Below are 113867 nucleotides of genomic sequence, written 5' to 3' on the forward strand. Positions count from 1 at the left end.
TGTGTCGCGGCAAGGAAATGGTCACGACCAGACCCGGATCGGCGTTGGCCATGGCAAGGCGTCCGCCATAAGCTTCGACGATGTCGGAAACGATGGCCAGGCCAAGACCGCCGCTGCCGCCCATGCTGTCGAGCTGGACGCCACGCGACAAGGCGGACTCGCGATCGGCATCCGGTATACCTGGGCCATCATCGGCGACAGTGACGATCACCTCGCTGGCCGTTGCGGATGCGTCGACACAGACTGACGACTTTGCATAGCGCGCGGCGTTTTCGACCAGATTACCGAGGATTTCCGACAGGTCGCCTTCATCGATTGGCGCCATCAGATCTTCCGCGACCTCCATCTTGAATGAAAGCTGCTTGCCGCTTGGCGTCCGTTTGACGACGGCAATGACGCCAGCCGCGACGTCAGACATAAGGCAGGATGCCTTGCCCGAGACACCAGGCGCGAGGCGGGCGCGTGCGAGCTCCCGTTCGACATGGCGCCGGATCGCTCCGGCGCTCTTTTCGATCTCGTCAGCCAGATCCGTCTCGCCTTTCTTGCGCAAGGCCCGGATGTCGGCCGACAGCACTTGCAGTGGTGTCTTGAGGCCATGCGCCAGATCGGTGGCGCGCGAGCGGGCTCGCGCAAGCGCCTTCTCCTGTGCATCGAGAAGACGATTGATTTCGTCCGCGAGCGGCTGCACCTCGCTTGGTGCCACCACATCGAGCCGCGCCGTTCGCTGCGCAATCACGCTTCCGACGGCGACCCGCAAGGTTTCCAGCGGTGCAAGGCCGATGGTGATCTGGATGAAAAACGCGGCCATGAGAACTGCAGCTAGCATCAGGAGAGCCGGAGCGAGATCACGAACATATTCGCTTACAGATAGCTCAACGGTTCGATGATCTTCCGCCATGATAGCGCGAAAGGAACGGCCACCGGCATCGATGATCGTACGCTCGACCGCAATACTGAGTTCTCCGCCCGGACCTGTGAACTCCTCGACCGTTCGCAGCTCTCCACTTGCGCTCCGGGCAGGCAGGAGCAGCTTGGCGTCCCACAATGATCGCGAACGCTCGAGGCTGCCGGTGGTGATGTCTTCCACTTGCCAGTAGTAACCGGAGAGTGGGTTGGCGAAACGCGGGTCGGTCAGCACTGGGGTCACGACAAGGCGGCCATCGCTTGTGAATGCCGTTGCCCCGATCAATTCGTTGAGGTCGACCGTCAGTTCGCCGACCACGCGCCGCTCGACGTGCAGTTCGAACAGATAGCGCAATCCGGCGCCCGCGATGGCGAGTGCGACAAGAATCGAGATCGTTGCCGCGAGCCATAGCCTGAAGCGGATCGAGTTGCCCATCAGGCGGAACCATCGGGCATCAGATACCCGAACCCGCGTCGTGTTTCGATGACGTCGCTGCCGAGCTTCCGTCGCAACCGCGCTACAATGACCTCGATCGCGTTCGGATCGCGGTCGTTGCCTGAATCGTAAAGATGCTCAGCCAGTTCGGTCGGCGCCACCACCCGCCCTGCGTGATGCATCAGAAACGCCAGGAGCCGGTACTCCAGCGGCGAAAGAGCAACGGGAATACCGCGCAGCGAAATGCGCATCTGGCGCGTGTCCAGAAGCAGCGGGCCGGATCTCAGAACGGGTGTCGCCTGCCCTGCCGAGCGACGCAGGATCGCCCGCAACCGGGCGAGCAGTTCTTCCATTTCAAAAGGCTTGGGAAGATAGTCGTCAGCACCGGAGTTGATGCCCTCCACGCGCTCCGTCCACATCCCCCTTGCGGTGAGGATCAGAACCGGAAACCGGCGGGCGTTGGCTCGCCAACGTTTCAAGATCGTGAGGCCATCAAGCTTGGGCAATCCGAGATCCAGAATCGCGGCGTCATAACTCTCGACATCGCCTGCGAACCAGGCAGCTTCACCATCCTTTACGATATCGACAGCCATTCCGGATGCCCTGAGGGCGGTCGCGATATCGGCAGCGATACGGGGCTCGTCTTCGGCTAAGAGGATCTTCATCAGTCACCCTCGCCATCGCGCATGATGACACCGGCACCGGCGTCTACGTCGACGGTCTTTCGCCGGCCATCGGGACCGACGACCTGGAACCGGTAGACCCATTTGTTGGCCTTGCGGATGAGATCGACCGCAACAACATCGCCAGGCGCTTTGGCTCGGACAACGTCCAGTATATCGGCCAGGCCCTTGATTTCGCCGTGCTCGTACAAATCCCGCGCCCGGTCATGGTCGCCGTCATCGTCCTCATCGGCACGGGCAGCGGCAGACATGGCCAGGACAAGTCCGGCGAGACCCAGCACCGCCAGACGCTTCAATTGGATTTTCATTGGCCAGGCATGTCGCACGTTGAAGCTTTCAATTTGCTGTCAGCCATCCTCAGCCCACAGCAAGCAAGGGGTCCATATCAAGGCATCATCGCGTCCAATCATGGCCGCGCCGAGAAGGATACCAGACCATGCGCAATTCCATGCTTGTCCTTGCAGCACTTGCAGGCCTCACAATCTTTGTCCTGCCGGCGGCCGCTGAATCGGACGAAGGATCATGTGGGGCGCCATCGTCCGTTAACCCATCCGGCCCGATCGACCTGCAGGCCATTCCGATGCAGGACGCCACCACCCCGAAAGCCATCAAGGGTGGTGACGATACGTGTGAAGACCGGCAGGGCGATGAGGTCGACGAAAACGACTAGATCTCTCGTTCGCAGTGCGTGGCCCGCCCAGCATAACGCCCACAAATGTCGTCGGCCAAGGCTCGCTGGAAGGCTGGCAACTGTCCCAAGCCCCTACCAATTTCTGGAGAGTTTTCGTGGTTCCCATTCAGCACATCCATCCCATTCTTGTTCATTTTCCTATCGTTCTGATCTACACGCTTGCGGCTATCGACCTTCTGGCGCTCGCTGGCGGCAGCGCCGTCACCAGGAGATCGGGCGCCGGTACGATCTCTACTTTTGTGGCCCTGGCTGCCGGGGTGTTCGCCGTTGGGACCTGGATCTTCGGAGGTCTTGCCCTGGATCATGCCGAAGCGGCCGGCTTCAGCAGTGATATCGCGGAGATCCACGAAAGCCTGGGGGGCATCACTGCCATTGCCTTCCTTATCTGGGGACTGGTGCGGCTCGCACTTTGGATACGGAATCGCGAGTTTCGGGCTGTGACGATCGCCATCCCTTTGATCGAAATTGCCGGAACGATGCTGGTCACGGCGACGGCCTACTATGGTGGACTGCTTGTCTACGAGCTTGGCGTGAATGTCGCCAAGGCCGCGATTGCTGGCTGACGGGAACGCGCCCGTCACTTGCGAGCCAACCTTTGGACCATTTGCCTCGATGGCAAAATGATTCAGATCAAGGCGCTTCGTGCATGTGAAGCCTAAGAAGCCGGAGGTCGGAGAAACTCCGGAGAGCGAACATGCAAGCCGAAGCCATAATGAGCAAGCCAGTCGTCGGCATAGACCCGTCAGCATCGATCGCGGAGGCGGCCGGGTTGATGCTCTCCAAAAAGATCAGCGGCTTTCCCGTCATTCGCCACGACGGCACCCTGGTTGGCATTATCAGCGAGGGCGATTTCTTGCGCCGGGGAGAGCTCGACACTCAGCGCAAGCGCTCGCGCTGGCTGGAGTTTCTTGTCAGCCCGGGCCGAGCGGCAGATGAATACGTTCAGGCCAACGGGCGCCGGGTCGAGGAGGTAATGACCGCGGATGTGGTCACGGTGGCTCCCGACGCAACCCTGTCCGAGATCGTCGAGCTCATGACACGCCATTGCGTGAAACGCATTCCCGTCGTCGACAACGGTAAAGTGGTCGGCATCGTCACGCGCTCCGATCTGCTGCGCGCATTGCTCGCTGTCGCGCCGGCCCCGCCCCCGATGTCTACCGACGACGTACAGATCCGGGACGCTATCCTTGCCGAGCTCGCCAAGCAGAAGTGGGTCGGCAAGGACATGATCGACGTAACCGTGGACAAGGGGATGGTCGAACTGAGCGGAGCGATTTTCGACGAACGCGAGCGCCAGGCAGCTATCGTCGCCGCCGAAAACGTCGCTGGCGTCAGGGCTGTCAGAGACCGTCTCTTCTGTGCCGACCCATTCTCGGTGGTGCTTGTCTCGTAGCGCAGCAGTGTAAGATTTAGCACCCGCATTTCGCGACCCAACAGTCGAAGGAAATGTCCGCGTTCCTCGATCGCGGCCGCTACCATCAATCCTAGATCGCAGTTGCCGCTATCAACGGTCGGAGCAACAACAGGGCGAATGCGATAAGCGCCGCGCCGGCAACTCTGTCAGCCATTCCCCCGTCTTCGCCGAGCCGCCTGCCGAGCAGAAGCCACGCCGATCCCGTTGCGGCCGTGATCATCAGCAGCACGATCCAGAAAATCCCGGGCACCCGCGGCGCGACGTCTGTCGGCACGATTGCCAGGCAATAGATAAACGCCTTCGGATTGAGGGCGCTGGTTGCCAAGACAGAAAGGGCGTCGCTTTCCGTAGAGACGTTGATCCGTGTGCTCGTCATCAGGCGCAGGCCAAGCACCACGAGCCATGCGGCCGCAATGAGGCTGAGCACATGGATAGTGCCGGGCGGCATCAAGGATCGTAGCGAAAACCAGCACGCGGCGGCGATTCCGTATCCGCATGCCTGCGCGAGCAAAAGCGTCACCGCCTTCTGTCGCTTGACCGATCCTGCCAGCAAAAGGGCGTTGGTTGGTCCCGGCGCCAGAAAAAGCATAAATGCTTTCAGAAAAAACAGAGCGTCCAAAACTGCCGGGTCCCGTGGATGTAAACCTGTCGACTGCAAAAGCCCCGTTCGCGTTGACCCTCGTCAAAAACCCGGGCGCAAAACGTGTCGCTCGTGTAATTGCCTCGGTTCTTCGCTTGGAACTACAGGCGGCGAGAAGCACAACGACCGATGTCGCTTCGGCGCCACCGAATATCTCACAGCAGCCTATGAGACACTACTTGCTCTCGCTTTCCTGCCACACACCCTTGGCCTTCACGCCGTCGACCACTTCCCTGGGCATGTAGCGCTCATCATGCTTGGCCAGCACGCTGTCGGCGATGAAGACGCCGTCCGCCTTTTTCGACGAGGCCACCGAGCTTGATGCGCTGGCCAGGTAGGACGCTTGCCGTGGCGAGATCGCCAGGCATGTAGAAATAGGAGGCTTTCTGGCCGAGCGCATAAAAGGTCAGCCCGGTGGCGGCGCCGAGGAACGTCAATCCTGCCGCGATCACCGACAATCGCCTCTGCTTGCGCGTCATCGTCCGGCGCCGGCCGTCAGGATTGCGGCTATGATCGATAACAGCATGGCTCTTCCCGTACGCTGGGTTCCGGCGCTGGAATCGCTAGCGCGCGCCAGAAATGTGTTGCAGCCGCGCAATAAGGTCACGGTTGCGGCAGTAGTCCGGCGGATCATCGGCGTGCTCGTGTTCATCGAGCCAGATCGAGCATTCATCCTGATGGCCGCAGGCACGGCAGCGGTTCACCGCCCGATTGGTGACTTCCGCATGGTCTGCCACGACCTTCAGGTGTCTGTCGACGCCGTGTGTTTTCATCATGCGGCCCATCAACGCCGTTCTGGCGTCGACTGACATCAGATAGTCGAGGAAGGTCATGTCGGTCACTCCTGTCTGCCGGCCATTATTGCCGAAGTGACGGGGCGATACGTTGATCTCGATCAACAGGCGGCAGCCATGCCAACCCTTGGGCTCTAAGAAAGACGCACTGCGCGCTCGACTGAAGCGACAAGGCGGTCGAGGAAGGGCCGCTGACCGGCAAGCAATTTTACCCGGGCCAGGTCTAGATCCAGCCATTCGCCGCGATCCACCTCGGGAAACGACTGCACACGTCCGCTGCGTCGTGGCCATTCCATCTCGAACATGTTGCTGCGCAAGGTCGCGGTGTCGAAATCGCCCTCGAGCGCGAAAGCAGTGATGATTTTGCTCTTTCGCTGACGCAACTCTCCCAGATTGAGCATGGCTCCATTTGGCCCCCACCCTGTCTCTTCCTGGAACTCGCGCCGCGCCGCAGCCTCTGGGAATTCACCTTCGCCATACTCGCCCTTGGCGATGGACCAGGCGCCAAGATCGCGGCTTTGCCAGAAGGGGCCGCCCGGATGGACGAGCAGCACCTGCAGCCCCGTGCCCGATCGACGAAAGGGCAGTATGCCCGCGCTTCTTTTTATCATCGCTTCAGTCCTCCCTAACGCGGCCTATCGTCTCGGATAGGCCGCATGAGGTTTGGACCCTCTGTGGATCATCTGCCCCGCCCTCTTCCGATGCGACTGGCGGCTCTCTCGTCCAAAGAACCAGCGCTTGGTCGCTTCCGAGGCCAGGAGATAGAGCGCGGTGATTGCGACAAGCCCGGTAAGCACGGGCAGAGGCAGTGGCACGAAGCCGAACCAAGCTGCAAATGGCAGATAAGGGATGATGATCGCGACAACCCCGACAGCCAACGTAAGCCAGGCGAGCAACGGGCTCGGACGGCTTGTCCAAAAAGCTCTGTGGGTGCGCACAATGAGCACGATGGCAAGCTCTGTCAGCAACGATTCGACAAACCAGGCGGTCTGGAATGCTGCCTCGGTGACATGGGCGAAGAACAGAAGGAACCCGAAGGTCGCGAAGTCGAACAGCGAACTGACCAGGCCAAAGCTGATCATGAACCGCCGCACAAAACGGATGTCCCATTGGCGAGGCTGGCGCAGTTGGTCGGCATCGACGTTGTCGCTTGCGATGGCAAGCGAAGGAACGTCAGAAAGGAAATTGTTGAGCAGTATCTGCTTTGCCAGAAGCGGCAGGAACGGCAGGAACAGCGAAGCGACAGCCATGCTGATCATGTTGCCGAAATTGGCGCTGGTGGTAATTGAAATGTATTTCATCGTGTTGGCAAATGTCTTGCGGCCGTCATCGACGCCGCGCACGAGCACGCCCAGATCTTGCTTGAGCAGGATGATATCGGCCGCTTCGCGCGCGACATCGACAGCGGTGTCGACCGACATGCCTATGTCTGCCTCATGAAGGGCGGGCGCATCATTGATGCCGTCGCCAAGATAACCGACGACATGACCCCTGCTCCGCAAGGCTTGAACGATGCGCTCCTTCTGGTTGGGGTCGATCTCGACGAAGAGATCGGTGTTCTGCACGCCCGCAAAGAGCGCGCTCTTGGTCAATTTCGAAAGCTCCTCGCCGGTCATGATCCTGTCGGCGCGCAAGCCGACCGCCTGGGCAAGATGTGCGGCAACGTAACGGTTGTCGCCCGAAATGACCTTTACCGCGATGCCGCGATGGGCGAGCTCGGCAAGCGTCTCCTTGACGCCTTCCTTTGGCGGGTCGAGGAAAAGCAGGAAGCCCACGAAGACGAGATCGATTTCGTCTTTCCTGCTGAACGTTTTCCGGCTCTCAAATCGACGGATTGCCAGGCCCAGGACGCGGTAGCCGTCCGCGCTCCAGCGCCGGAATTTCTCGTCGATCGCGGCACGCTGCTTCTCGTCGAGGGGTTCCAGCCCTTTCGCCGTGCTGACGAAGCCGCACGTTTCGAGGACATTCAGTACAGCGCCTTTGGTGATCAGAAGATCTTCGGCATCCTTGCCCCGCACGACAACGGATAGGCGCTTGCGGATGAAATCATAGGGGATCTCGTCGACCTTGGTGAAAGCAGCCAGTGAAGCGCCCTCGCCCGGTACACCTGCGATCGCTTCGTCCAGCGGGTTCTTCAGTCCCGTTTGGAGGGTCGCATTGAGGCGTGCCCAAAGCAGGATGTCGGTTGACGAATTGCCGTCGACATCAAGCCATGCGTCAAGATGGATCACGCCTTCCGTCAGCGTGCCGGTCTTGTCGGTGCAAAGCACGTCCATGCTGCCCAGATTCTCGATGGCGTCGAGACGGCGCACGATGACGCCATTGGCCGCCATAGCCCGGGCACCTCGAGCAAGCGTCACGCTGATGATCGCCGGAAGAAGTTCCGGCGTTAGACCAACCGCGAGTGCCAGCGAAAACAGCATTGATTCAATCAGCGGTCGATGGAGCATCAGGTTGGCGAAGAACACCAGGATGACAATCGCCAACATGATCTCGGTCATCAGATAGCCGAACAGCCTGATACCCTGAGCAAACCCTGTTTCGGGAATTTGTCGCTCCAAGGCCGCGGCTATTGATGCAAATTCGGTGCTGGTGCCGGTGGCTACCGCAAGCACGGTTGCAGTGCCACTGCGGACCGATGTGCCGGTGAAGACCGCGTTGGTGCGCTGTGCGAGGGAGGCCTCTGGCGACGCCCGTCCTGGTGCCTTCACCACGGGAAAGGTTTCGCCGGTCAGCACGGCCTCACTGACATTGAAATCGCGCGCGTCCAGGATGATACCGTCCGCGGGAATGAGGTTTCCGGCAGAAAGCCGGATCACATCGCCCGGCACAATATCTTCGGCAGCAACCGAGCACTCGATTCCATCACGCAGCACGACAGCCTTTCGCGAAATGCGCCGTTTCAGCGCTTCTGTGGCACGCGACGCGCCGTACTCCTGGGTAAAGCTGAGGATACAGCTTGCCAGCACGATCGAACCGATGATTGCAGCCTCCTGCCCCTCGCCGACGAAAGCCGACACAGTGGCCGCGAAAATAAGGATCAGGACCAGTGGGCTGCGGAATTGCCGGACAAAGACGGTCAACGCCGACGTACCGGACAGCGAGGCTGGCGTGTTTCGGCCGAATTCTGCAAGCCTGGATGCGGCCTCGGAAGTGGCAAGGCCCAAGGCAGACGTCTTTAGGAGTCGCAGGAGGTCATTGGTCTCGATCGACCAATAGGCACCGCCATCGGGGACGGATTGCTGGTCAACTTCGCTGGGTACGATACGCGAGATCATCGATACGACATGAAGGGGTTGACGTCGCCCTCTTCTATCAGCGTGCGGGTGACGCCTCCGAATGCCCATTCCCGCAGACAGCTATGCCCATAGGCGCTGGGGACGATCAGGTCGGCATGGATCGAGCGTGCGACCGTCAGCAGCCGGCCGCCGTCTGCCTCGCCGGCGAGACTGTCACGGTGGGCGCCGACTTGTTCGCACAGGTCGCCCTCGCCCCGGTTTGGTCCGCTAACCGTAAGCAGTGTCTTGAAAGTCATGGCAACAACTCCTGATTTTGCTTGACGATTCAATCGTTGCTGAAGCGTAGCGAGATGAGTTGGGGCGTTCATTGCGCTGGGTCAAACGTCGGCTGTGGTGGCCATTTGATCCGCATCAACGTGTTGGCCAGCCAAAGCTGTAGGCTTCAGGCAATCAATGAGGGAAACCACTGATGAAATTCCTGATCGGAGCGGCTCTCGCTGGCATGATCTTCGAGACGGCCAGTGCGCAGGACCTCGGCGACGCCAAGTCCGAATACATGAACTCGTGCGCCGTCTGCCATGGCCCGGACGGCAAGGGCGATGGACCGTTGGGCGACGAACTGATGCAGCGCCCCAGCGACTTGACGCGCATCTCCAGGCGCAATGGCGGTGAATTCCCTTACTGGCGCGTCTACGCCGTGATCGACGGCCGCGTAATGGTGCCGGCGCATGGCGAGCGCGACATGCCGGTATGGGGCAACCAGTTTCTGCCTGCCGACGTGAAGAGATACGGCCCCAACGCTGGCGAAATCGTCACCGAGGAACGGATCCATGAGTTGGCCGGTTATGTGCAGACGCTGCAGCAATAGCTCCCGAAGGGACAATGTTGCGTGGTGCAGACACGAAGGAGGCGTAAATGATCGTTGACGACCAGCAAGCTGCCGTCGCGTTTCTGCTTGACCCTTCCTCGTATGGTGCGGCCGGACCTGTCGAGGCGATCGAAACCCATATCTCGCGCATTTTTCTAACTGGCCAGCGTGCCTACAAGATGAAGCGGGCGGTCAAGCTGCCTTATGTGGATTTCTCGGCGCCGGCCCTAAGGCTGGCCGCTTGCGACAAAGAGGTGGAACTCAACTCGAAGACCGCGCCCGGCCTTTACCTGGGGGTGCGGCATATCACGCGTGAGGCGGACGGCAAGTTGGCTTTCGATGGCACCGGACAAATGGTCGATGCGGCGATCGAGATGATCCGCTTCGACCAATCGAAGCTTCTCGACAGCATGGCAACCGCGGGAAAATTGACGCCAGCGTTGATGACTGCGGTTGCGCGCATGATCGTGGGCTACCACCGTACGGCGCCGACGGTCCACAATGGCAGCGGCTCTTCCAATCTGGCAGGTGTACTTGACATCAACGAGGCCGGCTTTGCCACCAGTCATGTGTTCACAAAACCCGAGATCGAGACTTTTGCCGAGGCCTTCCGCACGGCCATCACCCGGCATTCCGGATTGCTGGACCGCCGGGAAGCCGCGGGCAAGATCCGTCGGTGCCATGGCGATCTGCATCTGCGCAACATCTGCCTTTTCGACGGCGAGCCCCGCCTCTTCGATTGCATCGAATTCAACGACCAGATCGCCAGCATCGACGTCCTCTACGACCTTGCCTTCCTGTTGATGGACCTTTGGCATCGCGGGTTTCCCCAGCTCGCCAATCTTGTGATGAACCGCTATCTCGACGAAGCCGACGACGAGGACGGATTTATCCTGCTGCCCTTTTTCATGGCGGTGCGGGCTGCCGTACGCGCCCATGTCACCGCAACCCAGGTCGAGGAAGGCAGCGCCGACTCCGACAAATTGATCGCAGAGGCCAGATCCTATTTCGACCTTGCCCGAACATTTCTCCAGCAAACACCGCCGCAGCTCGTTGCCATCGGCGGCCTCAGCGGCTCCGGCAAGACGACGGTCGCTGAGGCGCTCGCGGTTTATATCGGAGCGCCACCCGGCGCCCGCATTGTCGAAAGCGACCGCATCCGCAAAGCGATGCATGGGGTGCCCGCTGAGACCAGGCTGCCGGACAGAGCCTATCGACCCGAGGTATCCGCCCGCGTCTATAGCGAAATGGCATGGCGCGCAGGTCTGATCCTTGCGGAGGGTGGATCGGTTGTCGCTGATGCCGTGTTTGACAGGCCCGCCGATCGTAACCATATCGAGAAGGCGGCAAGCGCCAGGGGTGTGGCTTTTGCCGGGTTCTGGTTGGAAGCGGATCCGCTTGTTCTGTGGCAACGGGTCAGCGAGCGCAAGGGTGGCCCTTCCGACGCCACCATAGATATCCTCTCGCGGCAATTGCAGCGAGATGCCACCCAAACGAGCTGGCGCAGGATCAATGCCGATCGGAAGCTTACTGATATCGTGAAAGAGCTGAGAAGGTTTTCCCACAGCGATGCGCCCGAGACCCTGCGCACGGCCTCCTGAAAGGTACGGCAGATGATCGACCTTAACGCAGTTGGAGCTGGGCCTCGACAAGACCGGGTTCGTCCTGAAGATGGGCGATCGAGAAGCCGAATTCGCGGCACATGGCCAGCATCCTCGTGTTCTCGCTGAGCACGATGCCTTCGATCCGGCCGATCCCGTCGGCCTTTGCATAATCAACGATCTGCCTGAGCAATGCCCAGCCCAGGCCGTGCCCCTGCAGATCCGAACGCACCAGCAAGGCGTACTCGGCGCGAAGGTGGTCGGGATCGCAGGAGAGTCGGCTGATGCCCGCCAAAGCGCCGGTGCCTGTCTCCAGCGCAACGAAAGCCATGTTGCGGTCGTAGTCGAGTTGGGTGAACCGCTTCAACATCTGGTCGGAAAAGCTCTTGCTTGGCGACAGAAAGCGCATACGCAGATCGTCAGGCGAAATCCTGGCAAGGAATTCCGGATAGAGAGCGATGTCGGCCGGCTTGATCGGCCGGATGTGATAGTGCGTGCTGCCTCCCAAAAACTCCTTCTCCCAACCCGAAGGATAAGGCCTGATGGCAAGTGCGGGGTTAGGCCCCGCCTCCTCCACGCGTTCCGGCTCGATCTCGATGCGGGCGTCGAGCGCAACCACGCCCTCGGCGTCGGCCAGCAGCGGATTGATGTCCACCGCAACCAGGCACGGAAAGTCGACGATCATCTGCGACAGGCCGTTGAGTGCTGCAATGATCGCTTGCCGGTTCGCGGGCTTGCGATCGCGAAACCCGGCAAGCAGGCGGCCGATCCGCGTTTGCGCGATCAGGTCACCGGCAAGAACGTCGTCGAGCGGTGGCAACGCGATCGCCGTGTCGTTCATCACCTCGACCGCCACGCCGCCAGCTCCAAACAGGATGGCCGGCCCGAAGATCGGATCCCGGCTCATGCCGAGGATGAGTTCCTGCGCCTGTTTCCGAGCCACCATCGGCTGAACGGCATAGCCTTCGACATCGGCTTGCGGTGCATGGCTGCGCACGCGCGCTTCGATCGCGCGTGCGGCATCGCCGGCGACAGCGGCGTCAGCGATGCCAAGCACCACCCCGCCAATGTCCGACTTGTGCGAGATCGCCTTGCACAAGAGTTTGACGACGACCTGTTCAGACGTCTTGAGGAGCCGGCCCGCCGCGGCTTCCGCTTCCGCCGCAGATCTGGCAACTATCGTTTCGGCTACCGGGATGCCGTAGGCGGATATTGCCGCCTTGGCTTCGGGCTCGGTCAGCATTCGCCGCCCTTCCCTCGCGACCTGCCTGAATATGGCAAGCACGGCTTCCCGATCGCTCGTCACGTCCTCGCTAAGGCTCGACGGAGTGCGCATCAGTGCCCGCTGGGCACGCGACCATTCGCTGAGGTAGGAGACGGCCGTTGCTGCGTCAGCCGGCGTTTCGAAACTGGCAATGCCGGCATCCTGAAGGATTTGCCGCCCGGCGCGCGCCGTGTGTTCACCGAGCCAGCACGTCAGGACCGGTTTGCCGGCGATCATCCCTTGCCTTGTGAGTTCCGCTACCGCGCTTGCCGCGGCAAGTGGCGAGCCCAGCCCCGTTGGACAATTCATCACCAGGACGACGTCCGTTCCGGGGTCGGCCGCTGCAGCTTCGACGGCGGCCCTGTAGCGCTCCGGCGGGGCATCGCCGATGATGTCGACCGGATTGGCGTGCGACCATGTTGGAGGCAATACGGCATTCAGGCGTTCGATGGTGGCGGGTGATAGCGCGGCCAGTTCCCCTTGGCACTCCATGAGTTGATCGATGGCCAATACCCCTGCCCCGCCGCCATTGGTGACGAGGCCGACGCGGGCCCGTTTGAGCGGAGTAAAGCGGGCGATCGTTTCAGCGGCATCAAACAGCTCGGTCAGGCCTTTGACACGCAGGATGCCTGCGCGCAGCAATACCGCATCGACGACACGATCAGCCCCCGACAGCGCTCCGGTGTGGGTCGCAGCCGCTTTGGCCGATTGCTCGTGCCGACCCGATTTAATTGCGATCACCGGCTTGATCCGCGCCGCCGCACGGGCGGCCGAGATGAACTTGCGCGGATTGGGAATTGTTTCGAGATACATCACGATGGCGCGCGTGTGCATGTCGCCCGCCAGCATGTCGAGACAATCTCCCACGTCGACATCCGCCATGTCACCGAGCGAGATAATCTGAGAGAAGCCGACATTGTTGTCTGCCGCCCAGTCAATCAGCGACGTGGCAATAGCGCCAGATTGCGACAGCAGCGCGATGTTGCCAGGCTTGGCGGCCATATGCGCAAATCCGGCATTAAGCTTCACCGGCGGGATCATTAGCCCGACCGTGTTCGGCCCGATGATGCGAAAGAGCGTGGGCTTGGCAGCGTCGAGCATCGCCTGACGCAAGCCGTTCTCGCGCGTCAGCCCCGCGGTGATAACAACCGCCGCCCGCGTACCCTTCTCAGCGAGATCACGGACGATGCCGGGAACCGTAGCCGGCGGCGTCACGATGATACCGAGATCAGGTATGCTTGGCAGGTCGGCCGCCTTCGCGTGGCAGCGTCGACCAGCCACTTTTGAATATTTCGGGTTGACGGGCCAGATCTCGCCTTCGAAACCGCCATTGACGATGTTGTCGAAGACGACACGCCCGACAGAGCCGTCGCGCACCGACGCCCCGAACACCGCAACCGACTTCGGGGCGAACGCATGTTCGAGATTTCGGATCGTCACCCGCATGTCTCCTGTTCGTGGGCAATAATCACCATCGATTCTGTCCCTTCGTTGCGTTGGATCAAAGCCTCGTCCGGGGATCCCGATTAACTGTTGCGCGAGGTTCCGGGCGACCGTTCGCGCAGTGCCGTGAGCGCTTGCGGTCAACGATTGGAGAGTTGATGAGCTACTATTTCAGCAAGATCGTCGATATGCCGTTCGCCACGGCAATCAACCATGTGATCAACAAGCTCGCAAACAAAGGCTTTGGCGTTCTGACCTCGATCGACGTGCAGCAAGTGATGAAAGCCAAGCTGGGCGCCGATTTCAAGCCATACGTTATTCTGGGCGCCTGCAATCCGCACTTCGCTTGGCGCGCGCTGCAGGCAGATGACAAGGTCGGGACCATGCTGCCCTGCAACGTCATCGTCACCGAGGTCGGACCAGGAAAGGTAGAGGTCGCAGCAGTGGATCCGGTCGCCTCGATGGGCGCCATTGATAATCGCGAGCTGGCCCAGGCCGCAAACGATGTGCGTCGCCTGCTTGAGGAGATGGTCCGCGAACTCTAAGGGCGTCCGCGTTGTAGTTCCGATTGTCGAGCCAAGCGTGTTCGCTTCGGTCGCCACACCGACGATGGCAGCCGCCGAGTAGCGCGCACAATGTGGGGTCGCGGTAACGGCTCTTGCGCACTCTTAGGCAACCTCATCGCGGTCATTGCGTTGGATGCTTGGCGAAAGCGGCGCGCAGGTGCCGATGAAGGTTTGGAGCTATCCTTGGCCGCTGGACCGCAGCGACGCGTCGTCGCGTTCTCCTTGGTGACCGGTTTTACCCGTGCCGGACCCACGGGGCCGCCTTTTTCGACGATCTTACGGCCAACAAAGGCAAGCGACAGCAACACAACGCTCTTGGCATATGAGACGGGCTCTTCCGCCCGATAGGATGAGGGGCACAAAAGAGGAAGATTCTGTACAAGGCATGATGGGTGACGCCAAGCGACAATTTACTGTTGCCGATATGATGCCGGCTTCGCCCTTTCTGACGGTGATGGACATGGAGTGATGGCTGGTCCTGGTCTACGTTCGACTCGTTGTCGCCTGAGGGCTGCGTCCATTGTCTGGTTCCGTTGTTGACCGCGAGGTGCATTGTGAAGCCTGTCGATGAGCGCCGTATCCATCAGATTTTCGAGATTGGAGTCTGGCTCAAGGGTGCGCACGCCCTGATCGAATGCGTCGGCGGGCTCCTGCTTTATGTCGTCAGCACCGACACAATTGCCGCTTGGGTCAATGCCGTCACGCAGGACGAACTGATCGAAGATCCGAATGATTTCATTGCCGGCCATCTGTCGCAGATGGCGAGCCATTTTTCCGTCGCCAGCGAGCATTTCTACGCCTTCTACCTGCTCAGCCACGGCCTGATAAAGCTGCTCTTGGTTATCGGGCTTTTGAGAGGCAAGCTGTGGTCGTATCCGGCTTCGCTCGCTGCATTGGGCGCATTCATGATCTACCAGGTGTATCGCTATTCCTACACCCATTCGTTGGGCCTGCTTGTCCTTACCCTCTTCGACGCGATCGTCATGGTGCTGATCTGGCATGAGTGGAAAGTGGTACGGCAACACAAGCCGAGATGAACGCACAACTCTCTCCAGGCGCCTGCGGATCAGCACAATAGGGCTCATGTCGAACCGGGCGCTCCTGACACGAACCGGTGACCTCTTCGTTCGGAGGCCTCCGCGTCCCTTCGTTGAAGCCGCTAACACTTCCTCTCATCAGATGAGGCGCCTGCTTGGAAGCAAGGGCAAGACCGAAGCGATCGTCTGGGCGGAGCACATCGTCTTTGTCTTCCCGCTGTGGCTCGGATCATGGCACCAGGACGGCGGCGCCGCTCAATCTCCCTTGCCTCAGATCGTCCAATGCCTGATTGGCCTGTTCCAGAGGGTAAACCTTGGTGTGCGTGTGCACCCGCGCGCGCTTGGCAATGGGAAAGAACTCTTCCGCGTCGAGGCGCGTCAGGTTTGCCACCGACACCAGTTCACGCTCTTCCCAAAGCAGCTCATAGGCCATCGCCGGAATGTCGCTCATGTGGATGCCGCCGCAAACCACCCGGCCGCCCTTGCGGACGGCACCAAGCGCGATCGGCACCAGGTCACCGACAGGAGCGAAGATGATGGCGGCATCGAGCTGTCTGGGCGGAGATTCGTCCGAACCGCCTGCCCAGGTCGCACCAAGCGAGCGAGCGAATTTCTGTGCTTCACTGTCACCGGGCCGGGTGAAGGCAAAGACTTCACGACCTTGCCAGATCGCTATCTGGGCGACGATATGCGCGGCGGCGCCGAAGCCGAAAATCCCGAGCCGCTTGCCGTCGCCGGCTTTCTTCAGGCATCGCCAGCCGATCAACCCAGCGCAAAGCAACGGCGCCAAGGACACGGGGTCGGCATCCGAATCCAGATCGAAGGCGAAGCGCGCATCAGCAACCACATGGCTGGCGAAACCGCCGTCGCGTGTGTAGCCGGTAAAATCTGGCTGATCGCAGAGATTTTCACTCCCTTCGAGGCAGTACGGACAATGGCCGCAAGTGTGCCCGAGCCAGGCTACGCCAACGCGGCGTCCGATTCGGTAACGTGCGACGCCTTTACCGACGGAATCGATGACGCCGACGATCTCGTGGCCGGGGATGAGCGGCAATTTCGGATGACGCAGATCACCGTCAACCACATGCAGATCGGTCCGGCAGACCGCGCATGCCTCGACTTTCAGCCTTATCTCGCCCGGTCCAGGTACAGGATCGGGTCTGTCGACCAGCTTGAGAGGGGCGCCGGCCCTTTCGAGCACCATTGCTCTCATGACTGCTCCTGAGCGTGCCGTAAGGAACACGGGAAGCGGATGGTGATCCGCTTCTCTTAGACGTTCCGATGCGTCAAGCGATTGTAAGGTGATCTTCGACCATACGCACGCCGGGCACCGCCCAGGCAGCGCGCTCTGTGGTGCGACGCTCGGCCCAACTGTTGACCTTGCCCTTCAAGGTAACCTTGCCGTCGGACACGTTCACTTCTATCGCTTTCGACTCGACTTCCGCGCTGCGTTTCAAGGCATCCTCGATGCGCTTTTTCACATCGGGCGCCGTTGCGTGTGGCAGCACCTCGATGCTGTTGTGCACGCCGAGCACGCCAGCCAGATATCGAATGGCGGCGTAGGCTGCGGATCTCTGATACTGCCACTCCACCTTGCCGGTGAGCGTCACCCAGCCATTCTGGACCCTGACCTGTACCGCTCCGTCGGGAACGACGGTGTTCCAACTGATCGAGTGCAGAGCGCGCTTGGCAATCTCGTCGTCGGCCGTCAGATTGCTGCCGACAGGCCGCACTTCGATTTCCTGCGCGATACCCTTCACACCCTTGACGCGGCGTACCGCCTCTTCCGCGGTTGCCTTCTGCGCATAGGTCGACACATGGCCGGTCAAAGTGACCACGCCGTTGTCAACCGCGACGCCGATATTGGCCGCGTCGATGCTCGGCTGAAACTCCAGCTCATCGATGATGTCCTGCCTCAAGATATTGTTGTTCATGATTGCACCTCTGCTTGGGAGCGGGCCGCGCTCGCTGGATTGAACAGCCTGAATATGAAGAGGCGATTTCGTGTTGACGTTGACGAGGATCAAACGATCTCTGGTCGAGTGAGGTACGTGAACCCTCAACTCACACCTTTGGAAATCAAATTCTTATTTGACCGGCATCAAAGCTGGCAGCCCCATCTTCCTGTTCATTGCCTCCCATCAGAGCCTCAAACCTGGGAGAGCATCGTGACTACGGCTGATTTAAACATCCCTGTTCCGAAAGTGGCGACTGCGGCGCCAACGAAACTTCGACTGGGTTCCCTGACCGCATTGGTTGTCGGTTCCATGGTCGGCTCCGGCGTGTTCAGCCTGCCGCAGAACATGGCAGCAGGTGCCGGTCCCCTCGCGATCCTGATTGGCTGGGCCATCACCGCGGTCGGTATGCTGGCGTTGGTTTTCGTCTATCAATCGCTTGCGACCCGCAAGCCCGAGCTCGATGCCGGCCCCTATGCTTACGCCAAGGCCGGCTTCGGCCCCTTCATCGGCTTCAACAGCGCCTGGGGGTACTGGATCAGCGCCTGGGTCGGCAACGTTTCCTACGCAGTGATCGTGTTCAGCGCCCTGTCCTATTTCTTTCCGGCCTTCGGCGATGGAAACACCTGGCAGGCGGTGCTCGGTGCATCGATCCTGCTGTGGCTGATCCACGTCCTGGTTCTCGCCGGCATCCGGCAGGCAGCGGTCGTGAACCTCATCGTCACGGTGGCAAAGATCGCTCCGATCGTCCTGTTCGTCGGGGTTGTTGCCGTCGCCTTCCAACTACAGGTCTGGTCGCTCGATTTCACCGGTCTGGGCAACGCCAGTCTCGGCTCGATCACCGCACAGGTGAAGAGCACGATGCTGGTGACGCTTTGGGTGTTCATCGGCATCGAAGGCGCCAGCGTATTTTCCGGCCGTGCCGAGCGCCGCAAAGACATCGCCACCGCGACAGTTCTCGGCTTCTTCACCTGCCTCGCGCTCTATGCCCTGGTGTCGCTGCTATCGCTCGGCATCCTGAACCAACCCGAACTCGCCGTACTGAAGAACCCATCGATGGCCGGTGTGCTGGAGGCGGTTGTCGGCCCCTGGGGCGCCATCCTCATCAACATCGCGCTTGTCGTGTCCGTGGTCGGCGCCTTCCTGAGCTGGACGCTGCTTGCTGCCGAAATTCCGCACGTCGCCGCCAAGGACGGCACGATGCCTAAATTCTTCGGCCGCGAAAGCGATCGCGGCGTGCCGTCGATCTCGCTTCTGATCACAAACCTACTCGTCCAGGCCTTCCTGGTGATCACCCTTTTCGCGCAGAGCACCTACCAGGCGCTGTTCTACATCGCGTCTGCCGCGATCCTGGTTCCTTACATCTTTTCGGGAGCTTACGCGGCCAAGCTTGCGCTGACCGGAGAGAGCTACGAGACCGGCGAGCAACGCGCCGGTCCGCTTTTCGCCGGCCTGCTGGCGACGGTCTACGGGCTGTGGCTCGTCTACGCGGCGGGTCCCGCATACCTGTTCATGTGCGCGATCCTCTATGCTCCCGGCATCCTCTTCTACATCTGGGCGCGCCGCGAAACCAATCAGCGCGTGTTCCATCCTACCGAAGCGGTACTCGCCGCAGCCCTCGTCGCCGTCGCCATTCTCGCCGTTTACGAGATGTGGACCGGCGCCGTCAGCCCGCTGTGAGAGGATTGACGCGATGACAAGCCTGGGTGTCCATTCCGAGGTCGGGCGTCTGCGTGAGGTGATGGTCCATCGTCCGGATCTCAGCCTGCGCAGGCTGACGCCGGAGAACTGCAAGGCGCTGCTGTTCGACGACGTGCTGTGGGTGAAGCGGGCCCGCCAGGAGCACGACGTCTTCGTCGATGCGTTGCGCGAACGCGGCGTGCTCGTGCATTCCTTCGGGGAGCTCCTGGCTGAGACAATGGGCCTGACCAAGGCACGCGACTGGCTTCTTGACCGCCGGGTCCATCCCGGCGTCGTCGGGCTCGACATGGTCGACGAGCTGCGCGGATGGCTCAACGAGATGCCGTCGGAGCAACTGGCGTCTTACCTTGTCGGCGGCATTGCCCGGGCGGAGCTTCCTTTCGAGCCCAAAGGCCTGACCGGAAGGACGCTCGCCCCCCAGGATTTCGTGCTGCCGCCGCTGCCAAACCAGCTTTTCACCCGCGACAGCTCATGCTGGATTTACGCTTCGGTTTCGGTCAACGCCATGTACTGGCCCGCTAGGCGCCCGGAAGCGGCCAATGTCGAAGCCGTCTATCGCTTCCACCCTCGCTTTCGCGACAGCGGCGTCCCCTTTGTTTCACCGGATTTGGGAACAGGCACCAGCCTCGAAGGCGGTGATGTCATGCCGATTGGTGGCGGAACGGTTCTCATCGGCATGGGAGAGCGCACCACGCCACAAGCGGTGGGCGACCTCGCCCGCAGCCTGTTCGCAGCCGGCGAAGCCACGCATGTGATTGCCGCGCTGATGCCGCGGGACCGCAGTTTCATGCATCTCGATACCGTCTTCACTTTCTGCGACCGCGATTTGGCGACCATGTATCCGCCAGTGGTCGAGCAGCTGCGCACCTTCTCGCTACGGCCAGGCGGCGGAAAGTCGGCGGTTGAGGTCACCGATGAGAAAAAACCGTTCACCGAGGTGGTTGCGGAAGCACTTGGGCTGAAGTCCCTGAGGATCATCGCCACGGGCGGCGACCGTTACGAGGCCGAGCGCGAGCAATGGGACGATGGCAACAATGTCGTTGCGGTCGAGCCCGGCGTGGTCATCGGCTACGACCGCAACGTCTACACCAACACGCTGCTGCGCCGTGCCGGGATTGAAGTGATCACGGTCGAAGGCGCCGAACTCAGCCGCGGCCGCGGCGGCGGGCACTGCATGACCTGTCCGATTGCCCGTGACCCGATCTGACCCGAAAGGAAATCCCCATGTCGATCAATCTTCACGGTCGCTCCGTGCTCACGCTGGACGATCTCACGGCCGACGAAATCCGATTTCTTCTGAAACTGGCCGCTGACCTCAAGGCCGCCAAGCTCGCCGGGCACGAAATTCCGCGTCTTGTCAGGAAGAACATCGCGCTGATCTTCGAAAAGGACTCGACGCGCACACGCACCGGGTTCGAAGTGGCGGCCTATGACCAGGGCGCTCACGTCACTTATTTCGGCCCCACTGGCAGCCATATCGGTCACAAGGAATCCATGAAGGACACAGCGCGCGTGCTCGGCCGCATGTATGATGCGATCGAGTATCGCGGCTTTGGCCAGCACCAGGCCGAACTGCTTGCCGCGCATGCCGGCGTGCCGGTCTATAACGGTCTCACAGACGAGGCGCATCCGACGCAGATCCTCGCCGATTTGATGACCATGCGTGAATTTACGCACAAGCATCTTTCGGACATGACCGTCACCTTCGTCGGTGAGGGCCGGGACAATGTCGCGCTGTCGCTGGCACTCGGAGCAGCCAAGGTCGGCGTCGACATGCGCATCGCCTCGCCAAAGGAACTCTGGCCGGACGAGGAATTCTGCGCTCATGTCAGGGACCTGGCGGAACGCAGCGGTGGCCGTTTCCGGCTCGACGAGGACGTGACGGGCTGCGTCCAGGACGCCGATTTCATCTACACCGACGTCTGGATGTCGATGGGCGAGGACAAATCGGGCTGGGCCGAGCGCATTCGCCTTTTGACGCCATATCGGGTCACCAGCGAGGTGATGGCCGCCGCCGGCAACCCCCACGTCAAATTCATGCATTGCCTGCCGGCGTTCCACGACACCGAGACCGAGATCGGGGCCTTCATCGCCAAAGAATACGGCATCGACTGCATGGAGGTCACCGACGAGGTGTTCGAGTCGGCCGCGTCGATCGTCTTCGACCAGGCCGAAAACCGGATGCACACGATCAAGGCCCTGCTCGTCGCCACGATCGGCAACTGAGATGCTTATCGTCGTTGCGCTCGGCGGGAACGCACTGTTGCGTCGCGGAGAACCGATGACCGCCGGCAATCAGCGCGCCAACATCGTGCGCGCCGCGGCTGTATTGGCGGATCTGATCAGCGACGGGCACTCGATTGTCGTCACCCATGGTAATGGCCCGCAGGTGGGACTTCTGGCCCTGCAGGCAGCGGCAACTTCAGATGGTGGGACTTTTCCACTCGACGTGCTTGGCGCCGAAAGCGCAGGGATGATCGGCTACGTCATTGAACAGGAGCTCGGCAACCTCCTCAAGGAGAGGCTGTTTGCGACCCTGCTGACACAGGTTAAGGTCGATCCGCACGATCCGGCTTTCGCTCACCCGACGAAGCCTATCGGCCCCGTCTACGATGAGGCAACCGCACGCAGGCTTGCCAGCGAGCGCGACTGGCAGATCGCCCCCGATGGGAACAAATGGCGCCGCGTGGTGCCTTCGCCCAAGCCGTTGGTGATCCTGGAAGCTTCAGTGATCTCGTTCCTGGTCGAGCGCGGCGTGATCGTCATCTGCACCGGCGGCGGCGGCGTTCCGGTGATAGCCCGGGACGACGGTAGTCTTTGCGGCGTGGAAGCGGTCATCGACAAGGATCTGGCGAGTTCACTTCTCGCGCGTCAGCTGAAGGCCGACATGCTGCTGATGCTGACCGATGTCGATGCGGTCTATACTGGTTACGGCACCGCCACCGCCCGGGCGCTCCGTCGGGTTGCAACGACGGAGATATCCGGGCGGGATTTTGCGGCGGGCTCCATGGGGCCCAAGGTCAGCGCCGCAATCGAATTCGCTAATGCAACGGGCAAACCTGCAGCGATCGGCAAGCTCGATGATGCCAGCGAAATCGTCAGAGGTGAAAGCGGAACCTGGTTCGAAGCCGCCGCTCGTCTCGCTCAGCCTGTCGAAGGGACTGCCTGAGCCCCCGCCGTTGCGAAATAACGGGCTGCGTCTTTCGCCCTCCGGCCAGTACACCAGCGCGCGTACGCATTCGCAAAGATCAGGCCAAGCCAACGGGACGGTGCCGCTTCCGGCAGGTTGTATTCGATGAAGACTCGAAGCCGGGACCTGTCGCCTCAAGCGGGCTTCACCTGCATCGAATTCGTAGTCCATTTTCGAACCGAGCATCATCCATGACGAGGTGCTCATATAGGCACCCAGATGCCTGTGGTCATCAAGATAGGCAAACACGGTCTCGGCCGCGGATTCTATTCCGACGATAGCCTCGGTGGAGCGGGACATTGCTGGCATTGTCTCTCACCTCCGGGTTCGTCCTCAGGCCGCCACTCAAATGGCCGCAACGCCCACAATATAGTTCTTCCCGTAGGCTTTGGCGCATTTCGGGCATGTCGTGTAGAAGAAATATACGTCGCCTGGCTCTGATTTTCCATCGCACGCGATCTGCTGCATCTCATCGTGCCATTCCCTGGCCTGGCTGTATGGGCCCTCAAATACTTTCGTCAGGAAGTCACCGCTCAGCGTTGTCATCTCCTCATCGGGGACCGCTTTCGAAACCGCAAACAGATGCTCGCTGCTCCAGGGTGAGATCTCTCTGCTCAGCACGATGAACTGATCGGGGTCGGATGCCCCGACGCCATCGATGTGCTGGTTAACGCGCGCGAACACGCTGCCCATGTTCATCGGGATGTGCATGACGCTATGGGTTTTCGCTTTGACAAACCGCTTGCCCTTGAAGTGCAGTTCCTGACCGTCCCAGCCCTCGGGATTGAACCTGGGGCAGCAACCGGTGGTATTCACGCTGTCGTCGTATCGGGGCGTTTCATTCGTCCGCATAGTCCTCCTCCAGATTGGATTGATCCCATCACGCAGGTAACGCGTCCCGTCGTCATTGATCTTCGTCAACATGGCCCTTGATCGCGATTGATGCGTGTCAAAGCCGACAGACCGGAACCCTGTTAGCTAAACCAGGGTACAGTTCTCGGAGATGGCCATGGCTCACAAACAGGTACTGTTTCGTTCAGCCGCGCGCGAAAAGATTCTGCGTGGCGCAACCCAGCTCGCCGACGCCGTGCGCGTGACGCTCGGGCCGCGCTCGAAATCGGTTTTGATCGAAAAGAAGTGGGGCGCTCCCATCGTCTGCAATGACGGGGTGACCATCGCCAAGGAATTCGACCTGAAGGATCCCGAGGAGAATCTCGGCGCGCGGATGCTCAGGCAGGCGGCCGAGAAAACCGGGGACATGGTCGGGGACGGCACCAGCACGTCGACCATTCTGGCCCATGCTATATTTGCCGACGGCGTGCGTAACGTTGTCGCCGGCGCCAGTGCGATCGATATCAAACGTGGTCTCGATCGTGCAACAAAACGGGCCATAGAGACGCTCAAGCAGATATCCCGACCGGTCTCGACCCGCCGCGAGAAGGAGCAGGTGGCGACGATCTCCGCGCATAACGACCCGCTCATCGGTGAACTGGTCGGCGAGGCGATGGAGAAGGTCGGCGGCGAAGGCGTCATCACGGTCGAGGAAGCGAAGACCACGGAGACGGTTCTGGAGGTTGTCGAAGGCATGCAGTTCGATCGCGGATTCCTGTCACCGTATTTCGTGACCGATCCGGAGAAGATGGAAGCGGTCCTTGAAGACGCGCTGGTGCTGATCGTGGAGAAGAAGATTGCTTCGCTGAACGACCTTATCAAGCTGCTGGAGGCGGTGGCGAAGTCCGGTTCGCCATTGCTGGTGATTGCAGAAGAGGTCGAAGGCGAGGCTCTTGCGACGCTTATCGTCAACCAGATCCGGGGCACGTTCAAAAATTGCGGCGTCAAGGCGCCCGGCTTCGGCGACCGTCGCAAGGCCATGCTGCAGGACATCGCCATCCTGACCGGCGGACAGGTCATCTCCGAGGACCTCGGGCTCAAACTGGAAAATGTCACGATGGAGCAGCTGGGGCGGGCCAAGCGCGTGGTCGTCGACAAGGACAATACGACGATCATCGGCGGCAGCGGAGACCCGAAGGCAATCAAGGCCCGTGCCGAACAGATTCGGCGCGAGATCGACAACACCACGAGCGACTATGATCGCGAAAAGCTGCAGGAGCGGCTGGCCAAACTCGCAGGCGGCGTCGCCGTCATCAAGGTCGGCGCGCCGACCGAGGCTGAAATGAAGTCGAAAAAGGAAGCTCTCGACGATGCCATCAGCGCCACCAAGGCTGCGGTCGCCGAAGGCATCGTGCCAGGCGGTGGCCTTGCCCTATTGCGCTGCATCACAACGGTGGCTGACGAGGAGCAGCATTGCGAAGGCGACGAGCGGACCGGCGTGCAGATCCTCAAGCGGGCACTTGAGGCACCGGTTCGGCAGATCGCCGAGAACTCCGCCGTCGACGGTGGCGTTGTTATTGCCAAGATGATTGAAGGCACCGGCAATTTCGGCTTCGACGCCGGACGCAAAGAATACGTCGACCTCGTCGAGGCCGGCATCATCGATCCGACCAAAGTGGTGCGCATCGCTCTGGAAAACGCCGTCTCGGTCGCGAGCGTTCTGCTCTTGACCGAAGCCACCATGACCGAAATTCCGGAACCGGCGAAGGAACGCGCTCTCGAACCAGAGATGACGATGTAGGCGGCGAGATGCTGATTGGCGCAAGCAGGCCCGCCAGGATTCTTCTGATTTTCGCCGCAGCAATGCCGCGTTGCGCCTATTTCCATCCAAGGGAACCGCCTCTCTTGGCGACAGCCTCCGGCGTCTCACCGGAAGCTCTCCTGTCTTTCGAAAGGACCGGTTGCAATTTGCAAAGCCGAGGGTGCTCGTCCTGCGGCAGACTTTAGAGAACAGGCGTGCAATTGGACGCAGCGACGCCATGCTTTGCGGGCGTCAGGCTTCCCTCAATGCGGACCAAGCCCGGCGGATCCTGGATTGGCTGTCGGACGGCGACACGGCCGTCGACGACGAATTGCGCAGATGAACTGCCAGGACAGGCGGGTTTTGACGCGCATCAAGGCGCAAGATCAGACCCCCGGCGATGCTGCGATAAATCTCATCGGAGGCAGGAAAAATGACTTTCAACACCATCATGGTTCAGCTCGATGTCGACTCTCCGGCAGCGCCGCGAGCGACCTATGCACTGGAGTTGGCGCGACGCTTCGAAGCCTCGCTGATCGGTTTCGCCGCGGCCGATTCATACGTGTTTGTTCCTGGTGACGATGGCGGCATGGCGGCGGCGGAAATCATGCGACAACGCCGGACCGAGATCGAGGATCGCCTGAAGATCCTGAAGGAAGAATTCCTGAGTGTCGTCGGAGACGATGCCCTCTGGCGCGAGGAGATTGGCGATCCGACACGTCTGCTGGCGATGCATGCGCGCGCCGCCGACCTCATCGTAACCGGAGCGCCGGTTTCAGGCGCTATGGCCGATCACCACCGGGCGGTCGATATAGGGACGCTAGTACTGTCGGCCGGACGGCCCGTGCTGATTGCGGCCGACCAACTTGCTCCGCCCGACCCCAAGAAGGTTGTGGTGGCGTGGAAGGATACTCGCGAAGCTCGGCGCGCGGTCATCGACGCACTGCCCTTTCTGACCGACGCACAAGATGTGCTCGTGGCGACGATCGAGGAACAGAACCAGAGGGATGCCCGCGAAAGTGTCGGCGACGTCGTCCGGTTCCTGATGAGGCATGGCGTCAAGGCGAGATCGGAGGTTCTAGGCGTCGGCAAAGAAGACGCCTGCGAAGCCGTCTGTGAGCTCGCCCGGGCGATGGGCACCGAACTTGTGGTCGCGGGCGGCTATGGCCACAGCCGCATCCGCGAATGGGCGTTTGGCGGCATGACCCGTTCCTTGCTGAAGCAAGGGGCGATTAACCGGCTGCTCTCTAACTGACGCGGTGACCCTGGAGAGCAGGAAGCGAAAAGCAGCGTCGAGGCGAAAGCGAATGGGAGTCCAATGATGGCAAAGAGAACGGACAAGGTCGAGGTTGGCATGGATCTGGCCGTAAGGTGCCGCGTCGCCAAAACTTGGCAAGACGATCTGGGGGACCGGTGGGCCACTGTTCTGATCGAGGGCCACGACATCCCGGTCACACTCAAGGTAGTCCACCTTTACCCGTTCGATGACGGCGACTAGCGCGTTTCCTTGACGCAGGCATTTCGGCGCCGTCGTCTGGCTTGAGTTGTCGTCACCGAAACACGTGGGCCTATGGCGGGCAAACGCGTCGTCCGGGGACGGGACGACGAACAGCAACTGAAGGAACTGGTATGATGGAAAGGGCAGCGAACAGGATTGGCGACGGCGAAACCGAACTCGAAGTTCCGCTCGAAACAGTATGCTACATCATCATGAAGGCGCGCGAGTTCGATGCCAAGGATCCGGTGACCGAACCCAACCCCGCCTCCAATCCGTCTGACGATCATTCCGCCGCGATCCTTGAGGATCATGACGACGACCCGGTTCTCGAAGAATTGCAGTCGCTGATTTCCGATCTCTCCGTCGACGCACAAATCGACCTGGTGGCCCTGATGTGGCTGGGTCGCGACGACCAGTCCGCCGACGAGTGGCAAAGTGTCCGCCAGCAGGCAGCTGACGCGCACAACGAGCATACTGCCGGCTATCTCTGTGGGACACCGCTGCTTGCAGACCATCTCGCCGATGGTCTTTCGACACTCGGCTACTCCTGTGTCGAATATGAACGCGAGCACTTTTAGTCATCACAACGCGCTAAGCTTGCTGGCGGACGGCGTTCGATGTCGCCGCGCACGATCCCTTGATGGCATCGCCATCGGGCCCAAACGGAGACATTTTCTGCCGCCATTGATCTCGATCAATGAGCCGCCCCTTTGCAGGGGCTTTAATGCTGTTCTTGCTAGGCTGAGCTAGATTTGGCGACGCGGGCGCGATGACCTGCGGCACAACCGCGGATTCGCGAAGCAACGGACCAGTTCGGCGACGACACTTGGCAAGCGGGTCCGCCGACCTCCGGCTCTAGCGCCTCTTGGGAGACCTAAGGTGGAAGGGTGGAGGCGGCGGCACCTGGCCATCAACTCACCTTCAAGGAGAAGAAACATGGCTGAAGCTGCCACCAAACTGCCTGTCAGGACCGAGAAGAGCACTGCGCCGGCGCCAGCCGGCAATTGGACCACCCCGTTCGAAAGCCTCCGCCGCGAAATCGACCGGCTATTTGACGACTTTCACCCGTTCGACTTTCGCCTGCCTTCGACACGCTCCCTGTTCGCTCACGAACTGCCGTCCCTGCGCAATGCGGGCTGGTCGGTCGCGCCGGCCATGGATCTCGTCGACAAGGACAAGGAGTACGAGATCACGGCCGAATTGCCCGGCATCGACGAAAAGAACGTCGAGATCAAACTCGCCAACCGCACACTGACCATCAAGGGCGAAAAGACCGAGGAAAAAGAGGAGAAGGAAAAAGACTACTACCTGTCCGAGCGCCGCTACGGCTCCTTCCAGCGTTCCTTCCAACTGCCTGAAGGCGTCGACGCCGACAAGATCGAAGCGACCTTCGCCAAGGGTGTGCTGACGGTCAAATTGCCAAAGACGACCGAGGCTCAAAAAGCCGAGAAGAAGATTACCGTCAAGGCCGCCTGATTGCCGCGGCGGGTGATCCTCAGCGCGCCTGACCGGCGCGCGGAGACCCTTTGAGAGAAGGCAATTTGCCGAGCCTCGTTTACTTAAGAGCAAAGCCGGGCGGCGAAACGGGTACCGTTCCTCTAGGGTGTGTTGCCGCGCGCCGTCTCAGCGCGATAGTTTGGCAATACTTCCTGGGATGCCAGGTTCGCGGGACCGATCGCGTGCTTGGCTTTCGGCTATTTCTAGCTTCTTCTGCTCCAACGCCAGCAAGCCTTCGATGACGCGCCGCTGTTCCGGATCGGTCTCGCGAGCGAGGAGATCCTGAAAATGGGCGATGTTCGCGCGAGCAATGAACCGGTCCATGACTTACCTCCATTGCCAGGACATACCATTCTACACCCAAGTCCCGTGCCGGCCTAAGCCATTTACGGCCAACGCTGGTCCGCTGCGGCAGCCTAGGTGGAATCCCATAAGGACCAAACCGGATTTCGCAATTTCAGATATTGCGCCATTGATCTGATAACCAGAGGCAGGTTGTCGTATCAATCTTGGTGAATCAGCTTCACCATCGAGAGCGTCTTCCCGCGTCTCAACACCCAAAGCAGAAGGCACAATCACATGCCGGGCCTGCGCAGCAGCGAGACGATAAAAATGGCAGACCTTGCGGAACGTGGCGGCCCAACAGTGGTAACTCAACTGTTGATCTCCGTTTGGAGCCTATTCCCGTGCCCGGCACGCAAGATGCCGGGTCGTCGGATTTGACATGCGTCAATGCCCTTTTGGCGATTCCGTCCAAAAATAAATCCATGTGGCAACCAATATCGACCGCCCCTTTCGATCGGGATTTGGAATTGGCCGTCATGGACGGGGACGGCGTTCACGCTCTCGTTTTTCCCTGCAGGCGTATTCTGACCGGCTGGACCAAGTCGGCCACGAAGGAGAGGGTTGATATCTCACCCACCCATTGGAGACCATGGGAGCCAGCCAACAAGGTGTAGGGGCCTTTCGCGTTTCTCTATTTGTTGTTCCGCCCGTTTGCTCCCTTATCGGTCGCTTCGGCTTTTCTGAGTTTTTCTTCTTCTTTCTCGAGCAATTCAAGCAATGCCTTCCGCTTGAGCTGATCTTGCTCCTCGGCCAGGCGCTGTCGAAAATGCTCGATATTCAGGCGGGCGATCCGCTTATCCACTCATCACATAAGCAGCCGCAGCGGCTTCCCTGTTCATCTGTGTACCCACATATCACAGCAAAATCGCCCGCGTCTAATCCCGCCGGGATGCGTCAGTTCCACCAAAGGCATGCTTCCGATCGCGCGGGACCCCGGTAGCTTGGGAAACCACTCGCCTTACGAATGCACCCCCAGCAATCCGCACCTGCGGCTATGCCGCATTGACGATGCCGCCAGCGCTCGTTGACGCAGGTCAAGGTCGCCACCGCCACCGTGTGATTTCTTTAGCATTCGGAACTCGCTGTGAAGGAGACGATCGATGTTCAATCTACGCACTATTTTCGCAGCAGGGCTGATGCTGGGTGTTGTCGCGATGCCGGTTGTGGCCGGGGCCGAAGACAATGATTCTGGTTGGTGGCCTCGTTGGGGCATGGGCCGGATGATGATGGGTCAATGGGGCATGGGCGGCCCGATGGGTGGCTATGATTCAGACGAGATGCTCGATCGGATCGACGGACGCCTCGCCTTCCTCAAGACGGAACTGAAAATCACCGACGAGCAGACGCCCTCCTGGGATGAACTGGCCGGCGTCATCCGCAGCACGGCCGAGTCGCACAACACGTTGATGCAGGGCATGCTCAAGGAATTCCAGGACGGTGAGTTCCTGAAGAAGGCCCTGCCCCAGCGACTGGCCTACCAACAGACCCATCTCGAAGCGCGTCTGGAACAGGTGAAGACTGTCAGGGCAGCAGTGGAAAAACTATACGCAAAGCTGAGCGATGAGCAGAAGCAAGCGGCCGACGAGATTGTCCTGCCGATGATGGGCATGGGCATGGGGCGCTCGGGCTTCGGCCCTGGAATGATGTTCCGATAGCTCCGATGCGGCCTGATCGTGTAACGCGCCGACTGAGTTGGAGAATCGCGGAGGAACTGAACGCGTGTTCGTCGCACTTCGCCTTCTGACCGTGCTAGCTCTGCTCGGCACCAACCAGGCCGTCGGCTCGACGATCTTTCCGACGGGGGTTGTCTACAGCAATTGGACTGACGAGAGCGAAGAGGCCAAGGTGTGCGAGATGGTCCTCGACGCCACCAACCCGCCATCGCGGGAAGTCGTCAAGTTCATCACGATTGCCGGTTATAACAAATTCGACGGAACGGTTCTGGCCGGCTTTCTGATGGGCGCGGCCGACATCACGACAACCGACACATACCAAATAGTGCAGATTTCAGACGCCGCATTCAGCTCCCGCACATTCAACTCGCTCGGCCATTTGGATTCCGAAATCTACGACGACGGCACCGTCATGGCGACGACACAAGATCCTCTTGTCGCCACGGCTTTCATTCACGCGGTGATCTCCGGGACTTATGAATTGCGTTTTGCGCGGCCAGATTCAAACGCCGACATGCGAACCTACAAGATTGCATCTGCGCCAGGGGAATCCGTAGTCAGCAATTTCAGGCAATGTATGGATCACCTCGCCATCGAGTCCCACCGGACTCAATCAGATGCATCGACAAAAGGAAGCCCGCTGCCGGAGGGTGGTGGCAGCGGGCTCAGCATCGCGACGGATCAGGGAGGACAACCCATCGCTCACCCACGTCAGGGGAGGACATGGGCAGCCCATAGATAGGACACCAGGATGATTTGATCCGGCTCAATGTGAACATCGCTCCGTACGCCAGAGTGGCAAGACAAAGAGTGGCAAGACAAATTGAAGGAGCGATCGCATGACTCACACGTCAGCCACGGGTTTCACTCACGCCGCCGAGCAGGCCCAGCAATGGGTGAACGAGTTGGCTCAGGACATAGGCTGCAGTGAACAAAATGCCCACAGGCTTTTGAAATCCGTCCTGCACACACTACGCGACTGGCTGACGCCAGAGGAGATGGCCGACCTTTCAGCTCAGCTGCCGACGCTCATCAGGGGAATATATTTCGAAGGCTGGAAACCGGACACGCCGATGTGGGAAAGAAAAAAGCGTGACTTCGTGATTTGTGTTCGAAACAGCTTTGGATATGAGCCTGACGTCGATATCGACCAGGCGATCAAGGCGGTTTTCAAGGTCCTCGACCGTCACATATCGCATGGCGAAATCGTCCAGGTCCGGAACTCGATGAAGAAATCCCTTCGTCAGCTCTGGCCGATGGATTGACCCATGTTCCGTGATCGTCGGGAAGCCGGACAAAAGCTTGCCACCGAGTTGGAGAAACTCGGTTTACATCGGCCGGTCGTTCTCGCCCTGCCGCGAGGTGGTGTTCCTGTCGCCGCCGAAGTGGCCAAAGCCCTGAAGGCGCCGCTCGATCTGGTTATCGTGCGCAAAGTGGGTGCGCCGGGAAATCCTGAACTGGCCGTCGCGGCGATCGTGGATGGCAACCCTCCGGACATCGTGCTGAACCGCGAGATCGTCGAGGCCTACGCGCTCGACGATGATGAGCTTCGCGTCTTGATCGCCAAGGAGCGCCCGGAACTGGAACGGCGCCGGCTTGTCTATCGTGGCGAGCGCCCACCTCTATCGATCACCGGAAAGACGGCAATCATCGTCGACGACGGTGTCGCGACCGGGACGACCATGAAGGTTGCGATCCGCGCCCTCAAGCGGCGGTCGCCCCGCGCGATCGTCGTGGCGATCCCGGTCGCGCCGCCCGACACATTGGCCGAGCTCGCCCAGGAAGCGGATCAGGTCGTGTGCCTCAGCCAGCCGCCACGTTTCCATGCCCTGGGTTACCACTACCGCAGCTTCCCCCAGCTTACCGATGACGAAGTGACGGACGCGCTGGTCGAAGCCAGGCAAGAACGCAGTGCGGGTCAGCGAACAATTCGGCGCCGGACCACCAAGGCCGGGTTGGCTTGAGTGTTGCAAATTCCGTTTTCCGTCCGCCAGGCTATCGGCGGCAGGGTTTGATGAACGTCAAGGTGCCGGGCCGCGAACGCGGCGAGAGTCGGCGGGAACACAAGGCCCGCAAAGCATGCATTCTCCGATTTTTTCCGCCCATGGGGTGACCAAGGTCTACCGCTCAGGCGAGGTCGAGGTGTTCGCCCTGCGCGGTGTCGATCTCGACCTCTATGAGGGAGAGGCGCCCTTAAGCCGGTAACACCTGCGCTTGCGGACCACTCCACACATGTGTTCTTTCGGATTTCGATCGAGCACGTGTCAGGTCGCGAAGCGAAAGAGCGTACGATCTAAGACAGCGGTCGCGGCACACTGGCCGTGCTTCATCGCGCCATCAAGAGAGGCAGCGATTGATTCTCAAGCATCGACTTGGTGACGCCGCCGAAAATCCGCTCGCGCAACCGGGAATGACCATAGGCGCCCATCACCATCAGCTCGGCGCTGCTGTCGACCGCGTGCTGGCGAAGAACATCAGCAATGGAATGGTTCGCACTCGGCAGGCGGTCGACTGTTACCTTCACGCCATGGCGGGTGAGGTAGGCTGCGGCATCAGCTCCAGGTTCCTGACCGTGGTGGTATTCGTCCTCCACCGGATCGACCATGACGAGACGCACTTCATCGGCGCCTGTTAACATATCGAGTGATTCACGGACGGCGCGCGATGACTCCAGACGAGCATCCCACGCGACTATTACCCGCTTCGGGTTCAGTGTCGGCCGCGTCCCCGGGGGAACGATCAGCAGCGGCTTCCCGGAAGAAAACAAGACGCCCTCGATCACTTTGCTCTTGAGCGTCTCGCTTGCGAGCAATTCGGGTCCGACCACTGTAATGTCGGCGTAGCGTGCACGGCGACCAATTCTTTCGTCAGCCCAGGCGACCTCTGGATATTCGCTGGCGACATCCGCCGAAAGCGCGCTGTTAGCGAGAAAGGCCGACACGGCAGAGGCTCGCTTTTTCAAGAGCTTCTCATCGGCCTTTCGCTCCTTCAGCCGGTCTTCTGAAACGATTGCTGCATACTCCCCGACTGGCGGCGGCGCGGCGATGACAACGGCAAGAACAGCAAGATGGGCGCCGATTTCGTCGCAAAGGTGAGCGGCGAGTTTAAGATCGTCGTCGCCCATATGCGGTCCCGTAACCGTAAGTATCGTCCTGAAAGCCATGACGGCTGCTCCCCGATCTCATGTCACATTCGGCAACAACGATAACAAGACGGTTCGGCACGTTCATTGCGTTGAATCAAAGACCATGCCCGACACCGAATTGATCCGGATCAACGCATGTGCCGGTCGACGCGATACGCTCGATCGATCAATCGGTGGATGCGCCCATGAGATTCCTGCTCGTATTGGCTCTAGCAACCATGACCTGCGAAGCATCCAATGGGCAGGAGATGAGTTACGGCCAGGCGGAATATCTGAACTCCTGCGCTGTCTGCCACGGTATCGATGGCAAGGGTGACGGGCCCTTGCGCGACCTGCTGGTCAAGCGACCGGCCGACCTGACGCACCTTTCCGAACGCAATGGCGGGACCTTTCCCTATTCCAGGGTCTTCGCAACTATTGACGGCCGCTACGCCACGCCAAGCCACGGCAACCGCGAGATGCCGGTCTGGGGTCGTCGATTCCTTGAGGACGATGCAAAAACCTACGGCCCTAGTGGCGGCGAGGTGGTGACCACGGAACGCATCCACAACCTGGCTGGCTACATCGAGACGCTGCAGCACTAGATCTGGGGAGCAGCAGCGAAGATCGCCAAAATCACGCGCGGCGGAGCCCTGGTAGCCTCCATCGAATGTCCCATCGGTATGAAGCGGCGCGGCGTCGAAACGCGGATCTTGCCTACAGACGGATCCAACAGCAGCCGAGAACCCGATGGCGCCTTGATCGATCTTCTGCGTCGAGCCCAATTGTACCTCGGCCAACTTACGGACGGAGCCAATCGCAACCTCAGCGATGTCGCCATGCTCAACGGCACCGGTACATCCAAGGTAAGTCGCCTCCTGCCCTTCGCTTTTCTTGCCCCGAAGATTGCGTCTGGCATCGTCGCAGGTGATCAGCCTGTCGAACTGACGGCGCACAGGCTCTCGCGGGTCTCTGACCTGCCGCACGGCTGAACTAGCCAGGCTGCGCTCCTGGGCTTCTAACCATCCGGCGAGCATCTCGCTGATCAGTCGAGCATCGCTTTGACAAACACTTGGCTAACAGAATTCGCCCGACAGAGACGGACGACCAAAAGTCAGGTGTTTTGGGCGCTCACTGCGTCGTCTCAGCCAAGTGTTGCCCACTACCGGGCGCTAACCCACGGAAATGTCGGAGCTATTCTGAGACCGATTAAAAACCCGAAAATCGGGTGGACTGGATGGTGGGCCCGGAGGACGTACGAAAACTGTTGATTTTGTAGAGTTTTTCGTGGGCCGAAATCAGAAATCTTTCCGTATCGCTCCGTATGGTTCCGCGACGCTTTCATCGTCAAAACTTGGTTAGATATGCGCCACATTGATGCGCGCCTGCCTTGGGTAACTTTGAAGGCTGTGACAATCCACTGTGGTCTGCTGCGTTTGGTCCAGCATAGCTGCAGAAACCGTACTTTTAGATGTTAGTTCTCCTAGCGCCACAAGAGTGCCTGCGAAGGCGTGAACAGCCGCGACTGCCCGCGTCCTGAACCGAATTACCCGAGTGTCTGACTGGCGAGGGCAAAGGTCATCGGAGTGGTAGCGCCGCCGACGAAAAAATCAGCGAAGCGTTTGCCCATCGACATGGTCAGCACTGTATCGAAGACTGGCATTCCGCTGTGCGACAGAAAGGCGGCGAACTCGCCATTGTCCATATGGGTGTCGACCCGCAGGAAAGAGCCCGAATGGTCGGCCACGTGTGGCTGGACAACTGCTACCGCCTCAGCGTCGCTTTCCGCCACGACCGGCCCCACGACGTGGCCCCGCCCGAACGGCCGACAGAGCGCGAAAGCGCTCAGCGTATCACCCTTGAAAAGACCATAGCCAACCGAGTGCGCGAAAAGTCTTTCGATGAGCGCCGCCCGCCCAACGCCAAATCCTGCCGCGTCGAGCGCGATTGTCGCGGGAATATCCCTTGCGTCCAAAGTCCGGACATCGCCTCGAATATCTGCCGGCCCAGCCATCGTCTGCATCCGGGCGATGCCCTGGCATTGATAAACGGTCTTCTCCGGCTGGAAGTCGAGCGAGAGATAGAGCCGTCTTGCCGCGCGCGTTGCATTAAGGCGCAAATCGTGCCCGGCGACCTTGTCGAAGACCCGCTTCATCAGCCATTGCCCCGCTCCCAGCGTCTGGAGTCGCGGCGAGGTGATGACCATCCCCACGGTGGCGAAATCGGTGCCATGTGCGAACCACATGGCCGAGCCGAGAACCCGACCGATCTCGTCGAGCGCCACCAACCCCTCTCCCGATTCGCGCAGGAATTGCCAATCCTCGGCGCGGTGCGGCCATCCCACGGAGAGCGAGAGTGCGTGCAGCCGGTCCAGTTCGACGCCTTCGATGTCGCCGATACGCATCGAGAAGGTGTCGATTTTCAAGTTTCCGGACGGCTTCAAGTCCATGCCTCTGAAATATCCCCGCAAATTGACCGGCGACACGCCGCAACAGACCTTTGTCCACCAACGCTAAACAAACAGGCCCGTACGATTTGCTCGAAAGCCCCCTGCCAACGCAAGATTCAACTGAAACATTTCCGCTTTCGGCACGCAATCGCGCGAGAACGCAGACATCCTCTGGGGAAATGTAGCAGCACACAATCGTCGACATCGATCCCGGCGATCCCGATATGCTTTGAGGGCTGGAATGGACGTCTTCGACATCCTCGACCATCTCGTCGCCTTCCCATCGGTCGCCGGCAAGCCGAACGGTGACATCACCGACTGGATCGAGGCCTATCTCGCGGGGCTCGGGGCGCAGGTCACGGTGCTGCCGGGGCCGGAAGGCGACCGTTTCAATCTTTTCGCGACGATCGGCCCTGCCGATGTCCCGGGCTACATCCTGTCCGGCCACATGGACGTCGTCCCCGCCGGCGAACCGCAGTGGAGCTCGGCCCCTTTTACGCTTCGCCGGGAGGGCGAGCGGCTCTATGGACGCGGCACCACGGACATGAAGGGGTTTCTGGCCGCGGTGCTCGCGGCCGTGCCCATGCTGGCGAAGGTGCGCCTTGCCAGGCCAATCCATTTCGCCTTCTCCTATGACGAAGAGGTGGGATGCCGCGGCGTGCCGCATTTGATCGCCCGCCTTGCCGAACTTTGCGCCAAGCCGCTCGGCGTGATCGTCGGCGAGCCGAGCGGCTTGCGCGCCGTGCGCGGCCACAAGGGCAAGGCGGCCGCCCGTGTGACGATCAACGGGCGCTCCGGCCATTCCTCGCGACCCGACCTCGGCCTCAACGCCCTCCACGCCATGGCCAAAACGCTGGCTGCGGTCGTGAGCGAAGCCGAGCGGCTGACGCATGGCCCGTTCGACCCGGCCTTCGAGCCGCCCTATTCCTCGCTGCAGGCTGGCGTGATCAAGGGCGGACAGTCGGTCAACATCATCCCCGACAGCTGCACGCTGGAGCTGGAGGCGCGAGCCATTCCGGGCGTCGACCCGGCCAGCCTGCTTGCACCGGTAAGGGCGAAGGCAGAGGCCTGTAAGGCCGACGGCTTTCGGGTCGAATGGACGCCGCTCAGCGCCTATCCGGCGTTGTCGCTGCCACACGACGCGCCGGTGGCGGCGCTGCTGCAAGAGCTGACTGGCGAGGTGTCGATCGCCGCCGTCAGCTACGGTACCGAGGCCGGACTCTACCAGGCCGACGGCTTCGACGCGATCATCTGCGGCCCCGGCGACATCGGCCGCGCCCACAAGCCGGATGAGTACATTCTCACCAGCGAACTCATCGCCTGCCAGCGATTGATCGAGGCGCTGGGCGCCCGCTGCGCGGCTTGAAAGGAACCGGAATGACATTCCTGTTCAATTCCGATGCGCGGCGCGGGGCGATCTTCGCCGAAGCCTTCGCTAGAGAATTGCCGGACGTCCCCTTTACCATCGATGCCACAACGGTCGATCCCGACGCGGTACGCTATCTCATTACCTGGACCGCGCCGGAAGACCTCGCCCGCTACCGGAACCTGGCGATCCTGTTTTCCCTGGGCGCAGGCGTTGACCAGTTTCGCTTCGATGCCGTGCCGGCGAAGGTGAAGATCGTGCGGACGATCGAGGAAGGCATCGTGCGCATGATGCAGGAGTATGTGACGCTTGCCGTGCTCGCCCTGCATCGCAACCTGCCCGCCTATCTGGCCCAGCAGCGCGCCGGCCAATGGCGCGACATCGGGCAACTCCAAGCCGGGTCGCGCCGGATCGGCGTGCTCGGCCTTGGGCAACTCGGACACGCCGTCCTCGATCGCCTGAAGCCCTTCGGCTTTCCGCTCGCCGGCTGGAGTCGCTCGCCGCGGCAGATCGAAGGCGTGACCTGTCATCATGGCGAATCTGGACTGGAGGAGATGCTCGTGGCCAGCGACATACTGCTCTGCCTGCTGCCACTGACGGAGGAAACGCGCGGTTTCCTGGATGCCGAGCTGTTCGCGAAGCTGCCCAAGGGCGCGGCGCTCATCCACACCGGCCGGGGGGCACAGCTCGATCATGAAGCACTTGTCGCCGCGCTCGACAGTGGCCACCTTTCGGCGGCGATGATCGATGTGACCGATCCCGAACCGCTACCCGCGGGTCATCCGTTCTGGCCGCATCCGAAGATCATCCTGACCCCGCATGTCGCGAGCGTCACCCAGCCCGCGACAGCCGCACGGGCCGTCATCGAAAACATCCGACGCCACCGCGCAGGGCTCGACCCCATTGGGCTCGTCGACCGATCGCGCGGCTATTGAAATCAAACCTGAAAGGCCATCCCTTGTCCCTGCTCAAGACCGTCGACACCAGCCCTACCTTCGCGCCGCGTGAATCCCGGGCGCTGCCCGAACGGCTGATTGCCGGCAAGCCTGCTTTCAAGACCTGGGCGCAGGACGCGGCCAAGGGCGATCTCGTCCATACCGGCGTCTGGGAAGCGACGCCCGGCGAGACGCGCTCGATCAAGGGGGAGACTTTCGAGTTCTGCCATATCCTCACCGGCGTGATTGAAATCACGCCCGATGGCGGCGAGGCGGTGACCTACCGCGCCGGCGACAGCTTCGTGATGAAGCCTGGCTTCACCGGTGTCTGGAAGACCATTGAAACGGTGCGCAAGATCTACGTCACGGTAGGGTAATGGCTTGCGAGCGAGGCGCAGGCCCGCAACAGATTTTGCCGTCCCTCATCGCCAGCACGCAACAATCATCCGCGACCGATCGCCGAACGGCGCATGCTGCGCTGTTGCTCGCGCTAGGCTCCTCCAGAACAGCTGAGAGTGGGCGCCCATGGGCCTGAGCTTCGATCCGGACACCGTCTCCCTTCCCGTCGGCCATTTCATTGGCGGAAAGCTCATCGCCGCCGAGGGTGGGATCGAGATGCGCCGACCGTCGGATGGCAAGGCATACGCCGCCAGCCCCGTGGCCAGCGTCGACATGGTCGACCGTGCGGTGGAGAGCGCCAAGGCGGCGTTGAAGGCCAGCAACTGGGGCGGCGTCCGGCCACGCGAGCGCACAAGGGCACTCCAGGCCTGGGCTGACCTGATCGAGGCGGAAGCCGAAACGCTGGCAAAAATCGAGGCGCTGTGCTCGACGCGGCCCGTCGGCCAGCTCGTTGCCGGCGACATCGCCGTGACCGCCGAGCAGATCCGCTTCTTTGCCGAGTTCGCCGACAAGGAAGGCAGCGAGCTTGTGCCCACGGACGATGCCACCCTTGGCATGATCATGAGCGAACCTTATGGCGTGGTTGGCGCGATCACGCCCTGGAATTTTCCTATCTCGATGGCCGGCTGGAAACTTGGTCCGGCACTGGCCGCGGGCAATGCGGTGGTGCTGAAGCCGTCGGAAATGACACCTTTCTCGGCCGTCTATATGGCAGAGGTCGCCGTCAGGGCTGGCCTGCCTGCCGGGCTGATCAACGTGGTGCTCGGCGACGGTCCGACGACCGGCACGGCGCTGACCGGTCATCCCGAGATCGCCAAGGTCTCGTTCACCGGCTCGACCCGCGCCGGCTCGGCCATCATGGAGAACGTCGCCCGCGCCGGCGTCAAGCCGATGACGCTGGAACTCGGCGGCAAGAGCCCGCAGATCGTCTTTGCCGATGCGGACTTGGAAAAGGCGGCGACAGCCATCGCCGGGAGCGTCACCTTCAACGCCGGCCAGGCCTGCGTCGCCGGCACGCGCCTGATCGTGGAGAGGAGCGTGGCCGACAGGCTGACGGCCGCCATCCTGGACACGATGAAGGCGGTGCGGCCCGGCGCGACCTGGAACGAGGCGACGCAGTATTCGCCGATCATCTCGGAACGACAGCGGGCGCGTGTCAATAGCATCGTACGGGCCTCCATCGCGACCGGCGGCGAGTGCCTGACCGGCGGCGGCGCCATGGACAGCCCCGGCTATTTCTACGAGCCGACACTGATCGCCAATGTCGACCAGGCCAACCCGGCGATCGTCGAGGAAATCTTCGGCCCGGTCCTGACCATCCAGATCTTCGAGACCGAGGAAGAGGCGCTGGCGCTGTCCAGCCATCCGACCTACGGGCTGGCTTCCGGCCTGTTCACCTCCGACCTGTCCCGTACCATCCGCCTGGCACGCAAGCTCGAAGCGGGCACCGTCTGGATCAACCGCTACAGCCGCTCGCGCGACCATATCCTGCCAACCGGCGGCTACAAGCGCTCCGGTATCGGCAAGGATCTCGGCCGCGAGGCCTATCTCGCCAACCGCAGGACCAAGAGCGTCCTGATCAGCCTCTAGAGAGATGCCGATGAAGTCCTATTCGATCGCCCTGATCCCCGGTGATGGCATCGGCCGCGATGTGACCGCCGCCGCCTGGACTGTGCTGGAAGCCACGGCGAAGAACTTCGGCTTTGCCTTGACGGGAACCGAGCTCCCCTGGTCCTGCCGCTTCTTCAAGGAAACCGGTCGCATGATGCCCGAGGACGGCATCGAGACCTTGCGCGGCTTCGACGCCATTCTTCTGGGTGCCGTCGGCTGGCCGGCGGAGGTGCCGGATTCGGTCTCGCTGCACGGCCTGCTGCTGCCGATCCGCAAGGCATTCGTGCAATACGCCAACATAAGGCCGCACCGCCTGCTGCCGGGCGTCACCGGACCGCTGCGGGCGGAAAACTTCGACATCCTCTGCATCCGCGAGAACACCGAGGGCGAATATTCGGGAGCGGGCGGACGCGTCCATCAGGGCACGCAGGACGAAGTTGCGGTGGAGACCTCGATCTTCACCCGCGCCGGCGTCGAGCGCATCCTGCGCTTCGGCTTCGAGCAGGCGCGGGCGCGTCGACGCAAATTGGCCTCCGTCACCAAGTCCAACGCGCAGAAATATTCGATGGTGTTCTGGGACGACATCACGCGAAAGCTGGCTGCGGATTATCCGGACGTCGACGTCACCAGCTATCACGTCGACGCGCTCGCCGCACGCATGATCATGGCGCCGGAAAGCCTCGACGTGGTCGTCGCCTCCAACCTGTTCGGCGATATCCTGACCGACATCGGCGCAGCGATCCAGGGTGGGCTCGGCTACGCCGCCTCCGCCAACATCAATCCCGACCGCTCGGCGCCGTCCATGTTCGAGCCTGTGCACGGCTCCGCGCCAGACATCGCCCATCTGGGCATCGCCAATCCGATCGCCACCATATGGTCCGGCGCCATGATGCTCGACCATCTCGGCGAAGCGGCCGCCGCCGGCCGGGTCATGCAAGCGGTCGAAGCGACCACCGCGCGAGGCATTGGAACCACTCCGGGCAAGGACAGAACGGAAGACATCACCGCCGCCGTCGTCGCGGCGCTCACCTGATTGCAAGGTCGTTTTCGATGAAAAATCTGAAAGACAAAAACCTCTTCCGCGAAGCCGGCCTGATGGGCGGCAAATGGGTCGCTGCCGCTTCCGGAAAGGCGGTCGATGTCGTCGATCCGGCCACTCAGTGCGCGATCGGCACGGTGCCCGATATGGCCGGTCCGGAGACCCGCGCGGCCATCGAGGCCGCGGCGTCCGCCTATGGGGATTGGAAGAAGAGGACCAACGCCGAGCGCGCTGCCCTCCTGGAGGCCTGGCATGGCCTGATGCTCGCGCATCTGGACGACCTCGCGCTGATCTTGACAACGGAACAGGGCAAGCCGCTGGACGAGGCCAAAGGCGAGATCCGTTACGGCGCTTCCTTCGTCAAATGGTTCGCAGAGGAGGCACGCCGCATCAATGGCCACACCATCCCTTCGCCCACGCCGGACCGGCGCATCATCGTGCTGAAGGAACCGGTCGGGGTGTGCGGCATCATCACGCCGTGGAACTTCCCCAACGCGATGATCACCCGCAAGGTCGCGCCGGCGCTGGCCGCGGGCTGCACGGTGGTGATCAAGCCATCCGAGTTCACTCCCTATTCGGCACTGGCGCTCGGCGTGCTTGCCGAACGCGCGGGCATCCCCGCCGGCGTCATCAACATCGTCACCGGCATGCCGGCCGAGATCGGCAACGAGATCATGGCGAACGAGACCGTTCGCAAGATCTCCTTCACCGGCTCGACGCGAGTCGGTTCGCTGCTGATGCGCGGCGCGGCCGATACCGTCAAACGGCTCAGCCTCGAACTCGGCGGCAACGCGCCCCTCATCGTCTTCGACGACGCCGATCTCGATCTCGCCGTAGAGGGCGCGCTTGTCTCGAAGTTCCGCAACGGCGGCCAGACCTGCGTCTGCGCCAACCGCATCCTCGTCCAGGCCGGTGTCTACGACGCGTTCGCTGCGAAGCTCACTGCTCGAGTCAACGCCATGACGGTGGGGCCAGGTACGCAGCCCGGCGTCGCCATCGGGCCGATGATCAACATGGCGGCGGTCGAGAAGATCAACCGCCACGTCGAGGACGCGCTCGCCAAGGGAGCTTCGATCATCACAACGAGGCCGGCGCTGCCGGAGGGCCCTCAATATGTCGCGCCGCTGGTGCTGAGCGGCGCCACAAAGGACATGCAGCTCGCCGGCGAGGAAACCTTCGGCCCGGTCGCGCCGCTTTTCCGCTTCGAGACGGAAGAGGAGGCGATCACGCTCGCCAACGGCACGCCCTACGGGCTTGCTTCCTACTTCTACACCGAGAACCTGAAACGCGCCTGGCGCGTCGGCGAGGCGCTGGAGTTCGGCATGGTGGGGCTCAACACCGGCTCGGTCTCGATGGAAGTCGCCCCCTTCGGCGGCGTCAAGCAGTCCGGCCTCGGCCGCGAGGGCGCCCAGATCGGCATCGAGGAATATCTCGAGATGAAGAGCTTCCACATGGGCGGGCTCAGCTGAGGCAATTTGGCTGAGAGCCCAAGCGGACCGGATCGAAGCTCACTGGATCCGGTCGAGCGCCTTGTAATAGAGGCCGACCATCGGCAGGAACCAGGGCTTGCCGGAATAGCCGGGGATGGAGGGCCACTCGAGCCCCTTCATCGGATTGCGGTCTTCGCGACCGAGCATGGCATCGGCGAGGATCATGCCGAGATGCGTGGAAAGCTGCGCGCCGTGGCCGGAATAGCCCATCGCGTACCAGACCCCGTCATGATAGCCGGCCCGCGGAAAACGGTCCTTGGTCATGTCGACCAGCCCACCCCAGCAATAGTCGATCTCGACCTTGGCGAGTTGCGGGAAGATCGCCGCGAGGCCCGCCTGCAATATCTGTCCGCTCTTCGAATCCGAGCGCTGGTCCGATGTCGCCGAGAAGCGCGCGCGACCGCCGAAGATCAGGCGCCTGTCCGGTGAAAGCCGGAAGTAGTTGCCGATGTTCATCGAGGTTACGCATGTCCGGTTGCCGGGCATGGTCGCGGCGATCTCGGTGTCGCTCAACGGCCGCGTGGCGATGATGAAGCTGCCGACGGAGATGATTCTGCGGCGAAAATAGCCGAAATTCCGCGTCGTGTAGGCGCCGGTCGCCACCAGCACATTGTCGGCGCTGATCCGGCCGCGGGAGGTCGTCAGCTCATGCCTGCCACCGACCTGCTTGCGGTCGGTCACCGCCGCATTCTCGTGGATGATGGCGCCGTGGCGGGCGGCGGCTGTCGCAAGGCCTGCCACATAGCGGCCCATATGCATCATCGCGCTCTTCTTCGACAGCATCGCGCCGTGAAAGGGCGAGCCGATCTCGGACTTGAGATCGGCCGCAGACAGCAGCGCGGTATCCGGATCCACTTCGGCATGGAGGGCTTCGAAGTTGCGGGCGATCGCTTCGAAATGCTGCGGCTTGGAGGCGAGCTTCAGCTTGCCGGCGCGGCGGAAGTTGCAGTCGATGCCTTCCTCTGCGACCAGCGCCTCAATGGTGTCGACGGAGTCGTCCAGCGCCCGGTAGAGCGCGATCGCGCGTTCCTTGCCGAGTTCCGCCTTGGCAGAGAGGTAGCTGTGAGCGAGGCCGTTGTTCAGGTGCCCGCCATTGCGGCCGGATGCGCCCCAGCCCACCCGCTCCGCCTCAAGCACCGCCACCTTCGCGCCGGCCTTCGCCAGTTGGCGCGCCGCGGCGAGACCGGTGAAGCCGCCACCGACGATGACGGCATCATAGTGCCCCTCGACCGGGCCTTGCGCTCCGCCGGAAAAGACAGGGGCGGTATCGTGCCAATAGGAGATCAGTTTCATCGACGATCCGCCTGTTTCAAAGCCCGACCACTCCTGGAAGACCGGAAATGTCTGATATCTCGACATAGCCATAGTAAGGGTTTGCCGGTTCGTGGCCGCGATTGACCCAGACCTTGTTCCTGATGCCGAGATCGTGTGCCGACATCAGGTCGTAGCGGAACGAGGACGAGCAGTGAAGAATATCTTCCGGGCCGCAGCCCAGCATGTCGAGCATGTATTCGAACCCCTTGAACCGGGGCTTGTAGGCTTGCGCTTGCTCAGCCGTGTAGACAGCATGGAACGGCGCGCCGAGCTTCTCGACATTGGACATGATCTGCGCGTTCATGGCGTTGGACAAAATGACCAGCGGAATTTCCTTGGCGACCTTCGCCAGGCCGGCCGGAACGTCCGCGTGAGGCCCCCAGGTCGGGACACGCTCGTAGACCATCGTGGCATCGTCGGGGCTGAAGGCGACGCCGTTGCGCTTGCAGGAGCGCTCGAGCGCGTTGTGGACGACCTCGGCATAGGGCTTCCAGTCGCCCATGATCTCGTCGAGCCGATAGGCGGCGAAGTTCTTGATGAACTCCTGCATACGCGGTTCGTCGAGCTGGCTGCCGTAAAGGTCTCGCGCCGCTTCCGCCATCTGGAAATTGGTCAACGTGCCGTAGCAGTCGAAGGTGATATATTTGGGCCTGAAAGAAGCCATGTCCGTCGATCTCCAGTGGAAGCACATTCGCGTTGGGATGCATTCCATCATAGGACGGCAGTTTGCGACCCACCTGACCGAAATGGCCCTCCCGAAAGCAGAAAGTTCCGTATCCGCCGTCCGGTTTGGCACGCTGTAGCATCTTGACGGCCAATGAGAGTGCCTTTCGCGACCTAAGGCGCACTCATCGCGGAGGGCGCCAGCACAAGATGCGGCGCACCCCTTGTGCTACGGCGAAAGATACTGCCCAAGCCAAGACCTTCAGACGATCTGCGACGCGCCGATGGCCGAGACTGGCGTCAGACGGAAGGGATGCCTCATGCAGCAGAGCGAGATCCAACTCCAAGCGTTCGGGCCGGACCATATCGAGGGCGCAGTGGCGCTTTCTCGCCAGGAGAATTGGCCGCATCGCCCGCAGGACTGGCAGATGGCGCTGCAGCTCTCGAGCGGCGCGGTCGCGCTCGACGACCAGGGCCGTGTCACCGGAACCATCCTGGTGACACCCTATGGCGCGGACTGCGCCATGATCAACATGGTCATCGTCGACAGGAACGTGCGGGGCAAGGGGCTCGGGCGCCGGCTCATGGATCAGGCGATCGCCCTTGCCGGCGACCGTCCGCTGCGGCTCGTCGCGACGACTGACGGCATGCCTCTCTATGAGAAGCTCGGCTTTGTGCCCTCCGGCACGATCCGGCAGCATCAAGGTGCGGTTGCAGCGCTCGGCGCGCCCGATGGGGTGGAAGCAGCAGGCGCCGGCGATCTACCTGACATCAAGACGCTGGACCGCGACGCCTACGGCGCCGACCGGGAAGCCTTGATCGATACGCTGGCCGAACGCGGCCAATTCGCCGTTATCCGCCGCAACGGCACCATCGAGGCCTATGCCGCGATCCGCCCGTTCGGACGCGGTGAGGTGATCGGACCGGTCATCGCGGAATGCGCTGACACCGCGAAGGCCCTGATTGGCTTCTTCGCCGCGAACCGCCCCGGCGCCTTTCTGCGCGTGGATACCGACAGCAGGACCGGCATTGCCGGTTGGCTCGAGGAAATCGGCCTCGCCCATGTCGGCGGCGGCGTGGCCATGGACCGCCCACCCAAGAACGGCGCGGAGACCAGGCCAAAAGTTTACGCCCTCGCCAACCAGGCGCTCGGCTAGGAGGACAACAATGCTCGCGAATTCCCTGATCGAACTCGACCGCGCCCACCTCATCCATCCGGTCTCATCATACCGCGGCCATGAGGCGCTCGGCGTGCGCGTCTTGAAATCGGCGAAGGGCGCGACCGTGACCGATGCGTCCGGCAAGCAACTCGTTGACGGTTTTGCGGGGCTGTGGTGCGTCAACGCCGGTTACGGCCACGACAGCATCGTCGAGGCTGCGGCCCGGCAGATGCGCGAGCTCCCCTACGCCACTGCCTATTTCGACCTCGGCTCGGAGCCGGCCATCCGCCTCGCCTCGGAGCTGGCTGAGCGCGCGCCCGGGGATCTCAATCACGTCTATTTCACGCTCGGCGGGTCGGACGCGGTCGACAGCACGATCCGTTTCGTCCGCTACTACTGGAATGCCAGGGGCGAACCGAAACGCGACCAGTTCATTTCCATCGAACTGGGTTATCACGGGTCGTCGGTGGTCGGCGCTGGCCTGACCGCATTGCCCGCCTTTCACGCCGGTTTTGGCATTCCCTTCGAATGGCAGCACAGGATCCCCTCCCCCTATCCCTATCGCAACCCGGTGGGCGAGGACGCGAGCGCGATCATCGCCGCATCGCTCGCTGCGCTGAAGGCCAAGATCGAGGAGATTGGACCGGAGCGGGTCGCTGCCTTCTATGCCGAGCCGATCCAGGGCTCGGGCGGTGTCATTGTCCCGCCGAAGGGCTGGATCAAGGCGGTGCGCGAACTTTGCCGAGAGTACGGCATCCTGTTTATCGCCGACGAGGTGATCACCGGCTTCGGCCGCACGGGACCTCTGTTCGCCTGCACGGAGGAGGACATCGTTCCCGACTTCATGACGACCGCGAAGGGGCTGACTTCCGGCTATGTTCCTATGGGCGCCGTGTTCATGGCCGATCATGTCTATAACGTCATCGCCGACGGCGCGGGCGCTTCGGCGGTCGGCCACGGCTACACCTATTCCGCCCATCCCGTCAGCGCCGCCGTCGCGCTCGAGGTGTTGAAGCTCTATGAAGGCGGCCTGCTGGAGAATGGCATCAAGGCCGGCGCTCGCCTGATGGCGGGATTGGAAGGCCTGAGCGATCACCCGCTCGTCGGCGATGTTCGCGGTCGCGGGATGCTTGCCGCGATCGAACTTGTGGTCGACAAAAGGAAGAAGACACCGCTTCCCGCATCGGCCATGCCGGCGCGGCGCGTCTTCGACAGGGCGTGGGACAATGGCCTGATCATCCGTGCCTTTGCCAACGGGGTTATCGGCTACGCTCCCCCGCTCTGCTGCACCGACGACGACATCGATGCGATCATCGAGCGCACGCGCCGGACACTCGACCAGACGCTGGACGATGCCGATGTCCGCCAGGCCCTGGCATGACGGGCGACGAATACCGCGTGTTTCGAAATAGCGCCGGGGCAGACGATTTCGCAATTTTGTGCCGCAGCCCAGCGCCTTTTCGGCGAATCCAGCGCGGGGGAAGTGCCAGACTGCTTATTAGACAAGGCCAGAAGCCCAGAACTTCCGGGTTTTTGAAAAGGCCGATGGCCCGGACAGCACGGAATTTTGTTCTGTTCAGCACCATGCAATTCGGCCGCGCGCAGAGGAGAGCCAGTCTTGGCCAGGGGCTTTAGCGAATTCAAATACATGACCTTCGACGTCGTCGGCACGCTGATTGACTTCGAAGGTGGCATCACGACCTGCCTGGCCGGGATTGCCGCCGACGCTGGCGTTTCCGTCGATGGCGAAGCCGCGCTGGCCCTGTATCGGCAGGCCCGCTACATGCCCGATGCGGGTCTGTTCCCCGACGATCTCGTACGTGTCTACATGGTCATCGCGCCGCAACTCGGCCTGCCGGTCGAGGATAAATACGGCGTCCGCTTACGCGACTCCGCCAGCGCCTGGCAAGGTTTCGCCGACAGCGCGGCGGCATTGGCCCAGCTTGCGCAATCGCACAAGCTGATTGCCATGACCAATGCCCGGCGTTGGGCTCTCGACCATTTCGAGAAGCAGCTCGGATCGCCCTTCTTCGCCACCTTCACCGCCGACGATACCGGAACGGAGAAACCGGATCCGGCGTTCTTCCAGAAGGTCTTTGATTTCGTTGCCTCCCGGGGTGACAGCAAGGACGACATCCTGCACGTCGCGCAGAGCCAGTATCACGATATCGGCATATCCCGGGCGCTTGGCTTGACCAACTGCTGGATCGAGCGCCGGCACGCCCAGAAGGGCTATGGCGGCACGATCGAGCCGGAGCGCTTCACCGCGCCGGACTACCACTTCACCTCAATGGCCGCATTGGCGGCGGCCATGCGGGAAAGCCTGAAGGAACGAACCTGAGCCCAAACCCGGAAAGCCGCGACAAGACGGGCATCCTGACCACATAAACAGAAAGGGGAATAACATGACCGACAAGATCACGAACTGGACCAGCGCAGACGATGCCATGGTCGAAAACGCCATCCGCCGGGGCGCAAGCCGCCGCGAACTTCTCAAGATGCTGTTGGCCGGCGGCGCCGCGGTTGCCGCGGGCAGCCTGGTGCTCGGCCGCGCCACGCAAGCCGTCGCCGCTGAGCCGGTTTCCGGCGGAACTTTCAAGGCCGCCGGCTGGTCGTCATCGACCGCCGACACGCTTGATCCGGCAAAGGCGTCGCTCTCCACCGACTATGTCCGCTGCTGCTCGCTCTACAACCGCCTGACTTTCCTCGACAAGGATGGCGTCACGCAGATGGAGCTGGCTGAAAGCTTCGACAGCAAGGACGCCAAGACCTGGACGGTGAAGCTGCGCAAGGGCGTCACCTTCCACGACGGCAAGGACCTCACGGCCGACGACGTCGTCTTCTCGCTGAAGCGCCATCTCGACAAAGCGGTCGGCTCCAAGGTCGCCAAGATCGCCGCACAGATGACTGGCTTCAAGGCGGTCGACAAGTCGACCGTCGAAATCACGCTCGCCGACCCGAATGCCGACCTGCCGACCATCCTGGCGCTGCACCATTTCATGATCGTCCAGGACGGCACCACGGACTTCTCCAAGGGCAATGGCACCGGCGCCTTCGTGCTGCAAACGTTCGAACCGGGCGTGCGTTCGGTGGTTACCAAGAACAAGAACTACTGGAAGTCGGGCAAGCCCTATCTCGACTCCTTCGAGTTCATCGCCATCAGCGACGACAGCGCCCGCGTCAACGCCCTGCTTTCCGGCGACATCAATTTTGCGGCCTCGATCAATCCGCGTGCGATGAAGCTCATCGGCGGCCAGCAGGGCTTCGAATTGTCGAAGACGACTTCGGGCAACTACACCGACCTCAACATCCGGCTCGACATGGATCCAGGCAGCAAGGCCGACTTCGTGGCGGGCATGAAGTATCTCGTCAACCGCGAGCAGATCGTCAAATCGGCTTTGCGCGGCCTCGGCGAAATCGGCAACGACCAGCCCGTCTCGCCGGCGAATATCTTCCACAATCCCGACGTCAAGCCGAAGGCTTTCGACCCGGACAAGGCGAAGTTCCACTTCCAGAAGGCAGGCCTGCTCGGCCAATCCATCCCGGTGATCGCTTCCGACGCGGCGACCTCGTCGATCGACATGGCGGTGATCATCCAGGCCGCCGGCGCGGATATCGGCATGAAGCTCGACGTCCAGCGCGTCCCGGCCGACGGCTACTGGGACAATTACTGGCTGAAGGCGCCAATCCATTTCGGCAACATCAATCCGCGCCCGACACCGGACATCCTGTTCTCGCTCCTCTACGCTTCCAACGCGCCGTGGAACGAAAGCCAGTACAAGTCCGAGAAGTTCGACAAGATGCTCATCGAGGCCCGCGGCTCGCTCGATCAGACCAAGCGCAAGGAGATCTACGGCCAGATGCAGGCTATGGTCTCCGAGGAAGCCGGCACCATCATCCCGGCCTACATTTCCAACGTCGACGCCCTCTCCAGCAAGGTGAAGGGTTTGGAAGCGAACCCGCTCGGTGGCATGATGGGCTATGCAATGGCGGAATATCTCTGGCTCGAAGCCTGAGAGAAGCCAGCCGGGGGCCGGTCAGCCAGCCCCCGGCACTTCATTGCGCAAGATTGTTTGGCCTACGCAACCGCGGGGAGCGCTTCCATGACGTCTGGGGTTCTCAACCTCGTGCTGAAGCGGCTGGGGATCGCGGCCGTCACGCTTTTGATCGTGCTGTTCGCTGTGTTCTTCGCCACCAGCATGCTGCCTGGCGATACCGCGTCGATCCTGCTCGGCCAGGCGGCGACTCCGGAAGCGGTCGCCGGCCTGCGCGAGGCCATGCATCTCAACGATCCGGCAATCCTGCGCTTCCTGCTCTGGCTTCTTGGCCTGCTCCACGGCGACCTCGGCACCTCCTATGCCAACGAGATGCCGGTCGCGACACTGATCGGCGGACGCCTGGTCAACACCATGAAACTCGCGGGCATCACCACGCTGCTCTCGGTGCCATTGGCGCTGACGCTCGGCATCACCGCCGCGATGTTGCGCGGCTCCGTCTATGACCGCGCCGTCACCATCCTGTCGATCGGCGTCATCTCCGTGCCGGAATTCATGGTCGCGACCCTCGCGGTCCTGCTCTTCGCCGTTTATTTGAAATGGCTGCCGGCGCTGTCCTCGGTCAACGAGGCGCATACGCTGACCGACCTCGTGCGCATCTATGCAATGCCGGTGATCACGCTCACCTTCGTCATCTCCGCCCAGATGATCCGCATGACCCGCGCCGCGGTGATCGAGACGCTCTCCACGCCTTATGTCGAGATGGCGCTTCTGAAAGGCGCCTCGCGCGGCCGCATGGTCCTGAGGCACGCCCTTCCCAACGCGCTCGGGCCGATCGTCAACGCGATCGCGCTCTCGCTGTCCTATCTGGTCGGCGGCGTCATCATCGTCGAGACGATCTTCAACTATCCCGGCATCGCCAAGCTGATGGTCGATGCCGTCGCCACCCGTGACCTGCCGCTTATCCAGAGTTGCGCGATGATCTTCTGCCTCGGCTACCTCTTCCTCATCACCGCCGCCGACATCGTCGCCATCATGTCCAACCCGAGGCTCAGATGACGATAGCGCGCGCGACAACCTCTCAACGGTCCTTCCTGGGCCACAGCTACAGCCTCATCGGCGTCGTGGCCGCGCTGGTCATCCTGGCGTGGACGCTCGTCGCGATCCTGGCGCCCTACGTCATTCCCCATTCGATCGGCGACATTGTCGACGACGACTATTTCGGCCCGATGCGCCAGGGACTGTGGCTCGGCTCGGACTATCTTGGGCGCGATATGCTCTCGCGGGTTCTGATGGGCGCCCGCTACACCGTCGGCATATCGCTCGCCGCCGTCTCCATCGCCTGCTTTTCAGGTGTCGTGCTGGGGATGATCGCGGCCGTGACCGGTGGCTGGCTCGACACCTGCCTCAGCCGCTTCCTGGACGCCATGAACTCCATCCCCAGCAAGCTGTTCGGCCTTGTGGTCGTCGCTGCGGTAGGCTCGTCGATCCCTGTGCTGATCCTGACGCTGGCCGTCATCTATGTCCCCGGCGCCTACCGCTTCGCGCGCGCGCTCGCCGTCAACATCAACACCATGGACTTCATCACCGTCGCCCGTGTCCGTGGCGAGAGCACCGCCTACCTTATCGGCTCCGAGATCCTGCCCAACATCATCCGCCCGGTGCTTGCCGACTTCGGCCTGCGCTTCGTCTTCATCGTGCTGTTGCTCTCCGGCCTGTCCTTCCTGGGACTCGGCCTCCAGCCACCGCTCGCCGACTGGGGCGCGCTGGTGCGCGAGAACATCGGCGGCCTGCCCTTCGCGGCCCCCGCCGTCATCGTGCCGTCGCTGGCAATCGCCAGCCTTACCATCAGCGTCAACCTGCTGATCGACAACCTGCCGCAGAAAATCAGGGACCGGGACGCATGAGCAATCTCGTCGAGGTCAGAAACCTGAGGATCGAGGCGAAGACCGACTCCGGACGGCTTGTCGAAATCATCAAGGGCGTCAGCTTCGACATCGCCGACGGTGAGATCGTTGCCCTGATCGGCGAGAGCGGCTCCGGCAAGACGACGGTAGCGCTCTCGCTCATGGGCTATGCGAGGCCCGGCTGCAGGATCGTCGGCGGCGAGATCAACGTCAACGGCAAGAACATGGCTGCCCTTTCCGAAAAGGAACGCGCCAGGCTGCGCGGCACCGACATTGCCTATGTTCCGCAAAGTGCCGCCGCCTCGTTCAACCCCTCCTCCACGATCATGGAGCAGGTCATCGAGGTCACGCGCATCCACCAGCTTATGCCACCCGAGCAAGCGCGCCAGCGCGCGGTCGAGCTGTTCAAGGCCTTGTCGTTGCCGGACCCGGAAGGGATCGGCGCCCGTTATCCGCACCAGGTTTCGGGCGGGCAGTTGCAGCGGCTGGCGGCGGCCATGGCGCTCATCGGCGATCCCAAGCTGATGATCTTCGACGAGCCGACGACAGCACTCGACGTGACGACGCAGATCGACGTGCTGAAGGCATTCAAGTCGGTCATGCGGGCGGGCGGGATAGCGGGTGTCTATGTTTCCCACGACCTCGCGGTCGTCGCCCAGATCGCCGACCGCATCGTGGTGCTGAAAGGCGGCGAAGTGCAGGAGACCGGCACCACGGCGGAAATCCTTTCGGCCGCCCAGCACCCCTACACGCGCGAACTGCTGGCCGCCTTCGAACCGAAGCCGCGGCAAGCACATGCAGACGCGGATACCGGGACGAAACAGCTGCTGCGTATCGACAATGTGACGGCTGGCTATGGCGCGGTGCGGGATGACGGACTGCCACTTATCCGCGCCGTCGATTCCGTCAGCCTCGTTGTCGAGAAAGGGCGCAATCTCGGCGTCATCGGCGAATCCGGCTGCGGAAAATCGACGCTGGCGCGCGTCATCGCCGGCATCCATCCGGCGGCTGCCGGTGACATCGTCTTCGACGGTGAGGAACTGCAGCGCGCCGCCAGGAAACGCAGCCAGGACCAGCTGCGCGAGATGCAGATCGTGTTCCAGTATGCCGATACCGCGCTCAATCCGGCCAAGCCCGTGGAGGACATCATCTCTCGCCCGCTGGCCTTCTATCATCGGCTCGACAGGCAGGCGCGCTCGAAGCGCGTCGACGAACTGCTCGACATGGTGCGCCTGCCCAAGACGCTGCGCTATCGTCATCCATCGGAGCTCTCGGGCGGCCAGAAGCAGCGCGTGAACTTCGCGCGCGCGCTGGCGGCCGACCCCAAGCTCATCATCTGCGACGAAATCACCTCGGCGCTCGACACGGTGGTGGCGTCCGCGGTGATCGAGCTGCTCAAGGAGCTGCAGCGCGAGCTAGGCCTCTCCTACATCTTCATCAGCCACGACCTCTCCGTCGTCGAGGCCATCTGCGACGAGATCATGGTCATGTACAATGGCGAGCGGGTGGAGCAGATCACGCCCGACAAGCTGACGGCGCCGACCCACCCCTATTCCAAGCTTCTGTTCTCCTCGGTGCCGAAGCTCGACCCGACCTGGCTCGACGGCCTCGTCCGCGACCCCGAACTCGTCAGCCAGTACGGCCACCGATAGAGCGGGTCGCCATTCAAGGAAACCGCGAACCGCTCTATCTCTTTCCTTCTTGGCGCAATTCCCAAGGGAAAGCGTTGCCCGCTTTTCGCGGGAAAACCGCTTCACACTTTTCCTGGAATTACTCTGACTACATCGGAAACAGGCTGGGCAGCGGCATGTGCGCCTTGACGATGGGGGATTTCAGCACCACGAAGCTGAAATACTTGTCGATGCCGATATCCATGTCGGTCAGCCGCTCCATGATCGTCTGATACTCACTAATGCCGGAGGTCACGAATTTCATCAAATAGTCGTAGCCGCCCGACACAAGATGGCATTCGATGACCTGCTCGATCTTCTCCACGACAGCGAGAAAGCGGGCGAAATCAATCTGCCGGTGGTTCTTCAAGGTGATTTCGGTGAAAACGGTCAGCGTCTGGCCAAGCTTGCCGATATTGATCTGCGCGGAATAGCCTTCGATGTAGCCTTCCGACTGGAGCTTCTTGACCCGCATCAGGCACGGGCTCGGCGACAGATGCACCAGATCAGCCAGTTCCACATTGGTGATGCGGCCGTTCTTCTGCAATTCGTGCAGAATTTTGATGTCGATCCGATCCAGTTTCACGGCCGTCTCCGAAGATCGCATGCCGCAGCACAAAATGCTGCCGTATCAACAGCCATCGACACTACCACAGCCGGCCGGCCTGTCCATCCAAGCCGACACCACTTTGAAACGCAGCGACTTCCGATTTCAATCGAGCTGCCGGAATAAAATTCTGCCTCGGCCTCAACTGCAGCAGCGGCTGCCTGCGCAACGCGTTAGATTGGCGTATCGAGGCAGAGAGACCATGCGCGCGCAGCTGCAGCAAATCGAGACATCTGGCGAACCGCCACAGTCCGCGGACGCGGTGGTGATCGGCGGTGGCATCGTTGGCGTCTTTGCGGCCTACTATCTGGCCAGACGCGGCATGAAGGTCGCGCTTGTCGAAAAGGGGCGCATCGGCGCCGAACAATCCTCCAGAAACTGGGGATGGTGCCGCCAACAGAACCGCGACGCCCGCGAGCTGCCGATGGCAACCCGAAGCCTCGATCTGTGGAACAGCTTCGCAGCGGAAACCGGCGAGGACACCGGCTTTCGCCGCTGTGGCCTGCTCTATCTCAGTGATGACGAGGCGGAACTGGCCGGCTGGGCGCGCTGGCGTGACTTCGCCAGGACGGCCGGCGTCACCACGCACATGCTCGACGGCGCCAAGGCCAGCGAGCGAGGTCGCGCCACCGGCCGGACCTGGAAAGGCGGCGTCTTCTCGCCGACCGACGGCACCGCCGATCCGTCGCGGGCCGCGCCCGCTGTCGCCCGCGGCATCCTCAGGCTCGGCGGTTCCGTGCACCAGAATTGCGCCGCGCGCGGTATCGAGACCGAGGGTGGCTGCCTGAGTGGCGTGGTGACCGAAAACGGAACGATCCGGACGAAGCTGGCCGTCCTGGCCGGCGGCGCCTGGGCCTCCTCCTTCTGCCGGCAGTTCGGCTTCCGCTTTCCGCAGGCGTCGATCCGTTCCTCCATCCTGTCCGTCTCGCCGGGCGCGGAGGGCCTTCCGGATGCGCTGCACACGGCAAGGATCTCGGCCACGCGTCGCAGCGATGGTGGCTACACGCTCGCCATAAGCGGTCGCGGCCGCGTGGACGTTACGCCGCAGCAGCTGCGCTTCTCGTCGCAGTTCCTGCCGATGTTCCTGAAGCGGTGGCGAAGCCTCGCGCCCGGCGGCCTTCAGGGCATGTGCTCGGGCCACGAAACGCTACGGCGCTGGCGGCTTGACCAGCCGACGCCGATGGAGCGGATGCGTATCCTCGATCCGGTCCCGGATCGCGCGACCATTCGGCTTACCCACGCCCGAGCGCTCGAGTTGCTGCCGGCACTGCGCCAGACCAGGATCAATGCGGCCTGGGCCGGCTACATCGACAGCACGCCGGACGGCGTGCCCGCCATTGGCGAGATCCACAGCGTTCCGGGCTTCTTCCTGGCTGCCGGATTTTCGGGACACGGCTTCGGCATCGGGCCCGGCGCCGGGTATCTCGTCGCCGATCTGGTGACTGGAGCGGAGCCGATCGTTGATCCGACATCCTATGATCCCCGGCGCTTCGATGCTTCGGCCTGGGGAAAGGTTGCCGATTTCTAGGATGCGATCGTCATCCATCCACAGCCTCAGCCTTCCCGCAGAAAGGCGCCGATAGGCGCCGGCCGGACAGGCGCCTGCCCACGAAACCGGCCGACAGCGTCGGGCATGCAGCCGGCTTGCGCCGCAACGAGCTCGACGGCAGCCAACTGGCAATAGCGCCCCTGGCATCGCCCCATGCCGACGCGTGACAGCGATTTCGCCCTGTTGGCTTCGCCGCCGGCAAAATCCACACTCTGGCGTACGTCTGTGGCTGTCACGTTCTCGCAGCGGCAAACGACCGCGTCGTCGGGGAGCGCCTGCACCGTCGCGGCCGGCCAGGGAAAGGCCCGAGCCAGGCCGCGGGCAAAGCGCTCGAGCCGCGCGAGCTTGCGCAGATCGGCACTTGCGGAGGCCATCGGATGTCCGAGATCGGCAAGGCATGCCGCCGCCGCGACACGCCCAGCGATCTCCGCCCCGTCCGCTCCGATGAGACGAACCCCATCGCCCGCAAGATAGACGTCGTTGCCGGCGCGACCCATCTTGTCGGTCTTTGGCAGCCATTGCCGCCACTCTTCGTCATAGCTGAAGGCGCATCCTGCGAGGTCGGCCAGATGCGTTTCCGCCCGCAGGTGCCAGCCCATGCCGATCATGTCGCATGGACTGAGGCGCTGCCTTCCGCCGGCGTCGCGCCAGTGCATCGTGGTGACGCCCTTTTCGTCAGCCTCGATCCGTTCGAGCGTCACGCCCGCGTGGTAGCGGCTGCCGAGCCTTGCTCGCAGGGCCAGGCCGCGCAGCGCAACCAATGGCCGGGCAGCAAGTCCCCAGGCCCCTCGCATCTGCTGTTGCCAAGGAGAAGTGTCAAGCACCCCCGCCACATCCGCTCCAGCCTTGATGAGCTGAGTGCCGACCAGCGTCAGTAAAGGCCCCGATCCGACGAGCACGATGCGTCGCCCGAGCGCGACGCCCTGCGCCTTCAGCGCGATCTGCGCTGCGCCAAGGCTGTAGACGCCGGCGCTCTGCCAGCCAGGCACTGGAGCGACACGGTCGGACGCGCCGGTGGCAAGGATCAGGCGATCATAGAAGACCACCTGCACGCCACCCTCCCCCAGCACGTGCAGTCGCCCGTCCTGCACGGCGATGACCGAGCTCGCTGCGCAATGGGTGAGCCGCCCCTCTGCTGCCAGCCGGTCGAAGAGCGAATGCAGCGCATCCGCCTTTGCCGCCTCCGATCCGTAGAGCTGCTTCGCGGTACGGGTGAACCCGGCTGGCGGGCGCCTATAGATCTGCCCACCCGCGCGCTGCCCCTCGTCGATCACCACCGGATGGAGTCCCGCCTCGACCAGTGTCGCGGCCGCCCTTATGCCGGCCGGACCGGCGCCCACGATCACGATCCGCGGCGACGAGGTCTCGCTCACGGCCAGCTCTCCGGTGGCGTCGTGCGCAACCGCATACCTTCCGTGACAAGTGACGAGCACGCCCACATGCGCGGTCCCTCGTCCTGCCATACCCAGCAATCCTGGCAGGCTCCCATCAGGCAAAAGCCGGCGCGCGGTTCGGGCCCGAACTCGGATTTTCGCAACGCGTGTCCTGATGCCAGCATGGCGGTCAGCACGGTGTCGCCCGCAAGGGCGCCGCGCATCTGACCGTCGAGAAAGAAATGCACCACTGCGCGGTCGCGCTCGGCCAGCCGGACGATGCGGCCGGGGGTGATCATTCCGCTGCCTCTCGCACGGTGCGAGGACGGGGCAGTTCGGGGAACCGTTCGCAGACTGCATCGAACGCCGCCTGGACGCCTTCCGGTCCCGAGCGCCCTTTCATGCGACGGAATATCTCCGTCTTGGCGAAAAACCGCCAGTGGATCGGCAAGTCCCGCAGTATGGCGGTCAGCAGGTCATAGGCCGCCGGCGTCCATTGCGCTTCGTAGCCATCGCGCTCCGGACCGAAATGAAAATGGCCGGCGGCTGGTCCCTGCCGCGCGCGCAGTCTTTCCGTCGCCTGCAAGTCGACCTCGCCGTCACGGATGACGACCCCATAGTCGCGCTCGGCAGCCGTTAGCGTGACATAGCCACGCCGCACATCCTGCGCGACGCGCCAGGGCTCGCGCTCACGCGGATCGCCGCGCCCGCCGCCTCCGGCGGAGCGGATATCGAGCACGTCACCAGGCTGCAGCACCGCCGTGTCGATGTTGCCCAGCCGCCGCTCGTGCTCGGTCCCCGGATTGACGACCATGTCAGACAGGCCGGCCGCCTTGCCGCCCAGCACGCCCCAGGGACGAAAGAAGCTGCGGTCGCGGTTGCGCGCCGTGATTCGGGAGTCCGGCGCAAAGACACGGAAGGCCATCTCGGTCGCCAGGCCGCCGCGCCAGCGCCCTGCACCGCCACTGTCCCGGGCGAGCCCGTATTTCACGAATTCGACCGGGGTCTCGGTCTCGGTGATCTCGATCGGCGTGTTCTTGAGATAGGCGGCATCGGCGCCCGATCCGTTGGTTCCGTCGCGATGCGGCATCGCGCCACCGCCGCCCACCACGGGATTCACCGCCGTGATGACAGTCTTGCTGGTCCGCTCGTCCGTGGTCATGACATTGACGATGCAGTTGTTGCCGGCGGGTGCTGCGGGCAGGCGCTCCGGCACGGCTTGCGAGAAGGCGCCGAAGATGACCGACCGCAGCCGGGCGCAGGTGAGCGAGCGCATGCCGACTGCGGCGGGATGAACCGGATTCAACACCGACCCCGTGGGTGCGATGCAGGTGAACGGCCGGGTGAGGCCTGTGTTGAGCAGGATCTTCGGGTTCAGCGTATAGAGCACGTAGTAGACACCCACCAAAAGCATGGTGTGGCGCGGATCGCCGCCCGAAGGCACGTTGAGAGAGGAACCGAGCTGTGGATCGGAGCCGGTGAAGTCGAGCACCGCCTCGTCGCCCCTGATCGTCAGCGTCAGCTTCAGCCGGCATGGATTGGCCTCGACCGAATCCTCGTCAGCATAGTCGGCGAATTCCCACGTGCCGTCGGGCATCGAGCGCAGCACGTCGCGCGCCTGCGCCTCCGCATGGTCGAGAAGCGCGGAAACACCTTCGATCAAGCCGGCCTTGCCGAACTTCCTCACCATCGCCTGGATCTTGCGCTCGCCGGTGTTGAGCGCGCCGACCAGCGCCTTGATGTCGCCGATGTTGAGGTCGGGCTTGCGCACATTGGTGCTCATGATCCGCAGTATCGTCTCATCAAAGACGCCCTCGTTCACCAACTTCATCGGCGGAAAGCGGATGCCTTCCTGATGGATTTCGGTCAGCGCCCGGCTAAGCGAAGCCGGCACCGCGCCACCCATGTCGGTGTTGTGGATATGCCCTCCGGTCCAGGCGACGATCTCGCCATCGACGAAGACCGGCTTCCACAGATGCGTGTCGGGTGCGTGCGTGGCGACGTAGCCGGAATAGGGATCGTTGGTGAAGGCAACGTCGCCCGGCCGGTAGTCGTCGACCATTGCAATCGCGCGGTGATACGAAAGCCCCGGATACCAGGTGGCGCCGAGGTCCATCGGCACGGCGAAGGTCGCGCCTAAACGGTCCATCAGCATCACCGTAAAATCCTGCGTCTCCTTGACGAAGGCCGAGTGCGCAGTGCGATGCAGCGTGTGGGCCATGTTCTCGGCCGCCGCGCGGGCATGGTTCGCCAGAACCTGCAGATTTGTCCGGTCAAACATGGCATCACTCCGGGAAGGTAAGAAAAAGGTTGAGGTGACGGTCGACCCGTGCCTGTGCTCCAGCGGGAATTGCGAAGGTGGTGTCTTCCTGCACGACCACCGCAGGCCCGTGGAACGTGCTGCCCGGCACCAGGGCCTGCCGGTCGTGGAGGTCGACGGTCTCGACGCCAGCGCCCGTATAGACCGGGAGCCGGCGCGCCGGAACGGCGGCGGCACGGATCTCGTCTGTCTCCGGGAAGGAGAGCTTCGGCCCCGCGCCTACGGCGGATAGCCGGACATTCACAAGTTCGATCTCGCCGTCCGGGTCGTGGAAATCGTAGAGCTGCTGATGGGTGAGATGGAAGGCCTGCGCGATGGCGGCCGCATTGCCGTCCGTCAGCCATTCCGGTGAAAGGACGACCTCGATCTCATAACTCTGTCCGACATAGCGCATGTCGCAGGACAGATTGAGCTCCGCCTCCCCGTCATGACGTTGCGCCGCGAGCCAGTCGCGGCCCTCACGTGCCAGGGCCTCGAAGGCCTCGCGAATTCCGGCAAGCGACATGCTCGACAGCGGGCTGAAGATGGTGCGGATGAAGTCCCCGCGTAGATCCGCCACCAACCCGCCCAGCGCCGACACCACGCCGGGACGGCGGGGCGCCATGACGCGCTTCATCCCGAGTTCGCAGGCCAGGAAGGCGCCGAGCATCGGGCCGCCGCCGCCGAAAGGCATCAGCGTGAAATCGCGCAAGTCGACGCCGGCGCGCGAGGCGAGTTTCTCGACCTCGACGAACATCTCCGACACCGCAATGTCGAGGATCGCCTGCGCAGTCTGCTCGACCGGTCGGTCGAGCCGGGCGGCAAGGTCGCCGACCGCGCGATGCGCCAGTCCCTTATCGATCCTGAGCTGGCCGTAGGCCATCTCGCTGTGGCCCAGCCATCCGCACACCACCATGGCGTCCGTCACCGTCGCCCGCTCGCCACCTCGGCCATAGCATGCCGGTCCCGGCGTCGACCCGGCCGACTCCGGCCCGACACGCAGCACACCCTGCGCATCGACGCTGGCGATCGAGCCGCCGCCGACGCCGATCGAGCTCACCGACACGGAAGGGATATGCAGTGGAAATTCGCCGATCAGCTCGCCGGTTCCGAACTGCGCCTCGCCGCCGATGATGAGCGCGAAGTCGGCCGAGGTGCCGCCGATGTCGAGGGTAAGAATCCTGTCTTCGCCTGCCTGGCGCGCCAGCCACGAGGCGCCGATGACACCGGAGGCCGTTCCCGACAAGAGCATGTTCACGCAGGCACGCTTGCCTTCGGCGGCGTTCATCAGCCCACCGTTCGACTTCGTCAGCATCGGACGGGCCGGCACGCCGCGGGCCTTCAGCCGCTCTTCCAGCGCCGTGAGATAGCCCGAGACGCGCGGATGGACATAGCCATTGAGAATGGCGGTCGAGCTGCGCTCGTACTCGCGGATGACCGGCCACACCTCAGCGGAGGAGAAGACGAAGAGGTCAGGCGCGAGACGTGCGATCGCCGCCTTGACGGAGGCTTCCTGCGCGCCGTTGCGCCAGGCATGGAGGAAGGACACGATAATCCCTTGCGCCCCGTTCGCCTTCGCCACTGCCACCGCTCTCTCGACCGCCGCCATGTCCGGCGCTTGGGATTCGCTGCCATCGGCACGCATGCGGACCGGAATGCCGAACACCATGTCGCGCGAGATCAGCGGGTCCGGCCGCGCGCAGAACAGCGAATACATGTCCGGCATGCGCAGCCGCGCGAGTTCGATGACGTCCTCGAAGCCGGCATTGGTGAACAGCGCAAGCGGCGCGCCCTTGCGCTGGATGATGGTGTTGATGCCGACGGTCGTGCCATGCACGAAGCGCGTCATAAGGGTGGGATCGAAGCCTTCGCGTTCGGCCAGAAGCGAAAGGCCCGTCATCAGCTCGGCGCCCGGATCCTCCGGCGTCGTCAGCACTTTCAGCGAGGCGACGCGGCCGGAGCGGGCTTCGAGCGCGCAGAAATCGATGAATGTCCCGCCGATGTCGACGCCGACCTTCCAATCGGCTCCGTTCTGCGCCTCATTCGGCTCGATGGCACCATCCATGATGCGTCCCTTCCTGTCTGCCGCCTAAAAGCTGGCACGACTGGATGGTCCGGGTCCAAGACGTATGATGGGCAAGCATATAAGGCTTGCTTATGCCTTTGCCCTGTCGCCGCCCAGAACGGCGGAACAGGCCGCACGGATTTGGTCGCGCATCATCTCATCGGCCCGCGAAAGAGCCCGTGTGCGTGACGTCAGCAGCGCGATCGGAAATTCCGGCCCCGCCGCGACCGGCCTGACGTCAAGCCCGGCAAACTGGTGCCACGGCAGCAATGCATCAACGAGCGCGATACCGAGACCAGCCTGGACGAAGCCGACCGCGGAGATGGACACGTCGATCTCGAGCGACGGCGAAAGCGCCACGCCCTGCGCGCGGGCAGCATGCGCCAGTTCGTCGGCGGGACGGGTGTTTCCGCGATAGGATATCAATTCCTCGCCGGCGAGATCGGCGAGCGTCAGCTTGGTCTTCCGGGCCAACGGATGCCCGGCGGGGAGCAGGCATGCGAAGCCGATGCTGCCGATCACTTCCGCCTCGATATCGGGAGGCAGGCGGTCGTCCATGGCCACGCCAAGGCTGGCATCGCCGGCGCGCAGCATATCGACGATCGCGGCGATCGGCGCACTATGGGAACGCAGCAATATGTTGGGGTGCGATGCCCGGAAGCTGGTGAAAGCGCGCGGCAGGATCGCCATGGCCGGCGGCGGCGAGGCCGCGACCCGTACCAGCCCCGTCCGGCCCAGACGCAGGTCGGTGGTCTTGCGGCGCAAGCCCTCCAGCCCCGCCGCCAGCCTCTCGGCATCGGCGAAGATCTCAAGCGCCTCAGGGGTCGGCCGCAGCCGGCCCTTGACGCGCTCAAACAAGGTGAAGCCGAGCTCATCCTCGGTGTGGAGCAGGATCTGGCTGAGTGCGGGTTGGGAGATGTTCAGGGTCCGCGCCGCGGCGGTCACGGTGCCCGCACGCATGACGGCGATAAACACTTCGAGCTGACGAGCCCGCATTGCCGCTCCATAGGTTAAGCTTATGGCTGTTGTCCAAACCCATCTTTGACGCAATGAAGCGGTGCCGACAAGATCGGCGCCTTCAGGATCATTCGCTCCGCGCAGGGAATAACCATGGATGTGATCGTGCTGGGCGGTGGATTGATGGGAACGGCTTCGGCCTATTTCCTTGCCGGGCGCGGTGCGCGCGTGACGCTGATCGAGCGCAACCTGGTCGGCACTGGGGCGACCGTCGCTTCCTTCGGCAACATCCGACGCACGGGGCGTCATCTGTCCCAGCTTCCGCTGGCCCATCGCTCGCTTGAGCTGTGGCGAGAGGTCGATCAGATGCTGGGCCGTGACGTGGAATTCCGCGCCACCGGTCATATCCGGCTGATCTTCGATGAGGGTAGTCTTGCCGACATGCGGGCTTATGCCGAGGCGGCGCGACCTTGGGGGCTTGAATTGGAGGAACTCGGACCGCGCGAAATCTCTTCCCGGTTTCCCGGCCTCGGCCCTGACGCGATTGCCGCGTCGTTCTCGCCGCATGACGGCAGCGGCAATCCCCGACTGATCGCACCGGCCTTCGCCGAAGCCGCCCGCAAGCTTGGCGCAGCGATCGTCGAGGACGCTGAAGTCGACACGATCAGGCGCTCGGGGTCCGGGTTCGTTGTCGTATGTTCGAAAGGTACATTCGCCGCCGAGTGTCTGCTCAATACCGCCGGGGCCTGGGGCGCGCGCATCGCCGCGCAGTTCGGCGAAGCGGTACCGCTCGACTCCTGCGGTCCACAGATGGGCGTGACCGAGCCGCTGCCGCACCGGATTCTGCCTGTGGTTGGCATCTGGACGCGCAACAAGGAGTATGGCGCCTATCTGCGCCAGGTCGAGCGGGGCAATATAATCTTCGGCGGTGCGGCCGAAAGGGTGCCGGTGGACCTGGATCCAGGCCACGCCGTCGCCGATCCCATGCGCCTACCATTGCAATTGCGCGCCGTCGCGCGGCTGCTGCCGGCAATCGCGCAAGTCGCGGTCATCCGTACATGGTCCGGCTGCGAGGGCTATGTGCGGGACATGCTGCCGGTCATGGGGCGCTCGGCGACGACGCCAGGCCTGTTCCACGCCTTCGGCTTCAGCGGACACGGCTTCCAGCTCGGTCCGGGCGTCGGCGACGCCATGGCCGAACTCATCACGACCGGCCGTTGCGAGACGCCACTAGACGATTTCAGGGTTGATCGCTTCGGCCGCGCCGCCTGAAGAAGCAACTGGTGAAATCCACGCAACGATGGCCCGGCCGCGAATGCGGGATAGCCAGTCTCGCCGTCGCCTTCGAGCATGAGGATCTCAAGAGGGCGTTGCGCGCTAGGCACAAAGATTTCCCCGATGATTTTGGCCACCGACGGCCAGCACTGGCGGAGGACGTGCATGGCCGAGTTCAGAACCCGCCTAATTGCACGTCCTGGCCGCCGATCACCGCACGCATCGCTGGAAGGGCTTTCGAAGCCGGAGTTGTTGAGCTACGTGTGACGGGCGCCATCAATGAAACGGAGTAAATTGACGAACGAGCCCAAAACCATTTCACTGCAAAAGGCAGAGACTTACCCGACAAACGCTCAATTCAAACTCGAAGAATTAATCGTAAGCTACTGATTTGTAATAAGTTGGTGGGCCCGGAGGACGTATTAATATCTTTGATTTTGTTGAGTTTTTCGTGGGCCAAAATCAGAAATCTTCCCGCACTGTTCCGTGTCGTTCCGCCGCCCAACCCTGCTGGCTCATTGGTGCCCGGACTCAGGCAGGCGGATGGCACGACGCACCAAAACCCTACATCATTACCAGCGCATGCTGAACCCGAGCTTGCCGCTTATGACATTGCTGTCACCGAAGCTTGCGAGGCTCGTCCTTGCCAGCGCTTCGCCATTGACCGAGTACTTCCCGTCGCCAAAGTCCAACGAGCCGCCAATGCCAAGACCGCCCCAGAACTTCTGGTTTTGGCTGACCAGATTCACGCCCGAGACATCGACATCCGTTCCGTCGAGGAAGTCGTAATAAAGGTTGGCGACGCCGTAGATATGCGCCCGACTCACCTGCCCTGCACGGTCGGCCCACTGGTTCTTCATAGTCTGCGGAGATGCCGAGGCGGCCGATCAGGCTGTCGCCGCTGCCGAGTGACACGACAGCGTCGAACTTGTCGGTGAACGTGTCGAAGTCGACGGCCGAATAGGACAGCTGCGCCTGCGGGGTGAGCGACCAGTTGCTGCGCACCGCGATCTTCTGCCCGGTCTCGATGCTGAGCCCATAGCCGAAGCCGTTGTTGCCATCGGCAAGCATGCCCAGCTGCGTCGAGGCCGGGGGCGCGCCAATGGCACGTTTCAAGCCTTCGCCACCCTATGCCTCAGCGCGCAGGGGATTTGGCCACCTCGAAGGACAAGCAGCAGACAGACCAATAACCACAAAGCAAAAAGGGTAAGCTGGTCTTTTGACCGCCACGGTGGGAGCTGGCGCGATCAGAGCCAAAGGTTCCGGAACTCAACATGACGAACGCGGATCGGTGCCAGAAGCTCTGCCGCACCACGCCGCTTTGGAAGAGCGCCATTGGGGATATAGCAGCATCTCGGATTTCGGGAGTATCGAGCAGAAATCGGACTTGGCGCAGCTCCATCCGGTTACGAACTCATGTCACGCATTAGTAGAGCCGCTTGCGCATCGATTCGGATGCCTTACTCGGTCGGGGTGATACCGGTGTGCCGGCGAAACACCCGGCTGAAATGCCCGGCATTGCCGCAGCGCGGCGATAGGCGATCTATTACATGTGATCACGCGGGATGCGGGAATTGCGCTCGCGCTCAAACACCTTGCGGCCGGCCTCCAGTGCTTCAACCCGCTCCGTAACCACCCATTCGGTCGCCGTGCAGGAGAGATGCGTGGTGCAATGGCTCTGTGTTCGCCAGCCTTCCCGCTCGGCACAGCACGTCCAGCGGATCTCTGCCGTCAGCGATAGCGGGTTATCGGGCGCTGTCGACCATACCTCCTGCCGGATGTCGCGCGTGCACAAGCCGTTGCCCGGATGGCGGCTAAGACCTGTATCCTCGTGCACCCGGTAGCGCGTCACGCCATTTTGCAGATCGCGTTCAACAGAGCGGCCCGACGATCCGTCCGTCAAGACCTCGTAACGGGGCAGAGGATCGGGATTGGATGGCTGCGGGATTTCGACCCTGCGATGCTCGCCAAGCGGTGGCAGCTCCAATCGCAGCGTGGCAAGATCGATCGTCAGCGTCGCGTCGCAGGGCGGCGGCAGGATCGTCGGCCAATAGGCGCTCGACAAGGACAGACGCAGACGGTGGCCGGGCGCAAAACGGTAGCCGCACGCATCGAGCACCAACTCGATTTCGACCGTCTCGCCCGGCTTCAGAGGCTGTGGTTCGGCATTGCCGCTGCGATGCGCTAGATTGAGCACACCGTAGCTGACGCGCGTCGCCACACCGTCGGGATGGACGTCGACGAGCCTGACGGCGAGGTTGGCGAAGTTGGCATCACTGGAAAGCGACAGTTTTGCGAGCGGCTGGCCAAACACGACGCATTCCTCGGCAAGGACGGCACTGTCGAAGGTGAGCGAGCCAGCATCGTCGACACGCTGGTCGCCGGCCGTTTCGGAATCCGGCCTGCGCGGGAAGAACTCTCCCGCAGCGGTGCCCGTATCCTGAGGAGAGTGCAGGAGAGCTTTCCCTTCAGCATGCGATGAAGTGCTCCGGGCGAGCCTGCCCGAAGCGTCCAAGGTAAAGGCGAGTGTGTCGGGAACGTTCCATCCGTCCATGGCAACCCAATAGCCCGGGTCGGTCTCGCGCCGGCGGCCGGGTCGCGGCCCGTCCAGGATATAAGCACGCAGCCTCGGCGCATGCTCCACCTTGTTGTCTTCTGCGCACAGCCAATGCCGCCACCATGAAATTGCCTCGGCATGAAAATCGACGCGGGGCTTCGGATCAGCAAAATGCGGATATTTGTGAACCCATGGACCGATCAGGCCCCAGGCCATTTCCGGCATCCCGGTGACCGCCTTCAAGGGCGTGTTGCGGTAGCCGTCGGCCCATCCGGCAATCACCAGCGCGGGAACGGAAAAACCGTCAAAGTCCTCGCAGACCGAACCGTGACGCCAGAAGTCGTCGCGGCGTTGGTGGGACAGCCACTCCTCCATGAAGAACGGCTCGCCTTCCAGGCGCTCGAGCCACATGTCGCGCCAGCGTTCTCCGACGAGATCGGGATCGGGGGACCGCGACTGCAACGCGGTCATCGTCGCCGCCCATGACAGTTGCGCCGACAGGTGCGCGCCATTCTTGTAGTGGATGTCGTCATTGTAGCGGTCGACGGTGGACGACAGCGAAATCACGGCCTTGAGAGCAGGTGGTTTGAGAGCCGCGACCTGAAGCGCGTTGAACCCGCCCCAGGAAATTCCCATCATGCCGACATTGCCGTTCGACCAGTCCTGCGCAGCGATCCATTCGATAACCTCGACGGCGTCGGCTAGCTCGCGCGCGGTATATTCGCCATCGATCACGCCGTCGGATTCTCCGCAACCGCGAATGTCGACACGCACGCCCGCGATGCCGGCCGCGGCGAAGACCGGATAGGTGGACTCGTCACGCGCGGCGGTGCCGTTGCGTTTGCGATAAGGCAGGAATTCGAGCACAGCCGGCACCCCGCCAGGACCCGTTTCGGGCATCCAGATGCGCGCGGCGAGCCGGGTGCCGTCTTTCAGGACGATCCACTCATTTTCAATGACACGGACATTCCTGTTCGTCATGCGATCAACCACAAAACCTCCACGCGGTGGCAAGCACACTATCCCGCCGCCGGAAAGGCACGATCATTTCCCGGTTCAAGCCTCCAGCCAGACCCGGCTGGCGATGCGGCCATTGGAAAAGTCATTGCCAATATCGGGAACAAAACCCTTGAGATGGCTCGTGCAGGCGTTGATGAAGTCGTTGAACACCGGCAGTATCAGGCCGCCCTCATCTCGCACCATCAGCGCCATGTCACGGTAGAGTACGCGCCGCTTGGTCTCATCCAGTTCACCGCGCGCCTGAACCACCATCTTGTCGAAGTCGGGCCGCTTGAAGCGGGTGTCGTTCCACTCCGCGTTGGAAACGTAGGACGTGGAATAGCGCGCATCCTGCGTCGGACGACCACCCCAAAAGGAGGTGCAGAACGGCTTGACGTTCCAGACTTCCGACCAGTAGCCGTCACTCGGCTCGCGCTGCACATTGATCTTGATGCCGGCCTTTTCCGCGCTCAATTGGAAAAGCTGGGCCGCATCGACCGCGCCGGGGAACGCCGCCTCCGAGGTGCGCAGCAGAATTGTATCTTGAAGGCCAGACTTCTTGAAGTGGAATGCAGCCTTGTCGGGATCGTAATTGCGCTGCTCTATATCGGCAGGCGCGAGCGCATAGTTGGCGTTGATCGGGTAATCATTGCCAATGGTGCCGAACCCGCCCAGAACCCGATTGAGGATAGCCTCGCGGTCTATCGCATATTTGAGCGCCAGACGCAGATCATTGTTGTCGAAGGGCACGGTGTCGCAATGCATCAGAAAGGAATAGAAACCCTTGCCGGAGGTGCGCAGGATCTCGACGCCCGGAACCTTCTTCAGCAACGGCACGATCTTGGGTTCGACGGTGCTGATGAAATCGACCTGACCGGACCGCAAGGCGCTGGTCCGGGCAGTCAGGTCGTTCATCACGGTAATAAGGACGCCGTCGACGTAGCCCCGGTCCTGGCGCCAGTCGTCGGTGTTCTTTTCGAAAGCGGCGCGAATGCCCGGCTCGAACGCAACCAGCTTGTAGGGGCCGGTGCCGATGGCAGCTGTCGGCTTTTCCACGCCGCCGCCCGGCTGGATCTGAAGATGATAATCGGTAAACATCAGCGGCAAGTCAGCATTGGCCTCCTTCAGCGTCACCACCATGTCGCCCGACCGTTCCTCGATGCGGTCTATCCCGGAGAGCAGGCCGAGTGCGCCCGAGTGCGATTTCTTTCCCGCGTGGCGGCGCAAGGTCTCGACTGCATCGCTAACAGTTAATGCCTTGCCATCGTGGAAACGAACGTCTTTGCGTATCTTGAAGGTCCATTCCTTGGCGTCGGCCGATGGAGACCAGGATTCGGCCAGCGAGGGAACCGCCGCGCCCGTCTTGGGATCGGATTCGACCAGCGTATCGCCCCAGCAATGCGCGATGACAAAATTGACGCTGGCGGACGCCAGGGCCGGGTCCAGCGTATCGGCGGAGGCGCCGCCATCGAGTCCGAGGCGCAACTGTCCGCCGCGCACCGGCGTTTGCGCCGCGGCCGGCGACGGCAGCGAGCCGGCGGCTGCGACAAGGCCCAGAGCAACCCCCGCTTGAAGAAGATCACGGCGTGAGAGACTCGATAACCTGCTGGAAGCGCTCATTGGGTTCCCCTTGGAGTGAAGCCTTGTGGCCGATACTAGGCCGAGCCCGGGTCAGCGCAATTTCGTCGCTTGAAGCGTTTTTAAGCGAGTTTATACTGGCTCCATGAGCAAGCCATGGGCCAATTTCAGCAACAACCTGAGGCTTGCCTGCAGCACCCACAGATCGGTATCCGATCTATGCCGCACCATCGGTATCAACCGGCAGCAGTTCAACCGCTATCTCAATGGAGGAACCCTTCCTTCCGCCCATAATCTCCTGACGATCGCGGCAGCCTTTGGCCTCGAACCAGTCGATTTCGACCTTCCTCCGGGCCTGTTCCGCAGCAAATTGGGCGAGCGGCGCCGACACGCCGACCTTACAGGCCCGCTAGCGGATGCCTTTCCGGGCGACCTGCATGCACTCGAACCCTATCTCGGATTCTACCAGGCGTGGCACACATCGCTGTCCTGGCCTGACCGGATCGTCTGCGCCTGCGCTCACTTGCGCGAAAATGGCGGACAAGTTCTGGTTTCCACGCTTGAGCGCATCGAAGATACCGAAAACGGCATCGTGCAGCGTTCACGGTACGTCGGGCTCGCGGCGTATCGCCACGAGCGCATCTTCCTGACGGAACTGACGCGCGGCGAGGCCCCTACCTTTGGACAGACGATCCTCATGCCGTTCGAAACGTACCAGCGGCGTTACCTGCGGGGCATTACTATGGGCATATCGTGGCGAGCCAACAATCTGCCCTACGCCACCCGCACCGTCTGGCACTATCTGGGGAAACGCGTCAACAAGAGGAGTCTTATATCGCGTTGCGGCATCTATGCGCCCAATTCCGCAATACTACCCCCGGCCGTGCTGTCTTTCCTGACCGAGGCCCAGCCGGTTGCCGCCGCGCCTGTGCAGGCACCAAGACCGGATCGCCGAGCGCCTCCCTGAGCCGCGACAGGGTGCGGCTCATCGCGGAGGTGCTTCGCGCATGGGGGGAACGTTCAGCGCAGAATACGGTATCGGGCGCTCTAAGCTGGACCTGTTAGACCGCTATGGCGATCCCGGGAAGATGAAAGTCATGCGGGCGATCAAGACAGCACTTGATCCTCACGGGATCATGAACCCGGGTAAGGTCGTCGCCAACCGTCCGCGGTTCCTGGACGATACGCTTAAAGAAGGATGCGCGAAGTGAGTACGATCATCTAATGTTCCACTCGCGATCGAGCGGCGGGCAGGCAAGTCACCAGTATTGGCGATCTGCGAGCACGCTTCCTATACAAACCGGCACGACGCGCGAGGGAGTTTCTGAGTTGCGCTGACCCGTGCCGGAACGCTGGTCCTCACCTCGGTGTCTGTCCAGCGCGAAGCTGAGGACAGTTCTCCGTTGGGCGCCCGGCCAGCGTTCGTGCACGTATAAAAAGCCACATACCCAACACGGCTTCGCGACTCGGGCTCGCTCGTACGGGCGGGCCATTTCTCTGTTGGAGACCCCCGTCTGAGCCCTTGACGATCAAAATCCACAAACCCATATCGCTCGCTGGGCGGGCCGCTGTCGGTCCCGGCCCATTAAAAATTCAGTTGTTCGTTCGACTTGGAGGATCCTATGAACGATCGGATATTCGACAGCCCCGATTTCGTGAAGAATGGGAACCGTCTCGTCCAGGAAATCGCTTGTATCAAGGACGCCCTGGAATTTCTCTACGAGTGGCCCAAGAGCAGACGCGGCACCATTTATGAAACCGCGCTGCGCGCCTGCCAGCGAACCTTCGACAGCGACTATCCGCTGACGGCCGCCAGGGAGGCCTTCTGTGGCTTCGCAAAGTCGGCCAATATCCATGAGGAAGTGACCACTGCCTTGCCTTGGATGGTCCGCGGCAATCGCGGCCAAGGTGGCGGAGTGGTCGCTTAAGTTGCCTGAGGGAGGTCGCCATGCTGTCCAGCTCCTTCGAAAAGCCGGTCCGCGTCTGGGTCGGACTGGGCTTTCCCCGTCAACTGAACACTGTCGCCGACGCCTACCAGTTCGCCGTCGATTGGTGCGGCAACAGCCCGGAACAGAAAGCAGCAATTCGCGCTTGCAAGGCCGCGTTGGCGGGTGATGTCGATAGTGAAACGGCAAGAGGCATTTTCGTCGCCTTTGCCCGCAAGAAGGACATCCTTGTGGAGGATGAACCAATGCCTTTCGGGAGCGGCAGAGCTTCACCAAGGCATGTCTGATCGGGGCAGAGGCGGCGTTCTACGCCGCCTCGTCCGCATAGCCTCCTTAAGCGGCACGACCCACCTGACGTCAACGCCGCTCAATACAAATGGCCGGCGGAGCCTGCGATGCCGCGAAACGTGCTGGGCAGCCAACATCAGCCGACACCGAACAGCCTGCTGAGCCACGTCATCTGTTGGCGCTCCTGATAGCCCTGCCCGCCCTCGTGGTTGTTGAATTCGTACTCTGTGATGGTCTTTTCGCCTGCATAGGCATTGAATGCGCCATACACGGTAGAGGGCGGGCAGACTTCGTCCATCAGGGCCACCGAAAACAGCGCCGGCGCCTTGGACCGCCGGGCGAAGTTGACGCAGTCGAAATAGTTGAGCGTTTCAAAGACTGCCGCCTTCTTTTCGCGATGCTGGGCCAGAAAACGAACGATTTCCAAATAGGGATCGCGCACGGCAGTCTGCACAGCGCGCGGAAAGTCGCACAGAAATGGCACGTCGGGCATTACGGCCTTGACGCGCGGGTCGATGCCGCCAACGGCGAGCGAAATACCGCCGCCCTGACTGTCACCGCAAACCGCGATGCGTTCGGGATCGACGAAGTCCAGTCCGAGCAGAGCATCTATCGCCCTCACGGCATCGGTGAACAGGCGCCGGTAATAGTAGTCATTCTTGTCCAGCACGCCACGCGTCATAAAGCCGGGAATTGACGAGGTCGAGCCGACGGGATCGGCGGTCTCACCGACGCTCCAGTCGCTTCCCTGCCCGCGTGTATCCATTCGGAAATAGGCAAAGCCTGACGCCGCCCAATGCAGTTGCTCATGCGCCAAGCCGCGGCCGCCGCCATAGCCGATGTACTGCACGACGAGGGGGAGCCGTCCCTCGTGATGCGTCGGCAAGATCAGCCATCCTTTGATTGGATGACCACCGTATCCCGGAAGGGTGACATCGAAGGACTGGACCGCCGTCAGGGTCGTCTGCGCCTGCACGATGCTGACCTCACCGCCGGCCTGGCGGGCCTCGGCGATGGTCGACGTCCAGAATTGGGCAAAGTCGTCCGGCATGCCGACACTGCTGACATAAGCGCCCAGTTCGGGCTGGATTAGATCCGGGAACGGCATTGTTCCTCCCTATTTTAATTCGAAGCAAAGTCGGCGATTTGATATGGATGGCTCCGCATTCGGATCCGCCCGCGGGTGTGAATCTGCGCGTTACCCGCCAAGAGATTCCGGCATGTCCCCGCCATTCTTCTGCGCACGCCTATCAGTGTGGCGACAGACCCGCACCTCGGGGCGCCGCTGGAAAAATGGGGCGGCGACCGCCCCATCCATATCCCGTTTAGCTGCCCGTCTTGATCTGCGTCCAGAGGCGGGTGAGGACGCGCTGCTCCTTGGATCCGTACGGAGAAATCGTGAAGAGCTTCTTCAGCGTTTCCTGCGGCGGATAAACCGACGGGTTCTTCAACACCGCTTCGTCGATGAACTTCTGCGAGGCGAGATTGCCGTTGGCCGTCTGGACATAGTTGGTTGACTTGGCAATGACTTCCGGCCGCATCAGGTAGTTGATGAAGGCGTGCGCCTCATCGACATGCTTGGCATCGGCGGGGATCGCCAGGTTATCGAACCACATATAGGTGCCTTCCCTGGGGATCAGGTATTCGACGTTGACCCCGTTCTTGGCTTCCTTGGCGCGGTTCTTGGCCTGCAGCACATCGCCCGACCAGCCGATGCTGATGCATTTATCGCCATTCGCCAGATCGTTGATGTAGGAAGAAGAGTTGAAGGTGCGGACGTAGGATCGGATTTTCGTGTAGATGTCACCGCCGGCTTCGAGGTCCTCTTTCTTCTTGCTGTCGCCGTCCTTGCCGAGATAGTTCATGGCAACGGCCACGGTCTCCTCCGGAGCATCGACGATATTGATGCCGCAGTCCTTTAGTTTGGCCGCATTCTCTGGCTTGAAGAGCACGTCCCAGCTGTCGATCTGCACGTCGCCGAGCGCTGCCTTCACCTTGTCGACATTATAGCCGATGCCGGTGGTGCCCCACATATAGTTGACGGCATATTCGTTGCCCGGGTCATACTTGGCCAGGCGAGCCATCACGTTGGGCCACATGTTCTTGAGGTTCGGCAGCTTGGACTTGTCGAGCTTCTGGAACACGCCGGCCTGAATCTGGCGGGCCAGGAACGGTCCGGTCGTGACAACCACGTCATAGCCGGAGCCGCCGGCAAGCAACTTGGTTTCAAGAATTTCGTTCGAATCGAACGTATCGTAGACGACCTTGATGCCGGTCTCCTTGGTGAAATCATCAAGGATGGAACTGTCGATATAATCAGACCAGTTGTAGACGTTGACGACCTTGTCCTGCGCCAACGAGACGCCTGCGGAAAACAGGACGGCCGTCATCGTGACAGCCAGTCCGAGTAGCTCCTTCTTCATGAAGATTCTCCTGTTGTGGCGCCCGCCATTCTGGTGGCAGGCCGTTGCTCCATTCTCGAAGGCAAGGAGAGTGGCGTTGCCCTCCCCTCCCGATTGTCTGCGAGACTGTCACCCGTTCTCCTGCAAAGGCATTGGCGGCCTCATTGGTGCTTTCTCAAGCTGTCATCGAAAGCGTTGACGAAGATGTCGACTTCGTCGCGCGACCAAATCAGCGGGGGGCGTAGCTTGAGCGTGTTGGGCGTGCCTTTCCCGATGAGGATGTTGCGGGCAAGCATGTCGTCGATGAGTCGCTCGGTCAGTGTGATGGCCGGCTCCTTGGTCAGGCGATCCGTCACCAATTCCACGCCAGTCATCATTCCAAGCCCGCGTACGTCGCCGATCGCGGGGTGCTGTTCGGCCAGGCGCCCAAGCTCCTGGCGCAGATACTCGCCGATGGCGGCGCCCCGCTTGATCAGGTCCTCTCGCTCAAGGACATCAAGCACGGCCATGCCGGCCGCGCACGCGACGGTATTGCCGCCGAATGTGCTAAACAACAGCGGGTAGGTGCCATTGAGGAACCGCTTCATCAATTCCGAGCTGAGAATGACGACGCCAAGGGGGTGGCCGTTTCCAACCGGCTTGCCCATTGTTATGAAATCGATGTTTTCGTCCTTGAGCCCGTTTGCCCGGAAACCCCAAAAAGTTCCCATGCGGCCACAACCGGCCTGCACCTCGTCCGCGATGACGAATCCGCCCGTCGCCCGGACCTTTTCCGCCACAAGATTGAAGTAGTTTTCAGGCGCCCGCAGCACCCCGCTCGAACACAGGGCAGTGTCGACCATGAATGCCGCCGGCCTGTGGCCTCTTTCGCGCAAGGCGGCTATCGCCCTGTCGGCGTCGGAAGCATATTTCGCTGCCGCTTGGGGGTCGCGGGAAAAAGGGCCCCTATACATATCCGGGGCCGTCAGGGTCTCAATGCGTTTGGGGTGCTCGTCAGCGGGAAGATGACGCCAGCTTTCATTGGAGAGGGCCGTCGTCAGTTCCGTGCATCCATGGTAAGCTTGGTCAATTATCAGACCCCCGTCCTGCCTGCTGAGCGACATGGCTATCTGCATCGCCAGGTCGTTGGCTTCGCTGCCCGAATTGACGAAGATGCAGGTGTCGAGGTGATCAGGCAAGTCGGCGGTCAGGCGCGCCGCGTACTCGACAGCCACGTCGCACATATAGCGGGTATTGGTGTTCAGCGCGCTGGCCTGACGGTAGATCGCTTTCGCCACGTGCGGATGACAATGACCGATCTGGGGGACGTTGTTGTAGACATCCAGATAGGCGGTGCCATCGGCAGCATACATCCAGGCTCCGCGGGCGCGGGTGATGTGCAATGGCATGTTGTAGAAATGCCATATCGGTCCCAGGTGAGCTTCGCGCTCGTGCCTGAGCACGTCATAGTCAGTTGCGAGGTGCTCGCCATCTTTGCTCATGGCGCCATACACCGGAAACCGGCATGCCTGACGAAGCCGCCGGACCGCCTGCGCACGACCTTGACGGCTCAGCAACTCCATCATCCGAGGGTAGCGGCCGGCGTTGTCGATATGCGGGATGCCGGCTTCATCGGTGGCTTCTCTCGCTTCCACGATGACGGTGGCCATGGCCAGCCGCAGGAGCAGCGCGTCGTAAAGGAGATCGATCTCGTTTTCTTCGAGCGGGTATGTCGAATCGAAACCAGATGTCACGTCGCAAAGGTAGGCGATCGGATCGTCATCGACGTCCGCGAAAGTCTCTGAAGCGGTCACAATGTCCGCGACAATGGAATTGTGGCCCATATCGCCAAAATCGATGATGCCCACCGGCGATGTGCTGTCGTTGGGATCGACCAGGACATTGCCGCCATGCGAATCCTGATGCACGACTTGACGACGCGTCTTCGACAACTGCGGTAGGGTATAGCGCTCGGCGCGCTCGAAGATTTCCTCGCACAACTGCCGAAGCGTGGCGTCGGAGATCTTTGCTATCTGCGGGCGCAAGGCCAGGGCACGTGAAATGTCCCAGAGGTGCGCATTGCTGCCTGCGTAGGGATGAAAAAAATCCCGCAGCGCGTAGGCTAGCCGCCCTACCATCGCTCCTATGTTGAACCGAGTGGCGGCGGAAAAGGCCTCCTCAACCTGCTCCATGATCTTCCCCGGAAGGAAAGTAAGCACACGCACCATGTGCCGGCAGCCGCGCTCGTCCTCGATCCATTCATATGGCGCGCCGGCGAGGGAGGGAACGACGCGAGGCACCGGCAGAGACGGATCGCGCTCGAAGATATGGTTCAGGGCTTTGATCTGCATATCCACGACGCCTTCGGCTTCGCCTATATTCGATATCTTGACGACGACGTCGCGGCCATCGCCGCCCTCGATCCGCCACGATAGATCGCGCTCGGACGCCAGTGGCCTAAAGGTCCCGTCGATCCCATACCGGGTTGCCACGAGGTGCCTTGTCGCTTCCGGCGAAAAATTAGGAAGGTTGCGATGCAGCAGAGCGTCCGTGCTCATTCCATACCTTAAGGCCAAATATCGACACCCGACGCAGCGACCACGTCGCAGTTGCACGTTTGGCAGGGAAGTCCGCAGGTAGCATTTTTGCGCTGCGCATCGCCGGCCGTACGGGAGGCTAGACCTCTATCGACATGGCAAGAATATCATTCAGAGAACCGATACATTGGTTTTTGCAAATGCATCCGGTGTGCCCTGATGATCGCCTCGCGGACATAGGCGACGTTGGCGGCCTGCTCGCCTGTTCGCGTGGCGACCTCGATGTCGGCGGAATAAGCCTCGTCGGCTAGGGGAAGTCGGCGAAGACGCCCCTGCTGTTCGAACACGCGGGCAAAATGTATCGGCAGGACCCCGAGGTAGGCGCCCGACAGGACCATCAGAAGCTGCGCCTCGATATCAAAGGCCACCCGGTTCGCGGCGGCGGTGTCGAAGCGATGACGCCGAATCCCATACCAATATCCTCTCTCTACCCAAGGATGGCCGTAGCATTCCGCACTCGTAATCATCTCGTCATTTCGGCGAAACAAGGGATGCGTCGAAGCGCAAAATACCGCGTGCTCTTCGTGGTAGAGGACCTGGTATTGCACGCTTGCGACCTTGATGTCGGAGCCACCTATCCCAATGTCTATCTCGTTTTCCGCCACGGCCTTCGTTATGTCGTTGGGGCGCATGATCTTGAGATCCATCTCGATTTCCGGCGCAGCTTTGGAAAGCTCGGCAATTGCGTCGGCCAGTCGGAAATTTGGGTCGGTCGCCAGGCAGTCGACAATGCCGACGCCGACCTTTCCCGCCAAAGCGCTTCTGACACGCGAAAGCCGGGCCGAACCGGCGTCCAGCATCCCGGTGATTTCCGTGGTGATTTCGTAAACCCGCCGCCCTTCCTCCGTCAGTGAAAACCCGCGACGCCCCCGTTCGCACAACTTTACGCCGAGCCGCTGTTCAAGCGCCGTCAGATGGTTGGAGATCGTAGGTTGGCTAAGCGACAGTTCCATCTGAGCTGCAGACATGCCGCCGTTGCGGACCACGCTTTCAAAAACGCGAAACAGATGGAGATCGGAGCCCGATATCTTCATGAAAGCAGATTGCACCAAATGTACTGGTTGGCAATTCGGGGCAGACGCGGGTGATGCAGCGTGCAAACGGTCATGTCCCCCGGGAGGCGGCCGACGTTGTGATTACCCTGCTGGCAACAAACGGGTGCCCGTGCCTGCCTTCTTTCCTCGCTCGCCGCCACCAGGGTATTGACGCTGCAACCAAATCCGGATTTTATGATACGTGGATACAAAAATACTTTCCGGGGTGCCAAGTGCCAGCAGCCTTCTCCGTTGAGCCACGCATGTCCGCCACTGCAGAGGAAGAGGCATACAGCCATCTTCAGCGGGCGCTTCGCCTCGGTCGTTACAAACCGGGTGAACGGCTAGTCCCCGAAGAAATTGCTGCCGAGATCGGTATGAGCCGCATGCCTGTGCGGGAAGCCTTTCGGCGCCTGGCTTCCGACGGACTGGTCGTTCTGCGCCCCAATCGGGGATGCGTCGTGGCCGGCCTCACGGTTGATGAGCTTTACGAGATCTTCGAAATACGTTCGGTTTTGGAAGGACTCGCCGTCAGGCTGGCGATGCCACGGATCGATGAGGAGGCGCTCGAAGATTTCGAAAACCTGCTCGATCGCATGGAACGCGCCGGGCAGAGCGGCGGCAGCGACTGGGTGGTACGACATCAGGAATTCCATGGCCGGATCTGTGCGCTCAGCAGGAGGCCCAAGCTCATCCACCAGATCTCGGCGCTACACGTGGTGATAGAGCCATATATGCGGATCTGGTTCGATGACGCCGACAAGCCGCTGTCCGCGCGCGAGGAGCACGCCGCCGTGATCGCGGCTTTGCGCTCCGGCGACGGACGTCATGCCGAAGAGGTTATGCAAGATCATATTCTCGGGACAGCACCCTTGCTGGCCGAGTTTGTGAGTCCGAACCGGTGACGAACGCCGGCCGGGCAGGAATGGCTCGAACCGGCAATCCGGCCGGGCGCAGGAAAAATTCAATCAGCCTATCAAAAAAGGGGAACCAAATGAAAGTCAGTCGTTTGGCCGCCATCGCGGCCGCACTCAGCATGTTCGGCTTCATGCACACCGCGTTGGCCGAGGACGCACCTAAGTCAATAACCATTGCCACCGAGGGCGCCTACGCTCCGTGGAACTTCACCAACGCGGACGGCAAGCTCGACGGACTGGAGATTGAACTCGCCAACAATCTTTGCGAGCGGATGAAGGTCAAATGCACCATCATCGCTCAGGACTGGGACGGACTTATTCCGTCGCTGAAGGTCGGCAAGTTCGATGTGATCATGGCCGGCATGTTCATCACACCGAAGCGGCTCGAAACCATAGACTTCACCCAGCCTTATGCGGTCGATCCGGGTGGATTCGCAGTTGCCAAGGACAGCGAGCTTGGCAAGCTCGGTGTTTCCGCGGAGAAGTTCAATCTGGACGACGAGGCTGCTTCGAAGGCCGAGATCGAGAAATTGAAGCCGCTGTTGAAAGGCAAGGTGGTCGGCGTACAGGCGGCCACGATGATGCTCGATTTCGTCAAGAAATACTTCGGCGACACGGTGGAAATCCGAGAGTACAAGACCACTGAGCAACATGACCTCGACCTCGCCGCCGGCCGCGTCGACGCTCTTTTTGCGCAGCGGACGGCGCTCGCCGCGACACTCTCAAAACCTGAATTCGCCGATTACACCCTCGCCGGACCGGGCTTTGTAGGCGGCATTTTCGGCCGCGGAACCGGCGCGGGGTTGCGCAAGGAAGACACCAAGCTCAAGGAGATGCTGAATGCGGCAATCGACGGGGCTATAGCCGACGGCACCATCAAGCGTATCTCGGAGAAATGGGTGAAAACCGATGTGACGCCGATGAAGTAGGCGCGGGCGAACCTGCCCGGCGCGGCGGAGCGAGCCCTCCGCGTCGAGCAGCGCGCTGAAAGGCTAGGACTTACATGACCAATCTTATTCATATTTTGGGTTTTCAGCAGGGCGGCTGGGGAGCCGCTCTGCTCGCCGCATCCAGTGTTACGCTTGCACTGTCCGTTCTCGGCTTTATCCTCGGCGCCGTCTTCGGCGCCGCGGCGGCGGCCGGTCGGCTCTCGTCCCGCCGCGTCCCCGCTTGGCTCGCCCATGTCTACGGCACGGTATTTCGCGGTGTGCCAGACTTGCTGACGATCTACCTCCTCTACTATGGCGGCAGCATCGCCCTGACGCAGATCGGCACGTTTTTTGGCAGCGCCGGCTTCGTCGGGCTGCCGACCTTTGCCACCGGTGTCCTGGCGATCGGCATCATATCGGGCGCCTATCAGGGAGAAGTCTATCGCGGCGCCTACGAGGCCGTGGATCGCGGCCAGTTCGAGGCCTGCAAGGCGCTCGGCCTGTCCCGATCTCAATCGCTACGCCTCGTCATCGTGCCGCAACTGATGCGCCACGCCCTGCCGGGCCTCGGCAATGTCTGGCAACTGGTGCTCAAGGACTCGGCACTGATCTCCGTCATCGGCCTCGTCGAACTGATGCGCCAGGCGCAGATCGGAGCGGGTTCGACACGAGAACCTTTCATCTTCTATATTGCGGCCGCCGCGCTCTACTTCGTCATCGCCGCCGTGACCGCTTCCGTCTTCCGTTATGGCGAGGCGAGAGCCTGGAGAGGCATGGTCCACGCGTGATCGACTTCGCCTTTTTTCTCGAGATCATTCCCGTCCTGCTTGCTGGCCTGCCGTTGACACTGCTGCTTACAACAGCCTCAATGGTCATCGGCTTTCTTCTGGCGTTGCTGCTCGCGCTCGCCCAACAGGGAAAACGCCGCATCGTGATATGGCCCATCCGTGCCTTCGTTGCAGTCTTTCGCGGAACCCCCCTGCTGGTACAGATCTTCCTCATCTACTATGGTCTCGGCCAGTTTCGGCCGTCGCTCCAGGCGATCGGAATCTGGTGGCTGTTCCGCGAGCCTTACTGGTGCGCCATCGTCGCGCTCAGTCTCAACGAAGCTGCCTATGGAAGCGAGATCCTGCGCGGGGCAATAAAGGCTGTGCCGCGCGGACTGACCGAGGCCGCCGCAGCCTCCGGCATGTCGAAGCTGCTCACGCTACGCCTGATTGTGCTGCCTTTGGCCCTGCGCCAGGCGATCCCGAATTACAGCAACGAGATCATCCTCATGGTCAAGGGCACGTCGCTTGCATCGATCATCACGCTGATGGAGGTCACCGGAATCGCGCAGGGGCTTATTTCGCAGACCTATCGCGCCGTCGAGGTGTTCGTGGCTGCCGGCGCGATCTATCTCGCGCTCAATTTCACAATCATCTCGGCGCTGAACGCACTGGAAACGCGGCTAACGCCCTATCGGGTCCGGGCATGAAACGTGCGTGTGTCATAACGAGAAGAATTGGCGACATGCGCTGCGTCGAGAAGCCGAAGCGACCCGCCGCCGTCTTGCGTTACGCCGTGGCGGCCACGTCGCATCCATCAGACCAAGGGATACAGAGACAGAATGCGTGATTTTCAGTTTCCCGGCCGCTCGCCGGTTCGTGCCACCGAGGCGGTCGCGGCGACATCGCACCCGCTGTCGACGCTTGCGGCGATCGAGATGCTGCGTGCCGGCGGCAATGCTATGGACGCTGCGGTCTGCGCCGCCGCCCTGCAGGGCGTGGTCGAGCCGCAATCGACCGGCATCGGCGGCGATTGTTTTGTCCTCCACTGCCCGAAAGGGCAAGGCAACGTGCTGGCCTTCAACGGTTCGGGCCGCGCGCCGGCGGGTGCGACCGTCGACTGGTATCTGGACAAGGGTTTCAGCGAACTTCCCAAACAGGGGCCGCACGCGGTGACTGTGCCGGGCGCCATCGATGCCTGGTGCAGGCTGCTTCAGGACCATGGCAGCAAGGATCTTGCCGAGGTGCTGGCGCCGGCCATTCATTATGCCGAGAACGGCTATGTCGTGCATGACCGCGTCGCCTTCGACTGGGCGGACCCGGAGATCGACCTTGCCGCAGACGAACATGCCGCGCGCATCTTCCTGCCCGGCGGCAAGGCGCCGAAGGCCGGCGACATCCACCGCCAGCCGGAACTCGCCGCCACCTTGCGGATCATTGCAAAACATGGCCGCGCCGGCTTCTACGAAGGCGCGGTCGCCGACGACATGGTTCGCCGGCTCAAGGAACTGGGCGGGCTGCATTCGCATGAGGATTTCGCGGCGACCAAAGGGGACTATGTAACGCCGGTCAGCACCTCTTATGGCGGCTACGACATCTACCAGATGCCGCCGAACAACCAGGGGCTGACGGCGCTGCTCATGCTGAACGTGCTGTCGGGCTTCAAGCTCGGCGAACTCGACCCCGACGGCGCCGAGCGCCTACATCTGGAGATCGAGGCCGGGCGCCTGGCCTATCGGGACCGCGACCGCTACGTCGGCGACCAGGATCAGGTTCACGTGCCGATAAAACAGCTTCTGTCCGCCGCCTATGCCGACCGGCTGCGCGCCGAGATCGACCCCGAACGTGCCATGACGCATCTGCCGAAGCTGGACCTGCCGGGCAGCGATACGGTCTACATCTCCGTGGTCGACCGCGACCGAAACGCGGTCTCTTTCATCAACTCGACCTATTATTCGTTCGGCAGCGGCGTCGTCGGCCCGAAGACCGGCATCGTGCTGCAAAACCGCGGCTCGAGCTTCCGGCTCGATCCCGCGCATCCCAATGCGATCGCGCCCGGCAAGCGGCCGATGCACACCATCATGCCCGGCATGGCGACGAAAAACGGCCGCGTGGTGATGCCGTTCGGCGTCATGGGCGGCGGCTACCAGCCGTTCGGCCATGTTCATCTTCTAACCAACATGATCGACTTCGGCATGGATCCGCAGCAAGCGCTGGATGCGCCGCGTGTGTTCTACAACGATGACATTGTGGAGGCTGAGCGCAACGTTCCCGATGAGGCGATCGAAGGCCTGCGCAAGCGTGGCCATAGCACCGTCGAACCGCATCAGCCGCTTGGCGGCGGCCAGGCGGTGCTGATCGACTGGGAAAAGGGCACGCTGACCGGCGCCTCCGACCCGCGCAAGGACGGGATGGCGCTAGGATATTGATGGCCGGCTGCATCACATCTGCGTGTCGCGGCTTATTTTGACGGATTGGAACGACAGTCGGTGACCATGACCAGCAAAGCAAATTCGCAAGGACTTTCGCGCCCGCTCGCCGCCGGCGCCGACGACGCGCCGGCGATCCTGGCGCCTGACCGGCCCACCCTAACCCATGGCGGGCTGCGCGACCTGATCGGTGCCACGGCGGCGGCGCTGCATGCGCGCGGCATCGGCCGGGGCGACCGTCTGGCGATCGTGCTGCCGAACGGGCCGGAGATGGCGACGAGCTTCGTCGCCGTGGCGGCAAGCGCCTCGACGGCGCCGCTCAATCCGGCCTACCGGGCCGACGAGCTCGATTTCTACCTGACCGATATCGGCGCCAAGGCGATCCTTGTCGCGGAAAACGAGACCGGGCCGGCGGTGGCGGTGGCCGAGCGCTTGGGCATTGCCGTGCTGCGGCTGGTCGTGCCGGCCGGCGCCCCTGCCGGCAGCTTCGTCATCGAAGGGCCGGCGGTGGGGCCGCAGGCCGCACCCGACTTGGCGCGCGACGACGACATCGCGCTTTTGCTGCACACGTCGGGCACCACGTCGCGCCCCAAGCTGGTGCCGCTCAGCCATGCCAACATCGCGGCCTCGGCAGCCCATATCGGCGCGACGCTCGGCCTGAGCGCCGACGACCGCTGCCTCAACATCATGCCGCTGTTCCACATCCATGGCCTGATCGCGGCGGTGCTGTCATCGCTGGCAGCGGGTGGCAGCATCTACTGCACGCCGGGTTTCAACGCGCTGCGCTTCTTCCAGTGGCTGGGCGATGCCAAGCCAAGCTGGTACACGGCGGTGCCGACCATGCACCAGGCGATCCTGCCGCGGGCGGCGCGCAATGCGGAAGTGCTGGCGGCGGCACGCCTGCGTTTCATCCGCTCGTCCTCGGCATCGCTGCCGGCGCAAGTGATGGCGGAACTGGAAGCGACCTTCGGCTGCCCGGTGATCGAATCCTATGGGATGACCGAGGCCGCCCACCAGATGGCATCGAACCGGCTGCCGCCGGGCCTGCGCAAGCCGGGCAGCGTCGGCGCCGGCGCCGGACCGGAGGTCGCGGTGATGGCGCCGGACGGGCGGCTGATGGAAACCGGAGAGACCGGCGAGATCGTCATTCGCGGACCCAATGTCACCGCAGGCTATGAGAATAACCCGGATGCCAATGCCACGGCCTTCGCGCATGGCTGGTTCCACACCGGCGACCAGGGCGTGCTCGATGAGGACGGCTATCTCCGCGTCACCGGCCGGCTCAAGGAGATCATCAACCGCGGCGGCGAAAAGATCTCGCCGCTCGAGGTCGACGACGTGCTGATGGACCATCCTGCGGTGGCGCAGGTCGTCACCTTCGCGATGCCGCATGACAAGCTCGGCGAGGAGGTGGCGGCGGCCGTGGTGCTGCGCGAAGGCATGATCGCCACCGAGAGCGACATCCGCGGCCATGCCGCGACGCGGCTCGCCGACTTCAAGGTGCCGCGCAAGATCCTGATCCTGGACGAGATCCCCAAGGGCGCGACCGGCAAGCTGCAGCGCATCGGGCTCGCCGCCAAACTCGGGCTTTGACGATGAAGATCACCATTTTCGGCGCCGGCGCGATCGGCGGCTATCTCGCCGCCAAGCTGGCGATCGCTGGCCGCACCGAGCTTTCGATCGTCGCGCGCGGCGCGCACCTGGAAGCGATCCAGGCAAACGGCCTGCGCCTGATCGAGGACGGCGAGGAATCGATGGCGCCCGTCCGGGCCGCCGCCAAGGCCGAGGAACTTGGCGTCCAGGATTATGTGGTGCTGGCGCTGAAGGCCCATTCGCTGACCCCGGCGCTCGACCAGATCGAACCGCTGCTGGGACCGGACACCGCGGTCGTCACCATGCAGAACGGCGTGCCCTGGTGGTACTTTCACGGACTGAGCGGACCGCTCGAAGGCGCCAGGCTCGACAGTGTCGACCCGGGCGGCGCGATCTGGCAGCGGATCGGGCCGCAGCGCGTCATCGGCTCGGTGGTCTATCCCGCCGTCGAGGTCGACGCACCGGGCCTCATCCGCCATGTCGAGGGCAGACGCTTCTCGCTCGGTGAACCTTCCGGCGAGAAGAGCGAGCGCGTCACGCGGCTCGCCGAGGAAATGGTCAAGGCCGGCCTGCAGGCGCCGGTGCGCGACGACATCCGCAGCGAAATCTGGGTGAAGCTGTGGGGCAACCTGTCCTTCAACCCGATTTCGGCGCTGACCGGCTCGACGCTTGCCGCAATCGTCGCCGACGACGGCACCCGCGCGCTCGCCCGCACCATGATGCTGGAAGCGCAGGCGATCGGCGAAAGCCTGGGCGTGCGCTTTCCCATCGCGGTCGACCGACGCATCAAGGGCGCCGGCGACGTCGGCGAGCACAAGACCTCGATGCTGCAGGACCTGGAGCGCGGCCGGACGATGGAAATCGACGCGCTGGTCAGCGCCGTGCAGGAACTCGGCCGCCTGACGGACCGGCCGACACCGGCGATCGACGCGGTGTCGGCGCTGGTGAAGCGGCTGGCGGTGGAGCGCGGGTGTTACTCCTGAAACGGCACCCGCCGTCTCATCAACCCGAACGGCGCATTCCTTCTATTGCACAGGGTGCCCACCCTAGTGACCAAGCCCCGCCTGAAGGCAATTCAGTTACAAACCAATCCCGGATCTCAATAGTTGGCCCGCACACGTGCCGCGCTTTTGTCGGCGAAGGCGGCGAGTCGAGACCGCGCCTCGGGCTGGGTGTTCACCACACCCGCAACGACAGCCTCGGCATAAGCGGCATCCAGAGCAGACATATTTTGCATGTGGCTCACAGCGGAGCAAATTGCGAAGTTAGACAGCGGCAGGTTCTGCGCCGCCTTGTGAGCGAGCTCCAGGGCCTTCTCGAAGCTTGAGCCTTCGACAATGTACTGCGCGAGCCCCAGATCGACCGCTTCTTGCCCCTGATACACCCGGCCCGTCAGCATCATGTCGATCATGCGCGACTTGCCCACCAGATCGGTGACGCGGATAGTGGCGCCGCCGCCGGTGAAAAGTCCGCGTTGGCCTTCAGGCAGCGCAAAATAAGTCGTCTTGTCCATCACCCGGATATGGGCCGCGCTGGCCAGTTCCAGCCCACCGCCCACAACCGCGCCGTTCAGGGCCGCGATAATCGGCACGCCGCCATATTCCATCTTGTTGAAGGCCTCGTGCCAGCGCAGGCAAATATGCATGAAATCCGCTGGGCTGCGGTCAGCTTGATGATGTTCAATCAAGTCAAGTCCGGCGCAGAAATGGTCCCCCGACCCGGCCAACACGATCGCGCGCACGCCCGCGCGAGGAGCGGTGGAAAAAAAGTCGACCAGTTCTTCGATCGTATTTGCATCCAGCGCATTGCGTTTGGTGGGACGGTTCAGGGTTACGACCCAAACCCCCTCGTCATGAGCCTCGACGGCAAGGTTCTCGTATCGGGTCATGTCGATTTGGATGGCCATGTTGCGGTCCTGTTCGCGAGGTGAAGATGGGTGATGGTTCGACTCAGAATCCGATGTCCAACAGGCTTGCGGCGCCGTCCATGACGCGGGCTCGCTGAAGGTCGGCCTCATTGAGAATGTGTTGCGCGTAGAACCGGGCCGTGGCGATTTTGCCCGCCATGAAACTCGGGATCTCCACCGTCCTTCAGTCCCGCTTCGGCGACAAGGACCGAGCGTGCCAGTTGCCAGCCCGCGACAAGATTGCCAGCCAGCATCAGGTAGGGCACGGCGCCTGCATAAGCGGCGTTTAGATCCGTTGGCCTGACAGCAACCAGATGGGCCACGACGGACTCGAATGCTTCGCGCGCGCAAGATAGCTGCGCTGCGATCTCTTGCGCCGCGGGCGAGCCTTGCCGAAGGGCATTTTCTGTTTGAGCTATCATTGCAGCGATACGTCTCGCCGTTGTTCCACCGTCTCGAAGCGTCTTGCGGCCTAGCAGATCATTGGCCTGGATGGCTGTTGTGCCCTCGTAGATCGGCAAGATTCGTGCGTCGCGGTAGTGCTGGGCAACGCCGGTTTCTTCGATAAACCCCATGCCACCATAAATCTGCACCCCGGTTGAAGCTGTCTGTAGGCTCATCTCCGTGCAGAAGCCCTTGACCAGCGGCACAAGAAATTCCGCTATCGCCAAGGCCTCTGCTCTCAGTTCCGGCGTCGCCGCTAACTGTGCACGGTCCTGCCATCCGGCGGCCGAGGCGGCAAGGGCCCGGCACGCTTCGGTCGTGGCCCGCATATGCGCCAGCATGCGGCGGACATCCGGGTGACGGATAATGGGAACTGGCTCGAATGCGCAACCATCGACTGGGCGGCCCTGGATACGGGTCTTTGCATAGGCCAGAGCCATCTGATAGACACGCTCGCCTATCGCAACCCCTTGAACGCCTACGGCGAAGCGGGCCGCGTTCATCATCGCGAACATGATTTCCAGCCCGGCGTTTTCGCGGCCAATCAGAAAGCCGGTGGCGCCTTCGAATTCCAGCATGCACGTCGGGCTCGCCCTGACGCCGAGCTTGTGTTCGATGCTTTGGCAGCGGAGCGAATTTTGCGCGCCGGGTTCGCCACTTTCGCCCACCAGAAGTTTCGGCACGAGAAATAGGCTGATGCCCTTGACGCCGTCGGGCGCGCCAGGCGTTCGAGCAAGGACGAGGTGGATGATATTCTCGGCCAGATCATGCTCGCCATAGGTGATGAAGATTTTTGTTCCGGAGATCTGATAGGTGCCATTCGCCTGGCGTTCGGCCCTTGTCCTTATCAAGGCCAGATCGCTGCCCGCCTGCGGCTCGGTCAGATTCATCGTGCCGGTCCATCTGCCGGAAACCAGCTTGTGCAGATAGGTCTGTTGGATTTCATGCGACCCGAAACGGAGAAGCGCCTCGATCGCGCCATCGGTCAACAGGGGGGGCATAGCGCGAAACTCATATTGGCCGCGTTGATGATTTCGGTAGCGGCAGCGGCGACAGCGCGGGGCATATCATGCCCGCCGAATTCCGACGGGTGACGCAGCCCTTGCCAGCCCATGTCCACAAACTTGGCATAGGCCTCACGGAAGCCGGGCGGCGTTTGGACACGACCTCTGTCATAATGCGAGCCGATGCGGTCGCCCACTGCATTGAGCGGCTCGATTTCCTCAGCACAAAAGCGGCCGAACTCTTCGAGGACGGCTGAGGCCGTCTCGAGATCATTCACCGCATCGCCCGACCATGGCGCGATGTGGGCGATATTGAACATCAGGTCCTTGACCGGTGCTTCAAAAGTCATGCCTGAGGCCCCAGGTCACGGGCTGCCGCCCGCAGAATGAACTTCTGAATCTTGCCTGTCGCGGTTTTTGGCAAAGGGCCGAACACCACGGTTTTCGGTGATTTGAAATGCGCGATATGGGCACGACAAAAGGCAATGATTTCCGCCTCGGTCACGCTCGCGCCCTCGCGTAGTTCAACAAAGGCGCATGGGCTTTCGCCCCATTTCGGATGCGGACGGGCCACCACAGCCGCAACGCTGATCGCGGGATGTCGGTATAGAACGGACTCGACCTCGACCGACGAGATGTTTTCCCCACCAGAGATGATCACATCCTTCAGCCGGTCCCGGATTTGAATATAACCGTCTGGATGCACCACCGCGGCATCGCCGGACCAGAACCAGCCAGACTCGAAGGCCGCCGCGGTGGCGGTCGCGTCCTTGTAATATCCCTTCATCACCGTATTGCCGCGAATGGCGATCTCACCCTGCGTCAGTCCATCGCGCGGCACATCCGCGCCCGTTTCTCTGTCGACCACGCGGATGTCTTCGACCATCGGTAAGGCGACGCCCTGCATCGCCTGTTTTTCAGCTCTTGCAGAAACAGACAGGGCTTCCCATTCGTCCTGCCAAAGACATTGGGAAATATGACCGTAGGTTTCGGTCAGTCCATACACCTGCATCACATCCAGACCCATTTGCGCGGCCTTTTCCAGAACTGCGGGCGGAGGCGGTGCACCCGCGGTCATGACCCTGATCTGGGGATTGAAGGGCTGCGCGGAAGCATCTCGGCTGTCGCATAGCATCTGCAGCACGATGGGGGCGGCTCCCATATGGGTGACGCGGTGCGCCGCCATGGCTTCCAGCAATTTGCCAGGCGAGGCATCGCGGGTAAAAACCATGTTGGCTCCGACGATCGCCATCGACCAAGGATGCGTCCAGCCGTTGCAGTGAAACATGGGCACGACTGACAGGTAGGTCGGATGCTGCGGCAAGGCCCATGCGGCAATCGTCCCCATCGCCATCAGATAGGCGCCGCGGTGATGATAAATCACGCCCTTCGGCCGCCCCGAAGTGCCCGAAGTATAGTTCAGCGCCAGCGCCTGCCACTCATCCTTGGGCAACTCCCATACCATGGGAGGATGAGCCGCCAGATCCTCATAGCTGCGTTCGCCGAACCCAGCAGAAGCCTGTGCCTGCGCATCGACAATATCAACCACAGGGAGCGTGTTGCCATTCAATCGAAAGGCTTCACGCAGCAGGGGCGCGAAGGCTGTATCGGCAATCACCAGCGTCGAGTCCGAATGCGCCAGGATATAGGCGACGGTTTCCGGCTCCAGGCGGGTGTTGATCGTGTTCAAAACAGCCCCCAACAAGGGTACGGCATAGTGCAGTTCGAAGAGTTCAGGAATGTTTGGCGACAGCACCGAAAGCGTGTCCCCCGGCCCCACGCCCAAAGCCGCCAGCCCCGCCGCCACCGAACGGCAGCGAGCGCCAGTCTGTGCCCATGTGCGCCTTATGTCGCCATAAGTCACCGCAGTGCGCCCGGAGTAGACCAACTCGGCCCTTTTCAGGAATGACAGTGGAGACAGGGCCACGTAATTGGCGTCATCGCGGCGGGCGGCGTCGTAGTGCTGTCTCATGCTCTGATCCTATGGCCAAGGTCCCGGCGTTACAGGAAAGGCAACACTACGAGGTTGGCAGAAACCGGCCCCTGATCGCGCATCACCTGCACTGTTTCGCCTGCAGGCACGCCTGCGTCGATCAGCGCATAGCCGATGTTGGCTTTCAGACGCGGCGACCAGACGCAATTGGTCATCATGCCGATGCGCTGGCCATTGCGGATGATGTCTTGGCGGCGGAAGCCCAGGGGAGCAGGGGCATCGCCCTTAAGCACAATACCGAGCTGATGGCGTTTCACACCCTCCGCCTTGATCCGGCGCAGCGCCTGGATGCCCACGACGTCATCGCCGACATCAAGATCAACGTACTTGCCCAGACGCACCTCGAACGGATTGGTCGCCTCGTCGGTATCACCACCGACCGACACAAGCCCGCTTTCGGTGCGTTCCGCCGTGGCAGGAGCGCCTGGGCCGATGCCCCAGGGCTGGCCCGCCTCCTTGAAGATATTCCAAAGCTGAGTGCCCCGAGTCCCGTCTTTCAGATAGATCTCGAACCCACCTTGCTTGGACCAGCCAGACCGCTGAACGGCCACCGGAATGCCTTCAATTTCGGTTTCCTTGAACCAGAAATACTTCAGCTGTCGAACCCAATCGCCCAATACATGGGCCACGACATCCTCGGCTTTCGGCCCTTGCAGCGCCATCGGGGAGACGTCAGGCTCGCTGACCTCGACGGTCAGGCCACGTTCGGCAGCAATGGCGCTGGCCCAAAACCAGATGTCGCTATCGGCAATCGATAGCCAATAAAGGTCATCCGCCAGCTTCAGCAGAATCGGATCATTGATGATCGTGCCTCTATGGTTGCATAGCGGCACATATTTGCCCTGACCGACTTTGCAGTTGGACAGATCGCGCGGTGACAGGATCTGCGCCAGGCGGCCCGCATCCGGCCCTTTCAGTTGCACCTGGCGTTCCACGCCGACATCCCATTGAGAGACGCCGTTGATCAGTCGCCAGTATTCAGCCTCGGGATCACCATAAGACGTGGGCATGATCATCCGGTTATAGATGCTGGCCGCGGTCATACCTTCGGCGACGGCCGAGGCGTAAAACGGTGACGGCCGCAATCGCGCCGTTGGGAAAACTGAAAACATCGGCCCCTCCCCCTATGGTCGACAACCAATGATCCGGCTGGCGGGGTTTCGTCAAAGGACGTATTAGGGGGGCATGCCTATACAAAAAGTTATGGCTGTGTTTTGGAGCGCGCTATGAACCGTTACCTCCCGCCTCTGACATGGCTACGCGCATTCGAGGCTTCGGCCCGTACGCTCAGTTTCACCCATGCCGCCTCCGAATTGCACATCACGCAAGCCGCGGTGTCCAAACATGTGAAGTCGTTGGAGCACCATCTGCACCATGTGCTGTTCATCCGCCGCCCGCGCGGCCTGGAGCTCACCAAATCTGGCGCCGCCTATCTGCCCAAGGTGCAGGATGCGATGGAACGGCTGGCTATCGGTACGCGTGAGGTGTTTGGCCAGCGCCGGACCAGCTCGCTGACTGTGCGATGCGCCATTTCCTTCGCCGTCAATTGGCTGGCTCAGCGCTTGCCCGAATATCTCGAACGTTATCCGGGCAAGAACATCCGCTTGCTGTCGAGCGTCTGGAATGACGCCTTTGACGCGCAGGACTTCGATCTCGACATCCAATACGGCACCGGACACTGGCCTGGGTTCAACAGCCATCGCCTAACTTGGGAAACCATCACGCCCCTTTGCGCACCCGACTTGCCTAGCCGCAATCCTCTGAACAGTCCGCAGGACCTGCGTCATCATCGCCTGTTGCACGTGCTGGGCTATCATGAAGGCTGGGGCATCTGGCTAAAGGCGGCTGGAGCCCAGCAAGTCGATGCCGGTTCAGGGTTGCATCTCGACTCGTCCTTGACGGCGTTTGAGTTGGCGGCGGACTGTGCAGGCGTAGCACTGGGCCGCAGTTCCCTTGCCGGACATGCCCTGGCCTCCGGCCGATTGATAGCGCCGTTTCCTCTCGCGGTGCCTATCGATGAAGCGTTTCATCTGATCCAACCAGCAGGCAGCAGCCGCCATCCAGATGCCCCGTTGTTTGTCGAATGGCTGCTGTCCGCCGTACAGAAGTCGGAAAACGCCAACAAGCACGCAAGCTGAACGTCCATGAGGCAGCGCTCGCGGCGATGACCATCAGCTTCAGCAGCCGCATCAGGTGGTGGCCCCCGCCAACGGCGAGGGCCATCCGACGCGATGGACTCCGAAACGATACAAAATGCCCAATAAGTGGGCACTGACCCGAAACGGGAAGGATAGAGGTCAACGATCCGATGATAATACCATCTCAGGTCAGCCTGCCCAACGCAGTCGGCAGCTGACTAGCGGTTATTCATCGGAGCACAAGCTTGAGCGATTTGGAACTCTGCTATTTATCCGCCACTGAAGCGCTCGCGGAAAAGCTTGTCACCCGTCGAGCTTCTTAACGCGCAGTTGGAGCGCATCGCGGCAGTCGGCTCCGACATCAACGCATTTTCATTTCTGTATGCCGACGATGCGATCGCCGCGGCAAAAGAGGCTGAACGCCGATACAGCAGCGGTACGAACGTGCGGCCACTTGAGGGCATTCCCGTGGCCATCAAGGATGAGAGCTTGATTGCAGGCAAGATCACGACATTCGGTTCGCTGATCTTTCAAAATGAGGTCGCCTCGGTGACATCGCCGGTGAACGAGCATCTGATCGATGCCGGGGCGGTCGTCATGGGCCGAACCACAACGCCTGAATTTTCTTGCGCCGGCTTCACCCATTCGCGCCTGTGGGATCGAGATCCACATCTCCAATGTGCACAAGCGCGAAAGCTTTCGACACCATTCGTTCGTTTCGCACCGCGCGGACGGCGTGATTTGCGGCCTTGGAACGGAAGGATACCAGCTTGCCATCCGGCGCGCGGCGACAATGATCAAGGCGGCGGACAAGGGCTGAGGTGACCATGACCCAACGGGCTTCCCTGAGAACAGCGGTTAGGATACGGAATGGCCGACATTTTGGCGCCAGCGCCGACCGTGGGCCCAGCGTGGGCCAACCGTGGGCCTTCGCGTAATTTACGCAATGAAATCAATGGTTATGGTGGGCCCGGAGGGTCAACGTTTTCTACGGGAAATCAATACGTTAGTGGATGGTTCGCCAACCCGTTTCCTTCGTATTCTCTCGTATGGTCTGGCGAACCTAAGGACCAGGAGGAGGACTAGTTTCCATGCACGCGGTGTCACTTTCATCCCACAAGAAGGGGTCGATGAACCCGTGACGAGCGCGGCTGGTTTGGGGCCGCGAGCAGACAGTCCGCTTACGGATGCTTCAGACCGAAGCCCCTCTCTCCCTTGCGAACTTAATGTGCACAAATCTGGGTGGAGCGTCAGCGAATGCGGCTTCCTTCTCCATCGAACACCCGCGCGCGGGTCGGCTGAAAGCGCAGCGTGATTGTCTCGCCGAAACCCGGCTGGTCCTCGCGCCGTTCGGCAACCACGCTCTCGCCGCTCGCTAGGGCGCCGTGCACGTAGGAGGTCGATCCCAAGCGTTCGGTGACGTCGACTGATAGCGAGAGTGTCACGCCATCTTTCTCGTCGAGATGTTCGGGCCTGATGCCGAGTGTGACGGCGCGGCCGTTTTCCAGCCTCGTTGCCAGATGCGTTATGTCCACCCTCGCCTCGCCAGCGAGCAGTGCCTTGCCGTCATCCGCCACCGTCGCCTTGAGGAAATTCATGCGTGGCGTGCCGATGAAGCCGGCGACGAAGGCATTGTCTGGATCGTCGTAGAGCGACAGCGGCGTGCCGGTCTGCTCGATCTTGCCTGCCTTCAGCACAACGATCTTGTCGGCCAGCGTTAACGCTTCGGTCTGATCATGCGTGACATAGACCATGGTGCGGCGGATCGACTGGTGCAGGCGCTTGATCTCGGCGCGGAGCTCGGTGCGCAAGGCGGCGTCGAGGTTTGAGAGCGGCTCGTCGAACAGGAACAGGCGTGGATCGCGCACCAGCGCCCGGCCGATGGCGACGCGCTGGCGCTGACCGCCAGAAAGCTCGCGCGGCAGCCGTGACATGAGCGGCTCGATCTGCAGCAGCCGCGCTACACCCGCGACCTTCTCGTCCGAAGTTCTGCGGTCGAGGCCGCGCATCTTCAGCGGAAAGGCGATGTTCTGCGCCACCGTCATGGTGGGATAGAGTGCGTAGGACTGGAACACCATGGCGACATCACGGTCTCGCGCGGGAAGGTTGGTGACGTTGCGGTCGCCGATGACGATGGTGCCGGAATCGATGGGGTTGAGCCCGGCGACCGCATGCAGCAGCGTCGACTTCCCGCAGCCGGACGGGCCGAGCAGCACGACGAACGAGCCCTCCTCCACCTCGACCGAGACGTCGTCCAGAACCTGAACCGCGCCGTAGGATTTCGATACCGACCTGATCGAGAGTTGCGCCATCGAAACTTCCTATCCCTTCACGCTGCCAAGCGTCATGCCGCGTACGATCTGCCCCTGCACCAGGACGCCGAGCACGATCATCGGCAGCATGATAAGGGTGGCGGCCGCGGTCAGCGCGCCCCACTGGATGCCCTGGAATGTCAGGAACGAGGTTATCGAAACCGGCAGCGTCTGCGTGTCGCGGCCGGTGAGCACCAGAGCGACGAAGAACTCGTTCCAGGTGAACAGCACGCACAGGATCAGCGTGGCGACGATGCCGCCCCGCGCCGCCGGCAGATAGACGTGCCAGAAGACCCTGAACTCGCGCGCGCCGTCGACGCGGGCGGCATCGCGCAATTCCTTCGGAATGTCGTCGAAGAAGGTGATCAGCAGCGAGATGGCGAAGGGCACGTTGACGAAGGCATAGGCCGCGATCAGCAACCAGTGTTTGTTCAGCGCGCCGATGCGGGTCGCCAGATAGTACATCGGGATGACGAAAAGCAGCGCCGGCGCAATGCGCAGGCTGAGGATGAATTTTTCCTTTGAGCGGCGCAGCTCGGCCGGCTGCTGCGCCAGCCCGTAGGCGGCGATCGAGCCGATGGCCACGGCAAGCGCGCTTGAGAGGATCGAGATGATGAAGGAGTTGGCGAAAGCGCTGAGGAAACCGCGATTGGCGAACACTGTGCGGTAGTTGTCGAGCGTCGGGCTGAACAGCCAGACGGGCGGGATGGCGAAAGCATCGCGCGTCGTCTTGAAGGAGGTGACGACCACCCAATAGAGCGGGAACAGCACCGCCAGCAAAAGCAGGACAAGCCCGACATAGAACAGCGCACGCCTTACCATCAGCGGTCCCCCGTCTTGGGGAACAGCACGCTGTACATGGTCAAGAGCGCGACGTTGGTGAAGATGGTCAGGATGATGGCGATGGCGAGCGAATAGGAAATGTCGAAATTGGTGAAGGCGACAATGTAGCCGTAATAGTTCAGCGTCTCGGTCGACAGCGCCGGGCCGCCGCGGGTCATGATGTAGAAAAGGTCGAAGGCCTTGATGCTGTCGATCGCCCGGATCAGCGCGACAATGGCGAGCGCCCGGCGCAGCATCGGCAGCAGCACATACCAGGTGACCTGCCATTCGCGGGCGCCGTCGACGCGGGCGGCGTTGAGCGGATCGGTCGGTGCCGATTCAAGCGCCGCCATCACCAGAAGGATGACGAAAGGCGTCCATTGCCAGATGTCGGCGATCAGCACCGCAAACAGCGCGATCCGCGGGCTGCCCAGCCAGTCGACCTGGGCGATGCCGACCAGCGACAAAAGGTAGTTCGCCATGCCGGTGGCGGGGTCGAAGAGGAAGCGCCAGGTGAGGCCGACCACCACCGGCGTCATGATGATGGGAACCAGAAGCAGCGTCCGCACCAGCCGCTTCATGGCGAAATCCCGGTCGAGGAAAAGCACCACCGCAAGCCCGAGGGCGATCTCGATCACCGTGGCCAGCGTCGTGAACAGCACGGTACGCCAGAGTGCGGCCATCGCCCGCGGATCGCCGAGGAAGCGGAGATAGTTGTCCAGCCCGATGAATTTTTCCCGCCCCGCCCGCATCAGCGAGAGGTCGTGCAGCGATATCCAGATCACGAACAGCGTCAGCGCCACCGAAGCCACGGTGAGGCAGACGATAACCGGCTGGAAGAAATGCCTGGTCGGATCCGACGCTGTGGCCACGGTGCTCAATCCATCAACCTCGCCATTGATCTCGCCCTGCCGCGCACAGGGAGCGCACGCGGCAGGGCACGCCTCTTCGCCTTAGCGGGCGAGTGCGGCGTTGTTGGCGTCGTCGGCTTCCTTCAGGGCGTCGGCGGCGCTTGCGGTTCCGGCGAGCGCCTTGGAGACGGCGATGCCGGTGTTGTTGATGATCTCGTTCGCCTGTTCCACTGTCGGCAGATATTGTGGATTGCCGGCGTTGATGGCGGCGATCATGCCTTCCTTGAAGGCGCCGTAGCGCTTGCCGAAACTGTCGCTGTTGAGCGCCGAGAGCGAGGTCACGCCGGAGTTCGGATCGGTTTCGATCGACTTCAGTTGCTGCTCTTTGGCGGTCGCCCAGGCGGCGAAGAGTGCTGCCGCCTCCTGGTTCTTGGATTCGGCCGAGACATACATCGAATGCACCGCCAGCGAGGACGAGCCACCCTTCGGCGAGGCCGACTTCATCGGCACCGGCACGTAGCCGACCTTGCCGACCACCGTCGAGACCGCAGGATCCTCATTGTAGGCGCCGTTGACGGTGGCATCGAGCGTGATCGCCGCCTTGCCTTGCTGGAACAGCAGTCGATTCTCTTCCCAGCCGAAATTGGCGACGCCGACCGGGCCATAGTCCTTCAGCACTTTCGTGAAGGCGTCGAGCGCGGCGATGCCTTCCGGTGTCGCCAGCGCCGACTTGCCGTCTGCGCCAAGGAAAGAGCCGCCGAAGCCCCACAGATAGGCCGCCCAGACATAGACGCCCTGGATGCCCTGCTGGCCTCGCATGGTGATGCCGGCAATCTCCTTGTTGGTCTTCTCCGAGATGGTCTTTGCGGCGTTCTCGATGTCCTCGAAGGTCTTGGGCGCCGCCAGCCCGTACTTTTCGAACAGGTCCTTGCGGTACATGACGAAGGTGCTCTCGCCATAGACCGGCAGGCCGTAGACCTTGCCGTCGAGCACGTTGGTGTCGAAGTAGCCGGGCACGAAATCGGCCTTGTCAAAATTATCCTTGTGCTTGGCCAGGAAATCGTCCAGCGGCACGATGTAGCCGGACTTCACGAAACCCGGCAGGTAGATGATGTTGTTCTGGACGACGTCGTAGCGGCCGGACTTGGAGGAGAACTCCAAAAGCTCCTTCGCCGTGATATCGGCCTCGGGAACGACTTCGATCGCCACATCGATGCCGGTCTTGTCCTTGAATTCCGGCAGCATCTTCTGGATAGCGTCGGTGGTCGGATGGCCCTCGAGCAGCACCGAGATCTGCACGCCGTTGAAGGGCTTATCATCGGCCGAGGCCGGGGCTGCAAGCGCGAGCGCGGCGGCGGCCGCGCCAAGCATCAGTAGATTGCGTCTGCTAGGCATGTTTTCGTCTCCCATTGTTGGGCCGCTTGGCCTCGTTCAGTTTCGCGTCGTCGGTTTGCCTGAGTTCAACCGAGGCGCACGATTTCGCCGCTCTCGGCCGATTGCATCATCGCAAGGGTGAGTTCGAGCGAACGAAGGGCTTCCTGCCCGGTGGCGATCGGCATCGCCGCGCCGTCCAGCCAGTCGATCAGGCCGCCGAGCTGGCGCGCGAGGTCGCCGTCGATGCGGCCGTTGAGCAAAGGCCAGTGCTGGGTGTCGATCTCTCGAGACCCCTCGTTGCTAGCGAAGTAGAGCCCGCTGTCGCCGCACTGAACCTCGAAGGATCCATCGGTGCCGATGACCTCCATGCGCGCGTCGATCATGTGGCGTGCGCCGGAGGGCAACGACCAGGCGCTTTCGAAATTGACCACCGTGCCGCCGGAAAAGCGCACGATGGCGGCGATGCTGTCCTGTGTGCCGGAGCTGCCAAGCAGCCGGTCGGTCTGTTGGGCATAGATCGAGACCGGATGCTGGCCTTCGAGCATCCACAACACCATGTCGGCGTCATGCACGGTGACATGAAGTGCCAGCGGCAGCTTGCCGCCATAGCGCTTCGGGCCTTCGGTGCGGGCGCTGTTGCGCCGGGCATAGATGTGGATCGGCTCGCCGATCCGGCCCGAAATCATCAGTTCCTTGGCGGCGGCGTAGCGCGGGTCGAAGCGCAGCAGATAACCGACGCCGAGCTTGACATTGGCCGCCTCGCAGACGGCGATGATGGCCTTGGCGTCCTCGACTTTGGAGGAAATGGGCTTCTCGACAAAGATGCTGATGCCGGCTTCCGCCACCGCAACGGCGGGCGCCAGATGCAGGTTGTCGGGCGTGCAGATCGAGACGAGATCGAGATCGCGCTCCGTGCTGAGTAACGCCTGATGGCTGTCATAGATCTTGCAGCCGGGTGCCTTCGCCGCGACGGCCTCGGCAAGCACGCGGTTGGGGTCGACGATGGCCGCGAGTTCGGAGCCCACCATGTTGGCGAAGATGCCGGCATGCATGGAACCCATGAAGCCTGCACCGATGACGGCGACGCGGCGGCGCTTGATCATTTGGGGTTCCTTTTCAATTGCGGGTGGGCGCTCCAGGCGGCGACTTCGTCGGCGAAACGGCGGGTGACGGCATCGGGCCGGGTGATGGCACCGCCGACAACGATGAAGCGGGCTCCAAGTTCGAAGCAGCGGACGGCTTCCTGCGGGCTCCAGATGCGGCCTTCGGCGACGAAGGGCAGGCCGGCGCGGGCGAATTCCTCCATCAGGTCGAAGGCGGGGCCGCGCTGCTCGCTGGAGTAATCCGTGTAGCCGGCCATAGTGGTGCTGACGAGGTCGGCGCCGGCATCGAGCGCTCGCCGGCCTTCGTCCAGCGTGGCGACATCGCCCATCGAGAGCCGCCCCCTTGCCGCGATGGCGGCGAACATATCCTTCAAACTGGCCGGACGCGGCCGGCTGGTGGCGTCGATGGCGACGATGTCGGCGCCGGCCTCGACAACCGCAGCGACATCGTCGAGCGAGGGCGTGATGTAGACCTCGGTGTCGTCGCGCTTGGCCTTGATCAGGCCGATGACCGGAACTTTCACCATCCTGCGGACAGCGGCGATGTTCGCCGCGCCTTCGATACGGATGCCAGATGCGCCGCCCAGCACGACGGAGCATGCCATGGCCGCGATGTGGCCGGGAGCGTCGAGCGGCATGCCGGCCTCGGCCTGGCAGGACACGACCATCGTTCCATCGAGTGTGGCGAACAAATCGCCCTGCTTGGCCTGCACCGGGGCATCTCCTGGTAGAGCATTACCCCGTTAATCAAACGTCGATGAAAGTTTTTGTCAAGAAAATATTTTGGATGAAAATTTCCATCATCTTCTCAATCGGGCGAGCATGGCAGCGCCCAGCAGCCCAGCATCGGCGCCGGCTTGCGCGGCGACGATGGGGCGCTGGAAGATGCGCGGCAGGTCGAGCGAACGCACCCGCAGCGCTTCGATGAAGCCAGGCGCGAGGCCAACGCCGCCGCCAATGGCGAAGCAGTCGACATCGACCGACGCCGTCAGGTCGGCGAAGCCGTTGACCAGCGCATCGACCGCGCTGGCAATGATCTTGGTGGCAACGCTGTTGCCTCCTGTCGCCGCCGAGAACACATCGGGCGCCGCGACTTTGCGGCCGAGGCGTTCGCTGCCGAGCCGTGCGAGCGCGGTACCGGAAGCGACGGTCTCCAGGCAGCCGTGCCGGCCGCAGCCGCAGAGAATGCCGCCAGGCCCGGAGCGCGTATGCCCGACATGGCCGGCGAGGCCGGTGGCGCCGCTCTCCAGCCTGCCATCCACGACAAGTCCGCAGCCAATGCCGGTCGAGACGGTGAAGAAGGCGAAGTTGCGAACCCCCTTACCGGCGCCAAGCGTGAATTCGGCCCAGGCGGCCGCCTGCGCATCGTTGACGACGAGCGGCGGCGTGCCGAAGGCGCGTTCGATCGCCGAAGCCAGCGGGTAGCCGTCCTCGATCGGCAGGGTCTGAGGGTTGAGCGCGGTCAGTGCGCCGTCTCGCACAATGCCGGTGGTGGCTACGGCGACCGCACCGAAGCCCCCGTCCGGCGCCAGCTCGGCGATGGCTGCGATGAGATCGTCGCCCCTGCCGGTGCGCGGCGTCGGCGCCTGGCGCCGGTTGGCAACACTGCCGCCGCTCACCTCAGCGATGGCGATCTTGGAGCCGCCAATGTCGATGGCGAGCACCGGCAGGTTAGAAGCTGCGGTCACTCACGACCTCCGCCGTACGGCTGAGCTCGACCAACCGCTTCGGATCCTGCCTGGTCATCTCGGCCACCAGTGCATCGACGATCAGCAACTGGCTGATCTTCGAAGGAAAGGCGCCGCCCGTAAGCGGCGTCTCCGGCCAGGAGGCGATCAGCGCCAGGTCGCAGGCGGCGATCAGCGGGCTCTTCGAACGATTGGAGATGCCGATGACGAAGGCACCCTTGGAACGCGCGAGCTCGGCGATGCGCACGGCATCGATGGTCGAGCCCGAGCTCGAGATCACCACTTGCACCGTGCCGGGCTGGGCGGTTCCCGCCGCCATCACCGCCAGATGCGCGTCGCCCATCGCACGGCTGAACTTGCCGATGCGGGTCATTTTGTAGGCGAGGTACTGCGCCGTCACGGCAGAAGCGGCGATGCCGAAGCACTCAACCGCGGTCGCGCCCAGCAGCTTCCGCGAGGCGGTGGCGATGTCTTCTCGCACGATCAACTGCTCGGTCTCGCGCAACGAGATAATAGCGGTTTCCACCAGTCGCTGGATATCGTCGGTCGGCGAGCCGATGTCCCTGGCACGCTCGTCAGTCGCCAGTTCCTTGGCCAGGGCGAGCTTGAAATCCTGGAAACCTGTAAAACCCTGGTCGCGGCAGAAGCGCATGACGCTCGCCTCCGACGATCCAGACACCTCGGCTAGTTCGGTGATGCTTTGGCGCAATGTTGCGTCGGGCTGCGCCAGCACCATCTCGGCGACGCGCGCCAGCGCCGGCGTCATGTCGCCCGCCGCTGCTCTCAGCGAAGCTATCAGCGCGTGTGTCATGAAGGTTCCTGCGTGCGTTGGTTCAAAAATGCTCCGCCACCCAGGGCGGCGGTCCGGCGAAGAGCTGGTCACAGCGGCGTATGTCAGCCGAGTCGCCAGCGAGGAGCCCATACTGCGCTAGTTTCGAGGCGCTGCGAAAGCCCGTGAACAGCTGCACGAAAGCCGGCGCCTGCATCGACACCGCCGGACCGGTTCCCCCGTCGCTTACCTGGACCCCACCGCCGACGATCTCAACCTGAAACGCGGCATCGCCAATGCGGAGCGCCAGCCTTGCCTGGTCGACATGGTAGCCACGCTGACGCAAGGCGGCGACGGGGTCGAGAACCCGCAACAGCCACTCCTCCTGATAGGCAAGCCGCCAGCCCTTGTCCGGCATCGCCGTCACCAGATCGTCCTGCGGGGCGCCGTGCCAGCGCACCGTTCGATAGACCGAGCGGAACCGGGCGAGGAAAGAGAGCAGGCCAAGCGCCGCTTCTGGCGAGGCCGCGTGCCAGTCCCTCACATCGAGGCAGGCTTTGTTGCCCATGTCGAGGATCATGTACGCACCCATGGCCAGATAGGCGGCGAGCGCGTCGGTCGGGGTGCGTCGCAACTCGTTCCAGTGCGCGGTCGCGCGCGTGAGGAGGCCGGATTCCCGAAGCGTCTTTTCGGTGTAGGCGGTGACAAGGCGCGGATCGTCGAGTTCGACGCGCTCGAAGGCGAGACGACTCGAGGAGGGCAGCGCTGCCGTCTCGGCCTCGTAGACGATTTCGTGGCCGGCGAGTTCGAAGCCGGCCCTGCGGTAGACCGGCCGCGTCGAGGCAAAGAGCGAAGCTATGCCTGCGCCGTTCGCCTTTGCTTCCTCGCAGAGTGCATCGACGAACGGCACGGCGAGCCCCTGCCCTCGACGCTCCGGCGCAATCGCAACATGGGCGATGTTGGCCGCCCGCACCGGCCTGCCATGGAAGACATGAGCCGTCTCGAGCAGCGCCGCGCACACCACCGGACGGCCGTCCTCGCCGCGCAAGAGCCGCAGCGTCTCGATCCCAATGTTGATGATGTATGCGTGCGAACGCGCCTTGCTGAAAGCGAAAGCCCAGCTCAACAAGCTCGCGATATCCGTGACATCTTCATTAGTCGCCGCCTCAATTGTGAAGTTTTTTTTCATACTATCCCTACTCATGACGCTTTTCATCATAGCGGGAAAATGAGGACGCGCAATGGGGCTGCTCAACCCCGACAAATTCGTCTCGGCATCGCTTTAGCGATGGATTGCAAGGCGTTGTAAGTTTCAGCTGGTCGATTTTGGCTTGGCCGCGTCTGCTTTTTGGGGCGCATCATGATTGAACGCCGCGACCGGATGAGGCGCAAAGCTGCCGTTCGGTAGAAGATAAATGCGATCAGCAAGTAGCTGGACCAGCTTCTTGAATCAACTTGGGCGAACCGCTTCGTAACCCATTGACAAATAACGATCATGCTAGTCGCTGAGGTCACCGTTTTCTACAGAAAATCAATACGTTAGCGGATGGTTCGCTAAGCCGTTTCCTTCGTATTCTCTCGTATGGTCTGGCGAACCATCGGACCAACAAGACGACTAGTTTCCATACGAGCGGCGAAACGCATGTTGAACCATAGCGCTATGAGGGCGGCCGCATTGGGGCCGGAAGCAGACGGTCCGCTTCCGGAAAGGACTGGCCCGAGAGGCGCATTCCGCCAGCGACGCAATATTAGCCGTAGTAAGTTACTCTCGGTTGTCCGAGCCAGGACGCTTCGCGCCAAAGGCGGCGTTGTACACTCGGCGACAACAGCAGACCTTACGGCAGACTGAAATCGGCATAGGGCTTAAGCGGGACGATTTCGAAATCGAGCATCCCTGCCCTCGCCAGCGGCAGCGTCGCCAGCGTCTCGTGAACTTCACCCTCATCCTTTGCCTCAACCACCTGGCAAGCGCCGGGCATGTCGCCGCGATGCCAGATCTGGCGCGTGAAGCCGATGCTATAGAGATGGCGAGCTTGTGCACCCTCGCTCGGTAATAGGCGTTCGAAATCAGCGTCGCTGAACTGGTCCGTTCGACGGCGAGACAAAACAAGAAATTGCATCGGCGTGGGTCTCCGAAGACTTACGCTACTGCTGCGATCACGTGGCGGGCATGTGCAGACCGGACCCCCTTGACCAGATCGGCGCCCTTTTCGCCGATCATCATCGTTGGCCCATTGGTGTTGCCACTGATCAGGACTGGCATGATCGAAGAGTCGATCACCCGCAAACCGTCGAGTCCGCGCACACGCAGTTCGGGATCGACGACTGCGGTCTCGTCGACACCCATCTTGCAGGTGCCAACAGGGTGATAGTCGCAGCAGGCATATTGCCTGATGTAGGCCATCAGTTCCTCGTCGGTTTTCGCAGCCGGCCCAGGCAGCCGTTCGACCTTGACGAACTTGGCGATTTCACTTTGCGCCAGCACGTCCCGGATGATCCGTACTGATTTCAGTGCCATGCCGCGATCGTAGGGATCGGATAGGTAGTTGGGGTCGACCAGCGGCTCGTCGGCGGGGTTCGACGAGCGCAGCTTCACCGAGCCGATGCTACGCGGTCGAAGGAATGTCGAGTTGATGGTGAAACCATGCCCATCCAGTCGCGTCTGGCCGCCGCGCACCACCAATGCTGGCGCGATGTGCATCTGAAGGTCGGGCCGCTTCGCTCCCTCGCTCTGGAAGAAGCCTCCGCCCTCGACGATGACCGAGGCGGCAGGGCCGTTGCGATAGAGCAGCCAGCGAATGCCGTGCAGGAGCGCCTTAGGATAGCGATCCTGGCCGTCATAGCTGATCGGGTCCTTGAGCGTCAGATGGACGTTGGTGCAGAGATGATCCTGGAGGTTCCGGCCGACACCGCTGAGATCGGCGATCGGAGCGATCCCGAGAGCTTTCAACGCGTCGGCCGGGCCGATACCGGACAGCATCAGCAGGCGCGGCGAGTTGATGGCTCCTGCCGATACGATCACCTCGCTTCCGGCCCGCAGCACTTTCCGCGATTTCCCCTCGGAAAGTTCGACGCCGACGGCGCGGCCGTTCTCGACAACGATTCTTGTGACCCGGGCATGGGTCCTGACTGTCAAGTTGGGCCGCCTACTGACGGGATGCAGATAGGAGACGGCTGACGAGCGGCGGCGGCCATCGCGACAGGTGACCTGGTAGAAGCCGGCGCCATACATGGTGTCGCCGTTGAAGTCGGGATTGAACGGCAGGCCATATTGTTGCACGGCGCGGACAAAGGCCCGGGTCAATGGGTGCGGGCCGACCTGATCCGAAACTGCGAGTGGACCGCCCTGCCCGTGATAGCGATTGGCGAGCCGATCATTGTCCTCGGATTTACGGAAATAGGGCAAGACATCCTCATAAGCCCAACCGTCGTTTCCGAGTGCTGCCCAATTGTCGTAGTCCTCCTTTTGGCATCGGATGTAGATCATCGCGTTGATCGAGCTTGAGCCGCCAAGCGTCTTGCCTTGCGGATACCAGATGGAGCGGTTGTCGAGGTTCTTCTGCGGCACCGTGTGGAACCGCCAGTTAACGCCCGGCCCGAACAGCTTGCCGATGCCGCCAGGAATGTGGATCATCGGATTCCAATCCCTGCTGCCAGCCTCCAGCAGCAGGACCTTGACGTCAGGATCCTCGGACAGGCGGTTTGCTAGCACGCAACCGGCCGAGCCCGCGCCGACAATGATGTAATCCCACATATTCTGCCTCCACTCGCGCCCTAAGGCGCCTTCTCCGTCGGCGCAACGAAACCCGGGCGGACCTTGCTCCCTCAGTCCTATTTGCCCCTGAAGGCTGGCGCCCGTTTCTCGGCAAAGGCTCGCAGCCCTTCAATCCGGTCCTCCTTGCCGAATGCCTCGACGGTCAGCCGGTGCTCGATCTCGAGCCCGCTTTGCAGTTCTGTTTCGAATGCCGCCTGAACGGCCTTCTTGGCATACGGCGTGATGGCAACCGACTTGGCGGCGATCGCAGCAGCGATCTCCAGCACCCGTGGCAAGAGTCTCTCGGCCTGCACGACTTCGCTGACCAATCCTTTGCGCTCGGCGAGGGTCGCATCGACCATGTCGCCGGTCAGGACCATCTGCATGGCAAAGGATTTGCCGACGAGGCGTGGCAGACGCTGCGTGCCGCCATCGCCGGGAAACGAGCCGATCTTGATTTCAGGAGTCGCGAATTGAGCTGCCTGCGAGGCAATGATGATGTCGCACAGCAGCGCAAGCTCCAGCCCGCCGCCCAGCGCATAGCCATTCACGGCGGCGATAATCGGCTTGGAGAAGCCCTCAATGGCGCGCCAGCATGCCAGCCGCTCCGGATCGGTATAGGAGGCGACGCCGCGTTCCAGCATGTCAGAGATGTCGGCGCCCGCCGCAAAGGCGCGACCGGCACCCGTCAGCACCACGCACCCAACCTCCGTGTCGGCGTCATAGCCAGCAAGCAGTTGGCTCAATTCGGCTAGCAGCGCTTTGGACAACGCGTTCAGCTTGTCCGGCCGGTTGAGCGTCAGCAGTCGGATGCCGGGCGCCGGTTCCACTGCCTGAACGAGGCGATCCATCATCGATTAGGCGACCTTCCTGTAAAGCGTCTCCGCGCTCAATCCGGCAGCAGCCAGCAGTCCCCGGATCTTCTCGATCTCGGCGGGGTTTGGCTTCATCAATGGCGGCCGGACATGAGCTTCGTCCAGTCGCCCGAGCAGCACCAGCGCCTGTTTCATGCGATTGTGCATATCGAGAAGCGGCGCGTCATAAAAGGCCCGCACCGTCGGATAGATGCGGTCATTGATCGCCTTGGCAGTCTTGAGATCGTTTGCCTGCACGGCACGGTACAGCGCGACCTGAAGGCTGGCGATGACGCTGCCGGCGCCCGACAGGAGCCCGTCGCAGCCAAGCGCCAGCGAGCCGAGCAACCAGGCGCTGTGGGTGGTGAGGGTGTTGACCGGACGGTCGAGAGCTTTCAATTCGCGGATCTGGCGTTCATGCAAATTGCCATCGCCGCACTGGTCCTTGATCGCGACGATCGAGGGAAAACGACGGCAGAGGTCGAGCAATGTCTGGAGCGGGTAGGCAAGGTTTGATGCCAGCGGATACTGGAACAGGATGATGGGAAGGTTGGACGCATCGGTGATGCGCTTCAGATGCTCGACGATCATTTCTGGCCGCAGGTGCCCACCCAGCGTCATGAAGTCCGGCGGGAAAACCAGCAGCGCGTCCGCCCCCTCTTGCTCAGCATAAGCGGCGATGCGCGCGGCCTCGAGGCTGGAGTTTGTGTAGACACCGACAATGGTCGGAACCTGATCCTGCAACACATCCTTGGTTACCACGATCGCGCGGTATTGCTCGTCGATGGTGAGCGCGTGCACTTCGGCCGCATGACCATTGATGGTGATGCCGGAAATGCCTTCGACTGAGGAGACGTCAGCGAGGTGCTTGCGGTAGGCGCTCTCATCGACAGCCAGATCGGCGGTGAACGGCATCAGGCAGGCGGGAATGACGCCATGGGCAGAAAACGGTTTCTTGTCGCTCATCATTCAGTTCCTATTTGAAATTTCGGGACGCCGCGCCAGTGCGGCGTCCCGTTGCCCAGGGAGGACCTAGAAGCCCTTGCCGATCATGTCGGCGATGTTATCCGGGGTCACTGAGACCGTTGGCAAGGTGATCGTCTCCGGGACCTCTTCACCCTTGGCCACCTTGTAAGCGGTCTCGATGCCTTCCGGCGCCACGAACGGATAAACGAAGGTTGCGGCGAGCTTGCCCTGTTTGACCGCCTCGAAAGCAGTCTCCTGACCGTCGATACCGACCACCGCCACTTCATTGAGCCGGCCGGCGGCCTCCAACACCTGGATAGCGCCGAGTGCCATTTCGTCATTGTGCGCGTATACCGCCTGGATCTGGCCGGGACCAAACCGCTGCACCATGTCTTCCATGAACTTCACCGCCTTGTCGCGGGTGTAGTCACAGTTCTGCGATGCGACCACCTTCATGTCCGGGTGCATTGCGATCGCTTCCGCAAACCCCTTGTTGCGATCGATGGTGGCCGATGCCCCAGCCGTACCCTGCAACTCGATGATGTTGCCCTTGCCATTCAATTTCTTCGCAAGGAATTCGCCCGCGCCAACGCCGAGCGGCAGGTTCTCACCGCCGACATGAACGGTGACGGGCGTGTTGACCTTGCGGTCGAGAGTCACAACCTTGATCCCGGCATCCATTGCTTCCTTGACGACCGGCGTCAGTGCCTGCTCCGTCAGCGGCGAGATCATCAGCACTTTGATGCCTTGTGCGATCAGGCTTTCGACGTCCGCCACCTGCTTGGAAGCATCGTTGTTGCCGTCGGTGACGATAAGATCGACATCCGGATAATGCTCGGCCGCGTACTTCTTGTTGCCCTCCACCATGGCGACGCGCCAAGGATGGTTCATTGTGCCTTGGCTAAAGCCGATCTTGATCTTGTCCTGAGCCAAGACCGCGCCCGGCATCATGGCGCCCAGTACCAGGGTGGCGGCAAGAGCCGTGGTGCGTAGGAAATGTCTGCGACTGGTCATTTTTTCACTCCTCCATTGTTTTTCATTTCAGGCTCCAAAGCGCGACGGCCGGCCCGTCTGGCAAGTGCCGCCGCGCATGGATGTCAGGACCGTCTTTTGTGACGGTAGACCTCGAACATCACCGCGGCGATGATGATGGCGCCCTTCACGATCTGCTGCGTGAATGGCGATATGCCTAGCAGATTCAATATATTAGCCATGACAGCAATGATTGCGGCGCCGATCACGGTGCCGATGACGCCGCCTTCGCCGCCAAACAGGCTAGTGCCGCCGATGACGACGATAGAGATGGCCTCGAGTTCGAGATTGGTGCCAGCGGTGGGCTCACCAACGGTCAGACGCGAGACAAAAACCAGGGCCGTCAGCGCCGACAGCACTCCTGAGATGGCATAGACCGACATCAGCACGCGCGGCACGTTGATGCCGGCAAGCCGCGCCGCCTCGGTGTTTGAACCGACCGCGTAGATCTGGCGACCGAAAGGCGTGTGTCGCAGGACAACGAAAGCCGCGGCGGCTATGGCAACGAAGATCCAGATCGGTACGGGAATGCCGAAGAGAAAACCGCTGCCCAGATAGGAGAAAGCATCCGAAGCATCGCCAAGCGTCTTCGGCTCGCCGTTGGCAATTGTCATGGCAATGCCGCGCCCCATCACCAGCGTGCCGAGGGTCATGATGAAGGGCGGCATGCCGAAGAAAACGACGCCAGCTCCGTTGATGGCGCCGAACACGGCTCCCATCCCCAGCGCCGCGATCATCGCCAACGGGATTGGAACGCCAGATGAGAGCATCAGCGCTGTGGCAACCGCGACGACGCCGACGATGGATCCAACGGAGAGATCGATGCCGCGTGTCAGAATGACGAAGGTCATGCCGACGCTGACGATGCCAAACAGCGCCACCTGGCGGCCAACATTCAACATGTTGCCGGTCTGGATGAAGCTCGGCGACAGATACACCGCGAAAGCGCACAACACGATCAGGACCCAGAGCAGGCCAAGGCTTTGCGCCCAGCCTCGCAACCGACCCACCGACCCCGGCCGGATCGACGCCAATCCTTGTCCCGTTGTCATCTCAGCCATTCCTTCCTCCCGTTTCGTCTGCCATTGCGAGGGTCGATTGCCGTTGCAGCAGCCAGGCCACCGCATCGGTCAGCCCGCCCTCGTCGCAGGACGGTCCAACGAAATGCGCGAGCCGCTTGGCTTCCGGGACCGCGTTTTCGACCGTGACTGCCGTTCCGGCCCAGGCCAGCATCTCAAGATCATTCTCGGCGTCGCCGGCGGCGGCGCAGTCCTGCGCGGCCATTCCGAGTTCGGCCGCAACGGTTGCAATGGCGGTCTTCTTGGAAATGCCGAGCGGACCGATCTCAAGCAGACGTGGATGCGATCCCGATACCGACAGGCACCCGCCGAGCTGCACGCGGAGAGCTTCAAACGCTTCACGGTCTGTGGGCTGCGCGGCGACACACATGATCTTGCCCGGTTCCCCCGGCATGTCTTCCAGCGCCTTCGCCACGATCAAAGGTTCTGTGGTCACGCCAGCTTCAAGTGCGATGATCGGGTCTTCGGCAAGTGCGTGAATGGCGTGACCGGTAAACCACATTGGCCGAACGCCCGCTGCTTGCGCCGTAGCCATGGTGTGTAGCGCATCGGTGCGGCCAATCCGCTGCTCGGACAGCGCAACGCCGGTCGAGACATTACCGATCCAGCCACCGTTGAAGCAGATAGCGAGGCCCGCAATCCCAAGCTTCTCCGCATAGGGCTTTAGCCCGAGCGGCGAGCGCGCCGTTGCCAGAACAATCATGATGCCTGCCTCTCGTGCCACGTGCAGAGCGTCGGCCACACGCCGCGGAAGCACATAGTCGTGCGTCAGCAAGGTGCGGTCGACATCGGTGACGATGAGGCGCGGAATGGTCATGACCCGCCTCAGACCGGAAACACCGGAGCGCGCGGCCCGGTCTGAATGAGAAGCGTCTTGAGTTGGGTGAACTCTTCAAAGCCGGCCTGGCCCATCTCGTAGCCGAAGCCGGATCCCTTCACCCCAGTGAGCGGCAGTTGCGGGGCGCCGTCGATGACTGTGTTGGCCTGCACCCAGCCGCTCTTCAACCGCTTGGCGACGGTCAGGACCGTGTCGATATTCTTCGACCAGATGTAGTTGGACAGGCCATAGGCAGTATCATTGGCCAACCGCACCGCGTCATCCACCGTATCGAACCGTGTGATGCTGAGCACCGGGCCAAAGATCTCTTCGCGGAAGATGGTCATATGCGGCTCGACCCGGTCGAAAATGGTCGCTTCGTGAAAATGACCGACCGCCCCTGCCGCTACATCGCCGCCGAGTACAAGTTGGGCACCTTCCTCGATCCCGCTTTTGACGAAGCCGGTCACCTTGGCCAGATGATTGTGGTCGATCAGCGCGCCGACATCGGTGTCGTCGTCGAACGGATCGCCGACCTTTATCTTGCGGGAGCGCGCGATCACTTTGGCGATGAAATCGTCGGCGATGGAGGACTGCACGAACAGCCGCGAGCCCGCAACGCAGCACTCGCCATTGTTGAAGAACACGCCCATCAGCGCGCCATCCGCCGCGGCTTCCAGATCCGCATCGGCAAAAACGATGTTGGCGGACTTGCCGCCCAATTCGACCGAGGATTTGACCAGATGACGGGACGTGTTGCCAACGACACGGCTGCCGGTGCGCGTCGAACCGGTGAAGGAAACGAAGTCGATGCCCGGATGCCCGGTCAGGTGGTCGCCAGCGGTTGCGCCATTGCCGCTGACCACATTGAAGGCGCCGGCCGGCACCCCGGCCTCCGCCGCCAGGGCGGCGATCTCAAACGCGGAGCCTGACGTGAACTCGGATGGCTTCAGCACCACCGTGCAGCCGGCGGCGAGCGCAAACGGGACCTTCTGCGACAGGATCAGAGCCGGGAAATTCCATGGCGTGACCAGCGCCACGACACCCACCGCTTCGCGGCTGATCAGCGCCGTCTTGCCATCGCCAATGTTCGTGTAGGTGAGGCCCGCCATCTGCATGGCCAGCGAAGCCGCGTAGCGGGTCAGGCCGGCGGCGCCGTCGATGTCGCCGCGCGCGAAGCGGATTGGCTTGCCGACCTCTTCGACCTCAATCCTGACCAGCCGGTCGCGGTTGATGAGGATCAAATCGGCAAGACGGTTCAGGACCGCCGCGCGCTCCATGCCGCTCATGCGCGGCCACGACCCTTCCTCAAAGGCGATACGCGCCGCCTCGACGGCAAGATCGACGTCCTCGGGCGTGCCATCGGCATAGCGGGCGACCAGGGCGCCAGTGGCCGGCGACCGGCGCTCGATCGAACCGGAACCTGAACCGTCCACAAACCGCCCGCCGATGAATTGTTGGTAGCTGCGCGTATTCATGTCGTTCCTCACTGCCAGACCGCATGGGCCATGATCTTTTCCTCGGTCGCGCCCTCACCCTCGAGAACCGCCGATATGGCGCCCTCCCGCATGACGATGATGCGGTTGCAGAGGCCGAGAATCTCCGGCAGATCGGACGACACCATCACGACGCTTGCGCCCTGCTTCGATGTCAGTTCGGCGAGCAGGTCATAGATTTCGCGCTTGGCCGCCACGTCGACGCCGCGCGTCGGTTCATCGACCAGCAGGATTTCGGTTCCCGCATGCAGCTGACGGGCGATGCCGCATTTCTGCTGGTTGCCGCCCGACAGCGTGCGGACCTTGGTGCTGGGGCTTGGCGTCTTGATGCGCATCTGCCGGACAAAGCGGGAGACAGCCTCGTGCTCGCGGCGGCCATTGATCAGGCCGCCGCGGGTCAGCGGCGTCATCTGGGAAACGGTGACGTTGAAGGCGACCGACTGGTCGAGGAACAGGCCTTCGGTCTTGCGATCCTCCGGCAGCAGGCCAACACCGTGCGCAAGCGCCCGGCGCGGCCCGTCGATGGCGACCAATTGGCCGTCGATCCTGATTTCTCCGCCGTCGATCGGGTCGGCGCCGGCGATGGCGCGCAACACCTCGGTCCGGCCCGCGCCGGCAAGGCCGCAGATGCCGACGATCTCGCCGCGCCTGACATCGAAGGAGATGTCTTTCAACACACCGGCTCGCGACAGGTTGCGCACGTCTAAACGAATCTCGTCGCCGGGGTGCGAACGCGGTGGAAACACGTCTTTGAGTTCGCGCCCGACCATATGCCGGATGAGATCGGCCGTGGTCGTCTGGCCAAGCGGCATCGAGGCGACGACCTGACCGTCCCGCAGCACGGTGACCGCGTCGCAGATCTCATAGAGTTCCTTCAGGCGATGGGTGATGTAGATGAACGAAACGCCGTGCTCGCCGCTCAGCCGCCTGATCGTCTTGAAAAGATGTTCAAGCTCGGCGTCGCCAAGAACGGCGGAAGGTTCGTCGAGCACCACGATGCGAGCCTCGCGGGCAATCGCCTTGGCGATCTCAACCATCTGGCGCTGCGCGACACTGATTGTGTCGATGCGCGCGGCCGGATCGACACGGAAGCCAAGCCTGTCGAGCACATCCTGAGCCGCGGCTTTCGCCCGGCGCCAGTCGATCGTGCCCAGAAGCGTTTTCGGCAGGCGGCCAAGAAAGATGTTCTCAGCCACCGTGAGATGCGGCGCCTGGGCGAGTTCCTGATAGATGACCGCGATCCCAAGCTCAAGCATCCGCTCAGGCGTCGGCGCCGCCACGACCGTCCCATCGATGGCCACTTCACCCTCGTTGGCCAGGAAGGCGCCGGACAGGATGCGCATCAGCGTCGATTTGCCGGCGCCGTTTTCGCCGATGACGCCGTGCACGCTGGCCTTGCGGACGGCGAAGCTGACATCGTTCAGCGCATACACACCCGGAAAGCGCTTGTGGATGCCGCGCATTTCGAGAACCGCGTCCTTCATCACGTCGTCTCCCAAACCGAGAAATCGTTTTCTCGGCTCCTCAAAAAAAGCTCACAGGCGATGCATCTGCATGCCGCCGCCGATGTGGTAGATATCCCCGGTGCTGAATGGCATGCCGCCGACGGCCAGCGTCGCCACCCCGCGGGCGATGTCTTCCGGCTGCCCCCACCGCCTGATCGCCGAGAGCTGTCCGGCCTCGACTTGCGCCGAGTACTTATCGTAGACATCGGCGGTCATATCGGTCTGGATCAGGCCTGGGCGAATCTCGTGCACCCGGATGCCTGCATCCGCCAGACGAATGGCGAACTGCTGGGAAGCCATCGACAGTCCGGCCTTGGATATGCAGTACGGCCCCTTTTCCGGAGAGACCAAGCCTGCGTTAGCAGAGGTGATCGTCACCACCGACCGTTCGAGCCGGGCTTGCGGCTGGGAAATCATCGCGCGCGCTACGGCCTGGGTGAAGAAGAACGTGCCGCGCAGATTGATGCCGACCAGCCGGTCGAAGCTCTCCTCGGTAACATCGAGAAGATCGCCGCGCACGGAAACCTGGACGCCGGCATTGTTGACCAGGCAGGTGGTTGCCCCCAGATCGGCTTCGATGCGCTCTATGAACGCTGCATTGTCCGAGGTCTCGGATATGTCCTTGGGATAAAAGGCGGCATTTCGTCCGTGCGTGCGGGCAAGGTTGACGGTCTCGCTGGCATTCTCATCGTCGACTATGTCGACCACAGCGATATCGAAACCCGCCTGCGCGAGTTCACAACAGATGGCTCGGCCGATGCCGCGACGGCCACCCGTCACAATGGCAAGTCCGCGGTTGATGGAGGCTGCGTGCTCGGGCATAGCAACGCCGATTGCAGCCGGGGAAACCTGTTCCAGCATCACGAAGCCTTCCTTGCCACTGCATCGTCCTTTTCGCGGGATGCGATCACGGCCTTCGACGCCAGCAGCCGCTGAACCTCGTCATCGGCATAGCCAAGCTCATCCAGGATCTCGCGCGTGTGCTCGCCGATCTCCAAAGCGAGGTATCGCAGCGCGGGCACCTCGCTGTCGTAGCGGTTGGGATGGTTGACCAGGTGGATCGTTCGGCCACGCACGTTTACCTGCCGGAACACTTGCGCGTGGCTGAGCTGCGCGTCGGCCAGCAGATCGTCATAGTAATTGATGGGCGCCCACCAGACGCCATGGCGGTCAAAGCGCTCGGCGAGTTCGGCCACCGCGAACCGGGCCGTGGCACTGGCGAGCCGGCGAGCATAGTCGTCGCGTTCGACGTAGCGGTCGACACCGACTACCTCGCGCAGACCGTCGCTGTCGAGCGCTTCGGCCAGCACGGAAGAATCGCAAAGCGACACCACCACATGGCCGTCGGAGGCAGGATAGACACCGTAGGGCGCGGCATGGAACCACGTCGCCAGATTCGCCTCGCGGTTGAGCACCTCGCGGGTCATGCCGCCGGCGAAGTAATTGACCAGCGCCTCGCCCTGCAGGTCGATTGCCGAGTTGATCAGGCTTGCCTCGACACGAGTCCCCTTGCCATCCCGCAAGCGGCGCACCAGCGCACCCAGAATGCCCATCGCCAGCAGTGCCCCGCCATGTTGGTCGACGATCGCCGCACCGACCGGCGTGGGGCCACGTTCCGGAGTTCCGGTGACGCTCATTAGGCCGGAACGCGCCTGGGCGAGAAGATCCTGGCCGGGCTTCGTCGCCATCGGGCCTGTTGCGCCAAAACCGCTCGCCGAGGCGAAAATCAGATTGGGATTGATGTCCCGGAGTGCATCATCGTCAAAGCCGAGCTTGGCGAACACGCCCGGCCGGAAATTCTCCATCACCACATCGGCGCCGGCGATCAGACGTCGGGCGACTTGCTTGCCTTCGGTGCTCTTCAGATCAATGCCGATGGAGCGCTTGTTGCGGTTGGCGCAGAGATAGAAGCCGCTGACCCCTTCCACATAAACGTCAGCACCCGACCAGCGGCGTTCATGGGCGCCATCGATAGGTTCGACCTTGACGACATCTGCACCCATGTCGGCGAGATATTGGGCGCCTGCAGGACCCTGCAGAAAATGGCAGAAGCTGACGACTTTGATGCCGCTGAGCATTTCTCTTCCCTTGGTTCTGCGCTATAAGTTGCGCCTTTGTGAAATCGTTTTCACGCCTTTTCTCATAGCTGTCAAGCCCATTTTGAAAGGCTTTGTCAAAGACAGATGGTGTAGCCTTCAGAAAAGAAATGTGTCATCTGGAAAACGGTTTCTCAAAAACCGTCGGATTCGAGGCTCAATGGATATCGAGGATGGCGGCGCAAAGCTGATTGACGTGGCCAGGCTTGCTAACTGCTCGCCGGCCACCGTCTCCCGCGTGCTCAACGGCAATCCCAACGTGAACGAGGTCGTGCGGGATCGTGTTGTCCGGGCGGCGCGCGATCTCGGCTATGTGCCCAATGGTTCCGCCAGGGCGCTGCGGTCGACCCGGACAAGGTTGGTCGGCGCGATCATCCCCACATTGGACCACGCTATCTATGCCACGATGGTCGATGGACTTCAGGCGCGGCTTTCCGAAAAAGACGTTTCGCTCATCATCAACACCTCGGGGTACGACATCGATCTTGAATACGAGCAGGCACGTCTGCTTGTCGAGCGCGGGGTCGAATCG

The 113867-nt window shown here is 62.1% G+C and carries 106 protein-coding genes and 5 pseudogenes (2 of these 111 running past the window's edge); 52 read left to right on the forward strand and 59 right to left on the reverse strand.

The window, feature by feature from the left end; genetic code table 11:
• The 3 genes in view from AC1DXM_RS03730 to AC1DXM_RS03740 are tightly spaced (each overlapping or abutting the next) and all read right to left on the reverse strand, a layout consistent with a single transcriptional unit that may run on beyond the window.
• Positions 1 to 1339, reverse strand: partial view of an ATP-binding protein gene (locus tag AC1DXM_RS03730; protein WP_477231804.1) — the 5' portion only. It extends 5 nt beyond the left edge of the window; the window shows 1339 of its 1344 coding nt (coding positions 1-1339); its start codon is at positions 1337 to 1339; the stop codon falls past the left edge of the window.
• Entirely contained in the window at positions 1339 to 2004 is a 666-nt protein-coding gene (locus AC1DXM_RS03735) for a response regulator transcription factor (protein WP_477231805.1), read from the reverse strand. Before AC1DXM_RS03735 ends, AC1DXM_RS03730 begins: the two co-directional genes overlap by 1 nt.
• A complete protein-coding gene (locus AC1DXM_RS03740; protein WP_477231806.1) occupies positions 2004 to 2330 on the reverse strand; it encodes a PepSY domain-containing protein in 327 nt (108 codons plus the stop codon). Before AC1DXM_RS03740 ends, AC1DXM_RS03735 begins: the two co-directional genes overlap by 1 nt.
• A gap of 128 nt (positions 2331 to 2458) precedes the next feature.
• On the opposite strand from AC1DXM_RS03740, the gene AC1DXM_RS03745 reads away from it, so the two are divergent.
• From AC1DXM_RS03745 to AC1DXM_RS03755, 3 genes are all read left to right on the forward strand, one after another.
• Positions 2459 to 2692 carry a hypothetical protein gene (locus tag AC1DXM_RS03745; RefSeq protein WP_477231807.1) on the forward strand — a complete coding sequence of 78 codons (234 nt, stop codon included), beginning with the start codon at positions 2459 to 2461 and terminating at the stop codon, positions 2690 to 2692.
• Between the two features lie 116 nt (positions 2693 to 2808).
• Positions 2809 to 3276: a DUF2231 domain-containing protein gene (locus tag AC1DXM_RS03750; RefSeq protein WP_477231808.1), complete on the forward strand. Its 468-nt coding sequence runs from the start codon at positions 2809 to 2811 to the stop codon at positions 3274 to 3276.
• Between the two features lie 131 nt (positions 3277 to 3407).
• Positions 3408 to 4106, forward strand: coding sequence for a CBS domain-containing protein (locus AC1DXM_RS03755; RefSeq protein WP_477231809.1), 699 nt, complete (start codon positions 3408 to 3410; stop codon positions 4104 to 4106).
• 91 nt (positions 4107 to 4197) lie between these two features.
• Here AC1DXM_RS03755 and AC1DXM_RS03760 read toward each other — a convergent pair whose 3' ends face one another.
• The 6 genes and pseudogenes from AC1DXM_RS03760 to AC1DXM_RS03785 form a co-directional block, all read right to left on the reverse strand.
• A complete protein-coding gene (locus AC1DXM_RS03760; RefSeq protein ID WP_477231810.1) occupies positions 4198 to 4746 on the reverse strand; it encodes a hypothetical protein in 549 nt (182 codons plus the stop codon).
• A 196-nt stretch (positions 4747 to 4942) separates the two neighbouring features.
• Positions 4943 to 5246: pseudogene (locus tag AC1DXM_RS03765) on the reverse strand (hypothetical protein).
• 84 nt (positions 5247 to 5330) lie between these two features.
• The gene (locus tag AC1DXM_RS03770; protein WP_477231811.1) at positions 5331 to 5600 is read right to left on the reverse strand and encodes a DUF6455 family protein; all 270 of its coding nucleotides are present in this window, start codon (positions 5598 to 5600) and stop codon (positions 5331 to 5333) included.
• A 95-nt stretch (positions 5601 to 5695) separates the two neighbouring features.
• The gene (locus tag AC1DXM_RS03775; RefSeq protein WP_477231812.1) at positions 5696 to 6172 is read right to left on the reverse strand and encodes an NUDIX hydrolase; all 477 of its coding nucleotides are present in this window, start codon (positions 6170 to 6172) and stop codon (positions 5696 to 5698) included.
• A 24-nt stretch (positions 6173 to 6196) separates the two neighbouring features.
• A complete protein-coding gene (gene mgtA, locus AC1DXM_RS03780; RefSeq protein ID WP_477231971.1) occupies positions 6197 to 8839 on the reverse strand; it encodes a magnesium-translocating P-type ATPase in 2643 nt (880 codons plus the stop codon).
• Complete coding sequence (locus AC1DXM_RS03785; RefSeq protein WP_477231813.1) at positions 8836 to 9096, reverse strand: hypothetical protein; 261 nt, start codon at positions 9094 to 9096, stop codon at positions 8836 to 8838. The genes mgtA and AC1DXM_RS03785 overlap by 4 nt, the downstream gene beginning before the upstream one ends.
• 173 nt (positions 9097 to 9269) lie before the next feature.
• Here AC1DXM_RS03785 and AC1DXM_RS03790 point away from each other — a divergent pair, with 173 nt between their 5' ends.
• Entirely contained in the window at positions 9270 to 9668 is a 399-nt protein-coding gene (locus AC1DXM_RS03790) for a c-type cytochrome (protein ID WP_477231814.1), read from the forward strand.
• 47 nt (positions 9669 to 9715) lie between these two features.
• Positions 9716 to 11269, forward strand: a complete 1554-nt coding sequence (locus AC1DXM_RS03795) for a bifunctional aminoglycoside phosphotransferase/ATP-binding protein (protein WP_477231815.1) — start codon at positions 9716 to 9718, stop codon at positions 11267 to 11269.
• A gap of 22 nt (positions 11270 to 11291) precedes the next feature.
• Here the strand turns inward: AC1DXM_RS03795 and AC1DXM_RS03800 are convergent, their stop codons facing one another.
• Positions 11292 to 13973 (reverse strand): bifunctional acetate--CoA ligase family protein/GNAT family N-acetyltransferase, encoded by a 2682-nt coding sequence (locus tag AC1DXM_RS03800; protein ID WP_477231972.1) that lies wholly within the window; start codon positions 13971 to 13973, stop codon positions 11292 to 11294.
• Positions 13974 to 14134: 161 nt separating this feature from the next.
• On the opposite strand from AC1DXM_RS03800, the gene AC1DXM_RS03805 reads away from it, so the two are divergent.
• The gene (locus AC1DXM_RS03805; protein WP_477231816.1) at positions 14135 to 14521 is read left to right on the forward strand and encodes a DUF302 domain-containing protein; all 387 of its coding nucleotides are present in this window, start codon (positions 14135 to 14137) and stop codon (positions 14519 to 14521) included.
• A gap of 575 nt (positions 14522 to 15096) precedes the next feature.
• Positions 15097 to 15579, forward strand: a complete 483-nt coding sequence (locus AC1DXM_RS03810; RefSeq protein ID WP_477231817.1) for a DUF2127 domain-containing protein — start codon at positions 15097 to 15099, stop codon at positions 15577 to 15579.
• A 229-nt stretch (positions 15580 to 15808) separates the two neighbouring features.
• On the opposite strand, the gene AC1DXM_RS03815 is transcribed toward AC1DXM_RS03810, so the two are convergent.
• Both AC1DXM_RS03815 and AC1DXM_RS03820 read right to left on the reverse strand, forming a co-directional pair.
• Positions 15809 to 16792, reverse strand: coding sequence for a zinc-dependent alcohol dehydrogenase family protein (locus AC1DXM_RS03815; RefSeq protein ID WP_477231818.1), 984 nt, complete (start codon positions 16790 to 16792; stop codon positions 15809 to 15811).
• A gap of 73 nt (positions 16793 to 16865) precedes the next feature.
• Positions 16866 to 17513: a BON domain-containing protein gene (locus AC1DXM_RS03820; RefSeq protein ID WP_477231973.1), complete on the reverse strand. Its 648-nt coding sequence runs from the start codon at positions 17511 to 17513 to the stop codon at positions 16866 to 16868.
• A gap of 117 nt (positions 17514 to 17630) precedes the next feature.
• On the opposite strand from AC1DXM_RS03820, the gene arcD reads away from it, so the two are divergent.
• Genes arcD through arcC form a run of 4 tightly spaced genes read left to right on the forward strand, consistent with a single transcriptional unit; the run spans position 17631 to position 22404 of the window.
• Positions 17631 to 19214: an arginine-ornithine antiporter gene (arcD, locus tag AC1DXM_RS03825; protein WP_477231819.1), complete on the forward strand. Its 1584-nt coding sequence runs from the start codon at positions 17631 to 17633 to the stop codon at positions 19212 to 19214.
• Positions 19215 to 19227: 13 nt separating this feature from the next.
• Positions 19228 to 20442 (forward strand): arginine deiminase, encoded by a 1215-nt coding sequence (locus AC1DXM_RS03830; RefSeq protein ID WP_477231820.1) that lies wholly within the window; start codon positions 19228 to 19230, stop codon positions 20440 to 20442.
• A gap of 17 nt (positions 20443 to 20459) precedes the next feature.
• The gene (argF, locus tag AC1DXM_RS03835; RefSeq protein ID WP_477231821.1) at positions 20460 to 21461 is read left to right on the forward strand and encodes an ornithine carbamoyltransferase; all 1002 of its coding nucleotides are present in this window, start codon (positions 20460 to 20462) and stop codon (positions 21459 to 21461) included.
• Between the two features lies 1 nt (position 21462).
• Positions 21463 to 22404: a carbamate kinase gene (gene arcC, locus AC1DXM_RS03840; RefSeq protein ID WP_477231822.1), complete on the forward strand. Its 942-nt coding sequence runs from the start codon at positions 21463 to 21465 to the stop codon at positions 22402 to 22404.
• Positions 22405 to 22770: 366 nt separating this feature from the next.
• On the opposite strand, the gene AC1DXM_RS03845 is transcribed toward arcC, so the two are convergent.
• Positions 22771 to 23349: a hydrolase gene (locus AC1DXM_RS03845; RefSeq protein ID WP_477231823.1), complete on the reverse strand. Its 579-nt coding sequence runs from the start codon at positions 23347 to 23349 to the stop codon at positions 22771 to 22773.
• Positions 23350 to 23434: 85 nt separating this feature from the next.
• Between AC1DXM_RS03845 and groL the strand changes: the two genes are divergently transcribed.
• The 4 genes from groL (at position 23435) to AC1DXM_RS03865 (ending at position 28031) form a co-directional block, all read left to right on the forward strand.
• The gene (gene groL, locus AC1DXM_RS03850) at positions 23435 to 25057 is read left to right on the forward strand and encodes a chaperonin GroEL (protein ID WP_477231824.1); all 1623 of its coding nucleotides are present in this window, start codon (positions 23435 to 23437) and stop codon (positions 25055 to 25057) included.
• 433 nt (positions 25058 to 25490) lie between these two features.
• Complete coding sequence (locus AC1DXM_RS03855; protein WP_477231825.1) at positions 25491 to 26312, forward strand: universal stress protein; 822 nt, start codon at positions 25491 to 25493, stop codon at positions 26310 to 26312.
• Between the two features lie 377 nt (positions 26313 to 26689).
• The gene (locus AC1DXM_RS03860; protein WP_477231826.1) at positions 26690 to 27133 is read left to right on the forward strand and encodes a DUF3775 domain-containing protein; all 444 of its coding nucleotides are present in this window, start codon (positions 26690 to 26692) and stop codon (positions 27131 to 27133) included.
• A gap of 358 nt (positions 27134 to 27491) precedes the next feature.
• Positions 27492 to 28031 (forward strand): Hsp20/alpha crystallin family protein, encoded by a 540-nt coding sequence (locus AC1DXM_RS03865; protein WP_477231827.1) that lies wholly within the window; start codon positions 27492 to 27494, stop codon positions 28029 to 28031.
• Positions 28032 to 28178: 147 nt separating this feature from the next.
• Here the strand turns inward: AC1DXM_RS03865 and AC1DXM_RS03870 are convergent, their stop codons facing one another.
• Together AC1DXM_RS03870 and AC1DXM_RS03875 are read right to left on the reverse strand one after the other, a co-directional pair.
• Positions 28179 to 28376, reverse strand: coding sequence for a hypothetical protein (locus tag AC1DXM_RS03870; RefSeq protein ID WP_477231828.1), 198 nt, complete (start codon positions 28374 to 28376; stop codon positions 28179 to 28181).
• Between the two features lie 652 nt (positions 28377 to 29028).
• Positions 29029 to 29199: a hypothetical protein gene (locus tag AC1DXM_RS03875; protein ID WP_477231829.1), complete on the reverse strand. Its 171-nt coding sequence runs from the start codon at positions 29197 to 29199 to the stop codon at positions 29029 to 29031.
• 298 nt (positions 29200 to 29497) lie between these two features.
• Here AC1DXM_RS03875 and AC1DXM_RS03880 point away from each other — a divergent pair, with 298 nt between their 5' ends.
• The 5 genes from AC1DXM_RS03880 (at position 29498) to AC1DXM_RS03900 (ending at position 32275) form a co-directional block, all read left to right on the forward strand.
• Entirely contained in the window at positions 29498 to 30052 is a 555-nt protein-coding gene (locus AC1DXM_RS03880) for a Spy/CpxP family protein refolding chaperone (RefSeq protein WP_477231830.1), read from the forward strand.
• 64 nt (positions 30053 to 30116) lie between these two features.
• A complete protein-coding gene (locus AC1DXM_RS03885) occupies positions 30117 to 30812 on the forward strand; it encodes a hypothetical protein (RefSeq protein ID WP_477231831.1) in 696 nt (231 codons plus the stop codon).
• A 97-nt stretch (positions 30813 to 30909) separates the two neighbouring features.
• Positions 30910 to 31335 carry a DUF2267 domain-containing protein gene (locus AC1DXM_RS03890; RefSeq protein ID WP_477231832.1) on the forward strand — a complete coding sequence of 142 codons (426 nt, stop codon included), beginning with the start codon at positions 30910 to 30912 and terminating at the stop codon, positions 31333 to 31335.
• Positions 31336 to 31338: 3 nt separating this feature from the next.
• Positions 31339 to 32034, forward strand: a complete 696-nt coding sequence (locus AC1DXM_RS03895) for a phosphoribosyltransferase (RefSeq protein WP_477231833.1) — start codon at positions 31339 to 31341, stop codon at positions 32032 to 32034.
• Positions 32035 to 32149: 115 nt separating this feature from the next.
• A complete protein-coding gene (locus tag AC1DXM_RS03900) occupies positions 32150 to 32275 on the forward strand; it encodes a hypothetical protein (RefSeq protein WP_477231834.1) in 126 nt (41 codons plus the stop codon).
• A gap of 121 nt (positions 32276 to 32396) precedes the next feature.
• On the opposite strand, the gene AC1DXM_RS03905 is transcribed toward AC1DXM_RS03900, so the two are convergent.
• A complete protein-coding gene (locus AC1DXM_RS03905; RefSeq protein ID WP_477231835.1) occupies positions 32397 to 33233 on the reverse strand; it encodes a universal stress protein in 837 nt (278 codons plus the stop codon).
• Between the two features lie 167 nt (positions 33234 to 33400).
• On the opposite strand from AC1DXM_RS03905, the gene AC1DXM_RS03910 reads away from it, so the two are divergent.
• Positions 33401 to 33799: a c-type cytochrome gene (locus AC1DXM_RS03910; RefSeq protein ID WP_477231836.1), complete on the forward strand. Its 399-nt coding sequence runs from the start codon at positions 33401 to 33403 to the stop codon at positions 33797 to 33799.
• Positions 33800 to 33952: 153 nt separating this feature from the next.
• On the forward strand, positions 33953 to 34186 hold the full coding sequence (locus AC1DXM_RS03915; protein WP_477231837.1) for a hypothetical protein: 234 nt from the start codon (positions 33953 to 33955) through the stop codon (positions 34184 to 34186).
• Positions 34187 to 34740: 554 nt separating this feature from the next.
• Here the strand turns inward: AC1DXM_RS03915 and AC1DXM_RS03920 are convergent.
• A complete protein-coding gene (locus tag AC1DXM_RS03920) occupies positions 34741 to 35643 on the reverse strand; it encodes a GNAT family N-acetyltransferase (protein ID WP_477231838.1) in 903 nt (300 codons plus the stop codon).
• A gap of 241 nt (positions 35644 to 35884) precedes the next feature.
• Here AC1DXM_RS03920 and argE point away from each other — a divergent pair, with 241 nt between their 5' ends.
• The 6 genes from argE to AC1DXM_RS03950 all read left to right on the forward strand — a co-directional run bounded on the left by argE (position 35885) and on the right by AC1DXM_RS03950 (position 42462).
• Positions 35885 to 37009, forward strand: coding sequence for an acetylornithine deacetylase (gene argE, locus AC1DXM_RS03925; RefSeq protein ID WP_477231839.1), 1125 nt, complete (start codon positions 35885 to 35887; stop codon positions 37007 to 37009).
• Positions 37010 to 37020: 11 nt separating this feature from the next.
• Positions 37021 to 37944 carry a 2-hydroxyacid dehydrogenase gene (locus AC1DXM_RS03930; RefSeq protein ID WP_477231840.1) on the forward strand — a complete coding sequence of 308 codons (924 nt, stop codon included), beginning with the start codon at positions 37021 to 37023 and terminating at the stop codon, positions 37942 to 37944.
• A gap of 23 nt (positions 37945 to 37967) precedes the next feature.
• Positions 37968 to 38321: a cupin domain-containing protein gene (locus tag AC1DXM_RS03935; protein ID WP_477231841.1), complete on the forward strand. Its 354-nt coding sequence runs from the start codon at positions 37968 to 37970 to the stop codon at positions 38319 to 38321.
• A gap of 148 nt (positions 38322 to 38469) precedes the next feature.
• Entirely contained in the window at positions 38470 to 39933 is a 1464-nt protein-coding gene (locus AC1DXM_RS03940; protein WP_477231842.1) for an aldehyde dehydrogenase family protein, read from the forward strand.
• A 10-nt stretch (positions 39934 to 39943) separates the two neighbouring features.
• Complete coding sequence (locus AC1DXM_RS03945) at positions 39944 to 40987, forward strand: tartrate dehydrogenase (RefSeq protein ID WP_477231843.1); 1044 nt, start codon at positions 39944 to 39946, stop codon at positions 40985 to 40987.
• 17 nt (positions 40988 to 41004) lie between these two features.
• Positions 41005 to 42462 carry an NAD-dependent succinate-semialdehyde dehydrogenase gene (locus tag AC1DXM_RS03950; protein WP_477231844.1) on the forward strand — a complete coding sequence of 486 codons (1458 nt, stop codon included), beginning with the start codon at positions 41005 to 41007 and terminating at the stop codon, positions 42460 to 42462.
• Between the two features lie 39 nt (positions 42463 to 42501).
• Here the strand turns inward: AC1DXM_RS03950 and AC1DXM_RS03955 are convergent, their stop codons facing one another.
• Both AC1DXM_RS03955 and AC1DXM_RS03960 read right to left on the reverse strand, forming a co-directional pair.
• Complete coding sequence (locus tag AC1DXM_RS03955; protein WP_477231845.1) at positions 42502 to 43776, reverse strand: NAD(P)/FAD-dependent oxidoreductase; 1275 nt, start codon at positions 43774 to 43776, stop codon at positions 42502 to 42504.
• A gap of 16 nt (positions 43777 to 43792) precedes the next feature.
• Complete coding sequence (locus AC1DXM_RS03960) at positions 43793 to 44461, reverse strand: haloacid dehalogenase type II (RefSeq protein WP_477231846.1); 669 nt, start codon at positions 44459 to 44461, stop codon at positions 43793 to 43795.
• Positions 44462 to 44780: 319 nt separating this feature from the next.
• On the opposite strand from AC1DXM_RS03960, the gene AC1DXM_RS03965 reads away from it, so the two are divergent.
• The 7 genes from AC1DXM_RS03965 to AC1DXM_RS03995 all read left to right on the forward strand — a co-directional run bounded on the left by AC1DXM_RS03965 (position 44781) and on the right by AC1DXM_RS03995 (position 53174).
• Positions 44781 to 45617: a GNAT family N-acetyltransferase gene (locus AC1DXM_RS03965; RefSeq protein ID WP_477231847.1), complete on the forward strand. Its 837-nt coding sequence runs from the start codon at positions 44781 to 44783 to the stop codon at positions 45615 to 45617.
• 10 nt (positions 45618 to 45627) lie between these two features.
• Positions 45628 to 47001 (forward strand): aminotransferase class III-fold pyridoxal phosphate-dependent enzyme, encoded by a 1374-nt coding sequence (locus AC1DXM_RS03970; protein WP_477231848.1) that lies wholly within the window; start codon positions 45628 to 45630, stop codon positions 46999 to 47001.
• A gap of 267 nt (positions 47002 to 47268) precedes the next feature.
• A complete protein-coding gene (locus tag AC1DXM_RS03975; protein ID WP_477231849.1) occupies positions 47269 to 47961 on the forward strand; it encodes an HAD-IA family hydrolase in 693 nt (230 codons plus the stop codon).
• 64 nt (positions 47962 to 48025) lie between these two features.
• Positions 48026 to 49636: an ABC transporter substrate-binding protein gene (locus tag AC1DXM_RS03980; protein WP_477231850.1), complete on the forward strand. Its 1611-nt coding sequence runs from the start codon at positions 48026 to 48028 to the stop codon at positions 49634 to 49636.
• Positions 49637 to 49723: 87 nt separating this feature from the next.
• A complete protein-coding gene (locus AC1DXM_RS03985) occupies positions 49724 to 50674 on the forward strand; it encodes an ABC transporter permease (protein ID WP_477231851.1) in 951 nt (316 codons plus the stop codon).
• Positions 50671 to 51522 (forward strand): ABC transporter permease, encoded by an 852-nt coding sequence (locus AC1DXM_RS03990; RefSeq protein ID WP_477231852.1) that lies wholly within the window; start codon positions 50671 to 50673, stop codon positions 51520 to 51522. The genes AC1DXM_RS03985 and AC1DXM_RS03990 overlap by 4 nt, the downstream gene beginning before the upstream one ends.
• Complete coding sequence (locus AC1DXM_RS03995; RefSeq protein WP_477231853.1) at positions 51519 to 53174, forward strand: ABC transporter ATP-binding protein; 1656 nt, start codon at positions 51519 to 51521, stop codon at positions 53172 to 53174. Before AC1DXM_RS03990 ends, AC1DXM_RS03995 begins: the two co-directional genes overlap by 4 nt.
• Positions 53175 to 53301: 127 nt before the next feature.
• Here AC1DXM_RS03995 and AC1DXM_RS04000 read toward each other — a convergent pair whose 3' ends face one another.
• Positions 53302 to 53778 carry an Lrp/AsnC family transcriptional regulator gene (locus AC1DXM_RS04000; protein ID WP_192259777.1) on the reverse strand — a complete coding sequence of 159 codons (477 nt, stop codon included), beginning with the start codon at positions 53776 to 53778 and terminating at the stop codon, positions 53302 to 53304.
• Positions 53779 to 54001: 223 nt separating this feature from the next.
• Here AC1DXM_RS04000 and AC1DXM_RS04005 point away from each other — a divergent pair, with 223 nt between their 5' ends.
• Positions 54002 to 55327, forward strand: a complete 1326-nt coding sequence (locus tag AC1DXM_RS04005) for an NAD(P)/FAD-dependent oxidoreductase (RefSeq protein WP_477231854.1) — start codon at positions 54002 to 54004, stop codon at positions 55325 to 55327.
• A gap of 26 nt (positions 55328 to 55353) precedes the next feature.
• On the opposite strand, the gene AC1DXM_RS04010 is transcribed toward AC1DXM_RS04005, so the two are convergent.
• From AC1DXM_RS04010 to AC1DXM_RS04030, 5 genes are all read right to left on the reverse strand, one after another.
• Positions 55354 to 56721 carry an FAD/NAD(P)-dependent oxidoreductase gene (locus AC1DXM_RS04010; protein ID WP_477231855.1) on the reverse strand — a complete coding sequence of 456 codons (1368 nt, stop codon included), beginning with the start codon at positions 56719 to 56721 and terminating at the stop codon, positions 55354 to 55356.
• Positions 56718 to 57020, reverse strand: a complete 303-nt coding sequence (locus tag AC1DXM_RS04015; RefSeq protein ID WP_477231856.1) for a (2Fe-2S)-binding protein — start codon at positions 57018 to 57020, stop codon at positions 56718 to 56720. Before AC1DXM_RS04015 ends, AC1DXM_RS04010 begins: the two co-directional genes overlap by 4 nt.
• Positions 57017 to 59002 (reverse strand): hydantoinase B/oxoprolinase family protein, encoded by a 1986-nt coding sequence (locus AC1DXM_RS04020; protein WP_477231857.1) that lies wholly within the window; start codon positions 59000 to 59002, stop codon positions 57017 to 57019. The genes AC1DXM_RS04015 and AC1DXM_RS04020 overlap by 4 nt, the downstream gene beginning before the upstream one ends.
• 4 nt (positions 59003 to 59006) lie before the next feature.
• Positions 59007 to 61085 (reverse strand): hydantoinase/oxoprolinase family protein, encoded by a 2079-nt coding sequence (locus tag AC1DXM_RS04025; RefSeq protein ID WP_477231858.1) that lies wholly within the window; start codon positions 61083 to 61085, stop codon positions 59007 to 59009.
• A 90-nt stretch (positions 61086 to 61175) separates the two neighbouring features.
• A complete protein-coding gene (locus AC1DXM_RS04030) occupies positions 61176 to 62081 on the reverse strand; it encodes a LysR family transcriptional regulator (RefSeq protein ID WP_477231859.1) in 906 nt (301 codons plus the stop codon).
• A gap of 114 nt (positions 62082 to 62195) precedes the next feature.
• Between AC1DXM_RS04030 and AC1DXM_RS04035 the strand changes: the two genes are divergently transcribed.
• Positions 62196 to 63314, forward strand: a complete 1119-nt coding sequence (locus AC1DXM_RS04035) for an NAD(P)/FAD-dependent oxidoreductase (protein WP_477231860.1) — start codon at positions 62196 to 62198, stop codon at positions 63312 to 63314.
• 575 nt (positions 63315 to 63889) lie between these two features.
• Here AC1DXM_RS04035 and AC1DXM_RS04040 read toward each other — a convergent pair.
• The 4 genes and pseudogenes from AC1DXM_RS04040 to AC1DXM_RS04055 all read right to left on the reverse strand — a co-directional run bounded on the left by AC1DXM_RS04040 (position 63890) and on the right by AC1DXM_RS04055 (position 68493).
• Positions 63890 to 64177 (reverse strand): autotransporter outer membrane beta-barrel domain-containing protein, encoded by a 288-nt coding sequence (locus tag AC1DXM_RS04040; protein WP_477231861.1) that lies wholly within the window; start codon positions 64175 to 64177, stop codon positions 63890 to 63892.
• 52 nt (positions 64178 to 64229) lie between these two features.
• Positions 64230 to 64388 (reverse strand): annotated as a pseudogene (locus AC1DXM_RS04045) (autotransporter outer membrane beta-barrel domain-containing protein); the annotation flags it as partial.
• A 475-nt stretch (positions 64389 to 64863) separates the two neighbouring features.
• Positions 64864 to 66855, reverse strand: coding sequence for a CocE/NonD family hydrolase (locus tag AC1DXM_RS04050; protein WP_477231862.1), 1992 nt, complete (start codon positions 66853 to 66855; stop codon positions 64864 to 64866).
• Positions 66856 to 66930: 75 nt separating this feature from the next.
• Entirely contained in the window at positions 66931 to 68493 is a 1563-nt protein-coding gene (locus AC1DXM_RS04055; protein WP_477231863.1) for an ABC transporter substrate-binding protein, read from the reverse strand.
• A gap of 103 nt (positions 68494 to 68596) precedes the next feature.
• Between AC1DXM_RS04055 and AC1DXM_RS04060 the strand changes: the two genes are divergently transcribed.
• From AC1DXM_RS04060 to AC1DXM_RS04075, 4 genes and pseudogenes are all read left to right on the forward strand, one after another.
• On the forward strand, positions 68597 to 69418 hold the full coding sequence (locus AC1DXM_RS04060; RefSeq protein WP_477231864.1) for a helix-turn-helix domain-containing protein: 822 nt from the start codon (positions 68597 to 68599) through the stop codon (positions 69416 to 69418).
• A 31-nt stretch (positions 69419 to 69449) separates the two neighbouring features.
• Positions 69450 to 69662 (forward strand): annotated as a pseudogene (locus AC1DXM_RS04065) (FAD-binding oxidoreductase); the annotation flags it as partial.
• A gap of 411 nt (positions 69663 to 70073) precedes the next feature.
• Positions 70074 to 70379 carry a DUF982 domain-containing protein gene (locus tag AC1DXM_RS04070; RefSeq protein ID WP_477231865.1) on the forward strand — a complete coding sequence of 102 codons (306 nt, stop codon included), beginning with the start codon at positions 70074 to 70076 and terminating at the stop codon, positions 70377 to 70379.
• A gap of 20 nt (positions 70380 to 70399) precedes the next feature.
• Positions 70400 to 70684: a DUF982 domain-containing protein gene (locus AC1DXM_RS04075; protein WP_010914487.1), complete on the forward strand. Its 285-nt coding sequence runs from the start codon at positions 70400 to 70402 to the stop codon at positions 70682 to 70684.
• A 137-nt stretch (positions 70685 to 70821) separates the two neighbouring features.
• Here the strand turns inward: AC1DXM_RS04075 and AC1DXM_RS04080 are convergent, their stop codons facing one another.
• The 4 genes from AC1DXM_RS04080 to AC1DXM_RS04095 form a co-directional block, all read right to left on the reverse strand.
• A complete protein-coding gene (locus tag AC1DXM_RS04080; protein ID WP_477231866.1) occupies positions 70822 to 71793 on the reverse strand; it encodes an acetylxylan esterase in 972 nt (323 codons plus the stop codon).
• A 217-nt stretch (positions 71794 to 72010) separates the two neighbouring features.
• The gene (locus AC1DXM_RS04085) at positions 72011 to 73108 is read right to left on the reverse strand and encodes a polyamine ABC transporter substrate-binding protein (protein WP_477231867.1); all 1098 of its coding nucleotides are present in this window, start codon (positions 73106 to 73108) and stop codon (positions 72011 to 72013) included.
• A gap of 140 nt (positions 73109 to 73248) precedes the next feature.
• On the reverse strand, positions 73249 to 75624 hold the full coding sequence (locus AC1DXM_RS04090) for an aminotransferase class III-fold pyridoxal phosphate-dependent enzyme (RefSeq protein ID WP_477231868.1): 2376 nt from the start codon (positions 75622 to 75624) through the stop codon (positions 73249 to 73251).
• Positions 75625 to 75770: 146 nt separating this feature from the next.
• Positions 75771 to 76697: a LysR family transcriptional regulator gene (locus tag AC1DXM_RS04095; protein WP_477231869.1), complete on the reverse strand. Its 927-nt coding sequence runs from the start codon at positions 76695 to 76697 to the stop codon at positions 75771 to 75773.
• Between the two features lie 263 nt (positions 76698 to 76960).
• Here AC1DXM_RS04095 and AC1DXM_RS04100 point away from each other — a divergent pair, with 263 nt between their 5' ends.
• From AC1DXM_RS04100 to AC1DXM_RS04130, 7 genes are all read left to right on the forward strand, one after another.
• Positions 76961 to 77602 (forward strand): GntR family transcriptional regulator, encoded by a 642-nt coding sequence (locus AC1DXM_RS04100; RefSeq protein ID WP_477231870.1) that lies wholly within the window; start codon positions 76961 to 76963, stop codon positions 77600 to 77602.
• A gap of 89 nt (positions 77603 to 77691) precedes the next feature.
• A complete protein-coding gene (locus tag AC1DXM_RS04105) occupies positions 77692 to 78543 on the forward strand; it encodes a transporter substrate-binding domain-containing protein (protein ID WP_477231974.1) in 852 nt (283 codons plus the stop codon).
• A 74-nt stretch (positions 78544 to 78617) separates the two neighbouring features.
• A complete protein-coding gene (locus tag AC1DXM_RS04110) occupies positions 78618 to 79331 on the forward strand; it encodes an ABC transporter permease (RefSeq protein WP_477231871.1) in 714 nt (237 codons plus the stop codon).
• Positions 79328 to 80020 (forward strand): ABC transporter permease, encoded by a 693-nt coding sequence (locus tag AC1DXM_RS04115; RefSeq protein ID WP_477231872.1) that lies wholly within the window; start codon positions 79328 to 79330, stop codon positions 80018 to 80020. The genes AC1DXM_RS04110 and AC1DXM_RS04115 overlap by 4 nt, the downstream gene beginning before the upstream one ends.
• 132 nt (positions 80021 to 80152) lie before the next feature.
• Positions 80153 to 81739 (forward strand): gamma-glutamyltransferase, encoded by a 1587-nt coding sequence (ggt, locus tag AC1DXM_RS04120; RefSeq protein ID WP_477231873.1) that lies wholly within the window; start codon positions 80153 to 80155, stop codon positions 81737 to 81739.
• Positions 81740 to 81805: 66 nt separating this feature from the next.
• A complete protein-coding gene (locus AC1DXM_RS04125; protein WP_477231874.1) occupies positions 81806 to 83332 on the forward strand; it encodes an acyl--CoA ligase in 1527 nt (508 codons plus the stop codon).
• 2 nt (positions 83333 to 83334) lie between these two features.
• Positions 83335 to 84315, forward strand: a complete 981-nt coding sequence (locus tag AC1DXM_RS04130; protein ID WP_477231875.1) for a 2-dehydropantoate 2-reductase — start codon at positions 83335 to 83337, stop codon at positions 84313 to 84315.
• A gap of 116 nt (positions 84316 to 84431) precedes the next feature.
• On the opposite strand, the gene AC1DXM_RS04135 is transcribed toward AC1DXM_RS04130, so the two are convergent.
• Genes AC1DXM_RS04135 through AC1DXM_RS04160 form a run of 6 tightly spaced genes read right to left on the reverse strand, consistent with a single transcriptional unit; the run spans position 84432 to position 89791 of the window.
• Positions 84432 to 85238 carry a crotonase/enoyl-CoA hydratase family protein gene (locus AC1DXM_RS04135; protein WP_210325357.1) on the reverse strand — a complete coding sequence of 269 codons (807 nt, stop codon included), beginning with the start codon at positions 85236 to 85238 and terminating at the stop codon, positions 84432 to 84434.
• 43 nt (positions 85239 to 85281) lie between these two features.
• Positions 85282 to 85398: an acyl-CoA dehydrogenase C-terminal domain-containing protein gene (locus AC1DXM_RS04140; protein ID WP_477231876.1), complete on the reverse strand. Its 117-nt coding sequence runs from the start codon at positions 85396 to 85398 to the stop codon at positions 85282 to 85284.
• Positions 85346 to 86671, reverse strand: coding sequence for an acyl-CoA dehydrogenase (locus AC1DXM_RS04145; protein ID WP_477231877.1), 1326 nt, complete (start codon positions 86669 to 86671; stop codon positions 85346 to 85348). Before AC1DXM_RS04145 ends, AC1DXM_RS04140 begins: the two co-directional genes overlap by 53 nt.
• Positions 86668 to 87036, reverse strand: coding sequence for an acyl-CoA dehydrogenase family protein (locus tag AC1DXM_RS04150; RefSeq protein ID WP_477231878.1), 369 nt, complete (start codon positions 87034 to 87036; stop codon positions 86668 to 86670). The genes AC1DXM_RS04145 and AC1DXM_RS04150 overlap by 4 nt, the downstream gene beginning before the upstream one ends.
• Entirely contained in the window at positions 87033 to 88658 is a 1626-nt protein-coding gene (locus AC1DXM_RS04155; RefSeq protein ID WP_477231879.1) for an acyl-CoA synthetase, read from the reverse strand. Before AC1DXM_RS04155 ends, AC1DXM_RS04150 begins: the two co-directional genes overlap by 4 nt.
• Positions 88659 to 88687: 29 nt before the next feature.
• The gene (locus AC1DXM_RS04160) at positions 88688 to 89791 is read right to left on the reverse strand and encodes a glycine cleavage T C-terminal barrel domain-containing protein (protein ID WP_192257065.1); all 1104 of its coding nucleotides are present in this window, start codon (positions 89789 to 89791) and stop codon (positions 88688 to 88690) included.
• Positions 89792 to 89905: 114 nt separating this feature from the next.
• On the opposite strand from AC1DXM_RS04160, the gene AC1DXM_RS04165 reads away from it, so the two are divergent.
• The 3 genes and pseudogenes from AC1DXM_RS04165 to AC1DXM_RS04175 form a co-directional block, all read left to right on the forward strand.
• Positions 89906 to 90817 carry a LysR substrate-binding domain-containing protein gene (locus AC1DXM_RS04165; RefSeq protein ID WP_192257066.1) on the forward strand — a complete coding sequence of 304 codons (912 nt, stop codon included), beginning with the start codon at positions 89906 to 89908 and terminating at the stop codon, positions 90815 to 90817.
• 330 nt (positions 90818 to 91147) lie between these two features.
• Positions 91148 to 91405, forward strand: a pseudogene (locus AC1DXM_RS04170) (amidase family protein); the annotation flags it as partial.
• A 70-nt stretch (positions 91406 to 91475) separates the two neighbouring features.
• A pseudogene (locus AC1DXM_RS04175) lies at positions 91476 to 91637 on the forward strand (type II 3-dehydroquinate dehydratase); the annotation flags it as partial.
• A gap of 430 nt (positions 91638 to 92067) precedes the next feature.
• Here the strand turns inward: AC1DXM_RS04175 and AC1DXM_RS04180 are convergent.
• From AC1DXM_RS04180 to AC1DXM_RS04275, 20 genes are all read right to left on the reverse strand, one after another.
• Entirely contained in the window at positions 92068 to 93129 is a 1062-nt protein-coding gene (locus AC1DXM_RS04180) for an ABC transporter ATP-binding protein (RefSeq protein ID WP_065518282.1), read from the reverse strand.
• 9 nt (positions 93130 to 93138) lie between these two features.
• Positions 93139 to 93951: a carbohydrate ABC transporter permease gene (locus tag AC1DXM_RS04185; RefSeq protein ID WP_477231880.1), complete on the reverse strand. Its 813-nt coding sequence runs from the start codon at positions 93949 to 93951 to the stop codon at positions 93139 to 93141.
• Positions 93951 to 94823 carry a carbohydrate ABC transporter permease gene (locus AC1DXM_RS04190; RefSeq protein ID WP_477231881.1) on the reverse strand — a complete coding sequence of 291 codons (873 nt, stop codon included), beginning with the start codon at positions 94821 to 94823 and terminating at the stop codon, positions 93951 to 93953. Before AC1DXM_RS04190 ends, AC1DXM_RS04185 begins: the two co-directional genes overlap by 1 nt.
• An 81-nt stretch (positions 94824 to 94904) precedes the next feature.
• Positions 94905 to 96197, reverse strand: a complete 1293-nt coding sequence (locus AC1DXM_RS04195) for an ABC transporter substrate-binding protein (RefSeq protein ID WP_477231882.1) — start codon at positions 96195 to 96197, stop codon at positions 94905 to 94907.
• 65 nt (positions 96198 to 96262) lie between these two features.
• A complete protein-coding gene (locus tag AC1DXM_RS04200) occupies positions 96263 to 97279 on the reverse strand; it encodes a Gfo/Idh/MocA family protein (protein ID WP_477231883.1) in 1017 nt (338 codons plus the stop codon).
• Complete coding sequence (locus AC1DXM_RS04205; RefSeq protein WP_006205621.1) at positions 97276 to 97992, reverse strand: N-acetylmannosamine-6-phosphate 2-epimerase; 717 nt, start codon at positions 97990 to 97992, stop codon at positions 97276 to 97278. The genes AC1DXM_RS04200 and AC1DXM_RS04205 overlap by 4 nt, the downstream gene beginning before the upstream one ends.
• Before the next feature lie 87 nt (positions 97993 to 98079).
• A complete protein-coding gene (locus AC1DXM_RS04210) occupies positions 98080 to 98967 on the reverse strand; it encodes an N-acetylmannosamine kinase (RefSeq protein WP_006205620.1) in 888 nt (295 codons plus the stop codon).
• Entirely contained in the window at positions 98951 to 99778 is an 828-nt protein-coding gene (locus tag AC1DXM_RS04215; protein ID WP_477231884.1) for a MurR/RpiR family transcriptional regulator, read from the reverse strand. The genes AC1DXM_RS04210 and AC1DXM_RS04215 overlap by 17 nt, the downstream gene beginning before the upstream one ends.
• Positions 99779 to 99800: 22 nt before the next feature.
• On the reverse strand, positions 99801 to 100955 hold the full coding sequence (locus tag AC1DXM_RS04220; RefSeq protein ID WP_477231885.1) for a GNAT family N-acetyltransferase: 1155 nt from the start codon (positions 100953 to 100955) through the stop codon (positions 99801 to 99803).
• 616 nt (positions 100956 to 101571) lie between these two features.
• Positions 101572 to 101856, reverse strand: coding sequence for a muconolactone Delta-isomerase family protein (locus tag AC1DXM_RS04225; protein WP_477231886.1), 285 nt, complete (start codon positions 101854 to 101856; stop codon positions 101572 to 101574).
• Positions 101857 to 101876: 20 nt separating this feature from the next.
• Positions 101877 to 103490, reverse strand: a complete 1614-nt coding sequence (locus AC1DXM_RS04230) for a GMC family oxidoreductase (protein WP_477231887.1) — start codon at positions 103488 to 103490, stop codon at positions 101877 to 101879.
• A gap of 77 nt (positions 103491 to 103567) precedes the next feature.
• Entirely contained in the window at positions 103568 to 104344 is a 777-nt protein-coding gene (locus AC1DXM_RS04235) for an enoyl-CoA hydratase-related protein (protein WP_477231888.1), read from the reverse strand.
• Between the two features lie 3 nt (positions 104345 to 104347).
• Positions 104348 to 105313 (reverse strand): dihydrodipicolinate synthase family protein, encoded by a 966-nt coding sequence (locus tag AC1DXM_RS04240; RefSeq protein WP_477231889.1) that lies wholly within the window; start codon positions 105311 to 105313, stop codon positions 104348 to 104350.
• Between the two features lie 63 nt (positions 105314 to 105376).
• Positions 105377 to 106261 (reverse strand): substrate-binding domain-containing protein, encoded by an 885-nt coding sequence (locus tag AC1DXM_RS04245; protein ID WP_477231890.1) that lies wholly within the window; start codon positions 106259 to 106261, stop codon positions 105377 to 105379.
• 146 nt (positions 106262 to 106407) lie between these two features.
• Positions 106408 to 107403, reverse strand: coding sequence for an ABC transporter permease (locus AC1DXM_RS04250; RefSeq protein WP_436251445.1), 996 nt, complete (start codon positions 107401 to 107403; stop codon positions 106408 to 106410).
• Positions 107396 to 108238, reverse strand: a complete 843-nt coding sequence (locus AC1DXM_RS04255) for a Cof-type HAD-IIB family hydrolase (RefSeq protein WP_477231891.1) — start codon at positions 108236 to 108238, stop codon at positions 107396 to 107398. Before AC1DXM_RS04255 ends, AC1DXM_RS04250 begins: the two co-directional genes overlap by 8 nt.
• A gap of 8 nt (positions 108239 to 108246) precedes the next feature.
• Positions 108247 to 109716, reverse strand: a complete 1470-nt coding sequence (locus AC1DXM_RS04260; RefSeq protein ID WP_477231892.1) for an aldehyde dehydrogenase family protein — start codon at positions 109714 to 109716, stop codon at positions 108247 to 108249.
• A gap of 8 nt (positions 109717 to 109724) precedes the next feature.
• A complete protein-coding gene (locus tag AC1DXM_RS04265; protein ID WP_477231893.1) occupies positions 109725 to 111218 on the reverse strand; it encodes a sugar ABC transporter ATP-binding protein in 1494 nt (497 codons plus the stop codon).
• 51 nt (positions 111219 to 111269) lie between these two features.
• Positions 111270 to 112100 carry a 3-ketoacyl-ACP reductase gene (locus AC1DXM_RS04270; protein ID WP_477231975.1) on the reverse strand — a complete coding sequence of 277 codons (831 nt, stop codon included), beginning with the start codon at positions 112098 to 112100 and terminating at the stop codon, positions 111270 to 111272.
• Positions 112100 to 113317 carry a CaiB/BaiF CoA transferase family protein gene (locus AC1DXM_RS04275; protein WP_477231894.1) on the reverse strand — a complete coding sequence of 406 codons (1218 nt, stop codon included), beginning with the start codon at positions 113315 to 113317 and terminating at the stop codon, positions 112100 to 112102. The genes AC1DXM_RS04270 and AC1DXM_RS04275 overlap by 1 nt, the downstream gene beginning before the upstream one ends.
• Here AC1DXM_RS04275 and AC1DXM_RS04280 point away from each other — a divergent pair.
• Positions 113304 to 113867: the beginning of a LacI family DNA-binding transcriptional regulator gene (locus AC1DXM_RS04280; RefSeq protein WP_477231895.1), read on the forward strand. Its footprint extends 651 nt past the window's final position; 564 of the gene's 1215 nt are visible here — the first part of the coding sequence; the start codon lies at positions 113304 to 113306; its stop codon lies beyond the right edge, outside the window. The two genes, AC1DXM_RS04275 and AC1DXM_RS04280, sit on opposite strands and share 14 nt — an antisense overlap.

Source organism: Mesorhizobium sp. P3_A2, from assembly GCF_056403115.1.

Coding starts and splice junctions, on each gene's coding strand:
- AC1DXM_RS03870 (WP_477231828.1), bottom strand. CDS start 28,376: ATGGACCGGTTCATTGCTCGCGCGAACATCGCCCATTTTCAGGATCTC.
- AC1DXM_RS04260 (WP_477231892.1), bottom strand. CDS start 109,716: ATGAATACGCGCAGCTACCAACAATTCATCGGCGGGCGGTTTGTGGAC.
- AC1DXM_RS04085 (WP_477231867.1), bottom strand. CDS start 73,108: ATGAAGAAGGAGCTACTCGGACTGGCTGTCACGATGACGGCCGTCCTG.
- AC1DXM_RS04130 (WP_477231875.1), top strand. CDS start 83,335: ATGAAGATCACCATTTTCGGCGCCGGCGCGATCGGCGGCTATCTCGCC.
- AC1DXM_RS04185 (WP_477231880.1), bottom strand. CDS start 93,951: ATGGTAAGGCGTGCGCTGTTCTATGTCGGGCTTGTCCTGCTTTTGCTG.
- AC1DXM_RS03950 (WP_477231844.1), top strand. CDS start 41,005: ATGAAAAATCTGAAAGACAAAAACCTCTTCCGCGAAGCCGGCCTGATG.
- AC1DXM_RS04040 (WP_477231861.1), bottom strand. CDS start 64,177: ATGAAGAACCAGTGGGCCGACCGTGCAGGGCAGGTGAGTCGGGCGCAT.
- AC1DXM_RS03790 (WP_477231814.1), top strand. CDS start 9,270: ATGAAATTCCTGATCGGAGCGGCTCTCGCTGGCATGATCTTCGAGACG.
- AC1DXM_RS04070 (WP_477231865.1), top strand. CDS start 70,074: ATGAACGATCGGATATTCGACAGCCCCGATTTCGTGAAGAATGGGAAC.
- AC1DXM_RS03865 (WP_477231827.1), top strand. CDS start 27,492: ATGGCTGAAGCTGCCACCAAACTGCCTGTCAGGACCGAGAAGAGCACT.
- AC1DXM_RS04080 (WP_477231866.1), bottom strand. CDS start 71,793: ATGCCGTTCCCGGATCTAATCCAGCCCGAACTGGGCGCTTATGTCAGC.
- argE (WP_477231839.1), top strand. CDS start 35,885: ATGGACGTCTTCGACATCCTCGACCATCTCGTCGCCTTCCCATCGGTC.
- AC1DXM_RS04095 (WP_477231869.1), bottom strand. CDS start 76,697: ATGAAGATATCGGGCTCCGATCTCCATCTGTTTCGCGTTTTTGAAAGC.
- AC1DXM_RS03945 (WP_477231843.1), top strand. CDS start 39,944: ATGAAGTCCTATTCGATCGCCCTGATCCCCGGTGATGGCATCGGCCGC.
- AC1DXM_RS04160 (WP_192257065.1), bottom strand. CDS start 89,791: ATGTTTTCAGTTTTCCCAACGGCGCGATTGCGGCCGTCACCGTTTTAC.
- AC1DXM_RS04025 (WP_477231858.1), bottom strand. CDS start 61,085: ATGGATGGTGCCATCGAGCCGAATGAGGCGCAGAACGGAGCCGATTGG.
- AC1DXM_RS04270 (WP_477231975.1), bottom strand. CDS start 112,100: ATGCTGGAACAGGTTTCCCCGGCTGCAATCGGCGTTGCTATGCCCGAG.
- AC1DXM_RS03930 (WP_477231840.1), top strand. CDS start 37,021: ATGACATTCCTGTTCAATTCCGATGCGCGGCGCGGGGCGATCTTCGCC.
- AC1DXM_RS03775 (WP_477231812.1), bottom strand. CDS start 6,172: ATGATAAAAAGAAGCGCGGGCATACTGCCCTTTCGTCGATCGGGCACG.
- AC1DXM_RS04165 (WP_192257066.1), top strand. CDS start 89,906: ATGAACCGTTACCTCCCGCCTCTGACATGGCTACGCGCATTCGAGGCT.
- AC1DXM_RS04150 (WP_477231878.1), bottom strand. CDS start 87,036: ATGACTTTTGAAGCACCGGTCAAGGACCTGATGTTCAATATCGCCCAC.
- AC1DXM_RS04265 (WP_477231893.1), bottom strand. CDS start 111,218: ATGAAGGACGCGGTTCTCGAAATGCGCGGCATCCACAAGCGCTTTCCG.
- AC1DXM_RS04125 (WP_477231874.1), top strand. CDS start 81,806: ATGACCAGCAAAGCAAATTCGCAAGGACTTTCGCGCCCGCTCGCCGCC.
- AC1DXM_RS04005 (WP_477231854.1), top strand. CDS start 54,002: ATGCGCGCGCAGCTGCAGCAAATCGAGACATCTGGCGAACCGCCACAG.
- AC1DXM_RS03830 (WP_477231820.1), top strand. CDS start 19,228: ATGACAAGCCTGGGTGTCCATTCCGAGGTCGGGCGTCTGCGTGAGGTG.
- groL (WP_477231824.1), top strand. CDS start 23,435: ATGGCTCACAAACAGGTACTGTTTCGTTCAGCCGCGCGCGAAAAGATT.
- arcC (WP_477231822.1), top strand. CDS start 21,463: ATGCTTATCGTCGTTGCGCTCGGCGGGAACGCACTGTTGCGTCGCGGA.
- AC1DXM_RS04060 (WP_477231864.1), top strand. CDS start 68,597: ATGAGCAAGCCATGGGCCAATTTCAGCAACAACCTGAGGCTTGCCTGC.
- AC1DXM_RS03990 (WP_477231852.1), top strand. CDS start 50,671: ATGACGATAGCGCGCGCGACAACCTCTCAACGGTCCTTCCTGGGCCAC.
- AC1DXM_RS03805 (WP_477231816.1), top strand. CDS start 14,135: ATGAGCTACTATTTCAGCAAGATCGTCGATATGCCGTTCGCCACGGCA.
- AC1DXM_RS03900 (WP_477231834.1), top strand. CDS start 32,150: ATGCATTCTCCGATTTTTTCCGCCCATGGGGTGACCAAGGTCTACCGC.
- AC1DXM_RS04215 (WP_477231884.1), bottom strand. CDS start 99,778: ATGACACACGCGCTGATAGCTTCGCTGAGAGCAGCGGCGGGCGACATG.
- AC1DXM_RS04230 (WP_477231887.1), bottom strand. CDS start 103,490: ATGTGGGATTACATCATTGTCGGCGCGGGCTCGGCCGGTTGCGTGCTA.
- AC1DXM_RS03880 (WP_477231830.1), top strand. CDS start 29,498: ATGTTCAATCTACGCACTATTTTCGCAGCAGGGCTGATGCTGGGTGTT.
- AC1DXM_RS04200 (WP_477231883.1), bottom strand. CDS start 97,279: ATGATCAAGCGCCGCCGCGTCGCCGTCATCGGTGCAGGCTTCATGGGT.
- AC1DXM_RS04250 (WP_436251445.1), bottom strand. CDS start 107,403: ATGGCTGAGATGACAACGGGACAAGGATTGGCGTCGATCCGGCCGGGG.
- AC1DXM_RS03965 (WP_477231847.1), top strand. CDS start 44,781: ATGCAGCAGAGCGAGATCCAACTCCAAGCGTTCGGGCCGGACCATATC.
- AC1DXM_RS04140 (WP_477231876.1), bottom strand. CDS start 85,398: ATGGCGGGCAAAATCGCCACGGCCCGGTTCTACGCGCAACACATTCTC.
- AC1DXM_RS03940 (WP_477231842.1), top strand. CDS start 38,470: ATGGGCCTGAGCTTCGATCCGGACACCGTCTCCCTTCCCGTCGGCCAT.
- AC1DXM_RS03985 (WP_477231851.1), top strand. CDS start 49,724: ATGACGTCTGGGGTTCTCAACCTCGTGCTGAAGCGGCTGGGGATCGCG.
- AC1DXM_RS04090 (WP_477231868.1), bottom strand. CDS start 75,624: ATGAGCACGGACGCTCTGCTGCATCGCAACCTTCCTAATTTTTCGCCG.
- AC1DXM_RS04240 (WP_477231889.1), bottom strand. CDS start 105,313: ATGATGAGCGACAAGAAACCGTTTTCTGCCCATGGCGTCATTCCCGCC.
- AC1DXM_RS03920 (WP_477231838.1), bottom strand. CDS start 35,643: ATGGACTTGAAGCCGTCCGGAAACTTGAAAATCGACACCTTCTCGATG.
- AC1DXM_RS04245 (WP_477231890.1), bottom strand. CDS start 106,261: ATGATGCCGGGCGCGGTCTTGGCTCAGGACAAGATCAAGATCGGCTTT.
- AC1DXM_RS03905 (WP_477231835.1), bottom strand. CDS start 33,233: ATGGCTTTCAGGACGATACTTACGGTTACGGGACCGCATATGGGCGAC.
- AC1DXM_RS04110 (WP_477231871.1), top strand. CDS start 78,618: ATGACCAATCTTATTCATATTTTGGGTTTTCAGCAGGGCGGCTGGGGA.
- AC1DXM_RS03815 (WP_477231818.1), bottom strand. CDS start 16,792: ATGAGAGCAATGGTGCTCGAAAGGGCCGGCGCCCCTCTCAAGCTGGTC.
- AC1DXM_RS03980 (WP_477231850.1), top strand. CDS start 48,026: ATGACCGACAAGATCACGAACTGGACCAGCGCAGACGATGCCATGGTC.
- AC1DXM_RS03890 (WP_477231832.1), top strand. CDS start 30,910: ATGACTCACACGTCAGCCACGGGTTTCACTCACGCCGCCGAGCAGGCC.
- AC1DXM_RS03910 (WP_477231836.1), top strand. CDS start 33,401: ATGAGATTCCTGCTCGTATTGGCTCTAGCAACCATGACCTGCGAAGCA.
- AC1DXM_RS04225 (WP_477231886.1), bottom strand. CDS start 101,856: ATGCAATTTCTTGTTTTGTCTCGCCGTCGAACGGACCAGTTCAGCGAC.
- AC1DXM_RS04105 (WP_477231974.1), top strand. CDS start 77,692: ATGAAAGTCAGTCGTTTGGCCGCCATCGCGGCCGCACTCAGCATGTTC.
- AC1DXM_RS03970 (WP_477231848.1), top strand. CDS start 45,628: ATGCTCGCGAATTCCCTGATCGAACTCGACCGCGCCCACCTCATCCAT.
- AC1DXM_RS04220 (WP_477231885.1), bottom strand. CDS start 100,955: ATGATGAAAAGCGTCATGAGTAGGGATAGTATGAAAAAAAACTTCACA.
- AC1DXM_RS03860 (WP_477231826.1), top strand. CDS start 26,690: ATGGAAAGGGCAGCGAACAGGATTGGCGACGGCGAAACCGAACTCGAA.
- AC1DXM_RS03735 (WP_477231805.1), bottom strand. CDS start 2,004: ATGAAGATCCTCTTAGCCGAAGACGAGCCCCGTATCGCTGCCGATATC.
- AC1DXM_RS03770 (WP_477231811.1), bottom strand. CDS start 5,600: ATGACCTTCCTCGACTATCTGATGTCAGTCGACGCCAGAACGGCGTTG.
- AC1DXM_RS03955 (WP_477231845.1), bottom strand. CDS start 43,776: ATGAAACTGATCTCCTATTGGCACGATACCGCCCCTGTCTTTTCCGGC.
- AC1DXM_RS04235 (WP_477231888.1), bottom strand. CDS start 104,344: ATGATGGATCGCCTCGTTCAGGCAGTGGAACCGGCGCCCGGCATCCGA.
- AC1DXM_RS03820 (WP_477231973.1), bottom strand. CDS start 17,513: ATGAACAACAATATCTTGAGGCAGGACATCATCGATGAGCTGGAGTTT.
- AC1DXM_RS03960 (WP_477231846.1), bottom strand. CDS start 44,461: ATGGCTTCTTTCAGGCCCAAATATATCACCTTCGACTGCTACGGCACG.
- AC1DXM_RS03995 (WP_477231853.1), top strand. CDS start 51,519: ATGAGCAATCTCGTCGAGGTCAGAAACCTGAGGATCGAGGCGAAGACC.
- AC1DXM_RS04155 (WP_477231879.1), bottom strand. CDS start 88,658: ATGAGACAGCACTACGACGCCGCCCGCCGCGATGACGCCAATTACGTG.
- AC1DXM_RS03740 (WP_477231806.1), bottom strand. CDS start 2,330: ATGAAAATCCAATTGAAGCGTCTGGCGGTGCTGGGTCTCGCCGGACTT.
- AC1DXM_RS03755 (WP_477231809.1), top strand. CDS start 3,408: ATGCAAGCCGAAGCCATAATGAGCAAGCCAGTCGTCGGCATAGACCCG.
- AC1DXM_RS04075 (WP_010914487.1), top strand. CDS start 70,400: ATGCTGTCCAGCTCCTTCGAAAAGCCGGTCCGCGTCTGGGTCGGACTG.
- AC1DXM_RS04275 (WP_477231894.1), bottom strand. CDS start 113,317: ATGCTCAGCGGCATCAAAGTCGTCAGCTTCTGCCATTTTCTGCAGGGT.
- AC1DXM_RS04255 (WP_477231891.1), bottom strand. CDS start 108,238: ATGACCATTCCGCGCCTCATCGTCACCGATGTCGACCGCACCTTGCTG.
- argF (WP_477231821.1), top strand. CDS start 20,460: ATGTCGATCAATCTTCACGGTCGCTCCGTGCTCACGCTGGACGATCTC.
- AC1DXM_RS04035 (WP_477231860.1), top strand. CDS start 62,196: ATGGATGTGATCGTGCTGGGCGGTGGATTGATGGGAACGGCTTCGGCC.
- AC1DXM_RS04055 (WP_477231863.1), bottom strand. CDS start 68,493: ATGAGCGCTTCCAGCAGGTTATCGAGTCTCTCACGCCGTGATCTTCTT.
- AC1DXM_RS03975 (WP_477231849.1), top strand. CDS start 47,269: ATGACCTTCGACGTCGTCGGCACGCTGATTGACTTCGAAGGTGGCATC.
- AC1DXM_RS04050 (WP_477231862.1), bottom strand. CDS start 66,855: ATGACGAACAGGAATGTCCGTGTCATTGAAAATGAGTGGATCGTCCTG.
- AC1DXM_RS03795 (WP_477231815.1), top strand. CDS start 9,716: ATGATCGTTGACGACCAGCAAGCTGCCGTCGCGTTTCTGCTTGACCCT.
- AC1DXM_RS03785 (WP_477231813.1), bottom strand. CDS start 9,096: ATGACTTTCAAGACACTGCTTACGGTTAGCGGACCAAACCGGGGCGAG.
- ggt (WP_477231873.1), top strand. CDS start 80,153: ATGCGTGATTTTCAGTTTCCCGGCCGCTCGCCGGTTCGTGCCACCGAG.
- AC1DXM_RS03845 (WP_477231823.1), bottom strand. CDS start 23,349: ATGTTGACGAAGATCAATGACGACGGGACGCGTTACCTGCGTGATGGG.
- AC1DXM_RS04100 (WP_477231870.1), top strand. CDS start 76,961: ATGTCCGCCACTGCAGAGGAAGAGGCATACAGCCATCTTCAGCGGGCG.
- AC1DXM_RS04135 (WP_210325357.1), bottom strand. CDS start 85,238: ATGGCCATCCAAATCGACATGACCCGATACGAGAACCTTGCCGTCGAG.
- AC1DXM_RS03745 (WP_477231807.1), top strand. CDS start 2,459: ATGCGCAATTCCATGCTTGTCCTTGCAGCACTTGCAGGCCTCACAATC.
- AC1DXM_RS04195 (WP_477231882.1), bottom strand. CDS start 96,197: ATGCCTAGCAGACGCAATCTACTGATGCTTGGCGCGGCCGCCGCCGCG.
- AC1DXM_RS03895 (WP_477231833.1), top strand. CDS start 31,339: ATGTTCCGTGATCGTCGGGAAGCCGGACAAAAGCTTGCCACCGAGTTG.
- AC1DXM_RS04015 (WP_477231856.1), bottom strand. CDS start 57,020: ATGATCACCCCCGGCCGCATCGTCCGGCTGGCCGAGCGCGACCGCGCA.
- mgtA (WP_477231971.1), bottom strand. CDS start 8,839: ATGATCTCGCGTATCGTACCCAGCGAAGTTGACCAGCAATCCGTCCCC.
- AC1DXM_RS04030 (WP_477231859.1), bottom strand. CDS start 62,081: ATGCGGGCTCGTCAGCTCGAAGTGTTTATCGCCGTCATGCGTGCGGGC.
- AC1DXM_RS04020 (WP_477231857.1), bottom strand. CDS start 59,002: ATGTTTGACCGGACAAATCTGCAGGTTCTGGCGAACCATGCCCGCGCG.
- AC1DXM_RS03855 (WP_477231825.1), top strand. CDS start 25,491: ATGACTTTCAACACCATCATGGTTCAGCTCGATGTCGACTCTCCGGCA.
- AC1DXM_RS04180 (WP_065518282.1), bottom strand. CDS start 93,129: ATGGCGCAACTCTCGATCAGGTCGGTATCGAAATCCTACGGCGCGGTT.